The 110,006-nt window shown below is 66.9% G+C and carries 115 protein-coding genes (1 of these 115 running past the window's edge); 39 read left to right on the top strand and 76 right to left on the bottom strand.

Annotated elements, in window-relative coordinates:
• Together GBZ48_RS13990 and GBZ48_RS13985 are read left to right on the top strand one after the other, a co-directional pair.
• On the top strand, window positions 1-515 hold the final stretch of the coding sequence (locus GBZ48_RS13990) for a response regulator (protein ID WP_174471598.1). It extends 2,176 nt beyond the left edge of the window; only the last 515 of its 2,691 coding nucleotides appear in the window; the start codon falls outside the window, past its left edge; its stop codon occupies window positions 513-515.
• Window positions 512-1,930, top strand: coding sequence for a DUF1329 domain-containing protein (locus GBZ48_RS13985; RefSeq protein WP_174471597.1), 1,419 nt, complete (start codon window positions 512-514; stop codon window positions 1,928-1,930). The genes GBZ48_RS13990 and GBZ48_RS13985 overlap by 4 nt, the downstream gene beginning before the upstream one ends.
• Window positions 1,931-1,960: 30 nt before the next feature.
• On the opposite strand, the gene GBZ48_RS13980 is transcribed toward GBZ48_RS13985, so the two are convergent.
• Complete coding sequence (locus GBZ48_RS13980) at window positions 1,961-2,608, bottom strand: hypothetical protein (protein ID WP_174471596.1); 648 nt, start codon at window positions 2,606-2,608, stop codon at window positions 1,961-1,963.
• 96 nt (window positions 2,609-2,704) lie between these two features.
• Window positions 2,705-2,848 carry a hypothetical protein gene (locus GBZ48_RS13975; protein WP_174471595.1) on the bottom strand — a complete coding sequence of 48 codons (144 nt, stop codon included), beginning with the start codon at window positions 2,846-2,848 and terminating at the stop codon, window positions 2,705-2,707.
• 121 nt (window positions 2,849-2,969) lie between these two features.
• Here GBZ48_RS13975 and GBZ48_RS13970 point away from each other — a divergent pair, with 121 nt between their 5' ends.
• The 3 genes from GBZ48_RS13970 (at window position 2,970) to GBZ48_RS13960 (ending at window position 5,629) form a co-directional block, all read left to right on the top strand.
• Window positions 2,970-3,545: an ankyrin repeat domain-containing protein gene (locus GBZ48_RS13970; RefSeq protein WP_174471594.1), complete on the top strand. Its 576-nt coding sequence runs from the start codon at window positions 2,970-2,972 to the stop codon at window positions 3,543-3,545.
• A gap of 34 nt (window positions 3,546-3,579) precedes the next feature.
• Window positions 3,580-4,563, top strand: coding sequence for a cobalamin biosynthesis protein (locus tag GBZ48_RS13965; RefSeq protein WP_174471593.1), 984 nt, complete (start codon window positions 3,580-3,582; stop codon window positions 4,561-4,563).
• 106 nt (window positions 4,564-4,669) lie between these two features.
• Window positions 4,670-5,629 carry a DMT family transporter gene (locus tag GBZ48_RS13960; RefSeq protein ID WP_174471592.1) on the top strand — a complete coding sequence of 320 codons (960 nt, stop codon included), beginning with the start codon at window positions 4,670-4,672 and terminating at the stop codon, window positions 5,627-5,629.
• Window positions 5,630-5,649: 20 nt separating this feature from the next.
• Here GBZ48_RS13960 and GBZ48_RS13955 read toward each other — a convergent pair whose 3' ends face one another.
• The 3 genes from GBZ48_RS13955 to htpX all read right to left on the bottom strand — a co-directional run bounded on the left by GBZ48_RS13955 (window position 5,650) and on the right by htpX (window position 8,436).
• Window positions 5,650-6,369, bottom strand: a complete 720-nt coding sequence (locus GBZ48_RS13955; RefSeq protein ID WP_174471591.1) for a hypothetical protein — start codon at window positions 6,367-6,369, stop codon at window positions 5,650-5,652.
• A 25-nt stretch (window positions 6,370-6,394) separates the two neighbouring features.
• On the bottom strand, window positions 6,395-7,327 hold the full coding sequence (locus GBZ48_RS13950) for a DHH family phosphoesterase (RefSeq protein ID WP_174471590.1): 933 nt from the start codon (window positions 7,325-7,327) through the stop codon (window positions 6,395-6,397).
• 101 nt (window positions 7,328-7,428) lie between these two features.
• Window positions 7,429-8,436: a zinc metalloprotease HtpX gene (htpX, locus tag GBZ48_RS13945; RefSeq protein WP_174471589.1), complete on the bottom strand. Its 1,008-nt coding sequence runs from the start codon at window positions 8,434-8,436 to the stop codon at window positions 7,429-7,431.
• Between the two features lie 116 nt (window positions 8,437-8,552).
• Here htpX and GBZ48_RS13940 point away from each other — a divergent pair, with 116 nt between their 5' ends.
• On the top strand, window positions 8,553-8,741 hold the full coding sequence (locus GBZ48_RS13940; protein ID WP_109051275.1) for a DUF1674 domain-containing protein: 189 nt from the start codon (window positions 8,553-8,555) through the stop codon (window positions 8,739-8,741).
• 21 nt (window positions 8,742-8,762) lie between these two features.
• Here the strand turns inward: GBZ48_RS13940 and GBZ48_RS13935 are convergent, their stop codons facing one another.
• The 5 genes from GBZ48_RS13935 to GBZ48_RS13915 form a co-directional block, all read right to left on the bottom strand.
• Window positions 8,763-9,839 carry a sn-glycerol-3-phosphate import ATP-binding protein UgpC gene (locus GBZ48_RS13935; RefSeq protein WP_174471588.1) on the bottom strand — a complete coding sequence of 359 codons (1,077 nt, stop codon included), beginning with the start codon at window positions 9,837-9,839 and terminating at the stop codon, window positions 8,763-8,765.
• A gap of 25 nt (window positions 9,840-9,864) precedes the next feature.
• Entirely contained in the window at window positions 9,865-10,713 is an 849-nt protein-coding gene (gene ugpE / locus GBZ48_RS13930) for a sn-glycerol-3-phosphate ABC transporter permease UgpE (RefSeq protein ID WP_109051277.1), read from the bottom strand.
• Entirely contained in the window at window positions 10,710-11,594 is an 885-nt protein-coding gene (gene ugpA, locus GBZ48_RS13925) for a sn-glycerol-3-phosphate ABC transporter permease UgpA (protein ID WP_109096928.1), read from the bottom strand. The genes ugpE and ugpA overlap by 4 nt, the downstream gene beginning before the upstream one ends.
• Before the next feature lie 80 nt (window positions 11,595-11,674).
• Window positions 11,675-13,030 (bottom strand): sn-glycerol-3-phosphate ABC transporter substrate-binding protein UgpB, encoded by a 1,356-nt coding sequence (gene ugpB / locus GBZ48_RS13920; RefSeq protein ID WP_174471587.1) that lies wholly within the window; start codon window positions 13,028-13,030, stop codon window positions 11,675-11,677.
• A gap of 308 nt (window positions 13,031-13,338) precedes the next feature.
• Entirely contained in the window at window positions 13,339-14,946 is a 1,608-nt protein-coding gene (locus GBZ48_RS13915; RefSeq protein ID WP_174471586.1) for an ATP-binding protein, read from the bottom strand.
• Between the two features lie 277 nt (window positions 14,947-15,223).
• Here GBZ48_RS13915 and GBZ48_RS13910 point away from each other — a divergent pair, with 277 nt between their 5' ends.
• On the top strand, window positions 15,224-15,982 hold the full coding sequence (locus GBZ48_RS13910; protein WP_174471585.1) for a M48 family metallopeptidase: 759 nt from the start codon (window positions 15,224-15,226) through the stop codon (window positions 15,980-15,982).
• Between the two features lie 47 nt (window positions 15,983-16,029).
• On the opposite strand, the gene GBZ48_RS36735 is transcribed toward GBZ48_RS13910, so the two are convergent.
• Window positions 16,030-19,302, bottom strand: coding sequence for a bifunctional diguanylate cyclase/phosphodiesterase (locus GBZ48_RS36735; protein ID WP_174471584.1), 3,273 nt, complete (start codon window positions 19,300-19,302; stop codon window positions 16,030-16,032).
• A gap of 434 nt (window positions 19,303-19,736) precedes the next feature.
• Between GBZ48_RS36735 and purB the strand changes: the two genes are divergently transcribed.
• The 4 genes from purB (at window position 19,737) to rarD (ending at window position 22,969) form a co-directional block, all read left to right on the top strand.
• Window positions 19,737-21,032, top strand: a complete 1,296-nt coding sequence (purB, locus tag GBZ48_RS13900; protein WP_174471583.1) for an adenylosuccinate lyase — start codon at window positions 19,737-19,739, stop codon at window positions 21,030-21,032.
• Between the two features lie 160 nt (window positions 21,033-21,192).
• Entirely contained in the window at window positions 21,193-21,432 is a 240-nt protein-coding gene (locus tag GBZ48_RS13895; protein WP_012973287.1) for a BolA family protein, read from the top strand.
• A gap of 86 nt (window positions 21,433-21,518) precedes the next feature.
• Window positions 21,519-21,854, top strand: a complete 336-nt coding sequence (gene grxD, locus GBZ48_RS13890) for a Grx4 family monothiol glutaredoxin (RefSeq protein ID WP_085088255.1) — start codon at window positions 21,519-21,521, stop codon at window positions 21,852-21,854.
• Window positions 21,855-22,045: 191 nt separating this feature from the next.
• Window positions 22,046-22,969, top strand: coding sequence for an EamA family transporter RarD (gene rarD, locus GBZ48_RS13885; RefSeq protein WP_174471582.1), 924 nt, complete (start codon window positions 22,046-22,048; stop codon window positions 22,967-22,969).
• Between the two features lie 20 nt (window positions 22,970-22,989).
• On the opposite strand, the gene GBZ48_RS13880 is transcribed toward rarD, so the two are convergent.
• Window positions 22,990-23,652 carry a TetR/AcrR family transcriptional regulator gene (locus GBZ48_RS13880; protein WP_174471581.1) on the bottom strand — a complete coding sequence of 221 codons (663 nt, stop codon included), beginning with the start codon at window positions 23,650-23,652 and terminating at the stop codon, window positions 22,990-22,992.
• Between the two features lie 165 nt (window positions 23,653-23,817).
• On the opposite strand from GBZ48_RS13880, the gene GBZ48_RS13875 reads away from it, so the two are divergent.
• The gene (locus tag GBZ48_RS13875) at window positions 23,818-24,948 is read left to right on the top strand and encodes an alkene reductase (protein WP_174471580.1); all 1,131 of its coding nucleotides are present in this window, start codon (window positions 23,818-23,820) and stop codon (window positions 24,946-24,948) included.
• A gap of 176 nt (window positions 24,949-25,124) precedes the next feature.
• Here the strand turns inward: GBZ48_RS13875 and GBZ48_RS13870 are convergent, their stop codons facing one another.
• Window positions 25,125-25,637: a hypothetical protein gene (locus GBZ48_RS13870; protein ID WP_174471579.1), complete on the bottom strand. Its 513-nt coding sequence runs from the start codon at window positions 25,635-25,637 to the stop codon at window positions 25,125-25,127.
• 312 nt (window positions 25,638-25,949) lie between these two features.
• Between GBZ48_RS13870 and GBZ48_RS13865 the strand changes: the two genes are divergently transcribed.
• The 6 genes from GBZ48_RS13865 (at window position 25,950) to nifW (ending at window position 31,068) form a co-directional block, all read left to right on the top strand.
• On the top strand, window positions 25,950-26,345 hold the full coding sequence (locus tag GBZ48_RS13865) for a HesB/IscA family protein (protein ID WP_174471578.1): 396 nt from the start codon (window positions 25,950-25,952) through the stop codon (window positions 26,343-26,345).
• Window positions 26,346-26,402: 57 nt separating this feature from the next.
• Window positions 26,403-27,326, top strand: a complete 924-nt coding sequence (nifU, locus tag GBZ48_RS13860) for a Fe-S cluster assembly protein NifU (protein WP_174471577.1) — start codon at window positions 26,403-26,405, stop codon at window positions 27,324-27,326.
• Window positions 27,327-27,341: 15 nt separating this feature from the next.
• Window positions 27,342-28,571: a cysteine desulfurase NifS gene (nifS, locus tag GBZ48_RS13855; protein WP_174471576.1), complete on the top strand. Its 1,230-nt coding sequence runs from the start codon at window positions 27,342-27,344 to the stop codon at window positions 28,569-28,571.
• A gap of 148 nt (window positions 28,572-28,719) precedes the next feature.
• Window positions 28,720-29,841 carry a homocitrate synthase gene (gene nifV / locus GBZ48_RS13850; RefSeq protein WP_174471575.1) on the top strand — a complete coding sequence of 374 codons (1,122 nt, stop codon included), beginning with the start codon at window positions 28,720-28,722 and terminating at the stop codon, window positions 29,839-29,841.
• Window positions 29,838-30,719, top strand: coding sequence for a serine O-acetyltransferase (cysE, locus tag GBZ48_RS13845; protein ID WP_174471574.1), 882 nt, complete (start codon window positions 29,838-29,840; stop codon window positions 30,717-30,719). The genes nifV and cysE overlap by 4 nt, the downstream gene beginning before the upstream one ends.
• Before the next feature lie 13 nt (window positions 30,720-30,732).
• Window positions 30,733-31,068 (top strand): nitrogenase-stabilizing/protective protein NifW, encoded by a 336-nt coding sequence (gene nifW, locus GBZ48_RS13840; RefSeq protein ID WP_174471573.1) that lies wholly within the window; start codon window positions 30,733-30,735, stop codon window positions 31,066-31,068.
• Between the two features lie 56 nt (window positions 31,069-31,124).
• Here nifW and GBZ48_RS13835 read toward each other — a convergent pair whose 3' ends face one another.
• Window positions 31,125-31,427: a hypothetical protein gene (locus GBZ48_RS13835; protein WP_174471572.1), complete on the bottom strand. Its 303-nt coding sequence runs from the start codon at window positions 31,425-31,427 to the stop codon at window positions 31,125-31,127.
• A 288-nt stretch (window positions 31,428-31,715) separates the two neighbouring features.
• Here GBZ48_RS13835 and GBZ48_RS13830 point away from each other — a divergent pair, with 288 nt between their 5' ends.
• The gene (locus tag GBZ48_RS13830; RefSeq protein ID WP_174471571.1) at window positions 31,716-32,123 is read left to right on the top strand and encodes a response regulator; all 408 of its coding nucleotides are present in this window, start codon (window positions 31,716-31,718) and stop codon (window positions 32,121-32,123) included.
• Between the two features lie 100 nt (window positions 32,124-32,223).
• Here GBZ48_RS13830 and GBZ48_RS13825 read toward each other — a convergent pair whose 3' ends face one another.
• From GBZ48_RS13825 to GBZ48_RS13805, 5 genes are all read right to left on the bottom strand, one after another.
• On the bottom strand, window positions 32,224-32,517 hold the full coding sequence (locus tag GBZ48_RS13825; RefSeq protein ID WP_109452087.1) for a ferredoxin family protein: 294 nt from the start codon (window positions 32,515-32,517) through the stop codon (window positions 32,224-32,226).
• Complete coding sequence (locus GBZ48_RS13820; RefSeq protein WP_174471570.1) at window positions 32,514-33,815, bottom strand: FAD-dependent monooxygenase; 1,302 nt, start codon at window positions 33,813-33,815, stop codon at window positions 32,514-32,516. Before GBZ48_RS13820 ends, GBZ48_RS13825 begins: the two co-directional genes overlap by 4 nt.
• Before the next feature lie 28 nt (window positions 33,816-33,843).
• Window positions 33,844-34,923 (bottom strand): electron transfer flavoprotein subunit alpha/FixB family protein, encoded by a 1,080-nt coding sequence (locus tag GBZ48_RS13815; RefSeq protein ID WP_174471569.1) that lies wholly within the window; start codon window positions 34,921-34,923, stop codon window positions 33,844-33,846.
• A gap of 25 nt (window positions 34,924-34,948) precedes the next feature.
• Complete coding sequence (locus GBZ48_RS13810; protein WP_174471568.1) at window positions 34,949-35,800, bottom strand: electron transfer flavoprotein subunit beta/FixA family protein; 852 nt, start codon at window positions 35,798-35,800, stop codon at window positions 34,949-34,951.
• A gap of 226 nt (window positions 35,801-36,026) precedes the next feature.
• Window positions 36,027-39,113: a hybrid sensor histidine kinase/response regulator gene (locus tag GBZ48_RS13805; protein ID WP_174471567.1), complete on the bottom strand. Its 3,087-nt coding sequence runs from the start codon at window positions 39,111-39,113 to the stop codon at window positions 36,027-36,029.
• A 188-nt stretch (window positions 39,114-39,301) separates the two neighbouring features.
• On the opposite strand from GBZ48_RS13805, the gene GBZ48_RS13800 reads away from it, so the two are divergent.
• Window positions 39,302-40,147, top strand: a complete 846-nt coding sequence (locus GBZ48_RS13800; RefSeq protein ID WP_174471566.1) for a BglII/BstYI family type II restriction endonuclease — start codon at window positions 39,302-39,304, stop codon at window positions 40,145-40,147.
• Window positions 40,148-40,187: 40 nt separating this feature from the next.
• Here GBZ48_RS13800 and GBZ48_RS13795 read toward each other — a convergent pair whose 3' ends face one another.
• The 7 genes from GBZ48_RS13795 to GBZ48_RS13765 form a co-directional block, all read right to left on the bottom strand.
• On the bottom strand, window positions 40,188-40,850 hold the full coding sequence (locus GBZ48_RS13795) for a LysE family translocator (RefSeq protein WP_174471565.1): 663 nt from the start codon (window positions 40,848-40,850) through the stop codon (window positions 40,188-40,190).
• Between the two features lie 54 nt (window positions 40,851-40,904).
• Window positions 40,905-41,801 carry an LpxL/LpxP family acyltransferase gene (locus GBZ48_RS13790; RefSeq protein ID WP_174471564.1) on the bottom strand — a complete coding sequence of 299 codons (897 nt, stop codon included), beginning with the start codon at window positions 41,799-41,801 and terminating at the stop codon, window positions 40,905-40,907.
• Window positions 41,785-42,783: a tetraacyldisaccharide 4'-kinase gene (lpxK, locus tag GBZ48_RS13785; RefSeq protein WP_174471563.1), complete on the bottom strand. Its 999-nt coding sequence runs from the start codon at window positions 42,781-42,783 to the stop codon at window positions 41,785-41,787. The genes GBZ48_RS13790 and lpxK overlap by 17 nt, the downstream gene beginning before the upstream one ends.
• A 14-nt stretch (window positions 42,784-42,797) precedes the next feature.
• Window positions 42,798-44,084: a 3-deoxy-D-manno-octulosonic acid transferase gene (locus GBZ48_RS13780; protein ID WP_174471562.1), complete on the bottom strand. Its 1,287-nt coding sequence runs from the start codon at window positions 44,082-44,084 to the stop codon at window positions 42,798-42,800.
• A 135-nt stretch (window positions 44,085-44,219) separates the two neighbouring features.
• Window positions 44,220-44,831, bottom strand: coding sequence for a LysE family translocator (locus tag GBZ48_RS13775; RefSeq protein ID WP_174471561.1), 612 nt, complete (start codon window positions 44,829-44,831; stop codon window positions 44,220-44,222).
• 96 nt (window positions 44,832-44,927) lie between these two features.
• The gene (locus tag GBZ48_RS13770; protein WP_174471560.1) at window positions 44,928-45,926 is read right to left on the bottom strand and encodes a glycosyltransferase; all 999 of its coding nucleotides are present in this window, start codon (window positions 45,924-45,926) and stop codon (window positions 44,928-44,930) included.
• Entirely contained in the window at window positions 45,923-46,771 is an 849-nt protein-coding gene (locus tag GBZ48_RS13765) for a UDP-2,3-diacylglucosamine diphosphatase (protein ID WP_174471559.1), read from the bottom strand. The genes GBZ48_RS13770 and GBZ48_RS13765 overlap by 4 nt, the downstream gene beginning before the upstream one ends.
• Window positions 46,772-46,991: 220 nt before the next feature.
• Here GBZ48_RS13765 and GBZ48_RS13760 point away from each other — a divergent pair, with 220 nt between their 5' ends.
• On the top strand, window positions 46,992-47,963 hold the full coding sequence (locus tag GBZ48_RS13760) for a YegS/Rv2252/BmrU family lipid kinase (RefSeq protein WP_174471558.1): 972 nt from the start codon (window positions 46,992-46,994) through the stop codon (window positions 47,961-47,963).
• Window positions 47,964-47,973: 10 nt separating this feature from the next.
• Here the strand turns inward: GBZ48_RS13760 and GBZ48_RS13755 are convergent, their stop codons facing one another.
• From GBZ48_RS13755 to GBZ48_RS13740, 4 genes are all read right to left on the bottom strand, one after another.
• Entirely contained in the window at window positions 47,974-48,606 is a 633-nt protein-coding gene (locus tag GBZ48_RS13755) for a DNA-3-methyladenine glycosylase family protein (protein WP_174471557.1), read from the bottom strand.
• A 48-nt stretch (window positions 48,607-48,654) separates the two neighbouring features.
• Window positions 48,655-48,897, bottom strand: a complete 243-nt coding sequence (gene purS, locus GBZ48_RS13750) for a phosphoribosylformylglycinamidine synthase subunit PurS (protein WP_014246942.1) — start codon at window positions 48,895-48,897, stop codon at window positions 48,655-48,657.
• Between the two features lie 53 nt (window positions 48,898-48,950).
• Complete coding sequence (purC, locus tag GBZ48_RS13745; RefSeq protein WP_042697247.1) at window positions 48,951-49,715, bottom strand: phosphoribosylaminoimidazolesuccinocarboxamide synthase; 765 nt, start codon at window positions 49,713-49,715, stop codon at window positions 48,951-48,953.
• A 133-nt stretch (window positions 49,716-49,848) separates the two neighbouring features.
• The gene (locus GBZ48_RS13740; RefSeq protein WP_174471556.1) at window positions 49,849-50,622 is read right to left on the bottom strand and encodes an NRDE family protein; all 774 of its coding nucleotides are present in this window, start codon (window positions 50,620-50,622) and stop codon (window positions 49,849-49,851) included.
• Between the two features lie 236 nt (window positions 50,623-50,858).
• On the opposite strand from GBZ48_RS13740, the gene GBZ48_RS13735 reads away from it, so the two are divergent.
• Complete coding sequence (locus GBZ48_RS13735; protein WP_174471555.1) at window positions 50,859-51,179, top strand: DUF1476 domain-containing protein; 321 nt, start codon at window positions 50,859-50,861, stop codon at window positions 51,177-51,179.
• 67 nt (window positions 51,180-51,246) lie between these two features.
• Here the strand turns inward: GBZ48_RS13735 and GBZ48_RS13730 are convergent, their stop codons facing one another.
• Window positions 51,247-52,113, bottom strand: coding sequence for an N-formylglutamate amidohydrolase (locus GBZ48_RS13730; RefSeq protein ID WP_174471554.1), 867 nt, complete (start codon window positions 52,111-52,113; stop codon window positions 51,247-51,249).
• Between the two features lie 298 nt (window positions 52,114-52,411).
• Between GBZ48_RS13730 and GBZ48_RS13725 the strand changes: the two genes are divergently transcribed.
• The gene (locus tag GBZ48_RS13725; protein ID WP_174471553.1) at window positions 52,412-53,365 is read left to right on the top strand and encodes a M14 family metallopeptidase; all 954 of its coding nucleotides are present in this window, start codon (window positions 52,412-52,414) and stop codon (window positions 53,363-53,365) included.
• A gap of 27 nt (window positions 53,366-53,392) precedes the next feature.
• On the opposite strand, the gene GBZ48_RS13720 is transcribed toward GBZ48_RS13725, so the two are convergent.
• A complete protein-coding gene (locus GBZ48_RS13720) occupies window positions 53,393-53,920 on the bottom strand; it encodes a CreA family protein (RefSeq protein ID WP_109051312.1) in 528 nt (175 codons plus the stop codon).
• Between the two features lie 125 nt (window positions 53,921-54,045).
• Here GBZ48_RS13720 and GBZ48_RS13715 point away from each other — a divergent pair, with 125 nt between their 5' ends.
• A complete protein-coding gene (locus GBZ48_RS13715; RefSeq protein WP_174471552.1) occupies window positions 54,046-55,206 on the top strand; it encodes an AI-2E family transporter in 1,161 nt (386 codons plus the stop codon).
• Between the two features lie 27 nt (window positions 55,207-55,233).
• On the opposite strand, the gene GBZ48_RS13710 is transcribed toward GBZ48_RS13715, so the two are convergent.
• A complete protein-coding gene (locus GBZ48_RS13710; RefSeq protein WP_174471551.1) occupies window positions 55,234-56,247 on the bottom strand; it encodes a DUF6352 family protein in 1,014 nt (337 codons plus the stop codon).
• A 30-nt stretch (window positions 56,248-56,277) separates the two neighbouring features.
• On the bottom strand, window positions 56,278-57,327 hold the full coding sequence (locus GBZ48_RS13705) for an alpha/beta hydrolase (RefSeq protein ID WP_174471550.1): 1,050 nt from the start codon (window positions 57,325-57,327) through the stop codon (window positions 56,278-56,280).
• A gap of 168 nt (window positions 57,328-57,495) precedes the next feature.
• Between GBZ48_RS13705 and GBZ48_RS36730 the strand changes: the two genes are divergently transcribed.
• From GBZ48_RS36730 to GBZ48_RS13680, 5 genes are all read left to right on the top strand, one after another.
• On the top strand, window positions 57,496-58,074 hold the full coding sequence (locus GBZ48_RS36730; protein ID WP_174471549.1) for a septal ring lytic transglycosylase RlpA family protein: 579 nt from the start codon (window positions 57,496-57,498) through the stop codon (window positions 58,072-58,074).
• Between the two features lie 465 nt (window positions 58,075-58,539).
• On the top strand, window positions 58,540-58,989 hold the full coding sequence (locus tag GBZ48_RS13695) for a MaoC family dehydratase (RefSeq protein WP_012973248.1): 450 nt from the start codon (window positions 58,540-58,542) through the stop codon (window positions 58,987-58,989).
• Window positions 58,990-59,131: 142 nt separating this feature from the next.
• Window positions 59,132-60,076 (top strand): bifunctional riboflavin kinase/FAD synthetase, encoded by a 945-nt coding sequence (locus GBZ48_RS13690; RefSeq protein ID WP_174471548.1) that lies wholly within the window; start codon window positions 59,132-59,134, stop codon window positions 60,074-60,076.
• A gap of 16 nt (window positions 60,077-60,092) precedes the next feature.
• Window positions 60,093-60,281, top strand: a complete 189-nt coding sequence (locus GBZ48_RS13685; protein WP_174471523.1) for a hypothetical protein — start codon at window positions 60,093-60,095, stop codon at window positions 60,279-60,281.
• 133 nt (window positions 60,282-60,414) lie between these two features.
• Window positions 60,415-61,617, top strand: a complete 1,203-nt coding sequence (locus GBZ48_RS13680; RefSeq protein ID WP_174471547.1) for a multidrug effflux MFS transporter — start codon at window positions 60,415-60,417, stop codon at window positions 61,615-61,617.
• Here GBZ48_RS13680 and GBZ48_RS13675 read toward each other — a convergent pair.
• Window positions 61,583-62,161: an MgtC/SapB family protein gene (locus GBZ48_RS13675; protein ID WP_174471546.1), complete on the bottom strand. Its 579-nt coding sequence runs from the start codon at window positions 62,159-62,161 to the stop codon at window positions 61,583-61,585. The genes GBZ48_RS13680 and GBZ48_RS13675 overlap by 35 nt on opposite strands.
• A gap of 439 nt (window positions 62,162-62,600) precedes the next feature.
• Between GBZ48_RS13675 and GBZ48_RS13670 the strand changes: the two genes are divergently transcribed.
• The gene (locus GBZ48_RS13670) at window positions 62,601-63,737 is read left to right on the top strand and encodes a type III PLP-dependent enzyme (RefSeq protein WP_174471545.1); all 1,137 of its coding nucleotides are present in this window, start codon (window positions 62,601-62,603) and stop codon (window positions 63,735-63,737) included.
• A 216-nt stretch (window positions 63,738-63,953) separates the two neighbouring features.
• Here GBZ48_RS13670 and GBZ48_RS13665 read toward each other — a convergent pair whose 3' ends face one another.
• Window positions 63,954-64,166: a DUF1127 domain-containing protein gene (locus tag GBZ48_RS13665; RefSeq protein ID WP_098740467.1), complete on the bottom strand. Its 213-nt coding sequence runs from the start codon at window positions 64,164-64,166 to the stop codon at window positions 63,954-63,956.
• 313 nt (window positions 64,167-64,479) lie between these two features.
• Here GBZ48_RS13665 and GBZ48_RS13660 point away from each other — a divergent pair, with 313 nt between their 5' ends.
• A complete protein-coding gene (locus tag GBZ48_RS13660; RefSeq protein ID WP_174471544.1) occupies window positions 64,480-65,205 on the top strand; it encodes an HAD family hydrolase in 726 nt (241 codons plus the stop codon).
• 12 nt (window positions 65,206-65,217) lie between these two features.
• On the top strand, window positions 65,218-65,580 hold the full coding sequence (locus tag GBZ48_RS13655; RefSeq protein ID WP_174471543.1) for a cupin domain-containing protein: 363 nt from the start codon (window positions 65,218-65,220) through the stop codon (window positions 65,578-65,580).
• A gap of 111 nt (window positions 65,581-65,691) precedes the next feature.
• On the opposite strand, the gene GBZ48_RS13650 is transcribed toward GBZ48_RS13655, so the two are convergent.
• The 3 genes from GBZ48_RS13650 to GBZ48_RS13640 form a co-directional block, all read right to left on the bottom strand.
• The gene (locus tag GBZ48_RS13650) at window positions 65,692-65,925 is read right to left on the bottom strand and encodes a hypothetical protein (protein WP_174471542.1); all 234 of its coding nucleotides are present in this window, start codon (window positions 65,923-65,925) and stop codon (window positions 65,692-65,694) included.
• Window positions 65,926-66,043: 118 nt separating this feature from the next.
• Complete coding sequence (locus tag GBZ48_RS13645; protein WP_209798358.1) at window positions 66,044-67,546, bottom strand: tripartite tricarboxylate transporter permease; 1,503 nt, start codon at window positions 67,544-67,546, stop codon at window positions 66,044-66,046.
• Entirely contained in the window at window positions 67,543-68,019 is a 477-nt protein-coding gene (locus GBZ48_RS13640) for a tripartite tricarboxylate transporter TctB family protein (RefSeq protein ID WP_174471541.1), read from the bottom strand. The genes GBZ48_RS13645 and GBZ48_RS13640 overlap by 4 nt, the downstream gene beginning before the upstream one ends.
• Window positions 68,020-68,425: 406 nt before the next feature.
• Between GBZ48_RS13640 and GBZ48_RS13635 the strand changes: the two genes are divergently transcribed.
• On the top strand, window positions 68,426-69,430 hold the full coding sequence (locus GBZ48_RS13635; protein WP_174471540.1) for a tripartite tricarboxylate transporter substrate binding protein: 1,005 nt from the start codon (window positions 68,426-68,428) through the stop codon (window positions 69,428-69,430).
• 41 nt (window positions 69,431-69,471) lie between these two features.
• Here GBZ48_RS13635 and queC read toward each other — a convergent pair whose 3' ends face one another.
• From queC to GBZ48_RS13615, 4 genes are all read right to left on the bottom strand, one after another.
• A complete protein-coding gene (queC, locus tag GBZ48_RS13630) occupies window positions 69,472-70,200 on the bottom strand; it encodes a 7-cyano-7-deazaguanine synthase QueC (RefSeq protein WP_174471539.1) in 729 nt (242 codons plus the stop codon).
• 85 nt (window positions 70,201-70,285) lie between these two features.
• Window positions 70,286-72,202 (bottom strand): PAS domain S-box protein, encoded by a 1,917-nt coding sequence (locus GBZ48_RS13625; RefSeq protein ID WP_246307181.1) that lies wholly within the window; start codon window positions 72,200-72,202, stop codon window positions 70,286-70,288.
• 132 nt (window positions 72,203-72,334) lie between these two features.
• Window positions 72,335-73,150 carry an alpha/beta fold hydrolase gene (locus GBZ48_RS13620; RefSeq protein WP_174471538.1) on the bottom strand — a complete coding sequence of 272 codons (816 nt, stop codon included), beginning with the start codon at window positions 73,148-73,150 and terminating at the stop codon, window positions 72,335-72,337.
• 10 nt (window positions 73,151-73,160) lie between these two features.
• Window positions 73,161-74,486 carry an O-acetylhomoserine aminocarboxypropyltransferase gene (locus GBZ48_RS13615; RefSeq protein WP_174471537.1) on the bottom strand — a complete coding sequence of 442 codons (1,326 nt, stop codon included), beginning with the start codon at window positions 74,484-74,486 and terminating at the stop codon, window positions 73,161-73,163.
• Between the two features lie 300 nt (window positions 74,487-74,786).
• Here GBZ48_RS13615 and GBZ48_RS13610 point away from each other — a divergent pair, with 300 nt between their 5' ends.
• The 3 genes from GBZ48_RS13610 to GBZ48_RS13600 all read left to right on the top strand — a co-directional run bounded on the left by GBZ48_RS13610 (window position 74,787) and on the right by GBZ48_RS13600 (window position 78,618).
• Window positions 74,787-75,830 carry an iron ABC transporter substrate-binding protein gene (locus GBZ48_RS13610; RefSeq protein ID WP_174471536.1) on the top strand — a complete coding sequence of 348 codons (1,044 nt, stop codon included), beginning with the start codon at window positions 74,787-74,789 and terminating at the stop codon, window positions 75,828-75,830.
• 248 nt (window positions 75,831-76,078) lie between these two features.
• A complete protein-coding gene (locus GBZ48_RS13605; RefSeq protein ID WP_174471535.1) occupies window positions 76,079-77,539 on the top strand; it encodes an ABC transporter permease in 1,461 nt (486 codons plus the stop codon).
• The gene (locus tag GBZ48_RS13600) at window positions 77,536-78,618 is read left to right on the top strand and encodes an ABC transporter ATP-binding protein (protein WP_174471534.1); all 1,083 of its coding nucleotides are present in this window, start codon (window positions 77,536-77,538) and stop codon (window positions 78,616-78,618) included. Before GBZ48_RS13605 ends, GBZ48_RS13600 begins: the two co-directional genes overlap by 4 nt.
• A 12-nt stretch (window positions 78,619-78,630) precedes the next feature.
• Here the strand turns inward: GBZ48_RS13600 and GBZ48_RS13595 are convergent, their stop codons facing one another.
• Together GBZ48_RS13595 and GBZ48_RS13590 are read right to left on the bottom strand one after the other, a co-directional pair.
• Entirely contained in the window at window positions 78,631-79,794 is a 1,164-nt protein-coding gene (locus GBZ48_RS13595; protein ID WP_174471533.1) for a carboxylate-amine ligase, read from the bottom strand.
• 18 nt (window positions 79,795-79,812) lie between these two features.
• Entirely contained in the window at window positions 79,813-80,670 is an 858-nt protein-coding gene (locus GBZ48_RS13590) for an N-formylglutamate amidohydrolase (protein ID WP_174471532.1), read from the bottom strand.
• 119 nt (window positions 80,671-80,789) lie between these two features.
• Here GBZ48_RS13590 and GBZ48_RS13585 point away from each other — a divergent pair, with 119 nt between their 5' ends.
• The 3 genes from GBZ48_RS13585 (at window position 80,790) to GBZ48_RS13575 (ending at window position 83,461) form a co-directional block, all read left to right on the top strand.
• The gene (locus tag GBZ48_RS13585; protein ID WP_174471531.1) at window positions 80,790-81,494 is read left to right on the top strand and encodes an MBT domain-containing protein; all 705 of its coding nucleotides are present in this window, start codon (window positions 80,790-80,792) and stop codon (window positions 81,492-81,494) included.
• A 112-nt stretch (window positions 81,495-81,606) separates the two neighbouring features.
• Window positions 81,607-82,524 (top strand): DMT family transporter, encoded by a 918-nt coding sequence (locus tag GBZ48_RS13580; RefSeq protein WP_174471530.1) that lies wholly within the window; start codon window positions 81,607-81,609, stop codon window positions 82,522-82,524.
• Between the two features lie 163 nt (window positions 82,525-82,687).
• Window positions 82,688-83,461, top strand: coding sequence for an FCD domain-containing protein (locus GBZ48_RS13575; protein WP_174471529.1), 774 nt, complete (start codon window positions 82,688-82,690; stop codon window positions 83,459-83,461).
• Between the two features lie 90 nt (window positions 83,462-83,551).
• Here GBZ48_RS13575 and GBZ48_RS13570 read toward each other — a convergent pair whose 3' ends face one another.
• From GBZ48_RS13570 to rplJ, 31 genes are all read right to left on the bottom strand, one after another.
• Window positions 83,552-84,199, bottom strand: a complete 648-nt coding sequence (locus tag GBZ48_RS13570) for an adenylate kinase (protein WP_174471528.1) — start codon at window positions 84,197-84,199, stop codon at window positions 83,552-83,554.
• Window positions 84,199-85,539 (bottom strand): preprotein translocase subunit SecY, encoded by a 1,341-nt coding sequence (gene secY, locus GBZ48_RS13565; protein ID WP_098740484.1) that lies wholly within the window; start codon window positions 85,537-85,539, stop codon window positions 84,199-84,201. Before secY ends, GBZ48_RS13570 begins: the two co-directional genes overlap by 1 nt.
• Before the next feature lie 123 nt (window positions 85,540-85,662).
• Window positions 85,663-86,148: a 50S ribosomal protein L15 gene (gene rplO, locus GBZ48_RS13560; RefSeq protein ID WP_109051337.1), complete on the bottom strand. Its 486-nt coding sequence runs from the start codon at window positions 86,146-86,148 to the stop codon at window positions 85,663-85,665.
• 4 nt (window positions 86,149-86,152) lie between these two features.
• Window positions 86,153-86,344: a 50S ribosomal protein L30 gene (rpmD, locus tag GBZ48_RS13555; protein WP_014246903.1), complete on the bottom strand. Its 192-nt coding sequence runs from the start codon at window positions 86,342-86,344 to the stop codon at window positions 86,153-86,155.
• Between the two features lie 2 nt (window positions 86,345-86,346).
• On the bottom strand, window positions 86,347-86,916 hold the full coding sequence (gene rpsE, locus GBZ48_RS13550) for a 30S ribosomal protein S5 (RefSeq protein WP_014246902.1): 570 nt from the start codon (window positions 86,914-86,916) through the stop codon (window positions 86,347-86,349).
• A 12-nt stretch (window positions 86,917-86,928) separates the two neighbouring features.
• Window positions 86,929-87,291: a 50S ribosomal protein L18 gene (gene rplR, locus GBZ48_RS13545; protein ID WP_098740487.1), complete on the bottom strand. Its 363-nt coding sequence runs from the start codon at window positions 87,289-87,291 to the stop codon at window positions 86,929-86,931.
• 5 nt (window positions 87,292-87,296) lie between these two features.
• Complete coding sequence (rplF, locus tag GBZ48_RS13540; RefSeq protein ID WP_174471527.1) at window positions 87,297-87,830, bottom strand: 50S ribosomal protein L6; 534 nt, start codon at window positions 87,828-87,830, stop codon at window positions 87,297-87,299.
• Window positions 87,831-87,843: 13 nt separating this feature from the next.
• A complete protein-coding gene (gene rpsH / locus GBZ48_RS13535) occupies window positions 87,844-88,242 on the bottom strand; it encodes a 30S ribosomal protein S8 (RefSeq protein ID WP_085088120.1) in 399 nt (132 codons plus the stop codon).
• Between the two features lie 13 nt (window positions 88,243-88,255).
• On the bottom strand, window positions 88,256-88,561 hold the full coding sequence (rpsN, locus tag GBZ48_RS13530) for a 30S ribosomal protein S14 (protein ID WP_098740488.1): 306 nt from the start codon (window positions 88,559-88,561) through the stop codon (window positions 88,256-88,258).
• 15 nt (window positions 88,562-88,576) lie between these two features.
• Entirely contained in the window at window positions 88,577-89,119 is a 543-nt protein-coding gene (rplE, locus tag GBZ48_RS13525) for a 50S ribosomal protein L5 (protein ID WP_012973217.1), read from the bottom strand.
• Between the two features lie 10 nt (window positions 89,120-89,129).
• Window positions 89,130-89,447 carry a 50S ribosomal protein L24 gene (gene rplX / locus GBZ48_RS13520; RefSeq protein ID WP_014246896.1) on the bottom strand — a complete coding sequence of 106 codons (318 nt, stop codon included), beginning with the start codon at window positions 89,445-89,447 and terminating at the stop codon, window positions 89,130-89,132.
• Window positions 89,447-89,815 carry a 50S ribosomal protein L14 gene (gene rplN, locus GBZ48_RS13515; protein ID WP_012973215.1) on the bottom strand — a complete coding sequence of 123 codons (369 nt, stop codon included), beginning with the start codon at window positions 89,813-89,815 and terminating at the stop codon, window positions 89,447-89,449. Before rplN ends, rplX begins: the two co-directional genes overlap by 1 nt.
• 19 nt (window positions 89,816-89,834) lie before the next feature.
• Window positions 89,835-90,089: a 30S ribosomal protein S17 gene (rpsQ, locus tag GBZ48_RS13510; protein ID WP_042694099.1), complete on the bottom strand. Its 255-nt coding sequence runs from the start codon at window positions 90,087-90,089 to the stop codon at window positions 89,835-89,837.
• 12 nt (window positions 90,090-90,101) lie between these two features.
• Window positions 90,102-90,308, bottom strand: coding sequence for a 50S ribosomal protein L29 (gene rpmC / locus GBZ48_RS13505; protein WP_042694100.1), 207 nt, complete (start codon window positions 90,306-90,308; stop codon window positions 90,102-90,104).
• The gene (rplP, locus tag GBZ48_RS13500; RefSeq protein WP_014246894.1) at window positions 90,305-90,736 is read right to left on the bottom strand and encodes a 50S ribosomal protein L16; all 432 of its coding nucleotides are present in this window, start codon (window positions 90,734-90,736) and stop codon (window positions 90,305-90,307) included. Before rplP ends, rpmC begins: the two co-directional genes overlap by 4 nt.
• A 12-nt stretch (window positions 90,737-90,748) precedes the next feature.
• Window positions 90,749-91,498 carry a 30S ribosomal protein S3 gene (gene rpsC, locus GBZ48_RS13495; protein ID WP_012973211.1) on the bottom strand — a complete coding sequence of 250 codons (750 nt, stop codon included), beginning with the start codon at window positions 91,496-91,498 and terminating at the stop codon, window positions 90,749-90,751.
• Complete coding sequence (gene rplV, locus GBZ48_RS13490) at window positions 91,498-91,893, bottom strand: 50S ribosomal protein L22 (RefSeq protein WP_012973210.1); 396 nt, start codon at window positions 91,891-91,893, stop codon at window positions 91,498-91,500. Before rplV ends, rpsC begins: the two co-directional genes overlap by 1 nt.
• Window positions 91,894-91,896: 3 nt before the next feature.
• Window positions 91,897-92,175, bottom strand: coding sequence for a 30S ribosomal protein S19 (gene rpsS, locus GBZ48_RS13485; RefSeq protein ID WP_012973209.1), 279 nt, complete (start codon window positions 92,173-92,175; stop codon window positions 91,897-91,899).
• 12 nt (window positions 92,176-92,187) lie between these two features.
• Complete coding sequence (gene rplB / locus GBZ48_RS13480) at window positions 92,188-93,015, bottom strand: 50S ribosomal protein L2 (protein ID WP_098740492.1); 828 nt, start codon at window positions 93,013-93,015, stop codon at window positions 92,188-92,190.
• Between the two features lie 16 nt (window positions 93,016-93,031).
• Window positions 93,032-93,349 carry a 50S ribosomal protein L23 gene (locus GBZ48_RS13475; RefSeq protein ID WP_012973207.1) on the bottom strand — a complete coding sequence of 106 codons (318 nt, stop codon included), beginning with the start codon at window positions 93,347-93,349 and terminating at the stop codon, window positions 93,032-93,034.
• A complete protein-coding gene (gene rplD / locus GBZ48_RS13470; protein ID WP_109051340.1) occupies window positions 93,346-93,966 on the bottom strand; it encodes a 50S ribosomal protein L4 in 621 nt (206 codons plus the stop codon). The genes GBZ48_RS13475 and rplD overlap by 4 nt, the downstream gene beginning before the upstream one ends.
• 5 nt (window positions 93,967-93,971) lie before the next feature.
• Window positions 93,972-94,682, bottom strand: a complete 711-nt coding sequence (rplC, locus tag GBZ48_RS13465) for a 50S ribosomal protein L3 (protein ID WP_109452172.1) — start codon at window positions 94,680-94,682, stop codon at window positions 93,972-93,974.
• Between the two features lie 60 nt (window positions 94,683-94,742).
• Window positions 94,743-95,051 carry a 30S ribosomal protein S10 gene (rpsJ, locus tag GBZ48_RS13460; protein WP_012973204.1) on the bottom strand — a complete coding sequence of 103 codons (309 nt, stop codon included), beginning with the start codon at window positions 95,049-95,051 and terminating at the stop codon, window positions 94,743-94,745.
• A 542-nt stretch (window positions 95,052-95,593) separates the two neighbouring features.
• Window positions 95,594-96,784: an elongation factor Tu gene (gene tuf, locus GBZ48_RS13455; RefSeq protein WP_014246875.1), complete on the bottom strand. Its 1,191-nt coding sequence runs from the start codon at window positions 96,782-96,784 to the stop codon at window positions 95,594-95,596.
• Between the two features lie 38 nt (window positions 96,785-96,822).
• On the bottom strand, window positions 96,823-98,895 hold the full coding sequence (gene fusA, locus GBZ48_RS13450; protein WP_174471526.1) for an elongation factor G: 2,073 nt from the start codon (window positions 98,893-98,895) through the stop codon (window positions 96,823-96,825).
• A gap of 27 nt (window positions 98,896-98,922) precedes the next feature.
• The gene (gene rpsG / locus GBZ48_RS13445; RefSeq protein ID WP_012973202.1) at window positions 98,923-99,393 is read right to left on the bottom strand and encodes a 30S ribosomal protein S7; all 471 of its coding nucleotides are present in this window, start codon (window positions 99,391-99,393) and stop codon (window positions 98,923-98,925) included.
• Window positions 99,394-99,405: 12 nt separating this feature from the next.
• Entirely contained in the window at window positions 99,406-99,777 is a 372-nt protein-coding gene (gene rpsL, locus GBZ48_RS13440) for a 30S ribosomal protein S12 (RefSeq protein ID WP_012973201.1), read from the bottom strand.
• Window positions 99,778-100,100: 323 nt separating this feature from the next.
• Complete coding sequence (gene rpoC / locus GBZ48_RS13435) at window positions 100,101-104,273, bottom strand: DNA-directed RNA polymerase subunit beta' (RefSeq protein ID WP_174471525.1); 4,173 nt, start codon at window positions 104,271-104,273, stop codon at window positions 100,101-100,103.
• A gap of 102 nt (window positions 104,274-104,375) precedes the next feature.
• Complete coding sequence (gene rpoB / locus GBZ48_RS13430; protein ID WP_174471524.1) at window positions 104,376-108,569, bottom strand: DNA-directed RNA polymerase subunit beta; 4,194 nt, start codon at window positions 108,567-108,569, stop codon at window positions 104,376-104,378.
• Window positions 108,570-108,816: 247 nt separating this feature from the next.
• On the bottom strand, window positions 108,817-109,194 hold the full coding sequence (gene rplL, locus GBZ48_RS13425) for a 50S ribosomal protein L7/L12 (RefSeq protein WP_014246882.1): 378 nt from the start codon (window positions 109,192-109,194) through the stop codon (window positions 108,817-108,819).
• Window positions 109,195-109,253: 59 nt separating this feature from the next.
• A complete protein-coding gene (rplJ, locus tag GBZ48_RS13420) occupies window positions 109,254-109,778 on the bottom strand; it encodes a 50S ribosomal protein L10 (RefSeq protein WP_014246881.1) in 525 nt (174 codons plus the stop codon).
• Window positions 109,779-110,006 lie beyond the last annotated feature (228 nt).

Raw genomic sequence — 110,006 nt, 5'->3', positions numbered from 1 at the left:
CCGGCATGGACGATGTGCTGAGCAAGCCGCTGGAGCTGTCGCAGTTGGGGGCGACGCTCGCACGCTGGATGCCGCCGGTCCCCGCCGAGCCAGCCGAGGTTCCGGCATGGGCTTTGCCGGAACCGGTGCCTGAGACACTGCCCGAACCATTGCCCGAACCATTAATTGAACTCGCCGGCCTGCGCGCGCTGTGCGGCGGCGATGCGGAGATGCTGGCGGAACTGCTGGGTGATTTCATCGCCATCGGCCACGGGGTGATTGCCGATCTGGACAAGGCCCTCGACATGGGCGACCGCGACCGGATGCGGGCTTGCGCCCACAATCTGAAAGGCTCCTCCCGCAATGCCGGCGCCAGGCCGCTGGCCGAAGCCGCCCGCCTGCTGGAGCAGTCAGCCACCGAAGGCGCACCGCTCCCACGGCTCAGGGAGGAGGCCGGCCGGCTGCGCGACAGCTTCGCCGCGACCTGCACCGCCATCGCACGGGAACTGGCCCTCGTGGAGCGGTCAACGGCATGAGCGACCCGACGGATTTCCACCCCGACCGGCGGCAAACCCTCGGCCTGCTGCTGGGGACCGCCGCCTCTGTCGCCGCCACTACCCGCGGTGCGCTTGCCCAAAGCGCCCCGGCCCCAAGCGCTCCAGCCCCAAGCGCCCCGTCCGACGTCGGTGTGCCGCGGCTGGGCGAAGAGCTGACGCCCTTCGGAGCGGTGCGCGCCGGCAACCGCACGCGGGCGATCCCGCCCTGGACCGGCGGGCTGACCGAGGCGCCGCGCGGCTATGTGCCGAACCGCCCCTCGCCCGATCCCTATATCGAGGACGTGCGCTGGTTCACCGTCGGCGCCGCCGATGTCGAGCGCTACAAGGTCCGGCTGACCGCCGGGCAGCAGGCCCTGCTGGAGAAGTTTCCGGACAGCTTCGAACTGGCGCTGTTTCCCAGCCGCCGCAGCGCCGCGGCACCGCAGCGCATCTACGACGCCTCGCTCGCCAACGCCGACCGCGCCAGGCTGGGCGAGAACGGGCTGGCCTTGCGCGATGCGGCCGTGGGCGTGCCCTTCCCGATTCCGGCGAACGGCGTGCAGGCGATGTGGAACCACAAGCTGCGCTGGCGTGGCGGCAATCTGTCGCGCACCAGCCTGACGGTGGTGCAGTCCGGCGACGGAACCCGGTCGCTGACCCGGCTGCGCGAGGATTTCGCCTCGCCCTATGCCGCCGGGGATGCCGCCGCCCCGCCCCTGCTCTACCGCCGCACCATCCTGGATCCCAAGGAACAGGCGGGCAGCAGCCTGATCGTCCAGGGAACGCTCGACCCCATCGCCGCCCGCACCCGTGCCTGGGTTCGGGAGGGGGAGCGCGGGCGCGTGGTTGCGGCGCCCGACTTCGCCTATGACACGCCCGACCCGGTGACAGGCGGAATCTGTACCGCCGACATGCTGGACATGTTCAGCGGCGCGCTCGACCGCTTCGACTACACGCTGGTGACGCGACGCGAGATGTACATGCCGTACAACGCCCACCGGCTGACCAACCCCAGCCTGACGATGCGGGACATCCTGTGGCCGCACCACCCCAACCCACAGTTCCTGCGCTATGAGATGCACCGGGTCTGGGTGGTCGACGCCCGTTTGAAGCCGAACTTCAAGCATTCGCTGCCCGACCGCACCTTTTACCTGGATGAGGACAGCTGGCAGATCCTGGCGTCGGAGCATTACAACGGCAAGGGGGAGCTTCTGCGCTACGCCGAAGCGCATCCGCTGCCGGACTGGCAGGTGCCGGCGCTGGTCCCGACGATGGAGTTCGCCTTCGACCTGACGGCCGACCGCTACGCCGCCCGCGGCGTGGAAAACGGCCTGCCCCCGCCGCGCTACGACGCCCCGCTGAAACCGGAGGACTTCACCCCCGATGCGCTGGTCCGCCGGGGACGTCGCGGATAGCCGGGGCGGGGGTGAAGCGGCGGCGGGTCGTCACATCGATCCGGTCTGCCGCACGTCGTGAACCTCGGCCGGCCGGATGGCATGACGGTTCAGGATCTCCAGCGCGATGCGTTCGCGCGCGGCGTCGCCGACATTGACCCACAGCAGGATGCCGCCCTTGTCGAGGTGTTGCAGCATCGGCTCGTTGCGCTTGTCGGTGATCCATTGCGACAGGAAGGAGCCCGCAGCCCCGCTGCCGACACCCGCCGCGGCGGCAGCGGCGGCGGCGGCCAGGGCGGTGCCGCCGGTGGCGAGCACGGCACCGGTGGCGATGATGGCGCCGACATAGGCGGGGAAGCCGACCGCGGCACCCTGGCCGCTGCCGATATCCTCCGGCGAGATGTAGGCCTGCCGCGGCGCGTCGGGGTCGTGGGCGAGGCTGCCGACGTCGCGCGGCACATCGCCCAGCCGCTCGCGGATCGTCTCGTCATTGGCCAGGAGGCTCAGCTCATGGCGCTGGAAGCCGGCCAGCGTCAGGTCGTCGATGGCGTTTTGCAGGGCATCGCGGCTGTCGAAGACCGCCACGGCCTCGCGCACCGTCGCATTGGTGCTGCCGGCATCGGTGCCGGTGGTTCCGCTGTCTCCCGTCCAGGCACTGGAATCGATCGTGGTCGGGTTCTGGTCGCGGCTCTCGATCATGCCTCCACCCCTTCGCTTGACAGGAAGTCCGAACAATCCGAATCCAACCGGAAAGCGGGGGCAAGGTTCCGCTCGAGGGCGCGAGGCGGATTTCGATCACGGCCGCGATGCGGCTGGCGGAGTCACCGCGCCACGCGGCTCCGGCATCGTTCCCAGGAACCACCACAGGCCCAGCCCGATCAGCACGGCCTTCACCAGCAGGAAAAGCGCGATGTGGCGGGCGAGCGGGTTGCGGAGCATGGGTTCAACCTGTCGATGCGGACCGGCAGGCCCACGGTCTGGCGATGAAGGCCGATCTGGCAAAAGCACCGGTGTTCTGGCTAGTATCCGGCACCCATGCTGTCAAGGAAGGATACCCGCCATGAAGCGGCTCCTGCTCGCCACCCTGTTCGCCCCCCTGCTTGCGGCCGGCCTGTCCGCCGGCTCGGCCGCCCCGGCCCTCGCCCAGATCAGCCTGTTCCAGGACACCGGTCTGATGCAGGCGGTCAATGACGGCGACGTCACCAAGACGAAGGGCGCCCTGTTGCGGGGCGAGAACCCCAACCAGGCGGACATCCATGGCAAGACCGCCCTGCTGGCTGCCGTCGACCGCTCCAGCCCGGCCATCGCCGCCCTGCTGCTGGACAGCGGTGCCAACGTGAACCGCGCCGACAAGGCCGGCATCACCCCGCTGCTGGCCGCTGCGGAGAACGGCAATCCGGAACTGATCGATCTGCTGCTGAAGAAGGGCGCCAAGGTCGACATGGAAAACCGCGAAGGCATGACCCCGCTGATGGTCGCCGCCCGCAGCGGCCGGGCCGACGTGGTGGACCGCCTGCTGAAGGCCGGGGCCAAGGTCGACCGCTCCGACTTCACCGGCCGGACCGCGCTGAACTGGGCGCAGGAAAGCCGCAACTCCCGCGTAGGTACGTTGCTGCGCCAGGCCGGCGCCCGCTGACCCTCCTCCGCTGATTCCCTGCCCCGGAGACTCCATGTTCGGTTCGGCCTTCGGCGGTCCCGGTCCGCTGCTGCTCCTGCTGCTGGCGCTGGGGATCGACGCGCTGTTCGGCGACTGGCTGGACCGCATCCTGCCCGACCCGGCAGGTCTGGCGCGGCGCTTCTGCAACGCCGCCGATGTCCGGCTGAACCGGGCGGAGCGGGGCAGGTCGGCGCAGGTGTTCCGCGGAGCGCTGGTGGTGCTGGCGCTGGTGCTCATCGCCGCCGCTGCCGGATTGCTGGTGGAGTGGATCGGCTCCATCGGCCGCGGCTGGATGGTGGAGTTGCTGGCCCTGCTCTGCGGCCTGCGCGGCCGGGCGGCCTGGACCCGCATTCGGGCGGTGCGCCGGGCGCTGGAAAGCGGCGGAGTCGTCGCCGGGCAGGAGGCGATCCAATCGCTGACCCGCCGCCATGTCTATGGGCTGGACGAACATGGCATCGCCCGTGCGGCGGTGGAGGCCGCCGCCCGCGCCTTCGACCGCAAGCTGGTGGCGCCGGTCTTCGGCTATGCCCTGCTCGGCGTACCGGGCCTGTTCGTCTGGACGGCGATGGACGGCGCCGACGCCGCGCTGGGCAGCCCCGGCGTCCGCCATGGCCGCTTCGGATCGACCGCTGCGACGCTGGACGATGCGCTGAACGCCCTGCCCGCCCGTCTGGCCGGTCTGCTGCTGGCGCTGGCCGCCCCCTTCATCGGCACCGCCAAGGCCGGCAGCGCTCTGCGCTCTCTCGGCCGCGATGCGCGCAAGCACCCGTCGCTGAACATGGGCTGGCCCATCGCCGCGATGGCCGGCGCGCTGGGGCTGGCGCTGGGCGGCCCGCACCGCGACGGCGGCGTGGTCATCACCGAGAACTGGATCGGCGACGGCCGCGCCCGCGTCACCCCTGCCGACATCGGGCGAGCGCTCGCTCTGTCCGCCGTCGCCTCCCTTCTGCTGGTCGGGCTGGTGGCGCTGCTGCTGTGGGGCGTGGCCGGGATCTGAGGTGCCACAGCCCTGCGCCCCGGACACGGCAATGTCCCGTCCTTGTCAGGCCACCGCCCGCGTCCCGTCCATATACTAGTATGGTGAGGCAGGGAAAGCGGGGGCGATGAGTACGGGAGAGAGTGCGCCGGCTGCGGCCAAGGCTGCGCCGGCGGAAGCGACATTGGCGGAAAATATTTTGGCGGAGCGGGCCCTGGCGGAACGGCGGTCGGGCCGGGCCGGCATTTTCTGGATGATGCTGACGACGCTGCTGTTCGTCACCCAGGACGCCACCATCCGGGTCCTGACCAAAAGCTATCCGGTGGTGGAGGTCGCCTGGGCGCGCTTCGCCGTGCACATGTTGCTGGTGGGTACGGTCGTCGCGTGGCGCAGCCCGCATCTGATGGTGTCGCACCGGCTGCCGCTGCAACTCGTCCGCTCCTGCCTGCTGCTGGCGACCACGCTGTTCGCCGTTCTGGCCCTGCGCAGCATCCCCTTCGCCGAAGTGCAGGCGATTGCCGCCGCCGTACCGGTCCTGATCACGGCGCTGTCGGTGCCCTTGCTGGGCGAGAAGGTCGGCTGGCGGCGCTGGGTCGGCGTGCTGGTCGGGATGGCCGGCGCGCTGATCATCGTCGGGCCGGTGGGCGGCACCTTCCAATGGGCGCTGGCCCTGCCGCTGGCCGCGGCCTTCAGCAACGCCCTGTACCAGATCGCCACGCGCAAGCTGCGGGGCGCGGATTCGCCGACGACCACCATCTTCTACACCGGCATGGCCGGGACGGTCGCCTGCACGCTGGCCCTGCCCTTCAACTGGGTGACGCCCGACCTGACGGGTGCGGCGCTGATGATCCTGCTGGGGACGCTGGGCGGCATCAGCCATTTCTGCCTGATCCGTGCCTACAGCGCCGCCCCGGCCGCCACCGTGGCTCCCTTCGGCTACACCACGCTGGTGTGGGCGGCGGTCTATTCGCTGATGCTGTTCGGCGAGGAGTTGCGCCTGTCGACGATCCTCGGCACCGCCGTCATCGTCGGCAGCGGCGTCTACATCTTCTATCGCGAACAGATGCGGTCGCGGCAGTCCTCGTAAACCGTCGGGCCGGCAGCCATTCAGGCGGCCTGCGGCCCGACATCCTCCACCATGTAGAAGGGCCCGCGCCGGTCGCGCTCGACCCGCAGGATGAAGCGGCTGATCCCGCCGGCCTTGATGGTCCAGAGATCGCCAGCCCCATCCAGCGGGCGAAGCTCCAGCTCGTCCGGCACCGGCGCCTCGCCCAGCCGCTTCAGGATGCGGTCGGCGCGGGTGCGGTCGATACCGGGAAGGCTTTCGGCAGCGCGGGCGTCGAAGCGGTCGCTCTTCACATAGCGGGTGCCGGCACCCTGGATCGGGCTGGACGGCCGGCCGGGCTGCATCCGCGCCCGCGCCGCCATCAGCTGCCAGCGCGCAGTGCCGCAGGCCTGGATCGCGGCGGCATGGACGGCAGCCACCCGCTCAATCAGCTCGGGGAACAGCGGCATCAGCTCGCGGCGCTTGTAGGCCACCCGGCTCATCAACTCATGAATCGAGCGCTCGCTCACCGCGGCGGCGTCCGGCAACTCCACCGTCTCCGCCGCCAGCAGGGCCGGGATGGCGTCGAGCGCCGCCCTCGCCACCAGCGCCTCGATGCTGGCCAGCGCCGCCGCCCCCGCCGCAGCGGTGCGGGCGATGGCATCGGCGACCACCGGCCGGGCACGGTCGAGCGCCTCCGTCCTCGGCACCTCGTCGGACAGGGCGGACAGCCAGCCGGCGTCGAACAGGGTGTTATCGGAGAAAGGAGGAAAGGCGCTCAATCGCTAGAAACCCGGTCGGTGAAGTTCAGCCGTCCGCGCGCATGCGGGCGACGACTTCCTCCAGTACCTCTTCGGCCCGGTCGTTGTCGACCTGGCAGGTACCGGCCGCCTGATGGCCGCCGCCGCCATACTGAAGCATCAGCGGGCCGATGTCCGTCTTCGAACTGCGGTCCAGGATCGACTTGCCGCAGGCCAGCACGGTGTTCTGCTGCTTCAGGCCCCACAGGACGTGGATCGACACGTTGGTGTCAGGGAACAGCGCGTAGATCATGAAGCGGTTGCCGGCATAGATCGTCTCCTCCTTGCGGAGGTCGAGCACGACGACGTTGCCGCGCACGGTGGCGCAGCGCTTCAGCTGGTCGACGAACAGCTCGGCATGCTGTGTATAGAGCTCCACCCGCTCCTTCACGTCGGGCAGCTCCAGGATCTGCTCGATGGTATGGCTGCGGCAGTAGTCGATCAGATCCATCATCAGCTGGTAGTTCGACACCCGGAACTCGCGGAAGCGGCCCAGGCCGGTACGCGCGTCCATGATGAAGTTCAACAGGGTCCAGCCGGTGGGGTTCAGGATGTCCTCGCGCTGGTACTGCGCCGAGTCGGCCTGATCGACCGCCGCCATCATTTCATCGGAGATGGTGGGAAAACGCTCCTTCCCGCCATAGTAATCATAGACGACGCGGGCGGCCGACGGCGCCTTGGGGTCGATGATGTGGTTGGGCTTCTCGCCGACCCGCATGGTTTCCGACAGGTGATGGTCGAACACCAGATGGGCGCCGTCGACGTAAGGCAGGTTGGTGGTGATGTCGCGGTCGGTGATCTCGATCTTGCCGTCCTGCATGTCCTTGGGATGGACGAACTTGATCTCGTCGAGGATGCCCAGCTCCTTCAACAGAACGGCGCAGACGAGCCCATCGAAATCGGAGCGGGTGACAAGGCGGTACTTCGCGGCGTCGGACATGCAAGAAATCCCCTGGCGACCGTCATGATTGAGCGCGTGCCGGAAGGGTAGTCGCCTACCCCTTCGGCACGCAATCCTTTACCAGAGGCTTGCCGGAGAGATCAGCCACAGGGGCCGCGGCGGTTTTGCGGCATGAAGCCGCCTTGGCCGCCTTGCGGCGGCGCCCCCCAGGGCGAGCGGCCGTCGCGCGGCGGGGTCTGGCCGCCCCCAAAGCCACCACCGCCGAACCCGCCGCTGAAGCTGCCGGTCTGGGCAGCCATGTTGCGGAGCCGCGCCACCCGCTCGCCCATGTCGGGGTGGGTGGAGAACAGGCTGGCCATGCTGGCGCCGCTGAGCGGATTGGCGATGAACAGGTGGGCGGTCGCCGGGTGCGCCTCAGCCTGGTAATTGGGGATGTGGTTGGCGCTGTTGTGGATGTTGGTCAGCGCGTCGGCCAGCCAAGCGGGACGGCCGCAGATCTCCGCACCGATGCGGTCGGCCTCGAACTCGCGGGTGCGGCTGATCGCCATCTGCACCAGTGTCGCGGCGATGGGGGCGAGGATGGCGGCCAGGATCGCCCCGACCATGCCCAGCGGGTTGCCACCGCGCTCGTCGTTGCTGGAGCCGCCGAAGAACAGGCCGAAATTGCCAAGCATCGACACCGCGCCGGCGATGGTCGCGGTGATCGTCATGATCAGGGTGTCGCGGTTCTTCACATGGGCCAGCTCATGCGCCATCACGCCGGCGATCTCCTCCGGCGTCAGCCGCTGCAACAGGCCGGTGGTGGCGGCGACCGCCGCATGGTCCGGGTCGCGGCCGGTGGCGAAGGCGTTGGGCTGGTCGTTCTGGATGATGTAGACGCGCGGCATCGGCAAGCCGGCGCGCTCCGCCAGCCGGGCAACGATGCCGTGGAACTCGGGGGCGGAATAGGCGTCGACCTCGCGGGCGCCGTACATCGACAGCACCATGTCGCCCGAATTCCAGTAGCTGAACAGGTTCATGCCCAGCGCCATGACGAAGGCGATGATCAGGCCGGTCTTGCCGCCCAGCAGGAAGCCGACCGCCATGAAGATCGCCGTCAGGCCGGCAAGGAGAATGGTGGTCTTCAGATAGCTGGTCATGATCGCCATATCGGTTCAGGATGGGCCGAAGCGGGGTAACCCGCTCCGATCCCGGACATGATCCAGATATGGGTCCGGGGCGCGCCCGCGTTCAAGATGCCTGCCAGGATGCCCACAGTTTCGCGATGGACATGATGACCGAACCGACCAAGCCGCAACAGGATGCCGCCGAGGCGGTGACTGCCGGAACCGCCACCGATGGAACGGAAGCCAAAGGTCCGGAACAGAAGCCGGGCGAGATCGGCGGCCCGAAGGGGCCGGAGCCGACCCGCTACGGCGACTGGGAGTTCAAGGGACGCTGTTCGGACTTCTGATCGGAGAGTGACCGGGCACGGTCACTCCATCCGCCGGCCGGTCACCGCGTCGAACAGGTGCAGGGCGCCGTCCTGCGGTGCGACCGTCAGCCGGTCGCGCTCGCGCACGGTGGGGATTCCGGCCATGCGGACCAGCAGGCTCTCGCCGTCCGGCAGACGGCCATAGACCACGGTATCGGCGCCAAGCGCCTCGACCAGTTCGACCTCGATGGAAAAGCCACCGGAGAAATCCTGTGCGGCGACGGCCATATGCTCCGGCCGGATGCCGAGCTTCACCGGACGGCCGGCGTCGGTCGGACGCGCCTGCGGCAAGGCCAGGCGCTGGCCGCCGGGCAGCAGCACCGCCTCGCCGCGGTCGTCGATGCGGCCGTCCAGCACATTCATCGGCGGCGAGCCGATGAAGCCGGCGACGAACAGGCTGGCCGGGCGCTGGTAGACCTCCAGCGGCGTGCCGATCTGTTCGGCCACGCCATGGTTCATCACCAGGATGCGGTCGGCCAGCGTCATCGCCTCGACCTGATCGTGGGTGACGTAGAGGCTGGTGATGCCGAGCCGGTCCTGCAGCCGCTTGATCTCCACCCGCATCTGGGTGCGCAGCTTGGCGTCCAGGTTCGACAGCGGCTCATCGAACAGGAAGGCGGCCGGTTCGCGCACGATGGCGCGCCCCATGGCGACGCGCTGGCGCTGGCCGCCCGACAGCTGGCTCGGCCGGCGGTCGAGGAAGCGGCCGAGTTCGAGGATGTTCGCCGCCTTGTCGACGCGCGCCCGGATTTCCGCCTTCGGAATGCCGCGGATCTTCAGGCCGTAGGCCATGTTGTCGAAGACCGTCATGTGCGGATAGAGCGCGTAGTTCTGGAACACCATCGCGATGTCGCGATCCTTGGGGTCCAGATGGTTGACCACGCGCCCGCCGATGGCGATCTCGCCGCCGGTGATGCCCTCCAGCCCGGCGACCATGCGCAGCAGGGTGGACTTGCCGCAGCCGGACGGGCCGAGCAGGACCAGGAATTCCCCGTCCTGGATCGCGATGTCGATGCCCTTGATCGCTTCGACCGGGCCGTAGGACTTGCGGACGTTGCGGATTTCAACGGTTGCCATTGTTCTTCTTTCCCTTCGCCCGCGCTTACTTTTCGCTGTCCACAAGACCTTTGACGAACCAGCGCTGCATGAACACCACCACCGCCACCGGCGGCAGCATCGCCAGCACCGTGGTCGCCATGATGATGTGCCAGTCGTTGGCCGATTCGCCGGTGCCGATCATTTTGGTGATGCCGGTCACGATGGTTTCCATGTCGCCGCTGCTGGTGACCAGAAGCGGCCAGAGATACTGGTTCCAGCCATAGATGAAGAGGATGACGAACAGTGCTGCGATGTTGGTGCGTGACAGCGGCAGCACCACGTCGATGAAGAAGCGCACCGGTCCGGCGCCGTCGATCTTCGCCGCCTCCAGCAGTTCGTCCGGAATGGTCAGGAAGAACTGGCGGAACAGCAGGGTCGCGGTGGCCGACGCGATCAGCGGGATGGCCAGCCCGGCATAGGTGTTGATCAGGCCCAGGTCGGCGACGACCTTGTAGGTCGGGATGATCCGCACCTCCACCGGCAGCATCAGCGTGATGAAGATCAGCCAGAAGAAGGCCATGCGCAGCGGAAAGCGGAAGAAGGCCACCGCATAGGCCGACAGGATGGAGATGGCGATCTTGCCGACCGCGATGGACAGCGCCATCACCAGGCTGTTCAGCATCATGGTGCGGACGGGCGTGTACATGGCGCGGTCGCCGGCCTCGCCCACCCAGGCCTGGGCATAGTTGGTCGCCCCCTGCCCGCCCGGCCACAGCGGCAGGCCGCCGCGGCCGATGGTGCCGGAATCCCAGGTGGAGCCGATCAGCGTCACATAGATCGGATAGGCGAAGATCAGGACGCCGACGATCAGGACGATGTGCGGCAGCAGATCGATGAAACGGGTCGGCTTCATGAGTAGTGGACCTTGCGCTCAACGAAGCGGAACTGCACCGCGGTCAGCGCGATGACGATCACCATCAGGATCACCGACTGCGCCGACGACCCGCCGAGATCGTTGTTGACGACGCCGTCCTGATAGACGCGGAAGATCAGCGTCTCCGTCGCCTTGCCCGGCCCGCCCTGGGTCAGGGCATGGATGGTGCCGAAGGTTTCGAAGAAGGCGTAGACCATGTCGACCACCAGCAGGAAGAAGGTGGTCGGCGACAGCAGCGGGAAGGTGATGGTCCAGAACCGCCGCACCGGACCGGCGCCGTCGATGCTGGCCGCCTCCATCACCGAGCGCGGGATCGCCTGCAATCCGGCCAGGAAGAAGATGAAGTTGTAGGACACCTGCTTCCAGCTGGCGGCCATGATCACCATCGTCAGCGCCTGCCCGCCGTTCAGCCGGTAATCCCAATCATAGCCCAGCGCCCGCAGCGCCCGGCCGAAGGACCCGATGTCGGGGTTGAAGATGAACATCCACAGCACCGCCGCGACGGCCGGGGCCAGCGCATAGGGCCAGATCAGCAGCGTCTTGTAGGCGCGGGCCCCCTTGATCTTCGAATCGGCCAGCACCGCCAGCAGCAGCGCCAGCCCCATCGCCAGCACGGTCACCGCCAGGCTGAAGACGACCGTGACCTTCAGCGTGTCGAGATAATTCGGGTCACCCAGCACATTGGTGAAGTTCTCGAACCAGACGAACTCGCTGCGGATGCCGAAGGCGTCCTGCAGATGCACCGACTGCCAGATCGCATTGGCGGCCGGCCAGATGAAGAACACCAGCGTCACGGCCACCTGCGGCGCCAGCAGCAGGTAGGGCAACAGCCGGTTGTCGAAGGTGACGCGACGCTGCAAAGGATGGTCTTTCGTCAATGGTAGACGGCGCAATCCCTCCCCCGCCACCGGGCGGGAGAGGGATGGTGTCGCAGGCGATCTCAGCCCTTGTTGGCGCGCTCGAAGTTGCGCAGCACGGTGTTGCCGCGCTTGATCGAGGCGTCGAGCGCCTGCTTGGCGTCCTGCTGGCCCTGGAAGGCCTTCTCAAGCTCTTCCTGGATGATGTTGCGGATTTCCGGCAGGTTGCCCAGGCGCAGACCCATGCTGTTCTCGGTGGTCGGCGTCCGGGTCAGCTGGGCGGCCGGCACGTCGGCGCCGGGGTTCTTCTCGTAATAGCCCTGCGCCTTGGCGAGTTCGAAGCCCTTCATCGTCACCGGGACATAGCCGGTGTCCATGTGCCACTTGGCATCGACCTCGGGCCGGGCGAGGTAGGTGAAGAACTGGGACACCGCCTTGTATTCGGCCGGCGTGCGCTTGGGCGAGGTCATCACCCAGAAGGCGGCGCCGCCGATGATGCTGTTCTTCGGGCCGTCCTTGGCGAATTCCGGCCAGTAGGGCAGCGGAGCGGCACCCCAGGCGAAGGTCGCCTCTTTCAGGATGCGGCTGCGCAGGCCCGACGAGGCGTGGATCATCGCGCATTCGCCCGACGGGAACAGGGCGTCGGGCTTGTTGTCGCGGCCGCCATACTTGAACAGGCCGTCCTTCTGCATGTCGATCAGCGTCTGGACATGCTTGACGTAGAGCGGGGCGTCGATCTTCAGCTCGGCGTTCAGGCCGCCGAAGCCGTTGGCCTGGCTGGCGAAGGGCGTGTTGTGGATGGCGCCCAGCTGTTCGAACTGCGCCCACACCGGCCAGGCGGTGGTCAGCGGGCAGGTGGAGCCCGACGCCTTCAGCTTCTTCGTCGCCTCGATCATCTCCGGCCAGGTCGCCGGCGGCTTGTTGGGATCGAGGCCGGCCTTCTGGAAGGCGTCCTTGTTATAGAACATGATGGTGCTGGAGCTGTTGAACGGCAGCGCCATCATCTTCCCGTCCTTGGACGAGTAGTACCCCTTCACCGCAGGGATGTAGGCGTCGGCGTCGAAGGACGCCCCCGTCTCCTGCATCAGCTGGTAGACCGGCTTCACCGCCGGACCGGCGGCCATCATGGTGGCGGTCCCGACCTCGAACATCTGCACGATGTGCGGCGCGTTGCCGGCGCGGAAGGCGGCGATGGCCGCCTGCATCGTCTCCGGATAGCTGCCCTTGTAGGAGGCGTTGACCTGGACCGCCTGCTGGCTGTCGTTGAAGTCCTTGGCGATCTGCTCCAGCTGGCCGCCCAGCGGCTGCGGCAGGCCGTGCCAGAAATCGATCACGGTCTTCTGCTGCGCGAGTGCCGGGCCCGGCAGCGCCGCGGCGAACAGCAGGGCGGAGGTGGCGGCGGCGCCCGTCAGGAGGGCAAGCTTGCGGCGGGTCAACATGCGGTGGGTCTCCCTATCCCGGTATGGTTCGCGGTTGTCATGAGGGCAACGGGTTGCCGTCCCGCGACGCTTTCGTGAAGTTTTGGTGGCAATCGCAGACGCTGCTGCACACGCCAATGTGCGCGACGTTGTGTGCGATTGCGAAAAAGACCGGCAGCGCGATGATCGTTTTCGAAACTGTTTGGTTGCTCTAACCGTCACACTGCGCACGCATACGCGGGTCTGTCAAGACGCCGCATTACAGTTTTATGACGTGAAAATCGTAGCGATGGAATGTTGCAGAGCGAAAACGCGCAAGTGCGGAACGGCTAACGCTGACAGGCGGCATCCGGCCGGCGGACGGACGGCAGGGAACCCGCCCGTCCGGCCATCAGGCTGCGGCTCAGCAAGCGGCGCAGGGCGGTCGGATCGCAGGGTTTGTGGACCAGGGGAAAGCCGCTGCGGTCGACGCTACGCAGCCGGTCGGGATCGGTGTCGCCGGTGACGATGACGCCCGGCACCCGACGGCCGCAGCGGGCACGGACCGCCTGGATGGCGTCGATGCCGGTCTCCGGCCCCGACAGGCGCAGGTCGGACAGAACGAGGTCGGGCGCCGCCGCCCCGCCCTCCAGCCCGGCGCAGGCTTCGTCGATGCCACGGGCGGGGATGACCGCATAGCCCCAGCCGCGCAGCAGCAATCCAATCCCCTCAAGCTGCACCGCGTCGTCCTCGATCACCAGAACCGTGCCGGTTTCCTTGGGTGTGGCAGCGGCGAAGGGCGATTGGCCGGCGGCCGGCTCCGGCTCGCTGTCGCCGGAGTCGTCGCCCGAGCGGTCGCCGTCGTTGCCGGCCAGCGGCACCTCCACCGCGAAGACAGAGCCTTTGCCGAGCCTGGAGCGCACCGTCACCGGATGCCCCAGCACTTGCCCCAGCCGCCGCACGATGGCGAGCCCCAGCCCCAGCCCCTGCTTGCGGTCGCGCCCCGGATTGCCGAGCTGGTGGAAATCCTCGAAGATCGCGGCATGGTTGGACGGGTCGATGCCGACACCGGTATCCCACACCTCGATGCGCAGGAACTCGCCGCGCCGCCGCGCCGCCAGCAGGACGCCGCCCTTCAGCGTGTAGCGCAGAGCGTTGGCCATGATCGGCCGCAGCAGCCGCTCCATCAGCGCCGGGTCGCTGGTGACGTGGGCGTCGAACGGGTGGACGTTGAGGCGCAGCCCCTTCGCCTCCGCCTCCGGGCCGAACTCCTCCAGCATCTTGGCGAGCAGTTCGTCGACCGGGAAGGTCTGCGGCTTGGCGATGACCAGCCCGGCCTCCAGCGCCGAGACCTCCAGCAGGGCGCGCAGCAGTGCCTCGCCACCGAGGATCGCCTGCTCCAGCTTGTTCGCCAGCTCGATGGAAGCCGGATCGGTCAGCCGGCCGCTCAGCAGATGGTGGAACAGGTGCATCGCCTGGAAAGGCTGGCGCAGATCGTGGCTGGCCGCCGACAGGAACTTGCCCTTGGCGGTGCGGGCGCGCTCGGCATCGGCGCGGGCCTGTGCCGCCTCCGCCCTGGCTTCCGCCAAGGCGGAGGCCCCGGCATCGGCAAGGAGAGCCACGGCGCCGGTGCGGCCTTCGGCGTCCATGACGGGCGTCAGCGTCAGCATGCAGGGAAAGCCGGGGAGCGGTCCGGTGGTGGACGCAGGCGTGCCGGTCGCCATCACCCGCCGCCGCAACCCATCAATCCCTTCGGCCGTTTCGGCCGGCAGCCCGGCCTCCGCCAGCGTCAGCCCTTCCACCCTGCCCGGCGCATGGCCGATCAGGGTGGCGAAGGCCGGATTCGCCACCAGCACGCGCCCGTCCTCGCCAAGCAGGGCCTGGGGAGAACCGTTGGCCGACAGCAGGGCGTCCAGCCAATCCTCACGTGTCGGAGTTTTTCCAGGGATGAGGGGCATGGCATGTACTCGGCAAGGCTAAGGGGCAAGGCTAAGGGGACGACCATACGCAAACGAACATCTGAACTGGCGGCAAATGGAAGGTCTACAGACCACCGCGTTACCTCTGCTTTATCTTGTGCCCCGATCGATCGTGTCAAATGTGACCTCAGTCGATCCCATAGGCCGGGATCGTTCGAAAGCCCTAATGCTTTAAGCCGAAACTGGACCGCGGCACCATTCCGACAAAGGGCGGAGGATGCTTCCGCAGCCGGCGCCGGCCGCGCTATAAGACGGCATGGTGCAACGCCTCCCCGCCCTTTTGCGTCGCCGCAAGCGATCCGCCGCCCGGCCGCCCCAGCCGCCCCGCGCGCTGGAGATATCCGGCCTGCCGATTCCGCTGGAGCTGCGGGAAAGCGCGCGTGCGACCCGCATGACCCTGCGGGTCGATGCCGGGCGCGGGCTGGTCCAGGTGGTGGTACCGGTCGGCGTGTCGGAAACCGATGCCCGCCAGTTCGTCGGCCGGCATGACGGCTGGCTGCGGGCGCGGCTGGCGGCAATGCCGCCGTCCCTGCCCTTCGCCGACGGTGCCAGCGTGCCCTATCTCGGCATCGAGCATGTCATCCGCCACGACCCTGCCATGCGCGGCCCGACGAGGATCGAGGACGGCGCCCTGCTGGTCGGCGGGCAGCCGGAACACGTCTCCCGCCGCATCCGCGATTTCCTGACCGCAGAGGCCAAGCGCGAGCTGGCGACCCGTGCCCGGCTGAAGGCCGCGACCATTGGCGCCCGCGTGGCGGCGGTCACGATCCGCGACACCAAAAGCCGCTGGGGCAGCTGTTCGTCCACCGGCCGGCTGTCCTTCTCCTGGCGGCTGATCCTGACGCCGGAGCCGGTGCTGGATTATGTGGTCGGGCACGAGGTGGCCCATCTGCGTGAGATGAACCACTCGCCGCGCTTCTGGGCGCTGTGCGCCAGCCTGACGGACGGCAGCGGCGTGGACTGGCCGCGGGCTTGGCTGAAGGCGAACGGCACGCGGCTGCTGCGGTACGGGTGACGCCCGCCACCCGATCCAACGCCTAGCCCAACGCCTGGGCCCAGCGCCTAACCCACCGGTTCGGCCACCCGCGGCTCGGCTGCGGCGGCGTCGCGCCGGACGAACTCCAGGAAATCCTCGTAGGGCATCGGACGGCCCAGCAGATAACCCTGGCACTGGTCGCAGCCCATCTCGGCGAGGCAGCCATACTGCTCCTCCGTCTCCACCCCTTCGGCCAGCGTCTGCATGCGCAAGCTGCGCGCCATGCCGATGATCGCCTCTGCGATGGCGCCGCTGTCCGGGTTGCCGGCGCGCAGGCCGCTGACGAAGCTGCGGTCGATCTTCAGCTTGTCGACGCGGAAGCGCTTCAGATAGGCCAGCGAGGAATAGCCGGTGCCGAAATCGTCGATGGCGACCGGCACGCCCAACTCGCGCAGCCGGGAGAAGGTTTCCGACACCACGTCGGACTCGTCCATCAGGACGCTTTCCGTCACCTCCAGCTCCAGGGCCGAGGCCGGGATGCCGTAGGCCGACAGCCAGCCGGCCACCCGCTCCGCCAGTCCCGGACGGCGCACCTGCACCGCCGAAAGGTTGACGGCGATCAGCAGATCGTGGTGGCGCAGCAGTTCGGCCGCGCGGCGGCAGGCCTCGCCCAGCACCCAATCGCCCAGCGGCAGGATCAGGCCGGTATCCTCGGCCACCGGAATGAACTGGCCGGGCATGATCAGCGTGCCGTCGGGCTGGCGCCAGCGCACCAGTGCCTCCGCCCCGATCAGCCGGCGGCCCTCCATGGAGAACTGCGGCTGGAAATGCAGCTCCAGCTCGTTGTTGGCGAGCGCCCGGCGCAGGTTGCTTTCGGTCCACATCCGGTCGGAGGCACGGCGGTTCAGCTCCGGCGTGAAGAACTGGTAGGTGGCACGCCCGGCCTCCTTCGCGGCATACATCGCCATGTCGGCGCTTTTCAGCAGCCCGTCGATGCCGGTGCCGTCGTCGGGGTAGATGGCGATGCCGATGGAAGGCGTGACCTGCAACTCGTGCCCATCGATCAGATAGGGTTCCGACAAAGCGTGCAGAACCTTGCGCGCGACGATGCCGGCGGCGTCGGAGCTGTCCATGTCGCTGATCAGGATGACGAACTCGTCGCCGCCCTGGCGGCTGACGGTGTCGCTCGCCCGCACGGTCGCGGTCAGCCGCCCGGCCACCTCGCGCAGCAGATCGTCGCCGACCTGATGGCCCAGGCTGTCGTTGATCGTCTTGAAGCGGTCGAGATCGACGAACAGCAGCCCGACCCTGGTGCCGTGGCGCCCGGCGGCCAGCATGGCGCGCTCCAGCCGGTCGCGCAGCAGGAAGCGGTTGGGCAGGTCGGTCAGGAAATCGAACTGCGCCAGATGGCGGATACGCTCCTCCTGCGCGCGGGTCGCGGTGATGTCGCTGAAGGCGGCGATGTAGTTGGCGATGGCGCCATCCTCGTTGCGGACCAGCTTGACGCTCAGCCACTCCGGAAACACCTCGCCGTTCTTGCGGGTGCTCCAGATCTCGCCGGCCCAATGGCCGCTCTCGCGCAGCTGCACCCACAGATCCTCGTAGAAGCCCGGCGGGTTGCGGTCCGAGCGCAGGAAGTCGGGGCTGCGGCCCAGCACCTCGTCCCGATCATAGCCGGTGATGCGGGAGAAGGCGTCGTTGGCGGCGACGATCCGCCGGTCTTCGTTGGCGACGAACATTCCCTCCGCCGCGTTGTCGAACACCTTGGCCGACAGGCGCAGCTGCCATTCCGCCCGCTTGCGCTCGCTGATGTCGCGGGCGATGGCCGAGTAATAGACGTCGCCCTCGTAGGTGATGCGGCTGGCGGTGACCTCGAGCTCCAGCGTGCGTCCGTCGGCGGTGCGGTAGGCTGTCTCGTAATGGCTGGCCGCGTCCTCGCCCTCGGCGGCGAAGCGCTTCAGCAGGTCGGCCTGCCCCATCACGAGGTCTTCCAGCGTCCCGCCCAGGGCCTGGCAGCCGAAGGGATTGATGTAGGCGATGCGCAGGCCGGCGTCGGCCAGCACGACGATCTCCGACACATGGTCGATGAAGAAGTTGGCGAGATACAGCTGACGCGCCCGTTCGCGCAGCATGCTGTCGCTGTGCCTGACCCGCAGCTGATAGCTGCCGACGATGCGCCGGATCCAGCCGGTGACCAGCCATGACACGCCGACCGACGCGGCCAGCGCCACGGCCAGCACCGCCACCGTGGTCCAGACCCGCTGGTTGACGCCGCGGCTGATCTCCGCCCGGCGGGCCTCCATCTCCTTGCCAACATCGTCGATGTAGAAGCCGGCGACCAGGATCCAGCCCCAGACGCTGGGGGCCGAGACATAGGCCATCTTCGGCGTCGGCCGCGCGGTGACCGGGTGGATCCAGTCGTAGCGCAGCTCGCCGCCGCCCTGGCGTCCGAGCTCCAGCAGCCGGGTTACGAGGTCGCGCTCGGTCTTCCACGGCAGGTCGCGGGCGTTCATCCCCTCCGACGCCGGGGCGGTGGGCGACAGCAGCACCTGCCCGTCCTGGCGCAGCACGCCGACATAGCCGGTTTCCCCGAAGCGGAAGGCGCGCAGACGCTCCAGCGATTCGTGCTGCAACCGCGCCTCCACCGCCCCCAGTGCATCACTGGCGCCGATCACCCAGTCATAGGGTTCGAAACGGCGGACGAAGGCCAGCTTGTCCACCGCCGATCTGTCGCCGGCCTGGACCGGATCGTCCGGCATGCGCCAGCGATAGCGGGCGAAGCCGCGCAAGCTGGGATCCTGAACGGCCCGCATGAGCTCGCGCATCACCGCGGCCCCCTGCGGATCGGGGGCGGAGAAGGGAGAGGTCCCCTCCCGCGACGGGTCGACCGGCATCAGCACCGATTCGCCGTTCAGGTCGTTGATGAAGTAGTAGCCGCGCCCGCCGGAGAAGCGCAGCGGCCGCAGTGTCTGCTTGATCGATTCCTTTACCGACGCTTCTGGCAGGATGTCCTTTTCCCGGTCGTGGACGCTGCGGGCGATGGAATAGGCCTCGTCCACCTGGGCGCGCAGCTGCTCCTTCAGAAGCGGTTCGACGCGCGAGCGCATGTAGGCGAGGTAAGACTGCGCGTTCTCCACCTCCTGCACCAGGGCCTGATGCTGCTCCTCGACATAGCGCGCCTCGCTCTGCTGGAGGTCGTGCTCCAGGTCGGCCCAATGCTGCCAGACGAAATAGAAGCCGAGCCCAAGGACGAGCGCCGACACCAGCGCCATCGACGCCAGGAATTGCAGGCGGTAGAGCCGGGCCTCGTCTGACGAGCGCGACGGCGCACGGACCAGCTCGGCAACGGGGTCGGGCAAGAAGGGCTCCCTTCGGATGGCCTGTTCGGTGGAACTCGCGGAAACCGGCTGGGGCCGGCCCCGATGCGCTGTGCAAGTGTTGCTTAATGCTCGCGCGGATTCAACTGCAAGCAAAGCAAATCCACCTCGGCGCGACTCTTTGACTGTTTTCCTCGCGTCAGAATGGACGACGGCGCGCTTATCCGCATATTGGCAGGGAATTGACGGAAAGTCCGCCCGCGCAACATTAGGCGCGGATTCCCTTAGGCTGGCAAAGATTCGCCCATGAAGATTAATGCCGCCAACAGCGGAGCGGGCAGACAAGCCGGTCGGTCGGACGGTTCGGGCCATCGCGAGGCTTTAAAACGCCTCCCGGCACCGCTATGGTCGCGCGCGCGTGCCATCAGACCCGCAGCCGCTCCTTTTCCAGCGCCAGCATCCTTCGGAGAGTGCCGATGATCCCCCGCTATACCCGCCACGAAATGGCCCGCATCTGGGAGCCGGAAAACCGCTTCCGAATCTGGTTCGAGATCGAGGCGCACGCCTGCGACGCGCAGGCCGAGCTGGGCGTGATCCCGAAGGAGGCCGCCAAGGCGGTGTGGGAGCGCGGCAAGTGGGAGATCGACCGCATCGACGAGATCGAGCGCGAGACCCGGCACGACGTCATCGCCTTCCTGACCAACCTCGCCGAGTATGTCGGTCCGGAAGCCCGCTTCGTCCACCAGGGCATGACCTCGTCGGACGTGCTGGACACCTGCCTCGCCGTCCAGCTGACCCAGGCCGCCGACCTGCTGCTGGCCGACATGGACGCCCTGCTGGCCGCGCTGAAGCGCCGGGCGTACGAGCACAAGAACACCGTCACCATCGGCCGCAGCCACGGCATCCATGCCGAGCCGACGACCTTCGGGCTGAAACTGGCCGGCCACTACGCCGCCTTCGCCCGCGGGCGCGAGCGTCTGGTCCAGGCGCGCCAGGACATCGCCACCTGCGCCATCTCCGGCGCCGTCGGCACCTTCGCCAACATCGACCCGCGTGTGGAAGAGCATGTCGCCGCCAAGCTCGGCCTGTCGGTCGAGCCGGTGTCGACCCAGGTCATCCCGCGCGACCGCCACGCCTTCTTCTTCTCCGTGCTGGGTGTGATCGCGTCGAGCGTCGAGAATCTGGCCACGGAAATCCGCCACCTCCAGCGCACCGAAGTGCGCGAGGCAGAGGAGTATTTCCACCCCGGCCAGAAGGGCTCTTCGGCGATGCCGCACAAGCGCAACCCGGTCCTGTCGGAGAACCTGACCGGCCTGGCCCGCATCGTGCGCTCCGCCGTCGTCCCGGCGCTGGAAAACGTGACACTGTGGCACGAGCGCGACATCTCCCACAGCTCGGTCGAGCGGATGATCGGTCCCGACGCCACCGTCACGCTGGACTTCGCCCTGGTGCGCCTGACCGGCATGATGGAAAAGCTGGTGGTCTATCCGGAGCGCATGCAGAAGAACCTCGACGACCTGGGCGGGCTGGTCTTCTCGCAGCGCGTCCTGCTGGCCCTGACACAGGCCGGCATGAGCCGCGAGGACAGCTACAAGGCGGTGCAGCGCAACGCCATGCAGGTGTGGGAGAAGGGCGGCAACTATCTGGAGCTGCTGTCGAACGACGCCGACATCGCCAAGCACATCGGCCGCGACAAGCTGGAGCCGATGTTCGACATGACCTACCACACCAAGCATGTCGACACGGTGTTCAAGCGCGTGTTCGGCGAATAACAGGCGTCTCCTGTTGAATGGGGCATCCGGGCCGTTACGGCGTCTTCCGCAGGGCGGCAAAGACTTGCCGGTGGATGACAAACGGCCCGGCCGCACCTACTCTATTCCGATAAGCGTGTGCCCGGGCGGGGCAATCCTGAACAGAGCGAGGACCAGACCCATGGCGATGGAAGCCGCCACGATCGAAAAGCTCATCAAGGAGGGCATCCCGGACGCGGTCGTCGAGATCGCGGACCTGCGTGGCGACGGCGATCACTATGCCGCGCTCGTCACCTCCGCCGCCTTCAAGGGCAAGAGCCGGGTGCAGCAGCACCAGATGGTCTACGCATCCCTCCAGGGAAAGATGGGCGGCGAACTGCACGCCCTGGCGCTGACCACCGCGGTGCCGGAAGGCGCCTGACGCAAGGTGCCTGAGGGCGCCTGATCAAAGTTGCAACGGACAAGGCCCCGGCGCCGCCGGGCCTTAATCGGAAGGGTTATCAGGTCATGGTCGATCAGAATGTCGTCGAGCGCATCGAGCAGGACATCAAGAACAACGATGTCGTGCTCTACATGAAGGGGACCCCGGTGTTCCCGCAGTGCGGCTTCTCCGCCGCCGTCGTCCAGGTGCTGAGCCACACCGGCGTCAAGTTCAAGGGCGTCAACATCCTGGAGGATCCGGGCCTGCGCCAGGGCCTGAAGGAATACTCGAACTGGCCGACCTTCCCGCAGCTCTACGTCAAGGGCGAGCTGGTCGGCGGCTGCGACATCGTCCGCGAGATGTACGAGTCGGGCGAGTTGCAGACCCTGATGGCTGACAAGGGCGTCGCCACCGCCGCCTGACCGCATCGCCGGTCCGGTGAAGAACGGAAAAGCCCCGCTCCGGCGGGGCTTTTTCATGCCCGGCGCCTTTTTCATACTGGGCACCTTCGATGTCCGACGCCAGGATGACGGGCAGCGATGCCAGCCGCGCAGCCCGGCCATGCCCGGTGGCCCGCTGCCGGATTGCCCAAACAATGTGCTAAACGGACGGTATGGCTCAGACACCGCCGCCCGCCAAGGCCCCGACCTCCACAACCGCCGCGTTCGTCGCGGCGCTTGCCTCCTACCTGATCTGGGGGCTGGTCAACCCCGTCTTCTTCAAATCCCTGGGCGATGTCGGCGCGGTGGAGATCGTCGCCCACCGCGTGGTGTGGACCGTGGTGCTGGTCGGCATCGGCGTGCTGGCAACCCGTGGGCCGGCGGCCGTCGTCGCCGCGGTCGGCAACTGGCGCCGGCTGGGCATTCTGGTGGTCACCACCCTGCTGGTCACCGTCAATTGGACCGTTTTCATCTGGGCAGTGGTGAACAGCCGGCTGGTCGAGGCCAGCCTGGGATACTTCATCAACCCGCTGGTCAATGTGCTGCTGGGCGTGCTGTTCCTGAACGAACGGCTCAGCCGCGGCCGGATGCTGGCGGTCGCCATCGCCGCGGCCGGCGTCGGCAGCCTCGTCGTCAGCTATGGCGCCGTGCCCTGGGTCGCGCTGTCGCTGGCGCTGTCCTTCGGCTTCTACGCCCTGGTGCGCAAGAAGGCGGCGATCGATCCGGTGATCGGTCTGCTGGTGGAAACCGCCCTGCTGCTGCCGGCGGCGCTGGGTTATCTGCTGTGGCTGGGCAGCGACGGCGCCTTCGGCCACGGCTGGGGGGAGAGCACCCTGCTGGTGCTGGCCGGACCGATGACGGCGGTTCCACTGGTGCTGTTCATGATCGGCGCGAGCCGGCTGACCATGACCACCCTGGGTCTGCTGCAATATGTCGGGCCGACCGGGCAGCTTCTGCTGGGCGTGCTGGTCTATGGCGAGGCCTTCACCCACAGCCACGCCATCACCTTCGCCTGCATCTGGGTGGCGCTGGCCGTCTTCACCGCCGACGCGGTGCACAGCCACCGCGCCACCACCCGCACCGCGGCAGCAGAGTGACCATCGGCGCGGAGTAGGCGTCAGCGCGGCGTCAGGCCATGGGCGATGGTGTGGGCCAGCGTGCCGACCATCGCGCAGATGCCGGCATCGTCACGGCCGAACACCACCTGATCGAGGAAGCCCAGCCCGAAGCTGAGCGTCGCGATTCCGGCCGCCACATTGGCGAGGTCGGCGTCGGCGGCGATGGCGCCGCGGTCGCGATAGCCCTCCAGCCGTTTCAGCAGGCAGGGGATGCGGCTTTCCGACAGGGTGCGCGCCATCTCGTCCGCCACCGCCTGATCGACCAGGGCGCGGGCCAGCACGACGCGGGTGAAGTCGCGGCATTTCCAGCTGTGCTTCAACTGCGCGTGCAGGAAGCGGCCAAGGTCGGTTTCCAGATCATCGTCCGGCGGCGGCAGGTCGCAGCCGCCCGCCTCCTCGCGCCAATAGCGCTCGACCACCGCCAGCAGCAGCCCGCTCTTTCCTGAGAAATAGCGCTGGATCAGCTGTTCGTTGACTCCGGCCCGCCCGGCGATCTCCCGGGTCGTCGCCGCGTCGAAGCCACGCTCGGCGAACACCACCTTGGCGGCGTCGAGCAGCGCGCTTTCCGTCGCGGCACGGTCGCGCTTGCGCGCCCCGCCCTCGCAGGCGCCCTCGGTGCCGTTTCCGGGGCAACAGCCGTCGGCGTCATTGCTTGCGTCCAAGACCCGTCCCTCTCCAGTCCGCCCCATCAGTTTCACGATGGGCGGCTTCATAATAAGTATGCAGATACATACTTGACAAGCGGCGGCCGTCGGTTCAAGTATGTACTCACATACATACAAGACCTCACCCCAAAAGCCTATTGCCCAACAGGGGGTATTCCCGCCATGCCGCACAGCAACGACACGCACAGCACCGCCACTCCGGATCTGTTCACCCCGCTGCGTCTCGGCGCAATCGAACTGCCGAACCGCGTCGTCATGGCGCCGATGACCCGCAGCCGCGCCGGCGACGGCAACTGCCCGACCGCGCTCACCGCCGAATATTATGCGCAGCGCGCGTCCGCTGGCCTGATCATCACCGAGGCGACGCAGGTCTGCGACACCGCCCAGGGCTATCCCAACACGCCGGGCATCCACACCGACGCCCAGACCCTGGCATGGCGCGCAGTCGCCGACGCGGTGCATACGGCCGGCGGGCGGATCGTCACCCAGCTCTGGCATGTCGGCCGCATTTCCCACCCGCGCTTCCAGCCGAACGGCGCCGCCCCGGTCGCTCCGTCGGCCATCGCGGCGAAGGGCCAGCTCTACACGGGCGCCGGCATGGAGCCCTTCCCGGTTCCGCGCGCCCTTGAAACCGCCGAAATCCCTGCCTTGGTCCGTCATTTCGCCGATGCCGCCAAGCGCGCCGTCTTCGATGCCGGCCTGGACGGCGTCGAGATCCACGCGGCCAACGGCTATCTGATCGACCAGTTCCTGCGCGACGGCACCAACACCCGCACCGACCAGTATGGTGGAACGGTGGAGAACCGCTGCCGCTTCCTGCTGGAGATCCTGGAGGCGACGGCCCATGCCGTCGGCGCCGACCGCATCGGCGTCCGCCTGTCGCCCACCGGCATGTTCAACGACATGAAGGACAGCGACCCGCTGCCGCACTTCCTGGCGATCACCAAGGCGCTGAACCCCTTCAACCTCGCCTATCTGCATGTGATCGAGGGCAAGCCCGGCCACCACATGGCCCCGCCGGAGGGCGCGCCGCACGTGGCGTCCACCCTGCGCGCCGCCTACAAGGGTCCGTTCATCCTGAATGGCGGCTACAGCCGTGGTGATGCCGTCGCGGCGCTCGCCAACGGCGAGGCCGATGCGGTCAGCTTCGGCGAAGCCTTCATCTCCAACCCGGACCTGCCCGTGCGCTTCCGTGCCGGCGCCTCGCTGGCCGAACCGGACCGCACCACCTATTACGGCGGCGATGCCAAGGGTTACACCGATTACCCGGCGCTGGAATCCATCGCCGCCTGACAGGTTTGCGGCCCCGAATTCCGCCCCCCGGAATCCCCAATCGGGCATCCCCAATCGGGGCCGCAATTCCTCTCGACGTGAGAGAGCGCGTCGTGAGTGCGTCGTGAGACGCAAATCCCCGCTGCCCCCGGCCCGGTTCCCCCCTGGGCCGGGGGGCTTTTTTTGTGGGGCTCCCGTTACCCCGCCCCGCCGTCTTCACCCAATCCGCGGGCCAAGGCGGCGATGGTGCCGTAGCCGACCTGATCGGCCGGGTCGATCTCCGCCATCTTGGCGAGGATCGCCAGCGCCTTGTCACGGTTGTGGCGGCGCAGTTCGATGAAGGCCAGCGCCTTCATGGTGAACAGGAAGAAGCGCGCCGGTCCGGCCGCCGTCCAGTCGGTGGAGTCGGCGGTCAGTTGCGACCAGTCGGCTGGAAATCCGCCCTGAAGAGCCGCGGCATCCAGCCCGATGCGGGCCACCCGCTCCGCCTCCCCCAGCTTCTTGCGGTTGAAGTAGAATTTGTAGAGCGCGTAGAAGACCGGCAGCACCCGCGGTCCCTTGCGGTGGGCCTCCCACAGCAACGCCTCGCAGGCGTCGGGCACGTCGCGGGCCTTCACCGCTTCCTGCAAAAGCTCGTCGATCTGTTCGGGCACGTCGCCGAAGGCCATGCGGCCGTTCGACATCCGGAGTTCGATCGGTTCGTCGCTCATCGCTTCCCTCGCCTGTATTTTCCGCTGCTGCAATCAACCATCCGACGCACCGACGACGCTCCCATGGTACGCGCGGACGCGCCGGGAAAGACCACATTATTTTTGTGCGGCGAAGTGTCGCGGCTGTCGCGAATCCGACACGCGCCAAACCCGACAAAACCGTTGGCAGGCGAAACATTGTCGGACTTTCGCCACGCCTGTCTGACCTGACAATCCTTCTATTTCAATGACTTGATGGATTGGCACACCGCTTGCTTTTAACCTCGTCAGATTGGCCGGCACCCCCGGCAACGCGGCTTGAGGAGGCGGGACATGGTGACTCTGACGGATGCGGCGGTCTCCACCCTGGAACGGGTCCTGGCGAAGTCCGGCGGTGCAGCCGCCGGCTTGCGGATCGCGGTGACCGACGGCGGCTGCGCCGGCCTGAAATACCAGATGGGGCTGGAAGCGGCGGCCGGCGACGACGACACGGTGCTCAGCTTCGGCCCCGTCACCATCTTCGTCGACGCCAACAGCCAGCCCTTCCTCAGCGGCGTGGTGGTCGATTTCGTCGAGGGCATCGAAGGCTCGGGCTTCAAGTTCGACAACCCGAACGCGACGAGCAGCTGCGGCTGCGGCAAGTCCTTCTCGGCTGGCGACGGCGGCGGGGGCTCCTGCTCGACGTCGTCTTCGAGCTGCGGATCGTCAGCCCCCTACTCGACCCACTGATTCCGCTTTCAGACAGCTCTTCCCCTAGGCGCGCCCCCACGGAAAGGCAGCAGCGACATGTGGAACTACACCGACAAGGTCAAGGAACACTTCTTCAACCCGAAGAATTCCGGTGTCCTGGAAACCGCCAACGCGGTGGGCGAGGTCGGCTCCATCACCTGCGGCGACGCGCTGCGTCTGATGCTGAAGGTCGATCCCGACACCCAGATCATCAAGGACGCCAAGTTCCAGACCTTCGGCTGCGGCTCGGCCATTGCCTCCTCCTCGGCGCTGACCGAGATGATCATCGGCAAGACGGTGGACGAGGCACTGGTCCTGACCAACCGCGACATCGCCGAATATCTCGGCGGCCTGCCGCCGGAGAAGATGCACTGCTCGGTCATGGGTGCGGAGGCCCTGCGTGCCGCCATCGCCAACTACAAGGGCGAGGAGTGGGTCGACGACCACGAGGAAGGCGAGCTGATCTGCAAGTGCTTCGGGGTCGACGCCGCGATGATCGAGCGCGCGGTGACCGTCAACGGCCTGACCTCGCTGGAGGAGGTCACCCACTACACCAAGGCCGGCGGCTCCTGCCAGACCTGCCACGAGAAGATCGAAGAGGTGCTGGAAGCGGTGATGGCCAAGACCGGCGCGCTGAAACCCGCCGCGAAGCACACCCCCGGCACCGTCGGCCTCGACGCCATCAAGCCGCTGCCGGCCAAGCCGGAACCGGCCGCCGCACCCAAGCTGACCAACGTGCAGCGGATGCAGGCGATCATGGGCGCGATCGAGGAGATGCGCCCGCAAATCCAGCGCGACGGCGGCGACGTGGAACTGGTCGACATCGACGGCAAGGACATCTACGTCCGGCTGACCGGCGCCTGCTCCGGCTGTTCGCAGTCGGCCGGCACCATGATGGGCGTGCAGATGAAGCTGGTCGAGGCGCTCGGCGAGTTCGTCCGCGTCAAGCCGGCGTCCCTCATGCCGGCCCATGCGGGCTAAGGGGAGGAACCGGCGATGACGATCCCGAACACGACCATTCCGAACCAGGGCGTCTATCTCGACAACAACGCCACCACCCGCGTCGACCCCGACGTGCTGGCGGAAATGCTGCCGCTCTTCACCGAGCATTTCGGCAACCCGTCTTCGATGCACGCCTTCGGCGCCGCGGTCGGCGGCAAGATCGAGTGGGCGCGCAAGCAGGTCCAGGCCCTGCTGGGTGCTGCGCATGACAGCGAGATCATCTTCACCTCGGGCGGCACGGAAAGCGACAACACCGCGATCCTGTCGATCATCGAGGCCTATCCGAAGAAGCGCGAGATCGTCACCAGCGTGGTCGAGCACCCCGCCGTGCTGGCGCTCTGCGACTATCTGGAGAAGAAGCGCGACTATAAGATCCACCGCATCCCGGTGGACAACAAGGGCAACCTCGACATCGACGCCTACCGGGCGGCGCTGTCGGATCAGGTCGCCATCGTGTCGATCATGTGGGCCAACAACGAGACCGGGACGATCTTCCCGATCGAGGAGCTGGCGCAAATGGCCAAGGCGGTCGGCGCCGTCTTCCACACCGACGCCGTCCAGGCGGTCGGCAAGATCCCGATGAAGCTCGCCGACAGCGCTGTCGACATGCTGTCGCTGTCCGGCCACAAGCTGCACGCCCCCAAGGGCATCGGCGCGCTGTACGTCAAGCGCGGCCTGCGCTTCCGTCCGATGCTGCGCGGCGGCCACCAGGAACGCTCGCGCCGCGCCGGCACCGAGAACGCGCCGGCCATCGTCGGCCTGGGCGCCGCCGCCCACCTCGCCCTCACCCACATGGGCGAGGAGAACACGCGGGTGAAGGCGCAGCGCGACCGGCTGGAACAGGCGATCCTGGCCGCCGTGCCGGCCTGCTTCGTCACCGGCAACCCGGACCACCGGCTGCCCAACACCTGCAACATCGCCTTCGAGTTCATCGAGGGCGAGGCCATCCTGCTGCTGCTGAACGAGCAGGGCATCGCTGCATCCTCCGGATCGGCCTGCACCTCCGGGTCACTGGAGCCGAGCCACGTGATGCGTGCCATGGGCGTGCCCTACACGGCGGCGCACGGCGCCACCCGCTTCTCGCTGTCACGCGACACCACCGACGCCGAGATCGACCACGTCATCGCCGTGGTGCCGGGCATCATCGCCAAGCTGCGCAGCCTGTCGCCCTATTGGGAGCAGGGGGCGGCCAAGCCCAAGGAATTCGCGCCCGTCTATTCGTGACAGTTCTATTCGAAACACCGGAATCGCAGGCCGGGTCGGGGGTCCGTCCCGGCACCCCGCCCGACGACACCCCGTCGGGGCGGGTCCCCGGCCCGGTCTGCGACATTTTTCAAAGGGGACAGGTCTTCCCCGCGCGCGAGGTGCCCCCATGCCCACCACCTTCGCCACAATCAACGACACCACGCTGCGCGACGGCGAGCAGACCGCCGGCGTCGCCTTCACGCTCGACGAGAAGATCGCCATCGCCAAGGCGCTCGACGCCGCCGGCGTGCCGGAGCAGGAAATCGGCATCCCCGCCATGGGCGAGGAGGAGCGCGAGGGCATCCGCGCCGTGGCGTCGCTGGGGCTGAAGGGTCGGCTGATGGTGTGGTGCCGGATGCACGACGCCGACCTCAAGGCGGCGCTGTCCTGCAATGTCGGCTTCGTCAACCTGTCGATGCCGGTGTCGGACATCCACATCACCAGGAAGCTGAAACGCAGCCGTAGCTGGGCACTGGCCGAAATCGAGCGCCAGGTTCGCCAAGCGCGCGACCATGGGCTGGAGGTCAGCGTCGGCGGCGAGGATTCGTCGCGCGCCGACATGGATTTCCTGATTGCCGCCGCCACGGTGGCGCAGGAAGCCGGAGCCCGCCGCTTCCGGTTCGCCGACACGCTGGGCGTGCTCGACCCCTTCCAGACGCGCGCCTGCATCGAGCGGCTGCGCCGGGCCACCGATCTCGAGATCGAGATCCATGCCCATGACGATCTGGGCCTCGCCAACGCCAACTCGCTGGCCGCGGTGCTGGGCGGCGCCACCCATGTCAACACCACGGTGAACGGCCTGGGCGAGCGCGCCGGCAACGCCCCGCTGGAAGAGGTGGTGGTGTCGCTGAAGCACCTCTACCACATCGACACCGGCGTCGAGACGCGGTCGCTCGGCACCATCAGCGATCTGGTGGAACGGGCCTCCAACCGGCCGGTGGCGGTCAACAAGTCGATCGTCGGCGCCGCCGTCTTCACCCACGAGGCCGGCATCCATGTCGACGGGCTGCTGCGCGACCGCACCACCTACCAGAATTTCGACCCGGCCGAGGTCGGGCGCGAACACCGCATCGTGCTGGGCAAGCATTCCGGCACCGCGGCGGTGAAGCTGGCCTATGAGCGGCTCGGCATCGCCTGCGACGACGCCACCGCGCAGGCGGTGCTGCCGCGCGTCCGCGCGCTGGCCTCCCGCGCCAAGCGGCCGCCGACGGCCGAGGAACTGCACGCCTTTCTGGAGGCGGCGACATGAACAAATCCGAGTCCGGGATATCCGAATCCAGGCAATCCGAGTCCGGGGCCGGCATCGTCGCCCTGCTGCGCGAGGACGTCGCCTGCGTGTTCGACCGCGATCCGGCGGCGCGCAACGTCCTCGACGTGCTGACCTGCTATCCCGGCATCCATGCGCTGGTGATCCACCGCTTCGCCAACGCGGCATGGCGGCGGGGGCTGCGCTGGCCGGCGCGTTTCCTGTCCTATGTCGCCCGCGCGGTGACCAACATCGACATCCATCCCGGCGCCCGCATCGGCCGGCGCTTCTTCATCGACCATGGCGCCGGCGTGGTGATCGGCGAGACGGCGGAGATCGGCGACGACGTGACGCTCTATCACGGCGTGACGCTGGGCGGCACGTCCTGGACCAAGGGCAAGCGGCACCCGACGCTGATGGACGGCGTGCTGGTCGGCGCCGGCGCCAAGATCCTGGGACCGATCACCGTCGGCACCGGCGCGCGGGTCGGCGCCAATTCGGTGGTGACCAAGCCGGTGCCGCCGGGCATGACCGTGGTCGGCATCCCCGGCCGGGTGGTGCGGCCGGAAGCGTATAGCAAGCTGTCCGATCCCCATCTTTCCAATCACGGCATCGATCTGGAACATCACCTGATGCCCGATCCGGTCGGCAAGGCCATTGCCTGCCTGATCGACCACATAAACCGCATCGAAGCCCGGCTCGAGGCCCACACCGCAGCGGAAACGTCACAGTTTCCTGCTAAAAGCATCCGCCTGCCGGAATTTCGCCTGAACGACATACACAGCGATATACGTTTGGACGGTGTGGCCTGCAGCTCCTGCGGCAACATTTGCGACCAGGAGGGGTGCACCCCCTCGCCTTCCACCCAGCAGCACGCGTGAGGAGCCTTCGACGATGAGCGATTTCACCGACGACCTCGACGATCTGGAAACCGCGGAAGACTTCCTGCGCTTCTTCCACGTCACCTACGACCAGCGTGTTGTGAACGTGAACCGCCTGCACATCCTGCAGCGCTTCCACGATTACCTGTCCGACGACATCGGCATGGAAGGTCTGGACGACGAAGGCACGGCGGCGCGCTACCGTTTCCATCTGGAACGCGCGTACCAGGACTTCGTCGTCTCCAACGCCATCGCGGAGAAGACCTTCAAGGTCCACAAGGAGGAAGCGCGCAAGATGGCCGACCGCTTCGTCCCGCTGGACAGCCTGCTGGGCTCGCCGGTCGGCTGACAGCCGGCGCCATCTGAGCGAACGAGTGGGGCGCGCCTGGCGCGCCCCCTTTGTTGTCAGTGGATTTTGCTCTCGTTCGGGCTGCCGTCTCGCCGGTAGACATGGACGTGGTAGGCCGCCATCGGATTTTCGTCGAGATAGCGGAGCAGTTCCTGCTCCGTCCGCGGCGTGGCGTCGCGGATCAGCACCTGCCAGGCGGGCTCCATCGTCGCGCGCATAGTCTCGCTGTGCGGCAGCATGATGAAACCGGCCCATTCCGGGTCGAAATCGGCCAGATAGCTCTTGGTGTAGTGCTTCATCATCGCCGCGTCGTTGACGTTGACGCTTTCCATGTTCTCGAAACAGACACGCAGATCCATCGCCGGTCTCCTCATGCAAAAAGGCCGCAAACCCGCCGATAGCCCCCGCCCACAGCCTGCAAGTGACGGGTGCAGGTCCGCGATGCTCGCTCGTGAAAACAGCCGTAACAGTGAGATGGTACGCCGCAGGTGTGAAAAACAAGGGTTCGCCGACAGCCCAGGCGACGCTTTTCCACCGTCACCCATGCAAGGGACGCAGGCTGCACCATTGGTCATAATCCCGCGTTTTCAGGTTCGCCGATTGCACGACTCCTGTAAAATCGCTGTGACACTCCTCGCACGATCAAGATGACCGACCCTTCGCCTGCCCCCGACACTCCCATCCGCATCCTTATCGTCGAAGACGAGAGCCTCGCCGCCATGGCTTTGGAGGAGGTTCTGGGCATGCTCGGATTCGCCGTCGTCGGGATCGAGGACAATGCGGACGATGCGGTCGCGGCGGCGGAGCGGCTGCGTCCGGACATCGTGATGATGGACATCCGCCTGCTGGGGCCGCGCGACGGGATCGAGGCCGCGGTGGCGATCCGCAAGCGGACCGGCATCCGCTGTATCTTCACCTCCGCCTTCGGCGATCCCGAAACCCGCCACCGCGCCGCCGAATGCGATCCCTTCGGCTTCGTCCGCAAACCCTACTTCCCGGCTGAACTGCAACGGGCGCTGAGTCAGGCGACGGAGACGTTGCGGGGACGGGTTTAGAAAAGCGTTGTCGTAAGCCTTCTTCCCAAACACAAATCGGCCCCCGCGCGTCGCCGCGCGGAGGCCGACCGGTTCCGGGGAAAGACAACGAAAGACCGGATCAGCCGAACTTGTAGCTGATGCCGTAGCCGCCACGCGGATAATCCCAGGCGATGTTGCCCTTGTCCTGGCAGACGACGCGGCAGGTGCCGCATTCCAGGCAGCCGTCAGTCACCAGCGTCACGCCGCCGGTCTCGTTCTTGCTGTAGCAGGCGGCCGGGCAGCAGAAGGTGCAAGCCTGCTTCTCGCAGGTCTGGCAGGCCTCCACGCTCTTGATCTGGATGTGCGGCCGACTTTCATCGACGATGTAGCGGTTCTGATAGAGCTTCTCTTCGACCTTCACCATCATGGTCATCGCACGGCCCTCACCAGCTTGATTGCATCACCGACAAGTCCCATCACCGAGCGACGCTTGATGAAGGACTTCATGATCTGCTTTTCCTTCGTCTTCTTATCGATGCTGTCCACAGTGAACCAGTTGTGGGCAGCAGCGGTGATTTCGTCGGGATAAGCGCCGAAGAACTGCTTATTGCCATGCATGATGCCGGGCAGCTCGCGGTACTTCTTCAGATCCTTCATGATGAAGCTGTCATCCAGCTTCTTCTTGTAGGCCGCCAGGTTCGACGCGGTGAAGCCCTTGCCGGCGGCCTTCAGTTCGATCACCGTCTCCGCCGCCATGCGGCCCGACGCCATGGCGAGGTTGGAGCCCTCGCGGTGGGCGGCGTTGTTGAAGTGGGCGGCGTCGCCGACCACCATCCAGCCGTCGCCATAGAGCTGCGGAACCGCCTTGTAGCCGCCTTCCGGGATCATATGGGCGGCGTATTCCTTCATCTCCGCCCCTTCGATCAGCGGCTTGATGACGGGGTGGTTCTTCAGATCCTCCAGCATCCGGTAGGGCGGGCAGTCGCCGTTCTTGAAGTCGGAAATCAGGCAGCCAATGCCGATCGTCAGCGATTCCTTGTTGGTGTAGAGGAAGGCGGTGCCGACCATCCCCTTGGTCACCTTGCCCATGATCTCGATGACGACGCCTTCGTCCTCCTTGATGCCGAAGCGCTGCTGGATCAGTTCCGGATCGATGAAGAGGATTTCCTTGACCGCCAGCGCCACATTCTCCGGCGCGGCCTCGTCCTGCAACCCGGCGCGCTTGGCGAGCAGGGCGTTGACGCCGTCGGCCATGATGACGACATCCGCCAGGATCTCGCCGCCCTCGCGGTCGGTGCGCACGCCGATGACCTTGCCCGACGCATCGCGGATCAGCTCGGTCACCGTCGTCTCGCAGATCTGGAGACCGCCGACCTTGCGGATCTGCTCGCCCCACCATTTGTCGATGTTGGCGCGGATGATGGTGTAGCGGTTCGGCTTGTCGCTGTTGAAGGCTTCCGAGCGGTAGTTGGTGCCGACGTAATTGTCGTCGCCCAACAGCCAGACGCGCTGTTCGATGATGTGGCGCTCGGTCGGGCAATCGTCCCGGAAGTCCGGGATGATCTTCTCCAACTCATGGGCGTACATGATGCCGCCCTGGACGTTCTTGGCGCCGGGATATTCGCCGCGCTCGAGCTGGAGCACCTTCAGCCCCTGCTTGGCCAGCGTGTAGGTCGCGGCGTTGCCGGACGGGCCGGCACCGATGACGATGGCGTCGAACTTTTCGACCATGTCGACAGGCTCCTTTCTCGTCCGGCGGTCAGCCGGCCATGCGGTTGACGGAGAGGCGGCGGCCGAAGGCGTCGGTCAGCGCCGGCAGGATCTTCAGCGCATCGCCGACCAGACCCAGATGGGCGAAGTCGAAGATCGTCGCGTTCGGATCGGTGTTGATCGCCAGGATCAGGTCCGATTTCTCCATGCCGACCCGATGCTGGATGGCGCCGGAGATGCCTGCGGCGATGTATAGCTTCGGACGCACCGTCTTGCCGGTCTGCCCGACCTGACGGTCGTTGGTTGCCCAACCGGCCTGGACCAGCGGGCGGGTCACCCCGACCTCGGCGCCCAGCACCTTGGCGAGGTCGAAGACCAGCTTCATGTTCTCGACCTTGCCCAGCCCCTTGCCGGCCGACACGATGATGTCGGCGAAGGCCAGCTGCGCCTCGTTCTGCTCGCGGTCGGCGATGAAGTTCAGAACCTTGGTGACGATGTCCTCTTCGCGGAGATCTGGTTGGATCTCGATGACGCGGCCGGTGCGGGCGTCGTCGCGCTCCGGCATCGCCATCACGCGCGGGCGCACCGTCGCCATCTGCGGCCGGTAGGCCAGCGTCTGGATGGTGCAGAGCAGCGTGCCGCCGAAGGTCGGCCGGGTGGCGGCCAGCGAACGGTTGTCGGCGTAGATGTCCAGCTCGGTGCAGTCGGCGGTCAGTCCCGTCGCCAGCGTGGTGGCGATGGCGCCGGCCAGATCGCGGCCCAGCGTGGTGGCGCCCAGCAGCACGATCTCCGGCTTGTGGGTGTTCACCACGTCGGTCATGACGCGGCAATAGGGGTCGGTGCGGTAGTCGGCCAGCGCCGGATCGGTAACCTTGTAGACGATGTCGGCGCCATAGCCGATGGCGTCGCCGCAGATGCGGTTCAGGTCGGGGCTTTCGGCACCCAGGACCACGGCACCGACCTCCACCCCCAGCTTGTCGGCCAGCTTGCGGGCTTCGCCCAGCAGCTCCAGCGACACGGAGTGGACGATGCCGCGTTCCTGCTCCACGATCACCCAGACGTTCTTGTAAATTTTCAGGTGTTCGGGAAGCTGGAACTTGCGGCCCTGGGGCTTGCTCGGTTCGCTCATCGTCGGGTCTCCCGCGGATTGATCGTCAGAGCCCGGCCGCGGCGCGGGCGAGCAGGTCGCCGGCCAGCTTGGGCTGGGCGGCGAAGATGGCGTCGATGGCGGCGGCGGCCATCGCTTCGGAGGTGTCGGCATCGGCGACGATCATCTTCGCCTTTTCCGCCCGCGGCTTCGGCACGAACACCTTCGACACCACGGTCGGCGAACCCTTCAGGCCGACGCGGCCCTCCTCGGCGCCGGTGAAGTCGCGGCTCCAAGTCTTCAGCTCGTAGCGGGCGGCGCGGAACAGATCGTCCATCTTGCCGAAGCGGATGGTGTTGGTGCCTTCCAGCATGGTGATCATGCAGGGAAGCTTCGTCTTCAGCACCTGCACGCCGCCTTCGGACCGGCGCTGCACCACGATCTCCTTTGAGGCGGTGTTGAGATCCTCGATCTTGGTGATGTAGGTCAGCTGCTCGAAGCCAAGGCGGGTGGCGATGCCGGGGCCGACCTGCGCGGTGTCGCCGTCTACCGTCTGCTTGCCGCAGAAGACGATGTCGACCGGATCCTCCTCCGCCAGCTTCTGGATGGCGGAGGTCAGGGCGTAGGAGGTCGCCAGCGTGTCGGAACCGGCGAACTTGCGGTCGGTCAGCAGCACCGCATCGTCGGCTCCCAGCGAGAGCGCCTTGCGCAGCGAAGTCTCCGCCATCGGCGGCCCCATGGTCAGCACGGTGACGCGGGCGCCCACCTTGTCCTTCAGCCGCAGCGCCTCCTCCAGCGAGAACAGGTCGAAAGGGTTGATGATGGCGGGCACGCCCTGCCGCATGATGGTGTTGGTGACGGGATGGATGCGGATCTGGGCGCTGTCGGGCACCTGTTTGATACAGACGACGATGTGCATCCCGTTCTCCTTGGCTTCCGCTCTCGCTGTGACGCGCATGTGGGTTTGGGGCCGGCACCGGGCCGGGATACCCCCCAGACAGCAAGCAGCGTGCCAGCCGGCGGAGACCGGCCAAGTCACGAAAAACACTGAAGATTTTCAAAAGTCGGAAAGCGCCCTCCCCGTGTCGCAAAGGCGACAAGGGGACGCTCATGTCGGTTTCGCTACAGCCTCGGCAGGTGCGAAATCAGACCGTCTCGATATGGGCGACGACCCGGTCCAGTTCCACGCCAACGCGGGCGACCATATCGGCGATGCCCTCCAGCCGGTGGTCGATCACCGCCAGTTCCACCGCATCGGCGGCGGCGGCGAGGTCGCGGGCGCCGACAGTGCGCGAGGAACCCGCCAGCTTGTGGGCGGCCTGCCGCACCTCGTCCCAGATCTCGCCGGCCAGCGCGTCGACCAGCCAATGGTGCGATGCGCTGTTGGAGGTCACGAACTCGCCAAGCAGATGCCGGACGAACTCGCTGTCGCCGTCGAACAGCGCTGTCAGCGCCTCGAGGTCGAGCGGCGGCAGGTCGGCGGGGGCGGGGGCGGCCCGGGGTGACAGCTCAGGTGTTGGTTGCTGCAACCCAGCGGTCACCGATTCAGTATTTTGAGACCGATCGTCCAATTCCTCTCCCTCCCCGCTTTCACCGTCCGGCGGGGGCAGGAAACGGTCCACCACCCGACGCAGGTCGGCAAGGCTGACCGGCTTCGCCAGCGTGTCGTCCATGCCCGCGAGAAGGCAAAGCTGGGCCTCGTTCTCCGTCGCGTTGGCGGTGATGGCGACGATGGGCAGGCGAGCGCCGCTTTCCCCCTCTGCGGCGCGGATGCTGCGGGCCAGTTCCATGCCGTCCATCTCCGGCATCTGGCAGTCGGTCAGCAGCAGGCCATGGCCGCCGGCCCGCCACAGGGCCAGTGCCTGGGCTCCGTCCTCCGCCGTCTCCATCACATGGCCGAGCAGGGTCAGCTGGCGCTGGATGACCTGACGATTGGTCGGATGGTCTTCCGCCACCAGGATCAGCCGGTCCCGTGCCCGCGCCTCCTCCACCGTGGGCAGGCGGCGGTGGCCGGCGGCCGGAGCGGCAGGCTCCGGGGCGGGTTGCCGGTCGGCGCGCCCGCCCTCCCCCGCCGCCATCCGGCCGGCGGCAGCCAGGACGGCGCGGACCAGCCCGACCCGCCGCACCGGCCGGCCGAGCACCACGGTGCCGGCACCGGAGGTACCCAGCTCCGCCGCATCGCCGGAACTCAGCGCGTCGCCGCCGATCACCACGCGCCCGCGCACCCGGCCGCGCGGGTCGCGGTCCAGCGCTGCGGTGTCGCTGCCGAGCGTCGAGACCAGCACATCGCAGGCGGCGGTCGGCAGCAGGGTGCGCAAGGCGGCGCCGGCATCGGCCGCCTCCACCACCTGCGCGCCGTCGGCATTCAGGTAGCGGGCGAGAAAGCCGCGCTCCTGCGCATCCGCCGCCAGGAGCAGGACGGTCACCCCCTGAAGCGGCGCCCGCTGCACCATGGCCTGCTCGTCCATCGCAACCAGATCGGCGGCGAAGGTGAACCAGAAGGTGGAACCGACATTGACCTCGCTGTTGACGCCGATGTCGCCACCCATCAGCTCGGCCAGACGCCGGCAGATCGACAACCCCAGCCCGGTGCCACCGAAGCGGCGGGTGGTCGATGCCTCCGCCTGGGTGAAGGGGCGGAACAGGCGGGTCTGGTTCTCCCTGGAGATGCCGATGCCGGTGTCGGTCACCGCGACGCGGATGATGACGCGGTCGCCATCGAAATGCGCCAGTTCCACCCGCACGGTGACCGAGCCGGACTGGGTGAACTTCACCGCATTGCCGGCGATGTTGAACAGCACCTGCCGGATGCGGACCGGATCGCCGACGACCTCCGCCGGCAGGTCGGGGTCGATGTAGGTGACCAGCGACAGCCCCTTGGCCCTGGCACCCGGCGCCAGCGTGTCGGCCACCCCCTCCACTACATTGGCGAGCGCCACCGGCACCCGCTCCAGGTCGAGCCGGCCGGCCTCGATCTTGGAGAAGTCGAGGATGTCGTTGATGATGGTCAGCAGGGCGCCGGCCGATTCCCGCACCACGCTGACCAGTTCGCGCTGGTCGCCGGTCAGGCTGGTGTGCTCCAGCAGTTCCAGCATGCCCTGGATGCCGTTCATCGGCGTGCGGATCTCGTGACTCATGGTCGCCAGGAACAGCGACTTTGCCTGATTGGCCGCCTCCGACCGCGCCGCCTCGGCCGCCACGCGCGCCGCCACCAGATCCTGAGTGCGCTCCGCCACCTGCCGTTCCAGGCTGCGGTTCAGCTCAGTCAGTTCCTCGTACAGGTGGACATTGTCGAAACCGATGGCGACCTTGGCGCAGAACACCTCCAGCAGCCGCCGTTCGTCGGCCGTCAGGGCGCGGCCATGCCCGAGATAGACCACGGTGTCGTGCCGGCGGGTGGCGGAGCGGAAGACCAGAACGCTGTGCCCGCGCTCATAGCGGTTGCGGCCATCGGCCAGTGCCGCGGTGACCGCCTGCGCCGCGTCGGGCGGCAGCGCCAGGAACAGCGGGATGCCTTCCATCCCGACATGGCAGCCGGCACCGCCCAGCACCAGCGGCTCCGCCGGGCGCGGCCCGTCGCACAGGCGGCTGACCAGCGCCACCCCGCCCGACGTCGGTCCATTGGCGGGCGGACAGACACCGACGATCTGCGCCACGGCATGGCGGACGAACTCTGCCATCGTCCGCTTGCCCAGGAGGGTGGAGGAAGAGTCCAGGATGCGCTCCAGCCCCTCCCGGTGATCCTCGATGGCGGTGATGTCCTGATAGCCGCGCAGCGCGGCGACGACGGAGGTGAACAGCTTCTGCGCCGTCAGCTCGGTCTTCGATTTGTAGTCGTTGATGTCGTAGCTGAGGATGACGTCGCGTTCCGGCGCCTGCCCCGGCTGGCCGGTGCGCAGGATGATGCGCACACGGCGGTTGCTCAGCTCGCTGCGGATGTAGCGGACCAGCCGCAGGCCGGCATCGTCGGATTCCATCACGACGTCCAGCAGGATCACCGCGATGGCCGGGTTGTCGCGCAGAACCCCGCGCGCCTCCGCCGCGGTGGCGGCCGACAGGAACTGCGCCGGGCGTCCTTCGAAGGTGAAGCCGCGCAACACCATCTTGGTGGTGGCATGGATGGCCGGGTCATCGTCGACGATCAGGATCAGCCAGGGTTCGACCGGCTCCGCAGCCTCGGCAACCGCCTCGACGGCGGGCTCCTCCTCCGCGAACAGGAATTCGTCGCTCATCACGGTCTCCCGGCGAACTTGCCGCGCTTTTTCCACCCAGACGCGCGGCCCAAAGCGCGGGCGACCTTAGCATATGTCGGGGAATGACCGCCAGTCGGCCCCCTTCCGGCGGTCATCGGACCGAAAGGGTGGATTTGCCCCGCGGCAGCCGCCATGGTGGCGCCGTTTTCCATCGCGCATGTGCCGTCATGAACCTGCTTGCCTGCATCCACGACAAGGCCCCGCTGATCGAGGCGCGGGATCCCGATCTGGGCGACCTGTTCCCGCCCGGCTTCCTCGAGCTGTACGAGGTGCACAGCTACCGCAACGCCGCGCGCATCCTGGCCCATGCCTGCACGGCCGAGTTCCGCGAGATCACAGAACGGCTGATGGAGTTCCGCATCCGCACCGAGGACATCGTGGCATCCGGCGGCAACAAATCGCAGATCGCCAAGACGATGGAGCGGATGCTGAACCCGCTGGGCTGGAACGAGACGCGCATCCGCGGCGACCTGTTCATTACCAAGATGATCGTGACGCACGAGGAGAAGCGCCGCGTCGCCGGCAAGAACCGCGGCCAGACCGTCACCGAGCAGCGCCAGCGCGAGGAGCTGTACAAGGTCAACGGCTTCATCGACGGGCACAAGATCGACTTCGTGAAGGGGCGGGTGTCCTTCGACCTGGAATGGAACAGCAAGGACCAGACCTTTGACCGCGACCTCTACGCCGCCCGCACCTTCTACGAATGCGGCATCATCAATGCCGGCGTCCTGCTGACCCGCAGCGCCGAACTGATCCCGCTGTTCACCGAGGTGGCGCGGCGGGTCGAGATGAAGAACTTCCAGAACAAGTACGGTGCCAGCACCACCTGGATGAAGAAGCTGCTCTACCGGCTGGATGCCGGCCGCGGCGGCGGCTGCCCGGTGCTGGCGCTCGGCATCCGTCCGGCGCTGGTGTCGGATTTCGACGAATGGAAGGACAGCCATCCGGTGGTGCGGCAGGCGGCGACATTCGACGTCGACGCCGGGGCGGAGGACGAGGACGATCCGTGGTGAGGACGCAAGGGAGCCATGACAAGGGCCTTCACCGGCCTTCTCACGCGAACTTGCGGTCGGTCAGCAGCAGCCGCACCGCGAACCCCAGGAACAGCACGCCGGCGATGCCGTCCAGCGCCGTGCGGACCCGCGGGCTGGACAGGACGCGCCGCGCGGCACCGGCGCTGAGCGCGGCGATGCCGACCAGATAGAGGCCGCCCAGCACCGAGATGATGTTGCCGAGGATGAAGGTCTGCAACGCCACATGGCCCAGCTCGGGAGCGATGAACTGGGGCACGAAGGCCAGCTGGAACAGGATGATCTTCGGGTTCAGCAGATTGGTCAGCAGCGCCTGGACGAAGACGCGGCCCGTACCCGCCGGGGCCGGGGCCTCGATGGACGGAGCGGGTTCGGCACCGCGGCTGGCCCAGACGCTCCACAGCGACCGGAAGCCGATCCAGGCGAGATAGGCGCCGCCGGCATAGCGCAGCAGGTCGAACAGCGACGCCGACGCCGCGATCAGGGCGGAGATGCCGGCGGCGGCCAGCAGCGAATGGACGGTGTTGCCGACGCAGATCCCGATGGTGGCCACCACGCCCGCCTGCCGGCCATCGGCGATGCTGCGGGTCAGCACCAGAAGCGAATCCGGTCCCGGTGCCAGGACCAGCACACAGACGGCGACCATATAGAGTTGCAGCAGATGGAGGTCGAGCGGCAGGGTCATCGCGGGACGGCCTTCAAACTAGGGGCAGCGGGCTCAGGCAAGAGGCTTGGGCGCTCAGTCGGGCCAGCGGCGGTGGATCCACAGCCATTGTTCCGGCTTGTCGCGGATCCAATCCTCCAACAGGCGGTTCAGCCTTTCCATAAGAATTCGCGCATCCGCATTGCGGTCGCCGCTGGTCGGGTATTCCTCCGGCGGCAGGACGGTGACGCGGAAATTGGCGCCCTCCAGCCGCTCGGTCCGTGCCGGACACAGCGGAAGTTTCATCTTCATGCCGAGAACGGCCGCCGCCGGTGCGGTCATGGCGTCGCGGCCGAAGAAGGGCACGGGGATGCCGTCATTCATCTTCTGATCAATCAGCATGCCGACATGGCCGCCCCTGGTCAGGTGGCGCAACAGGATCTTGGCACCGTCCGGCCCCTTGGGAATCTGGGTGCCGGTCGCCGCCCCGCGCAGCTTCACCAGCAGCTCGCCGACCATCGGGTTGTTGGGCGCGCGGTAGACCAGCCCCAGTTCCAGCCCCAGCATGCGGGAGGCGACCGACTGGACCTCCCAGTTCGCCAGATGGCCGGAGACCAGGATACCGGCCTTGCCGTCCTCGCGCAGCGCATCGACATGCTCGATGCCGATCACTTCGATCCGCTCGCGGCCGATCTGCTCCAGATGCGGGTATTCGGCGATGGTGCGGCCGAGATTGTCCCACATGCCGCGCAGGATTGCCTCGATCTCCGCCCCGCCCTTCTCGGGGAAGGCACGGGTCAGGTTGCGCCGGGCACGGGCGCTGTTGGGAAGCCACGGCCCCACCGTCCGGCCGATCCAGCCGCCGAGCGCCGAAGCGCGGTCGAGCGGCAGCGCCCGGAACAGGCCGCAGACGCCATGGACCAGCAGCGCCTCCACCGGATAGCCAATGCGACGCGTCAGCCATTTCTGAAACGGGCTACGCGGCTTGGCCATCGGGGCTTCCTTTCAGCGAAACATGCGTCAGCAACGCGGCGAGCGCGCTCTCATCGGCCCAGCGCACCGACACCGGCAGGACGGCGATTTTCGCCCGCAGCTCCGGCGGCAGGCGGACGGCGTCCTTGGCGGTAGTGACGGGCAAGGCGCCCAGCGTCGCGGCGCGGTCGATCAGCGCCACCACTTCGGCCGGGCGGTAGGGATGGTGGTCGGCGAAGGGCACACGCTCCGCGATGCGGGCGCCGAGCGCCTCCAGCGTCGCGAAGAACTTCTCCGGCCGGCCGATGCCGGCGAAGGCCAGCACATCGCGGCCGGCGAGCCGGGCGGCGGCCTCCGGATCGGGTTCCAGCCGGGCCGCCAGCACCGGGCGCCCGCCGGCCAGCACGGCCAGACCGTGGCGGTCCTCGCCCAGGATCACCAGCGCATCGGCGCGGGCGAGGCCTTCGGCCACCCGTTCCCGCAGCGGCCCTGCCGGCACCAGCCGGCCGTTGCCGAAACCGACCGCGCCGTCGGCGACGATCAGCGACAGATCCTTGTGCAGCGCCGGGTTCTGGAACCCATCGTCCATGACGATTGCCTCGGCCCCGGCGGCAACCGCGCGCTCCGCCCCTGCCAGCCGGTCGCGCGCCACCCAACAGGGTGTCGCCCCGGCCAGCAGCAGCGCCTCGTCACCGACATCGGCGGCGGTATGGCAACCGGGATCGACCGCCAGCGGACCGGCCTCCCGCCCGCCATGGCCGCGGGTCAGCGCATGGACGGCGACGCCGCGGACCTGCAAGGCCGCGATCAGGGCCAACCCGACCGGCGTCTTGCCGGCGCCGCCCGCCACCAGATTGCCGACGCAGACCACCGGAACGCCGACCTTGCGCGGAACGGTCCCGGCGATGCGCCGCCGCCCGGCCAGCCCATAGAGCGCCCCCAGCGGCGCCAGCAGGGTGGAGGCGAGACCGGGCGGCCGGTACCAGAAGGCGGGGGTCTTCACGGCGGCGCGTCCCCTCAGGCAGCGGTCCGGATGCCGGCGGCGCCCAGCACCGGGGCCAGCGCCGCCAGCGCCCGGTCGATGATCCGCCGGTTGTCCGCGGTCACCCGCGCCGCCCCTGCGACGATGCGTTCGCGCGCCCGGTCATCGGTCAGCAGCCGGCGCGCCTCGCGGGTCAGCGCCTCGCCGTCGGCCACCGGCAGGGCGCCGCCGGCAGCCTCCAGCATGTGGGTGATCTCGCCGAAATTGAACATGTGCGGACCATAGAGCACGGCACAGCCCAGCTGCGCCGGCTCCACCGGGTTCTGTCCGCCATGGGGGATGAAAGAGCCGCCCATGCACACCACCGGCGCCGCACGGTAAAACAGCCCAAGCTCGCCCATGGTGTCGGCGACATAGACGGCATGCTCAGGCCCCGGCAGGCGATGCCCGGCGGTCCGCTGAAGAACCGACAGGCCGCGGGCGCGCATCAGCTCCGCGATGGCATCGCCGCGATGGGCATGGCGTGGGGCGACGACCGTCAGCAGGCCGGGCAGCACCGGGGCCAGCGCAGCATGGACCGCCGCGGCGATCTCGTCCTCTCCCGGATGGGAACTGGCGAGCAGCCAGACCGGCCGGCCGGCCAGGGATGCCCGCAGCGGCTCCATCGCATCGGCAACAGCGGGGGGAGGCTCTGCGGAGAATTTCAGGTTGCCGACGCTGGCGACGCCGGAAGCGCCGAGCCGGCGCAGTCGCTCCGCATCGCCCTCGGTCTGGGCCAGCGTCACTTGGAAAGTCGACAGCAGGCCGCCGATCAGCCCGGGCACGTTGCGCCAGCGCGAGAAGCTGCGTTCGGACATGCGGGCATTGACCAGCGCGGCCGGGATGGAGCGGGCGCGGATGCCGGCCAGCAGGTTCGGCCAGATCTCCGATTCCGTCCACAGCACCGCATCGGGCCGCCAATGGTCGAGGAAACGGTCGACTGCGCCCGGCAGATCGACCGGCACATACTGGTGGATCGCACGCGCCGGCAGCCGCCGGCCCATCAGCTCGGCCGAGGTGACGGTGCCGGTGGTCATCAGCACGGTCAGGTCAGGCGCGCCGTCCAGCAGCCGGCGGACCAGCACGAGGACCGAATTCGCCTCCCCCACACTGGCCGCGTGGATCCAGACCAGCGGACCGGCCGGCCGGGCTTGCGATGCCATGCCGAACCGCTCCGCCTGGCGCGCGGGGTCTTCCTTGCCGGCGGCACGGCGCCGGTCGAGATAGAGGCGCACCGCCGGCCCGGCAACGGTCGTCAGGCCACGGTAGAGGGAATGCAGCATCAAGGTCCGGAACAGGAGACGTACGACAACGGGCGCGTTGCCGGTGCCCCTGATACGGACCACCGGCGACGCGCCCGGCGGCACCTTAGCACGCGGCAGCGGTTCCGTAACAGAGGCCGGTGCGAGGCAGACCCCTCACCGCTCCGCCAGTGCCAGCTTGACTCCGAGCGCGGCGAAGGCGGCGGCGAAGCTGCGGCGCATCCAGCCCATCACCCGCGGGCGGGAGACCACCTGATCGCGCACCGCGGCGGCGAACAGGCCATAGACAACGAAGACCACGAAGGTCAGCGCCATGAACACGCCGCTGAGTTCCAGCATGCGCGCCAGCGGCTGGGGATCGGACTCGCTGACAAATTGCGGCAGGAAAGCCAGGAAGAAGATCGACAGCTTCGGGTTCAGCACATTGACCAGCACAGCCCGCAGGATCATCCGTCCGGCGGTGCGCTGCGTCCGGTCCGCCTGGACACTGAGCGCCCCCTGCTCCTTCAGCGTCGCCCACGCCATGTAGAGCAGATAGAGCACGCCCAGGATTTTCAGCCCCTGGAACGCCACCGCGCTGGTGTGCAGCAGGGCGGCAAGTCCCAGCACCGCCGCCGCCATGTGCGGCACGATGCCCAGCGTGCAGCCGAACGCCGTCACCGCGCTGGCCCGCGCGCCCTGCGACAGCCCCGCCGCCAGCGTCAGCAGCACCCCGGTGCCGGGCGAGGCAACGACGATCAGGGAGGTGATCAGGAAGTCGGGGGTCATGGCCGGGGACCTCGCGCGGGTTGTGGCTCCGCGAAATGGAACCACGCCGCAGGACCGCCGCCAAGCCGAATGAGAGCGGGACTGTGTCCTCCCCGCTTACGCAAACGGCCGCAGGTTCGACAGGAACTGTTCGGCCGAGCGGCGCCAGGAATAGCCCAGCGCATAGTCGCGGCATGCCTGCGCCGGGATCGCCAGCGCCCCTTCGACCGCGCGCTTCAGATCCTCGTCCAGGCAGCCGGCACCGGAGCCGTCGACCACGTCCAGCGGTCCAGGCACCGGATAGGCCGCCACCGGCACGCCGGATGCCAGCGCCTCCAGCAGAACCAGCCCGAAGGTGTCGGTGCGCGACGGGAAGACGAAGACGTCGGCGGCGGCATAATGCCTCGCCAGTTCCTCGCCATGCTTGGCACCGACCCAATGGACGGCGGGATACCTGCGCTGCAATTCCTCCCGCGCCGGGCCATCGCCGACCACAACCTTGGTGCCGGGCAGGTCGAGGCGCAGGAAATCCTCCAAGTTCTTCTCCACCGCCACACGCCCGACATACATCGACACCGGGCGCGGCAGATCGAGGAAGTCCTTGTCGCGGGGCCGGAACAGCTCGGTGTCGACTCCGCGGGTCCAGCGGCGGATGTTGGCGAAGCCGCGGGTCGTCAGCGCGTCCTCGATGGTCTGGGTCGCCACCATCACCGCCGAGGACGGCTTGTGGAAGCGGCGCACCACCGCATAGGACAGCGCCAGCGGGATCGGCGCGCGGTCGCGCACATATTCGGGAAAGCGGGTGTGGTAGGCGGTGGTGAAGGGTTTGCCGTGCTTCAGGCAATAGGACCGGGCGGCAAAGCCCAGCGGCCCTTCGGTGGCGATGTGGATGCAGTCGGGCCGCAGGCCGTCGATCATCGCCCACAACCGCCGCTTCGCCCCCAGCGCCAGCCGGATTTCCGGATATGTCGGCATCGGCAGGGTGCGGAAGCGATCGGGGCCGATCACCTCGACGTTGTGGCCCATCGCCTCCAACTCTCCGCGCACGGTGCCGATTGTGCGCACGACGCCGTTCACCTGCGGGTGCCAGGCGTCGCTGACGATCAGGATGTTCACGCCGCTTCCCGTTCCTTCGCCGTGAGTTCCTTCGCCTTGATCTTGCCGCCGGTGGGGCTGCTGCTGGGACCGGTGGTGGCAAGCCGCTGCGCCATGACCTCCGTCCAGTGGATGATTTCCAGCGCGCCACTGTCGTGCTCGACCAAGGCGGTGCAGGACTCGACCCAATCGCCGTCGTTGCAATAGAGGATTCCTTCGATGTCGCGCATCTCGGCGGTGTGGATGTGGCCGCAGACGACACCGTCGACCTTGCGGCGGCGGGCTTCGTCGCCCAAAGCTTCTTCGTATTTGCCGATGAATTCGACCGCGGTCTTCGCCTTGTGCTTCAGATAGGCCGACAGCGACCAGTAATTGAAGCCGAGCTTGCGGCGCACCCAGTTGAACAGGGTGTTGACGTGCAGCAGCGTGACGTAGGCATGGTCGCCGAGCAGGGCCAGCCACTTGGCGTAACGCACCACCGCGTCGAACTTGTCGCCGTGGGTGATCAGCAGGCGGCGGCCGTCGGCGGTGGTGTGGACCCATTCGTCCACCACATGCACGCCGCCGAATTGAAGCCCGACGTAATCGCGCGCCGCCTCGTCATGGTTGCCGGGGATGTAATAGACCTCCACCCCCTTGCGGGCGCGGCGCATGATCTTCTGCACCACGTCATTGTGGGCCTGCGGCCAGTACCAGCTTTTCTTCAGCCGCCAGCCGTCGACGATGTCGCCGACCAGGAACAGGTGATCCGATTCGGTGTGCTTCAGGAAATCGAGAAGCAATTCCGCCTGACAGCCGCGCGTTCCAAGATGAACGTCGGATATCCAAATGCTGCGGTAACGCTTGACCGCTGGGACGGCGTCCATCTTCCGCTCCGTCGTCGCCCTGGCCGATGGCCATCAAGACAACTTCCGTATAAAGGAAAGAAGCATGCCTTGACAATGATTTGAAACAGCCGCACCTATTCGTCACAACAATTTGGGCTATCGTCACACCGTCGCAGTTTTACTGTAACGGAACCGCCGCAGGACCTTCACTGTTCTGCAACAGAAGGCGCCCCTGGCGCCGGTCAGGGAGAGCGAATCGGTGCGCGACACGGTTCTGGTGGGCGAAAACCCGGCGGTTGGCACGGGCAGCGGCGAGGATGCGGCCATCGACGTGCGGCGGCTGCTGGTGATCCACAACCCGACCGCCGGCGGGCGGCGGGCACGGCGGCTCCGCGCGGTGGTCGCCCGGCTGGAGGCACGCGGCATCGGCGTGACAGTCAGGCCGACCGGCAGGCGCGGCGATGCGGAGGCGTTCGCCCGCGCAGCCGATCCCGCCGAAGTGGATGCGGTGGTGGCGGCCGGCGGCGACGGCACCATCAACGAGGTCATCAACGGGCTGGCCACCCATGCCGAGGCGGGCAAGCCTCTGCCGCTCGGCATCGTGCCGATGGGCACCGCCAATGTGCTGGCGGCCGAACTTGGCCTGACGATGGATGCGGATCGCATCGCGGCGGCAATTGCCGGCGGAAAGCGGACGATGATCTGGCCGGCGCAGGCGAACGGGCGGGTGTTCTCGCTGATGGCCGGGGTCGGGCTGGACGCGCGGGTGGTGGAGCGGGTCGATCCCAGGGTGAAGCGGCTGATCGGCAAGGGCGCCTATGTTGCGGAGACGCTGGTGCAGCTGGCGACGCGGCCGGACCACCGCTATCGGGTCATCTTGGACGACGGGGAGGCACAGGAACTGGCGTCGGTCATCGTCGCCAAGGGGCATTTCTACGGCGGCCGCTTCATCTGCGCGCCCGATGCGCGGCTGACGGAGCCGGAGCTGCATGTCTGCCTGTTCCCGCGCGGTGGGCGGCTGAATGCGTTGCGCTATGTCTGGGGTGTCACCGCCGGGCGGCTGGCGCGCTTTCCGGACTATCGGGTGGTGACGGTCAGGCGCGTGCGGATCGAGGGACCGGCCGGAGACGGGCTGTTCGCCGACGCGGTGCAGGGCGACGGCGACGTGCTGGCGCGGCTGCCGGTGGAGATCACGCTGGCGGGGTGGCGGCTGCCGGTGCTGGCGGGATGAGGCTTTCCGATCACCGCGACGGCGGCAAACCTCGCGCCGCCCTCGCCTGCTCCTGCAACGCCACGTAATGGTGCCAGACCAGCCGAGCCGCCAGCGAGCGATGGGGTCGCCAGGGCTCAGCCACCTCGATCAGTTGCTTCGCCGTCGGCTTGTCCGCCCAGCCCTTCAGCCGCTGGACGCCCAGCTGGATCGCCAGATCGCCGATGGGCCAGATGTCGGGCCGGTCGAGCGTGGTCATCAGATAGACCTCCGCACTCCAGCGGCCGATGCCCTTCAGCGCGACGAGCCGGGCAATCGCCTCCTCGTCGGGCAGGTCATGGATGATGTCGAAATCGAGCCGCCCGCTCGCCACCGCCTCGGCGAGGCCGCGGGCATAACCGATCTTCTGGCGGGAGAAACCGCAGGCGCGCAAGCTGTCGTCGTCCAGCGCCAGGATGGCGTCGGGGGTGACGGTGCCGCCCAGCCGGTCCTGCAGCTTGGCCCAGAGCGCCAGCGCCACCTTGGTGGAGAGCTGCTGCTCCATCACCATACGCAGCAGGCCGACGAAACCGGTCGGCCGGGTGAAGTCACGGATCACCGGGCCGCCGACGCGCAGGCATTCGGCGAAAATAGGGTCGAGCGCGGCCAGATGTTCAACGCTCATCTGCCGCGCTCCACTCCGGAAAACCGCTGAATCAAGGCTGGCGGCGGATCAGGCCACCAGCTCGATGGCGTAGTCCTCAATCACGGTGTTGGCGAGAAGCTTGCTGCACATCGCCTCGACCTCTTTGCGGGCAGTCGCCTCGTCGGTGCTCTTGAGCTGCAGCTCGATCACCTTGCCGGCGCGGACGTCCTCGACGCCGTCGAAGCCCAGCGTGTGCAGCGCGTGCGCAATGGCCTTGCCCTGGGGGTCGAGAACGCCGCGCTTGAGGGTGACGTGAACCTTGGCCTTCATCGGATGTCCGCTCGCTTTACGGTGTTGGTGGAGGGGTGGTTGCTGGATGGCGGTCACTGGATCGTCTTGGGACCCTTGACGTCGCTCGGCCCGCCTTCCGGCAGGATGCCGAGGCGCCGCGCGACCTCCTGATAGGCTTCCTCGACGCGGCCCAGATCCTGGCGGAACCGGTCCTTGTCCAGCTTCTCGTTGGTCTTGACGTCCCACAGGCGGCAGTTGTCGGGGCTGATCTCGTCCGCCAGGACGATCCGCATCTCCTCGTTCTCCCACAGCCGGCCGAACTCCAGCTTGAAGTCCACCAGCTTGAGGCCGATGCCGAGGAAGAGGCCGGACAGATAGTCGTTCACGCGCAAGCTGAGCGCGACCATGTCATCGAGATCCTGGGGAGCCGCCCAACCGAAGGCGGTGATGTGCTCCTCCGAGACCATCGGGTCGTTCAGCTCGTCAGACTTGTAGTAATATTCGATGATCGACCGCGGCAGCGGCGTGCCTTCGGGAATGCCGAAGCGGCGCGACAGGCTGCCAGCGGCGACGTTGCGGACGACGACCTCGATCGGGATGATCTCCACCTCGCGCACCAGCTGCTCGCGCATGTTCAGGCGGCGCATGAAGTGCGTGGGCACGCCGATCTCGGACAGACGGCTCATCAGATATTCGGAGATGCGGTTGTTCAGCACCCCCTTGCCGGTGATGACGCCCTTCTTCTGGTTGTTGAAGGCGGTGGCATCGTCCTTGAAGTACTGCACCAGGGTGCCCGGCTCCGGCCCTTCGAAGAGTACCTTGGCCTTGCCTTCGTAGATGCGCCGGCGTCGTGTCATCGCGTCTTCGTCCAAATACGTAAGGACCGGTCAAGCGAGCTTGCCGGCCCAGGAATGTGCCTGAGTGATATAGCAAGCCGGGTGCGCGAACACAACGACGGGGGCTGGAGGGCAGGATTGTGCGGTTGCCGCGTCACAGTTCCACCGGCACGTAGTCCACCGCGTGCGGACGGCCGGGGGCGAAGTGCCAGATCGGGTTCAGGTCGGGACGCTCCACCCGCGGCACCGCGAGAAGCGAGCTGGACGAGGTTCCGAAGCCGCTGGGCAGCAGGAAATCCATGGCGCCGCGCTCGTCCGGCGTGCCCTCCCAGATGCGGCTTGCCATCAGCTCCGGCCAGCCGCCCCAGGCGAAGGTCTCCGCGTCGAGCGCGTCGAGGGTCGGCGGAATGGCATGCTCGAACAGCGGGCGGTAGAAGGCGGTGCGCGGGTCCTGCGGGTCGTCCAGCTCGAAGGCGGTCAGCATGTGGACGCCGGCGGGGATCGACGACACCTCCGGCCGGTGGCGCGGGTTGGCGCCGCGGTGGACGACCAGGAAAGCGTCGCGGTTGTCGGCGATCACCAGATTGAACGGGCGATAGGCGCGGATGTCGAGGTCGGCGAAGCTGCGCGCCGCATCGGCGGCGTCGGCATGGTCGAGCGCATCCAGCACCAGTTCGCCGCGCGACCGCTTGCCGGCCTCCGGCCCCAGAGTGCCGAAGCGGTTGAGGATGACCGCCACCACCCCCTCGTCGTTCAGCCCCATCCAGGAGCCGCCCGCCAGCTCGTCGAGCCCGGCGACCACGTTGGGGCGGTCGGGCCAGTGGCGGGCCGGCGGGAGCCAGGGGCGCCCCACCATCTCGTCACGGTTCCCGGCGACGACCAGCGGCCAGGTTGCATCGGGTCGCCGCAGGAGAATCACACTGCACATGCCTTGCCCTGTCTTCGGTTGCGTCTCTGGGGGTTGCGTCTCTGGGGATGCCGGTCTTCGGCGTCGTCGGTATTCGGTCGTGACAGCCTTTGATGTCGCTTGGGGGTATCCCGCCACCTGGGGAGGCCCTGCAGAATATCCGCGGGTGCGACGCGGCGGGACAGTGACGACAGCCGCCTTCGGGCTATATTATCCTTATATCCGGGAGTGAAACCAATAAAGGAGCGCGGGTCACCATGACGACCTTCGACGACCGCGAAAAGGCCTTCGAGAACAAGTTCCAGCACGACGAGGACCTGCTCTTCCGCATCCGCGCCCGGCGCGACCGGCTGGCCGGCGAATGGGCTGCCGACCTGATGGGGCTGTCCGGGGCGGAGGCCGAGGCCTATGCCCGCCAGATCGTGGATACCGACATCGCCACCCCCGGCCCGCATGACATTCGGGACAGGCTGTGCACCGACCTGCACGCCCGCGGCGTCGACATCTCCGACCACCGGGTGGAAAAGCAGATGGCGCATTTCCTGGATATCGCGCGACGGCACATCACCCAGATGTGACAAGTGGCCTGAGCGGACCCGCCACAACAACCTGCCGCCGCTGTTGCGGCGGGTTGTGGCGGGGCGCCTACTCCGCTGCGCGGTGCAGGACGCGCTGGCCGGCATAGTCGGCGATGCGGCGGATCAGCGTGTCGATATCGCCCTTCAGCCGGGCGAAACCGTCGTGGCGCTCCAGAGTCTCCTCATTCATGTAGAGGCGCCGGTTGATCTCCAGCTGGATCGAATGGCGGCCGCGCGCCGGCTCGCCATAGCGCGCCAGCAGTTCCACACCCTTGTAAGGATCGTTGATCGCCACCCGATGGCCGAGGCCGCGTAGGGTGTCCGCCACCAGCCGGACGAAACCCGGCTCGCTGGTGGTGCCGTCGCGGTCGCCGATGACGAAATCCACCGCCAGCGGATCGCGCCCGTCCGGCCGCAGCGATGACGGCATGGAATGGCAGTTGACGTGCCACGCTGCCCCGAACCGCTCCGCCAGACCATCCAGCGCCATCCGCATCTGGGCGTGGTAGGGGCGGTAATAACGGTCGATGCGGTCGGCAACCACCGACGCCGGCAGCTTCCCGTCATAGAGCGGAACACCCGGCCGCAGCATGGCCCGGATCAGCCCCATGCCCAGCGTGCTGCGCGGTGTCGGACGCAGCCGTAGCGGCAGGTCGCCGTCGATCATCGACGGGTCGATGTCGTCGACGGCCCGGTTCACGTCGATGCAGGTCCGCGGGAACAGCGCGCACAGCAGAGTGGCGCCATGGTCGGGTGCCGTGGCGAACAGCTCCTCGACATGGGTGTCCTCGGCCTGACGCAGCAGCGGATGCGGGCAGATCACCCGGAAATCGTCGGGATAGACGCTGCCACTGTGCGGCGAATCGAACAGCACCGGAAGGCGCCGGCCGACCGGGTCGTTGCGGACCAGAACGTCATCGATCACGAAGCTCATCGACCGGCTCCGACCAGACAACCCCCAACCAGATCGCCCTCAACCAGATCGCCCGAGTGGAACAACCGCCAGTTCAAGTGCCGCAACGTCCACCGCCGCCCTTATCGATCCGGCGGATCCTATAACCCATGCGTCAACTCGCAGTCGACGGCAATTCGTCATGATGCTGCCATGCCGCCGCAACATTGCGCCAGACGCATCAGCCAAAAAAACCGCGGCGGCGCACCGGCCCGCACTGGCGTGGAGTCGCTTGGTTCGCCATACTGTTCGGAGCGCCCACCGCTGGTGAGCTTGCCGCTTGACCGACCCGCTCTTCGCCCCCGTAGAACTCACGCCGCCGGACATCGCGCCCTACCGGCGCGGCAACACCGGCATCGACCACGTCACCAGCCTGTCGGCGGCAGAGCCCGGGCCGCATGTGGTGCTGAACGCGCTCGTCCACGGCAACGAACTGTGCGGCGCCATAGCGCTGGACGCCCTGCTGCGCATGGGACTGCGGCCGACACGCGGACGGCTGACCTTCGTCTTCGCCAACACCGCGGCCTACGCCACCTTCGACCGCCAGAACCCTTACGCGTCGCGCTATCTGGACGAGGATTTCAACCGGCTGTGGTCGCCGGAGCATCTCGACGGCCGGCGCGACAGCATCGAGCTTCGGCGCGCCCGCGCCCTGCGGCCGGTCTATGAATCGGCGGATTTGCTGCTCGATCTCCATTCGATGACGGCGGACACCGCACCGCTGACCTTGTGCGGACGGACCACACGCGGGCGCGATCTGGCGCTCGGCCTCGGCTATCCGGCCTGGGTGGTGGCGGACGGCGGTCATGCCGGGGGCAAGAGGCTGATCGATTACGGCAACTTCGCCAGGCCCGAGGGGTCGCACACCGCCATCCTGGTCGAGTGCGGCCAGCATTGGCGGACGGAGACTGCGACGGTGGCGCTGGAAAGCTGCCTGCGCCTGCTTCTCGGGCTGGAGATGGTGGACCAGCCGGCGAACGGTCCGCGCATGCGCCCGCGAACCGATCCGCAGCGGGTGGTCGAGGTCACCGAGGCCATCACCGCCGCCAGTGAGCGTTTCCGCTTCACCGCCCCCTTCGTCGGCATGGAAGTGATCGGCCGCGCCGGCACCGTCATCGGCTGGGACGACGCCCGCGCGATCCAGACCCCTTACAACGACTGCGTTCTCATCATGCCCGCCCGCCGCGTGAAATCCGGCCAGACGGCGGTGCGGCTGGGGCGGATCGTCGGCTGACGATGGAGGCCGGGGCGGACCGGCCGCTCACTTCACGGCCGGCTTGCCCTTCGTCCAGGTCGCGTTCGCGCTGAACAGCGGCACGGTGGAGATCGAGGTCTTCGCCGAGGCGTCCTTCACCTGTCGGCTGTACACCACATAAACCAGCGTGTCGTTCGGCCGGTCATAGATGCGGCGGATGGCGATCGACTTGAAGATCAGGCTTTTCCGTTCGGAGAAGACCTCCTCCCCCTTCTGCGACAGGTCGATGTCGCCGACGGTGACCGCCCCGGTCTGGCGGCAGGCAATGGAGGCGTTGGACGGATCCTCGAACCAGTTGCCCTTGCTCAGCCGGTCGATCAGGCTGCGGTCGAAATCGACCAGATGGCAGGTGATCCCCTTCACCTTGGGGTCCTCGATGGCCTGGACCTGCAGGCCGTTGCCGGTCCAGTCGTTGGAGAAGCGGCCGATCACGTCGTCCGCCAGCGCCGCCGAGGGCAGTGCCAGCCCGGCGGTCAGCAGGCCCAGAACCAAAAGGCCGGCGGAAACGTTCATCAGGGGAAACGGGCTGCGCATCGCGACTGGGTCTCCGGCAAGGACGGGCGGGGACCGCGGGCCGCGCGGTCCGGCAAAACACTCCCCTAGATCGGAGGATCGGGCGCCACCGTCAAGCGCCCACCTTCGGAGGTCCGGCCACCGCGATGACAGACCGCAGCCAGTTCGCCTCGATTCCCCCCGCGCACCCCACAGCACCGGAGGCTCCGCTCGCCGGAACGCCGGAACCGGCGACCGAGCCCCTGCCCCCGCCCGGTCATCGCCGCAATGCGCAAACCATCGCCACCGTCGGCCTGTTCGTCATCGCCGTGCTGTTCGCGCTGTATTTCGGGCGCGACGTGCTGCTGCCGATCATGCTGGCGCTGATCCTCAGCTTCCTGCTTCGGCCGCTGGTCCGCGCCCTCTACCGCGTCCGCGTGCCGGAGGGCATCGGCGCCGCCATCATGGTGGTATCGCTGTTCGGCGGCGTGCTGCTGGCGGTCTACACCCTGTCGGGCCCGGCGGCGGAGTGGGTCAACCGCATGCCGCGGGTCATGCACGAGCTGGAGTTCAAGCTGGGCGACATCCGTGCCGGCATCGACCGCGCCCGCGAAGCGTCGCGCCAGATCGAGCAGATCACCAAGGAGACTGGCAACGAGGCTGGACCGGTGCGCGAGGTGGTGGTGCGCGGTCCGACGCTGATGGAGCAGGCGGTCAGCCAGGTCGAAACGGTGCTGGCCAATGTCGTGATCCTGCTGGTGCTGCTCTATTTCTTCCTCGCCCGCGGCCGGCATTCGCTGGAAGCGCTGATCGGCACCATGCGCAACGTCGACGACCGCGTGCATTACGCGATGGTCGCGGCGACGCTGCAGCAGAACATCGCCGCCTATCTCCTGACCATCACCGTCATCAACGCGATCCTGGGTCTGGCGACCGGGCTGGTGATGTGGCTGTGGGGACTGCCCAACCCGGCATTGTGGGGGGTGATGGTGGCGCTGGCCAACTACATCCCATTCATCGGCCCGGCGGTGATGACCGGTGTGTTCTTCCTGGTGTCGGTCCTGACCTTCGACGGCCTGGGCACCATCATCCTGCCGCCGCTGTCCTTCGTGGCGCTGACGACGATCGAGGGCAATTTCCTCACCCCGATGATCGTCGGCCGCCGGCTGTCGCTGAACCCCATCGCGGTGTTCGTGTCGATCCTGTTCTGGGGCTGGCTGTGGGGCATCCCCGGCGCGCTGCTGGCCGTGCCGATCCTGGCAATCCTGAAGATCCTGTTCGACGCGCACGAACCGCTGAAGCCGGTCGGGGCCCTGCTGGGGGACTGAGAAGGCCGATACCCTCTAACCCCACTCTCACGCAACCGAGGCCAGCGGCAGGTTCACCAGCAGGTTCTGCGGCTTGAGCTTCAGCCGCCGCCCCTCCGTCATCGCCAGCCCCAGATAGACTGGCCGGCCGGCGAGGTCGGGGCGCATGGCGGCGGGATCGGCGAAGTCCAGGCGGAACAAAGCGAGGATGCGGGCCAGCCGCTCCTCCCCAACCTCGACCCCGTTGTACAGGTCGTTGAGGATCGCGGTGGCGGCGCTGTCCAGCCCGACATGCCAGACCCAACGGTCGTCGCGGATGTTCTGCACCGGCTGGATGCTGACGGTCACGCCGAGGAAATGCCCGACCCAGGCCTCCAGCACGCGGGCCAGCGCATCCAGCCCGGCGGCGGCGAAGGTGATGTCCAGAACCGTGTCGTGCCGGGCGTCGCGGCCCCAGTAGAGCGGGTGGTTGGTCTCGTCCAGGATGTCCAGCTCGACGCTGCGCGGGGCGGTGCCGGCTTCCACGACGAGACGGCCGAGCGAGCCGAAGCCGCCGGAGGCCGCCATCGTCTCCACAGTCTCGGCATCGGCGACGCGGACGCGGCCGTCCTCCACCGACACCGTCTGCTCACGAAAGAACAGCTCCCCCGCCCGCGCCCGCAGGCCGGACGGCGTTTCGTCGAGGATGCCGCGCAGGATGGCGTGGACCAGCTGGTCGATGAACAGGCCGGGCACGCCGCGGGCGCCCTCGCGGAACAGGCGGATGTAGCAGCCCTCCAGCGTCCCGGCGGCGAGCAACCGGTCGCGGAAGGCCAGCCAGACCTGGAAATTCTCCCGTGCGTCCGCATCGGCGATGGCGTCGATCAGCGGAGCCGGCACAACCCGCGCCGGGTCGTCCAGCAAGGCGGCGTGCAGCGTGCGCTCGGCGTCGCAGGCCTCCTCCGGCGGACGCATCTCGGGCCGGAGCAGGTAGGCGCGCAGGAAATCGGGCGTCACCGCCAGATGGTTGTCGGCATCGCGGGTCAACAGGTGGAAACCGGACGCCGTCCAGAAATCGGTCATGCTGCTGGGCACCTTTGGTCCTGAAGGCACCTATCCGACGACAGAGCCGCCGGCCGGCGCAAGTGTCTTGTGCTCGGCCCCCTTGCCGAGCGTCTTGTCGAGAAAGGCGTCGATATCCGCCCATACCCGGTCGCGGATGGCGTCGCCTTCCATCAGCAGCTCGTGCCGGGCACCGGGATAGCCGACGACATGGGCATTGCCGAGCCGGGCGGCCACCGCGCGGTGGGCCTCCGCCCGCACCACCCGGTCCTCCGGCGCGCTCAGCAGCAGCACCGGCGTGCGCACCCGTTCCAGCGGCAGGACGTGGCGCAGCGCATCCTCCGCATCCAGGGCGGCGGCGACCCAGGCGAAGCTGACCCCGCCGACGCGCAGTTCCGGCCGCTCGGCATAGGGGGTGTGGAAGGCGGCGTAGCGCCGCGGGTCGGTCGTGATCTTGTTGTCCGGACCGAAGCTCCCCTCCGCCGGGTCGTAATCGCCCTGCCCCAGCGCATAGCGCGCGCCCCAGCCGCAGGCGAGCCCGAGGCTGGCCAGCACCCGCACCAGCCAGCGCGGCAGCGGCCCGCTGTGGATGGCGTACATCGGCGCCGCCAGCAGAACGGCAGCGTAGCGGTCCGGATCGTCATCGGCATGGCGGACGAGCGCCAATGTCGCCACCAGCCCGCCCATCGAGTGGGCCAGCACGATCACCGGACCGCCCGTCTCCACCGCGACCGGCGCCACCACCTGCCGATGTATTTCGTCGAGATCGTCCACCAGCGTCGCGAAGTCGGTCAGGTGATGGACCTGCCGGTTCGGCAGAGGCCGGTCGGACAGGCCCTGGTTGCGCCAGTCGACCGCCACGACGCGGAAGCCGCGGGCGGTCAGGGCCTCGGCGGTTTCGGCATATTTCTCGATGAACTCCGCCCGGCCGGTCAGCACCAGCGCCGTGCCGCGGGCCTGCACCGGCACCGGCCAGACGGCGACGCGCAGCCGAACCCCGTCGGGCATCGCCACGTGACGCATCTCAGCCGGGGCGGAGCCACCATTGGCGAGGCGATCCGCCGCAAATTCGGATGCAGTCCAGGCGGCGTCATCGGCCATGCTTTCTCCCCTGACCGTTGTGTTGCGGACCGGAAAGGCACCCCAAGGGCAACCCACTCCGAATTCGTCAAGATATTAGAAACCAGAAATAGTGTCGATGTCTTGTCTCGATCCTGCGAGGGAACTCTTTTCCTTGAATGGCGTTGGTCCGCCGTTGGAGGTGTACCGATGAAGACAACACGCATTATCGTCCTGGCGTTGACCGCCGCGACCCTGTGCGGGACTGCCGTCCCGGTGCTGGCGAACGAGAAGGCCAAGGTTCCGCCCGTGCATGTAGAGCATGAGGATGGCGAGGAGATCCTCGTCCACAAGGGGGAAGCATCGTTCTACAGCCAGAAGTTCCACGGCCGCACCACGGCGAACGGCGAAACGATGAACCAGAACAAGGCGACCGCCGCCTCACGCACCCTGCCGTTGGGTTCCAAGGCCACAGTCACCAATCAGGAAAACGGCAAAAGCGTCGACGTCATCGTCAACGACCGCGGTCCCTATGTCGACGGCCGTGTGATCGACCTGTCGCGCTCCGCCGCCAAAAAGCTGGACATGATCGAAGACGGCACCGCCCCGGTGAAGGTCGAGGTCAAGCCGTCGGAACAGCCGACCGACACCGCCCGCGAAAAGGTGGAGGAGAAGGTCGACCAGCTTACCCCCGGCAACCAGGTCGCCCAGGGCGACGGCAACCGGAACAGCGGAAACTCCGGCGGCAGCAGAAGCGACACAGTGTCGCACTCCGGCTCCGGCAAGTAATGCTGCGGCGCGGCGAAAAGGCTTTCCGATTCGCCGCGCCAACCACTCAATTTTTATTGCATCGCCGTACCAACAGTCACCATACGGTCAAACCGTTGAAAAGAACGGGACTTCACTACCGGCACCCCAGCCGCTGGCTAAACAGTCGCACCCATGGCGGCACACCGGTCGGAATGGCTGGATCTTTTGCGATAAGCCTATGGTCCGCCGCATTTTCTCTTGAAATACCTCGTTCCATAAGTAATCCCTTGCTGCCATGCCGGCTTCCATTGCGGCGAAGCCTGCCGGACGGCGCGGCAGGCTTCCTCGCGGACTTGTGCGGAACGTTAGAGATTTTTTTGCATTTTTGGAGGAGACGTGGTGCCATTCCTATCGCTGCAGCGCACACGACGCATTGCAGCGAACGGCACGGCGCCCGGGCGTCAGATGCCGGAACTGGCACCGAGAGAAAGAGGAATTGCTGCGATGGACGACGTGCGTCAGGTCCGCAAGGATACCGAAGGCTACTGCATCGAAGACCTGTCCGTCGGCATGACGGCCAGCTTCGCCAAGACGGTGACGGAAGCCGATATCGTCCTGTTCGCGGGCATTTCCGGCGACACCAACCCGGTCCACATCAACCAGGAATATGCCGCCACCACCATGTTCCAGGGCCGCATCGCCCACGGCATGCTGACGGTCGGCTTCATCTCGGCCGTTCTGGGCACCAAGCTGCCGGGGCCTGGCTGCATCTACATGAGCCAGACGCTGAAGTTCAAGGCGCCGGTCCGCGCCGGCGACACCGTCACCGCCCGCGCCACCATCACCGAACTGATTCCGGAAAAGCGCCGCTGCGTCATCAAGACCGTCTGCACCGTCGGCGAGACCGTGGTGGTCGAAGGTGAGGCGCTGCTGATGGTTCCGTCCCGCGGCTGATCGCATACGGCCAACACCCAGGCCAATCGGCCTGCCTGCGAGCGTAAAACACGCCGGCGCGTTTACCCCGCGCCGGCGTCGGTCTATATAGACGCCCGAGCAAGCGGACCCGCCGGGGTCCGCCCACAGCACCGGGGCGCGCATGCGACTGTACAGACACACCGCCGACCTGCCGGCCGAAGAGCGGGGCGCCGTCGTGGCGCTCGGCAATTTCGACGGCGTCCATTGCGGGCATCAGACGGTCATCGGCACCGCCCAGCGCCTTGCCGCGGAACTGGGGTCGCCGTCCGCCGTCGTCACCTTCGAACCGCACCCGCGCAGCGTCTTCCGTCCCGACGACCCGCCCTTTCGCCTGACGCCCTTCCGCGTCAAGACCCGCCACATCGAGGCGCTGGGCGTCGACCAACTGATCGTCTGCCATTTCGACGATGGTTTCCGCCACAAGACCGCGCAGGCCTTCGTCGACGAAATCCTGGTCGGCGGGCTGGGCGTGCGGCATGTCGTCTGCGGCTATGACTTCCTGTTCGGGCACAAGCGGTCGGGCGATCCCGCCTTCCTGCTGCAGGCCGGGCGCGCCCAGGGCTTCGGCGTGACCGAGGTCGGGCCGGTATCCGACGAGCAGGGCGGCGTCTATTCCTCCACCCGCGTGCGGGACGCGCTGACCGCCGGCCGCCCGCGCGAGGCCGCCCATGTGCTGGGCCATCCGTGGGAGATCGAGGGACGCGTCGTCCATGGCGACCAGCGCGGCCGCACCATCGGCTTCCCCACCGCCAACATCGAGCTGGGCGAGTATCTGCGCCCGGCCTTCGGCGTCTATGCGGTGCGCGCCGGCATCGACCGCGCCGGCGAGACGGTCTGGCTGCCGGGCGTCGCCAATCTCGGCGCCCGTCCCACGGTGGACGGCACGGTGGCACGGCTGGAAGCCCACCTGTTCGATGTCGACCTCGACCTGTACGATTTGCATCTGCGCGTCCAGATGATCGATTTCCTGCGGCCGGAGATGAAGTTCCCCAGCTTCGATGCGCTGAAGGACCAGATCGTGCAGGATGCCGCCGCCGCCCGCGCCGTGCTGGCGGCCGCCGGCTGACAGGAGGGGAATCGGAATGGGCCAGGGGGTGGAACGCGTCCTGATGCTGCTGTTCATGCTGAATCAGGGCGGCCCGACCACGCTGGAGTTCGCCAGCATGGAGCAGTGCAAGGCGGCCGAGCCGATCATCATCCAGAATTACCGCGAGATGACCGGCAACACCGTGCTGTCGCGCTGCATCCGCATGACGCTGCCGGCCAAGTGATCGGGTTGGACGCACAACAGACTTGGCAATGGCATTGAACAGGCGGCCGGCGATCTGCGCTGGCGGCGGTGGTTTCATCTGATACAGTGCCGCCCCGTCCCCGCTTCCCGTCGCAAGCCGCCCCGAATCCCGCATGCCCCGTCCAGATTCCCTGACCATCCGCATCCTGCTGACGGCGCTCGTCGCCTTCGGCCCGCTGTCCACCGACCTGTATCTGCCGTCGCTGCCGACGCTGGTGCGGGTGTTCGGCACCGACGTCGCCACGGTGCAGCTCACCCTGTCGATCTTCCTGGTCGGCTTCGCGGTGTCGCAGCTGGTCTATGGCCCGATGTCGGACCGGTTCGGCCGGCGCCCGACCCTGCTGGTGGGGGTGACGATCTATCTGGCGGCCAGCGCCGTCTGCGCCATGACCAGCAGCATCGATGCGCTCATCGCCGCCCGCTTCTTCCAGGCGCTGGGCGCCTGCTGCGGCCCGGTGGTGGCCCGCGCGGTGGTGCGCGACGTGTTCGGGCGCGACCGCGCGGCGACTGTGCTGGCCTATATGTCGATGGCGATGGCGCTCGCCCCGGCGGTGGGGCCGATGCTGGGCGGCGTGCTGACGGAATGGTTCGGCTGGCGCGCCAACTTCGTGCTGCTGACCGTTTTCGCCTGCGGCATCCTGGCCGCCGTGTGGTCGATGCTGGGCGAGACCAACGCGCATCGCGACGAGGAGGCCCTTCGGCCCGGCCGGCTGGCGGCCAACTACCTGCTTTTGCTGCGCAACCGCGGCTTCCTCGGCTATGTGCTGGTGGTCGCCTTCTCGTACAGCGGCATCTTCTCCTTCATCTCCGGCTCCTCCTTCGTGCTGATCGAGCAGATGCACCTGACCCCGGCCCAGTATGGCGCCAGCTTCGGCGCGGTGGTGCTGGGTTACATGCTCGGCACCTTCCTGGCCGGACGGCTGACGCCACGGCTGGGCGGGGCGCGGATGATCCGGATCGGCACACTGCTGTCGATGGGCGGCGGGCTGGTCGGCGGGGCGCTGGCGCTGGCCGGGGTGCTGCACCTGCTGGCCATCGTGGTGCCGGTCTTCCTGTTCATCCTGGGCACCGGCCTGACCCTGCCGAACGCCAGCGCCAACGCCGTCGGCCCCTACCCCACCATGGCCGGGCTGGCCTCCTCGCTGCTGGGCTTCGCGCAGATGGCCATCGCCGCGGTCATCGGCATTGTCGTCGGCCACATGAACGACGGCACCGCCCTGCCGATGATGGGGGCCATCGGGCTGGTCGCCCTGGGTGCACTGCTGGCGCACCGGCTGCTGGTCATCCCCGCGGCGACGAGCGGGCGATCCGCCTGATCCGGCCCTGTTGGGAGGCGTGACGGGAGGAATGGCGGGAAGTGCCGCGGCGCTTCCGAGCCTTCCCATCGTCGTCACCGTCCTCTTTGCCCAACTGCGGGAAACGATCCAGCAGGATGGTGAACAGGATCGTCACGACCAGGCACAAGCCCAGCGTCATGCCCGCCAGCATGTAGTATCCGGCGCCGCAGGCGATCCCCAGCGCGCCGGCCACCCAGATCACCGCCGCGGTGGTCGCCCCGCGCACGGTATCGCCCGAGCGGAACATCACGCCGGCGCTGATGAAGCCGACCGCCTGGGCGACGCCCTGGATGACGCGGACGGGATCGCTCGGCCGCTCGTTCCCCGTCGCCTGCAGCCCGGCGTAAAGCTCCAATGCAACCAACGTGGTCAGCGCACAGCTGATGGATATCAGCGTATGCGTGCGCAAGCCCGCCGCTTTGCCCCGCATCTCGCGGTCGAGTCCAAGCAAAGCGCCGCACAGGGCCGCCGCCAGCAGCCGCAGCCCGATTTCCCCGGCAGTCAGAACACTGGTCAAGTCCATGAAATCGCTCCGGTTTTTCCGCCCTCCAAACGGTCTGCCACTTTTTTGGGGCAGATGGCATTTTTCACTTTGCAATCGTTCGCGTTGGATCTATGTAACGCGAACTCGCAAGCGCACGTGCCGCTGGCCCGCCCCTCGGCGTCTCCGAGATGTGGTTATGCAACGACGTAACGCGTGATCCCCGACCGTCCCTTAAACAAGGCGGCGACTTGGAGGTTACGATGGTTGATGTTGTTGTGGGTGGGCGCGTGCTCACCCGTCTCCGAAATTTGCCGCTCCTGGACCATACGGACAGAACAGGGTTCTGTACGGGGAAATCCAGTATTGGCGGCTTGAGCGCCTGATCAGCTTTTTCAGTTGCTGATCGGCCCGCTCGGCCGCTCCGTTCCCCCCGACTTCGCCCTTTCCGTTCCATCATCTTGCGTCCCAGGAGACTGAGATGACCCAGAAGATTGCGCGCTTTTTCGAAGAGCAGCGCCCGCAGACCCCTTGCCTCGTCATCGACCTGGATGTCGTCGAGCAGAACTACAACGATCTGCACGACGCCCTGCCCGACGCCCGCATCTTCTATGCGGTGAAGGCGAACCCGGCCGCGGAAATCCTCAGTCTGCTGGCCCGTCTCGGCTCGGCCTTCGACTGCGCCTCGGTCCCGGAAATCCAGATGGCTCTGGCTGCCGGCGCCACCCCGGACCGCATCTCCTTCGGCAACACCATCAAGAAGGAAAGCGACGTCCGCCGCGCCTTCGAGCTGGGCGTGCGCCTGTTCGCCTTCGACAGCGAGCCGGAACTGGAGAAGATCGAGCGCGCCGCCCCCGGCGCCCGCGTGTTCTGCCGCATCCTGACCTCGGGCGAGGGTGCCGAATGGCCGCTGTCGCGCAAGTTCGGCTGCGACCTGAAGATGGCGCGCGAGCTGCTGCTGAAGGCCCGCGACATGAACGTGCAGCCCTATGGCGTGTCGTTCCATGTCGGCTCGCAGCAGAAGGACCTGATGCAGTGGGACCACGCCATCTTCCAGGTGGCTCAGCTGTTCCGCGAGCTTGAGGTGCTGGGTGTCGATCTGGGCATGATCAACCTGGGCGGCGGCTTCCCCACCCGCTACCGCACCGATGTGCCGGAATGCACCGCCTACGGCCAGGCGATCTTCGACTCGCTGCGCACCCACTTCGGCAACCACCTGCCGGAGACCATCGTGGAGCCGGGTCGCGGCATGGTCGGCAGCGCCGGCATCATCGAAAGCGAAGTGGTCCTGGTGTCGCGCAAGTCGGCCGAGGATACCAAGCGCTGGGTCTATCTCGACATCGGCAAGTTCGGCGGTCTGGCCGAGACGATGGATGAGGCGATCCAGTATCCGATCGAGGTGCTGGGCGATGAGCAGGATGAGGACCGCGAGGCGGTGATCCTGGCCGGCCCGACCTGCGACAGCGCCGACGTGCTGTACGAGCGCGCCGACTACAAGATGCCGATGGGTCTGAAGGCCGGCGACCGCGTGCGCATCCACGCCACCGGTGCCTACACCACGACCTACTCGGCGGTCTGCTTCAACGGCTTCGAGCCGCTCAAGCACTACTGCATCTGAGGACTCGGGGTGGGGAGCTGCCCTGCCCGTCTTCACTCCGCCAAAAGAAAGCCCGCCTGCCGGTTCACCCGGCGGCGGGCTTTGTCTTTTCCGGCCGGCTGTTTTTTTGTGCAGCCTGTTTTTTGAGCAGCCTCAAGTATCGGACAAAGAAAAAGGCCGCCTCCGATCAACGGAAGCGGCCTTTTCCAGTGCGTTCGCCGGCCGGCGTACAGGCGCTCATTCGCGCCAGAACGGCTTCGACATCTCGCGCTCGGCATCCAGGCGGCTGAAGCCGATGTCCTGGAGCATACGGTCGTCCAGATAGCCCAGCTCGCGGCGGGTGACGACGCGCTGGCGCCACAGGCCCAGCAGGTTCGAAGCGATTTCGACGACATGGCCGAAGGTGGTGTTGGCGTGGCCGGTCTCGGCGGAGTGAAGAAGGGTTGCCATGATGGAGATTCCTGAGATGTCTTGTTTTGGAGGGTCCGCCGGTCGGCGATCACGTCCTCCTTGTGTGGAAATATAATTATGCTTCTTTGGGCCATGTTGCCACCCCCGACGGCAACATGCCCGCTTTGCAGGCAGCGAAGAACTCGCCATGGAATGTCACCGATCTGTGGCAAATTCGTCATTGCGGATACTTACCGTTCGCCAGACTGACAATAAAGGACCCCCACACCGGCACCCCCTGGACAAGGCAGACCGACTTGGGCCATGTATTGTTTTACTTACGGATCAATCGAGCAGACCAGTGGACAGGCTCATGAGCAGCATCCCCAGCCCCGCCGGCTCCCCCGCCGGCCAGCAGTTCGAGACCATCGGCTTCGATGGCGACGACACGCTCTGGCATAATGAATCGCTGTTTTCGATGACGCAGGACCGCTTCCGCGCCCTGCTGGCCCACGCCGCCGACCCAACCGACCTGGACCGCCGCCTGCTGGAGGCGGAACGGGCGAACCTCAGCGTCTATGGCTACGGCATCAAGGGCTTCGTGCTGTCGATGATCGAGACGGCGATCGCCGTCACCGACGGCCATGTCCCCGCCCGCGACCTGCAAAGCCTGATCGACTTCGGCAAGGCGATGCTGGAGCATCCGGTGGAGTTGCTGCCCGGCGTGAAGGAGGTGGTGGAGACGTTGGCAGGCCGTCACCGGCTGGTGCTGATCACCAAGGGCGACCTGTTCGACCAGGAAAGCAAGATCGCGCGCTCCGGCCTGTCGGACCTCTTCCACGCGGTGGAGATCGTCAGCGAAAAGGACCCGGCCACCTACCGCCGGGTGATGGACCGCCACGGCATCGACCCGGCTCGCTTCCTGATGGTCGGCAACTCGGTGCGTTCCGACATCCTGCCGGTGCTGGCGACCGGCGCCCATGCCGTCCATATCCCCTATGCCATTACCTGGGCGCATGAAGAGGCCGAGGTGCCCGATGAGCATTACCGCCGGCTGGAGTCGGTCCGCGACTTGCCGGCATTGCTGGCCGACTGGTGAGGAGCCCTGACGATGACCCTGTCCACTCCCCTGTCGCTCTTGGCCGACCTCGACGGCATCACGCCCGAAACCGGCGCACCGGCGGCCGAGCGCCTCCTGTCGGGTGCGCCGGTCTTCACCAGCTGGAACGGCTACGAGTCGCCCGACGGCAAGCGGTTCGCCGGCACATGGCATTCGACGCCCGGTTCCTGGCGCATCGTCTATGACGAGTGGGAGTATTGCGAGATTCTGGAGGGCGAGAGCATCGTCGCCCATGACGATGGCCGGTCGTGGACCTTGAAGACCGGGGACCGTTTCGTCATCGAACCGGGATTCCAGGGGAGCTGGACGGTGGTCGCGGCCACCACCAAGCGCTATGTGGTGATCCTGCCCTGATCCGCCCGCCTGGAGTCTGTCCGGTGCTTATTGAAGCACCGGACAGACTCCAAGCTTTTGGTCTCCCGTGTGATTCACGCTTCAAGCGATTCCGCTTGAACCGATCACACTCTAACCGGTGATCTCGACGGACTGCTGGGCGGTGTTGTGGCTGAGGATGGTGACGGCCTTGCGCCCGATCTCCACCGCCAGCATGCCCAGGACGAGGACGGAGGCGACCAGCATCAGGCGGGCGATGTCGCGGGACCAGACGCGCTTGCGGGCATTGGCACGACGATGTGCGCGCTCTATGGCCCGCGCGGCGCGGCCGGGCAGACGCTGTCCCATCCAGGCGGTGGCAGCCATGATGCGCTCCCTCACCATTTCCAACAATCGATATGCTTTTATATAAAATTTTATCTTGTTTGGCAAGGAGCGAGTCCCGTAGCGGATTGCCGCAGGACGCGCTCAGCAGAGGCGACGCTTACTCCTTGAACGCCACCTCGCGCTGGCGGCGGAAGGCCGGCAGCAGGATCAGAGCCAGCAGGCCGGCGGCCACCGCCATCAGGCCGGCGCTGATCGGCCGGGAGATGAAGATGCCGAGGTCGCCATGCGACAGCAGCATCGCCCGGCTCAGATTCTCCTCCAGCAGCGGGCCGAGGACGAAGCCGAGCAGCAGCGGCGCCGGCTCGCAGTCCAGCTTTTTCAGCACATAGCCGAACAAACCGAAGCCGGCCATCATCACCACGTCGAAGACGTCGTTCCGCAGGCTGTAGGTGCCGATGCAGCAGAAGACCAGGATGGCCGGGAACAGGTAGGCGTAGGGAACCCGCAGCAACCGCACCCAGATGCCGATCAGCGGCAGGTTCAGCACCACCAGCATGATGTTGCCGACCAGCATGCTGGCGATCATGCCCCAGAACAGGTCGGGCTGCTTGGTCATGATCTGCGGCCCCGGCGTGATGCCGTGGATCATCATCGCGCCGATCATCAGCGCCATCACCGCGTTGGACGGAATGCCGAGGCTGAGCATCGGGATGAAGCTGGCCTGGGCGCCGGCGTTGTTGGCGGCCTCCGGTCCGGCGACGCCCTGGATGGCGCCCTTGCCGAAGGCGCCCGGATCGCGCGCCACCTTCTTTTCCAGCGCGTAGGAGGAAAAGGCGCTCAGCGTCGCCCCGCCGCCCGGCAGGATGCCGAGGAAGGCGCCGAGAGCCGTGCCGCGCACGGCAGCCGGCCAGGCGTCCTTGAAGTCCTGCCAGCTCGGCCACAGCCGGTGGATCGGCGACGGTTCGATCCCGCGCCCCTCCGTCTCCTCCAGATTGATGATGATGTCGGCCAGCCCGAACAGCCCCATGGCGAGCGGCACGAAGTCCAGCCCGTCATAAAGCTGCGGGATGTCGAAGGTGAAGCGCATCTGGCCGGAATTGACGTCGGTGCCGACCATGGAGAGCAGCAGCCCGATCAGGATCATCGCCACCGCCTTGACGACGGATCCGTGGGCGAGGATCACCGCGCCGATCAGGCCGACCAGCATCAGCGCCACATATTCCGACGGACCGAAGGCCAGCGCCACCCCGGCCAGCGGCGGCCCGGCGACGGCGATGACCAGCGTTGTCGCGATACCGGCGAACAGCGAGGCCAGCGCCGCGGTCGCCAGCGCCACGCCGCCGCGGCCCTGCCGCGCCATGGCGTTGCCGTCCAGACAGGTCATGACGGACGAGGATTCGCCCGGCAGCTTCACCAGGATGGCGGTGGTCGAGCCGCCATATTGGGCACCGTAGAAGATGCCGGCCAGCATGATCAGCGCGCCGACCGGCGGCAGGTAGAAGGTGATCGGCAGCAGCAGCGCCACCGTCGCCGTCGGCCCCAGCCCCGGCAGAACGCCGATCAGCGTGCCGATCAGCGCGCCGAGGAAGCAATAGAGCAGGTTCATCGGCTCGACCGACACGCCCAGCCCGAGCCAAAGATTGGCGAAGACGTCCATCATGGCCAGATCTGGAGCGGCAGGCCCAGTCCCCAGGAGAAGATGGCAACGCAAGCAGTGGCCAGCGTGGCCCACAGCGCGGTGAAGGGCCCCGGGCGGAGCGGTCGGCCGGCCAGTCCGCCGATGCCGATCAGCGCCAGGATGGCGAGCACCAGCCCCAGCTTGTCGAGCAGGGCGGCGAAGGCCACCACCGCGACGGTGATGGCAACCGATGGCCGCCATGCCCAGGCCAGCGCCGCCGGCGCATCGGCGGTCAGGGCGCGAAACATCGTCGCGAGCCCGGATGCCAGCAGAAAATAGCAGACGAGCCGTGGGAAGAAGCCGGCCTGCATCATGGCCAGCGACCCGGCTTCCCAATTGCGCGCCAGCCACAGCCCGCCGAGTGCGATGGCGGCGAGCAGCAGCCCGGCCGCAAGGTCCTGGGGCGATCTCAGCCGGAAGGCAGCCGGCCGTGGCGATCTCAGGGTATGTGTCATTGGATGGATGTCCGCTCTCTCAGGCACGCGATGGCGAGTAGGCCGGATGCAGCGCTCTCGCTTCGTGGAACGAGTTCATCGGACGAGGGGCATGGGAGGGAGCGGGTCCGCCCCCAACCGGGCGCAATCCACACTGGCCGTTCCGAACCCTCGGCACCCGAATCCGCGGGTTGCATTATCGTCGCGTACGGCATCTCCGTCGAGTGTCATATGCATGCCGATACGCGCATTAATTTGCGGCGTAAGGGAATTTTCAAACTCCACCCGCGGCATTTTGCGCCGGGACACCCTTTTCTATATCGATAAATTTAGTCAATACACGCATAAGCGAGGACGTGTGGATTCGGGTGCCGGGGCGAGCGGGGCCGGCGCCGGACGCATCGGCACGAAAGTAAGGGATGGAACGATGACAGCAGCGACCCGATTTCTGCGCTTGGCCGGTGGCCGTGCCGCATCCCTTCTCGGCACGGCACTGGCGGCGCTGGTTCTGTGCGCCGCGGCCGGCCCGATGGCGCAGGCCGCCTATCCGGAGAAGCCGATCACCATGATCGTGGCCTATGGAGCCGGCGGATCAACCGACGTGACGGCCCGCATGCTGGTGCCCTACATCGAGCGGTATCTGGGAGGCGCCCGGATCGTTATCCTGAACCGTCCCGGCGCCGGCGGGGAAATCGGCTTCGCCGCCATCGCCGACGCCGTGCCCGACGGCTACACCATCGGCTTCATCAACACGCCGAACCTCATCACCATCCCGATCGAACGGCAGGCGCGCTATGGCCTCGACCGGCTGGATCCGCTGGTGAACATCGTCGACGATCCCGGCGTGATGACCGTCCGCGCCGACAGCCCCTTCCGCTCGGTCGCGGACGTCGTCGCCAATGCCAAGGCCAATCCGCGCGTTCTCACCGTCGGTTCGACCGGCATCGGCTCCGACGACCATCTCGCCATGCTTCTGCTGGAACGGCAGGCCGGGGTTCACCTCACCCATGTGCCTTTTCCCGGCAGCGCCGAGAATTACCGAGCGATGCTGGGGCAGCACATCCAGATCTGCGACCAGAATCTGGGCGAGGGGCTGCGCGGAATGGCCGGTGGCGACCCGGTGCGGATGCTGGGCGTGATGAGCCGCTCGCGCTGGGACATGGCGCCCGACCTGCCGACCTTCCGCGAGCAGGGCTATGCCATCGACATGGTGTCGATGCGCGGCATCGGTGCTCCGAAAGGCCTGCCGCCGGAGATCCGCCGCACCCTGATCGAGGCGGTCACAAAGGCCGCCATGGATCCGGAATTCCAGGCCAAGGCGCGCGAGACCTTCCAGCCGCTGCGCATCGTCGGCCCCGACGCCTTCGCCGCCGAGCTGAAGCAGTTGGACGGCGAGTTCCGCAGCCTGTGGACCGAGATGCCCTGGAAGTAACGGCCTGGATATAACAACCAATTGCGAAACGATCCGGTCCGCTACGACTTCATTCCGATATCGTAACGGATCGGGTCGGTCATTCCGGCCTCGGAAAAGCCCTTGAGACGCAGCAGGCAGCTGTCACAGGCGCCGCAGGACAGACCCTCCGGCGTCGGGTCGTAGCAGGAGTGGGTGAGGCTGTAGTCCACCCCCAGCTCCAGCCCGCGGCGGACGATTGCGGCCTTGTCCAGTGTCATCAGCGGCGCATGGATCTTGAAGCGGCTGGTGCCTTCGACCCCGGCCTTGGTGGCGAGGTTGGCGAGTGTTTCGAAGGCCGCGATGTATTCGGGCCGGCAATCGGGATAGCCGGAGTAATCCAGCGCATTGACGCCGATGAACAGGTCGGATGACCCCAACGTTTCCGCCCAGGCCAGCGCGAAGGACAGGAAGACGGTGTTGCGCGCCGGGACATAGGTGACGGGGATGCCCTCGCCCAGCCCGGCCTGCAGGTCGGCAGCGCTGTCGTGCTTCGGAACGGCGATGGAGTCGGTCAGAGCCGAGCCGCCGAAGGCGCGCAGGTCGATATCGGCAATCACATGCCGCTCCACCCCCATCGCCGCGACCACCCGCCGCGCCGCTTCCAGTTCCACCGAATGGCGCTGGCCGTAGCGGAAGCTGAGCGCATTGACCCGATAGCCCTCGGCCTTGGCGATGGCAAGCACCGTCGTCGAGTCGAGCCCGCCGCTGACCAGCACCACCGCGTCCCTGACACCGTTCCGATCCGCCATCGCACACCTGCCTTTCCGAAACCGTCCACCGACAAGGCGGACATCCCGCGACAGCTTCTGGCACATCCGGGCGGCATAGGCCAGATCAGGACATCGACGCCAGCAACTCCGCGATGGTCATGATGCGCAAGGGCGGCAGCCGGATGGTGGCGGTGCAACCCTGCTCCGGCGCACTGTCCAACGTCAGCGTGCCGCCATGCGCCTCAACCAGACGCAGCGCCAGCGGCAGGCCGAGACCGATGCCTTCGTGACGGCGGGTGACGGTCTGGTCGATCTGGCCGAAGGGGGTGAGCGCCTTTTCGACGTCCTCCTGCCGCATGCCGACGCCGCGGTCGCGCACCGACAGTTCCACCCAGCCATCGACGGCGAGGCCGGCGGTCAGGCTGACCGGGCCACCCGGATGGCTGAACTTGATGGCGTTCGACAGCAGTTTCCCCAAAGCCTGCCCAAGGCGGCGTTCGTCGCCGCGGATCGGCGGCAGGTCGCCGTCGGCCATCACCTCGACCGTCACGCCCTGACGGGTCGCATGGAAGCGCAGATCCGCCACCACGCGCTCGATCAACGCCGACAGGTTCACCGATCCTTCGACCAGCGAGAACCCGCCGGCATCGACGCGCGCCATGTCGAGGATGTCGTCGATGATCGCAAGAAGCTGTTCGCCGGCCTGCCGGATCGCCCCGACGCAGTCAGCCACCAAGTCATTTTGCCGCCCACCCGCCGCGGCAGTCCCGGCTTGCGTCTCCAGCAGTTGGGAGAAGCCGATCACCGCGTTCAGCGGGGTCCGCAACTCGTGGCTCATCGTCGCGATGAAGGTCGATTTCGCCTGGTTGCCGGCCTCCGCCGCCTCTTTGGCGGCCAGAAGCTCGGCCTCGGCACGTCGGCGCTCGGTCACGTCGCGAAGAATGGCGGTATAGACCCGCCGCCCCTCCACCTCGCTGGCGCTGACCGACAGCTCGACCGGGAAGCGGGTGCCGTCGGCACGCTCCGCCTCCGCGGCACGGTCGCGGGCGACCAGGGCGGTGGTCTGGCCGGGCGCGAATTCCAGCCGGATGCCGCCCTCCTCCCGCAAATCGGCCAGCGGGATCAGGCGGTCGAGCGGACGCCACAGCAGGTCGCCCGCCGCAACGCCGAACATAGCCTCCGCCGCACGGTTGAAGCTGAGCAGCACGCCCGCCTCGTCGACGGTCAGGATCGCGTCGGCGGCGGTGTCGAGAATCGCCTCGTTGCGCGCCTCCGACAGGCGGAGCGCATTGGCGGTGAGCACATATTCGCTGACGTCGGTGATGGTGGCTATGGTGCCGCCATCCTCCAGGCGGATGCGCTGGCACAGCACCCGGCGGTCGGCGCCCGTGCCGTCGGGATCGTGGAAGCGGAAATCGGTCGCCGCAGCATCGCAGCCCGAGTCCAGCCGCCAGTCCGCCGCCACCCGCTCCCGGTCCTCCGGATGCACGGCATCGAGCCAGCCCTTGCCGAGCAGCCGGTCGGACTCCAGCCCGGTGATCCCGGCCAGACGGGCGTTGGCGAACTGCACCTGCCCGGCGGAATCGGCCTGCAAAATGCCGACCGGCACCGCCTCCGCCAGGGTGCGATAGCGCGCCTCGCTGGCGCGCAGCCGTTCCGACAGGGCGATGTGGTCGCTGATGTCGCGAATGTTCAGCACCAGCCCGCCGATGGCCGGATCGGCCAGCTCGTTGCGGGTGGTGACCTCCAGCCAGCGCCAGCCGCCATCGGCATGGCGGAAACGGAAAACGGCGCGGCCGCTGCTGCCCGCGGGAGCGTTCACGCGAAGTTGCAGCCGGCGCTGCGCCTCCTCCACATCGTCGGGATGGATATGCTCGCCCAGCGACGCGCCGGTCAGGGCCTCCGGCGCATAGCCAAGCAGATCGCCCGCAGAGCCGTTGATGTGGCGCACGCGCCCGTCCGGCGACAGCAGCGCGACAAGCTCGCGGCGATCCTGGAACAGGCCGCCGATCCTGAGTTCCCTGGACAGGCCATCCTGCAAGACGACACTCCCGACCCTGATGCGGACAGCGGGATTGCGCTCGATCCCGCCGTCCGCAGGGTAATCAGAGGGCGTTAATGGTTCATGTCAGGATTAACCCGACTCCGGGTGCATGATTTCCGCGTTGAAACCCTACCCGCGACGCAGGGACAGGAAGGACGTCAAGGCTTCCAGTACCGCATCGGGAGACTCGGTCATCACCATGTGCCCGGTCTGCGGCAGGACGACGACCTGCGATGTCTTGACGCGGGCGGCCAGCGCCCGTCCGGCCTTCGCCGGGGTCATCTTGTCGAGCGCGCCCAGCAGGAACAGCGCCGGACAGGCGACCATCGCAGCGGCATCGGCCCCCTGCACATAGTCGTTGCAGGCGGCAAGATCGACGCCCAGCACGCCCGGACGCACCGAAGCCATCAGCCGGCGCCCGCCGGGGACCAGCGCCAGCCCCGGCGTCGGACAGCCGCCGCCCTGGGCACCGCCATGGCCGCGCGGGCCGGAGCCCCAGCCGATCACCATCTCGATGGCCGACTGTTCGCCGGCATGGGCGGCCGCCAGCAGGTCCGGATGGACCGGCATCCGCTCCGCCACGCCCAACAGCGCGACCGCCTCCACCCGCCCGCCCTGGCGGGCGGCGGCGTCCAGCGCCACAAGCGCGCCCATGGAATGGCCGACCAGCGCCGCCCGCTCCAGCCCGGCGGCGTCCAGCAGGGCGACCACCCAGTCGGCGATGGCGGCGATGCTGTCCAGCGGCTCGCCGCCGGAGCGGCCATGGCCGGGCAGATCGACCGCCAGGACCGAACGGCCATGGTGGGCGAGATAGCGGCTTTGCAGGCTCCACACACTGTGGTCCATGCCGGCGCCGTGGATCAGCACGACAGCCGGACGGGCGGGGTCGATGTCCCGGCCGCCGGTGTGGACGAAGACAGGGTTTCCATTGACGGTCAGCTGCATGGCGCGGCCCTCAGCCCTTGGTGGCGGCGCGCAGCGCCTGCTTCAGATCGTCGATCAGGTCTTCGCAATCCTCCAGCCCGATGGACAGGCGGATCATGTCCTCTCCCACCCCGGACGCCGCGAGCGCTTCGGCATCGAGCTGGGCGTGGGTGGTGCTGGCCGGATGGATCACCAGCGACTTGGCATCGCCGACATTGGCGAGGTGCGAGAACAGCGTCAGCGACTCGATGAAGCGCCGTCCGGCCTCGCGGCCGCCGCCCTGCGCACCGGCCCGGATGCCGAAGGAGATGATCGAACCGGCGCCATGCGGCAGCAGCCGGGCGGCCAGCGCATGATCGGGATGGTCGACAAGCTCCGGATAGGAGACCCAGGCGACCGCACCCTTCTCCGAATTCAGCTCCCCTTCCAGGAAGCAGACGATCTTGCGGGCGTTGTGGATGTGGCACTTCATGCGCAGCGGCAGCGTTTCCACGCCCTGCAGGATCTGGAAGGCGTTCATCGGGCTCATGCAGGCGCCGAAGTCGCGCAGCCCCTCGGCACGGGCGCGGGCGATGAAGGCGGCCGGGCCGTATTCCTCGGCGAAATCGATGCCGTGATAGCCGGCATAGGGCTCGGTCAGGGTCGGGAACTTGCCCGATGCTTCCCAGTCGAAGCGGCCGCCGTCGATCACCACGCCGCCGATGGCGGTGCCATGCCCACTCAGCCACTTGGTGCAGGAATGCATGACCAGATCGGCGCCATGCTCGAACGGCCGGCAGAGATAGGGGGTGGTGAAGGTCGAGTCGATCAGCAGCGGAATACCGGCCTCATGGGCGATGGCCGCCACCTTCGCCACGTCCAGCACCTCCAGCCCGGGATTGCCCAGCACCTCGCCGAAGACCAGCCGGGTTTCCGGACGGATCGCGGCGCGGATGCCGTCGAAGTCGCGCGGATGGACGAAGGTCGTGGTGATGCCGAAGCGCGGCAGCGTATAGGCCAGCAGGTTGCGGCTGCCGCCGTAGATGGAGGATGAGGCGACGATGTGCCCGCCCGCCCCCATCAGCGTCATGATGGCGAGCGTCAGCGCCGCCTGTCCGCTGGCGGTGCAGACCGCGCCCACCCCGCCTTCCAGCGTCGCCAGCCGTTCCTCCAGCACCGCGACGGTGGGGTTGGAGATGCGCGAATAGATGTGGCCGGGCCGCTCCAGGTTGAACAGCGCCGCCGCCTGATCGACGTCGCTGAAGACGTAGGAGGAGGTCAGATGGATCGGAACCGCCCGTGCCCCGGTGGCCGGGTCGGGCTTCTGCCCCGCATGCAGGCTCTGCGTGTCGAACTTCAGGAACTTGGCGCCCGCCATGCTCCTCCCTCCCCTCGAAGTTGGCGCCGAAAATTAAAAGAGGGCCGCCTGACATCGAGCGGCCCCCTTTGCTTTTCAGCGTCTTATTTGCCAGCCCTGTTCAACCCGCATTCCTGCGGCATCGACGGTGCGGAAGCGTATGGAGACGTGACGCGCGCGTCAAGGTGGTTGGATGGAAGAAAAAGCCAGCCGATGGACAAGTTTACGCGAATGAGAACAAGTTGCAACAAGTGCCGGGAGGGACTAAAAGGCGGCGATGGCTTGGCCCCCACGCCTGGCCTGTCCGAAGAAGAGGTTGGAATGAAGATCTCCCGCTCCCGGTTCGTCCGGTCGCTCGCCCTCGCCTCCGCTCTCGCCGCCCTGCCGGTCGTGGCCCTTCCCGGGTTTGCCTCGGCCCAGACGGCGCCGAGCGCTGATGGCATCACGGTCTACAACGCCCAGCACGCCAGCCTGACCAAGGAGTGGGTGGAGCGCTTTACCCGCGAAACCGGCATCAAGGTGACCGTGCGCAACGGCAGCGACATGGAGCTGGGGAACCAGATCGTGCAGGAGGGCGCCGCCTCCCCCGCCGACGTGTTCCTGACGGAGAATTCCCCGGCGATGGCCTTGGTCGACAATGCCGGGCTGTTCGCACCGCTCGGCGCCGAAACGCTGGCCCCGGTACCCGACAGCTTCCGCCCGGCCAACGGCCATTGGGTTGGCATCGCCGCCCGCTCCACCGTCTTCGCCTACAACACCGGCAAGCTGACGCAGGACAAGCTGCCGAAGTCGCTGCTCGACCTCGCCAATCCGGAGTGGAAGGGCCGCTGGGCAGCCTCGCCCGCCGGGGCCGACTTCCAGGCCATCGTCGGCGCGCTCCTCCAGCTGAAGGGCGAGGCGGCCACCGCCTCCTGGCTGAAGGCGATGAAGGAGAACGCCAAGCCCTACCGCGGCAACAGCGTCGCCATGAAGGCGGTGAATGCCGGCGAGGTCGAGGGCGCGGTAATCTACCATTATTATTACATCGGCGATCAGGCCCGCACCGGCGGCGAGAACAGCAAGAACGTCGCCCTGCACTATTTCCGCAACGGCGATCCCGGCGCGTTCGTCAGCATCTCCGGCGCCGGCATGCTGGCATCCAGCAAGAACAAGCGCGAGGCCGAGGCCTTCGTGAAGTTCCTGACCGGCAAGGGCGGGCAGGAAGTGCTGCGCGACGGCGACTCGTATGAATACGCCGTTGCCGGCGGTATCGCTTCCAATGCCAAGCTGGAGCCGCTCGACAAGCTGCAGGCACCGAAGGTCAAGCCGGAGGCGCTCAACAATAAGGCCGTCACCGACTTGATGACCGCGGCCGGCCTGCTGTAATCCAATCTGCCGTCGCCTACGCCATCGAAACCGCGGGCGGCGGCAGTTCAGGCCCGTCCATCCGGACGGACCCGGAGCCGGTTCCGGAGTTCACCGTCATCGCTCTTCACCCGCACTCTTCCCAGCCGCAGGCGGACCGCGACCGCCCCACGCTCCACGCAGCAGCCTCCCTCGTCACTGCACGCCGCCCAAAGCGGGCGGCACTGCCTGTCCTGGCCGTCACCTCGGTGGTCGCGGCGCTAGCGCTGATGCCACTCGCCTTCGTCGTCTGGATCACCATCCAGACCGGATGGGACACGGTGGTCGAACTGGTGTTCCGCCGCCGGGTCGGCGAACTGCTGGTGAACACGCTGCTGCTGGTCCTGCTGACCCTGCCGCTTTCCATTCTGGTGGCGGTCACGCTGGCCTGGCTGACCGAGCGGTCCGACCTGCCGGGACGGCGGTTCTGGGCCTGGCTGGCGGTGGCGCCGCTGGCGGTCCCTGCCTTCGTCCACAGCTATGCCTGGGTCACCGTCGCGCCCGGCCTGCATGGGCTGGCGGCGGCGGTGCTGGTCTCGGTGCTCGCCTATTCCCCGTTCCTCTATTTGCCGGTGGCCGCCCAGCTGCGCCGGCTCGATCCGACGATGGAGGATGTCGCCGCCTCGCTCGGCCACGGACCGTGGCGGGTTTTCCTGACGGTGGTTCTGCCCCAGCTGCGGCTGGCCGTCTGCGGCGGTTCGCTGCTGATCGGCCTGCATCTGCTGGCCGAATACGGCCTCTACGTCATGATCCAGTTCGACACCTTCACCACCGCCATCGTCGACCAGTTCCAGTCGGCCTACAACGGCCCGGCGGCGAACATGCTGGCCGGCGTGCTGGTCCTGCTCTGCATGGGGCTGATGGGCGGCGAGGTGCTGCTACGCGGTCAGGAACGCTACGCCCGTGTCGGCAGCGGCGCCGCAAGACGGGCGGCACCGGCCGAACTCGGCCGCGCGACCCTGCTTTGCCTGCTGATCCCGCTGCTGTTCGCTGCACTCTCGCTCGGCGTCCCGCTGCTGACGCTCGGCCGCTGGCTGGCCATCGGCGGTTCCCGCATCTGGCAGGGCGCCGACATCGGCGGTGCGATTATCCAGACCGTCGCCCTGGCGCTGGCCGGCGCGCTGCTGACCACGCTCGCCGCCGCACCGATGGCCTGGCTGTCGGTGCGTGCCCCCGGCCGGCTCCAGCGGGTTCTCGAAGCCTGCCATTACTATGTCGGCTCGCTGCCGGGCGTGGTCGTCGCGCTGTCGCTGGTGACGATCACCGTGCGGGTCGCGCTGCCGCTCTACCAGACCGTCGGCACGGTGCTGCTGGCCTACATGCTGCTGTTCCTGCCGCGGGCCCTGGTCGGACTGCGGGCCAGCCTCGCCCAGGCGCCGGTCGAACTGGAGCGGGCGGCCATGGCGCTGGGCCGGACGCCGTTGCAGGCGGTGCGCCAGATCACCTTCCGGCTCGCCGCGCCCGGTGCGGCGGCCAGCATGGCGATGGTGGCGCTCGGCATCACCAACGAGCTGACGGCGACCCTGATGCTCGCCCCCAGCGGGACGCGCACGCTGGCCACCGAATTCTGGTCGCTGACCAGCGAGATCGACTATGCGGGGGCCGCCCCCTATGCGGTGATGATGGTCGCCGCATCGCTGCCGATGACGATCCTTCTCCACATCCAATCGAAACGGGCCGCCGGACGATGAGCTTCCTTCAGGTTCAGGGACTGGGAAAACGGTATGGCGACGCGGTGGCGCTGGAGGATGTCGACCTCTCGGTGCATGCCGGCAGCCGCACCGCCATCGTCGGACGCTCCGGGTCGGGGAAGACCACGCTCCTGCGCATCGTCGCCGGCTTCGAATCCGCCGACAGCGGGCGCATCCTGCTCGACGGGCACCCGCTGGTGGATGGCGCCGGTGTCGTGCCGGCCCACCGCCGCGGCATCGGCTATGTGCCGCAGGACGGCGCGCTGTTCCCGCACCTCAGCATCGCCGACAACATCGGTTTCGGGCTGGAGCGCGGCGATGCCGGCCGGCGGAGCCGCATCCTGGAATTGCTGGATGCGGTGGAACTCGATCCGCAGATGCTGGAGCGGCGGCCGCACGAGCTGTCCGGCGGCCAGCAGCAGCGTGTGGCGCTCGCCCGCGCGCTCGCCCGCAAACCGGCCCTGATGCTGCTGGACGAGCCCTTCTCGGCGCTCGACACTGGCTTGCGCGACTCTCTGCGCCGCACCGTCGCCCGCGTGCTCTGCGAAGCCGGGATCGCAACGATCCTCGTCACCCACGACCAGGCCGAAGCGCTGTCCTTCGCCGATCAGGTGGCGGTGATGCGCGAAGGCCGCCTGACGCAGGTCGGCTCACCCCAGGAGCTGTATCGACGGCCGCGCGATCGCGAGACGGCGGCATTCCTGGGCGATGCGATCATCCTGCCGGCGGATGTCGAAAACGGCTGGGCGAGCTGCAGTCTCGGCCGGCTACCGGTGACCGCCGGTCCCCGGCGCGGCGCGGCCGAGATCATGTTGCGCCCCGAGCAGCTCCGGCTGGTGGTCGATGACCGCGACGCCCCGCCGAACCCCGCGGAGAACGGTGCTGAAGGTTGGGGCCGGGTCATCGACGTCGAGTTCGGCGGCTCCGTCTGCAAGGTCGCGGTGGCACTCGGCAATGTGCCGGGTCAGCGCAACCCGCTGCTCCTGCGCCATTCCAGCCTGGACCTGCCGAGGATCGGCAGCCGCGTCCGCATCCATGTCGAGGGCGAGGCGCATCTCTTCGACACGCCCCTGCGCTGATGGGCGGGCGGATCAGGTGGTGACGCCCGTCGGTGACGGCTCGTCCCGCACCCCCACCATCGTCTCCTCCGCCAGCCAGTCCACCACCCGGCGCAGCGCCTCGTCCTCGCTGGCGCCGTCGGCGAGCGCCGCCTGGAAGATCTCGATCTGCCGGTGCGCGCTGGTGCCGCGCCTGAGGATGTCGCGCGCCCGCCCGACCTCGGCGGTGCAGCCGAAATGCTCGGCATCCTCGCGGGTCAGGTCGATGATCTCGTCCAGCAGGTCGGCATAGGGCACGATGCGGCCCTGCCCGAAATCGACCAGCCCGCTGTCCAGGCCATAGCGCTGGGCACGCCAGCGGTTTTCCTCGATCAGCAGGTTCTTGTAGGGCCTCCAGGTGACGTTGCGCAGCTTCAGCCGCCACAGCATGCGCAGCAGGCAGCGATACAGCGCCGCCACCGTCACCGCATCGTCCAGCCGGGTGCAGATGTCGGTGATGCGCATCTCCAGCGTCGGGAAGCGCGAGGATGGACGGATGTCCCACCACAGCTTGCTGGCATCCTCGATCACCCCGGCATTCACCAGCACCGCGACATGGCTCTGATACTCGCCATAGCTCTGGAATCCCGCGGGCATGCCGGTGCGCGGCAACTCGTGCCAGACGCTCAGCCGGTAGGAGCGACGCTCCATGTCGCGCCCGCGCCAGAAGGGCGAGGAGGTCGACAGCGCCAGCAGATGCGGCAGGAAATAGCGGACCTGGTTCATCAGGTCGATGCGCAGGTCGTCATCCTCGATCCCGACATGGACATGCATGCCGCAGATCATCAGCCGGCGGGCCGGCGCACCGAGGTCGCGGGCCAGCATGTTGTAGCGGTCGCGGTTGGTGTGCTTCTGCGGCTCCCATGCGGCGAAGGGATGGGTCGAGGCGGCGATCGGCGCCAGCCCGTAGCGGTCGGCCACCCCGGCCACCGTGCCGCGCAGCGCCGCCAGTTCGGCCCGCGCCTCGTCCAGCGTCTGGCAGACCGGTGTTCCCACCTCGATCTGGCAGCGCAGGAATTCCGGATGGATGCGGCCGGGCGCCTGTTCCTGACAGGCTTCCAGCATCTCGTCCGGCGGGCTGGTCACGATGTCGCGCGTGCCGCGGTCGACCAGCAGGTATTCCTCTTCCAGGCCGAGGGTGAAGGAGGGTTCGGTCACGGTGCTTTCCATGCGGTGTCAGGCCCGGGGATAATGGTGGATCACCGTCAGCGACGGCAGGGAGAGCAGAGGTTCCAGCGCATCGCCGATCACCTGTGCCCAGAGATCGGCGCCCTCGGGCGTGGCGATCAGGTCCTGCCGCACCTCCAGCAGGACATTGGGGTAGCCGGCGGGGGTCGCATGGGTTTCCACCGTTCCGCCCAGCGTGCCGCGGCCGGAATAGGGCTGGTTATCGCCGACGCACCAACGGCCGTCGGCCTTCAGCGCGTCGATCAGCGGCACCGGCAGGCGCGGATCGTTGTCCCACAGCACGCCGATGTGCCAGGGCCGCGCCACCCCGCGCATCGCCGGCGTGAAGCTGTGCACCGAAACCAGCACCGGCACCTGCGCGCGGACTCGGATCGAGGCCACTGCAGCCGCGACTGCGGCGTGGTAGGGCTTGAACAGCGCCTCCACCCGCTGCGCCTGGGCCTCGGCATCGAGCGCACGGTTGCCGGGAATCACCACATCGTCGCTGACCACCGGGATGGCGGTCGGGTCATCCAGAGCCCGGTTCGGATCGATCACCAGCCGGGAGAATCCGGAAAGCACCGCGGTGGCGCCGAACCGCTCCGCCAGCCGCCGCGTCACCTCGGCAGCGCCGATGTCGTAGGCGATGTGGCGGCAGAGTTGCTCCTCCGGCAAACCGAGGTCGCCCAGTGACTGCGGAACTGCGCGGGAGGCGTGGTCGCACAGCAGCAGCAGCGGTCCATCGGCCTCCGGATTCAGCGTGGTCGCCGGCGGCGGATCGCCGGGTCCCAGCAGCGGAGCGGTGCCACGCGGCGCCGGTGCGGGCGCGGTGACGGGTTGGCGATGTTCGGAGGGTGATGTGGCCATATGCCACACTACCGCAACCGCCACGCCGGGCGGAAGCGCGGCCGATGGTGGTAGCCCGAACGGCAAGCTGCTAGGCTGTCCTTTCCTTTCCGCGCGAACCCACCCGGAAGACGACCCGCATGCTTCGCCTGCTTTCCCTCTGCCTTGCCGTGATGGCGCTGCTCAGCGCTTGCGGACCCGTTTACGAGACGCAGTACAGCCTCGTCCCGCCAAGCTCGGCCGAAGGCCGGCTCTGCGTCAATCAATGCCAGCAGAACCGCAACTATTGCCGCCAGAATTGCGGCATGTCGCAGCAGGCCTGCGTGAACGAGGCGCGGTCGCGCGCCCTCTACGACTATCAGGCCTACGTAAACCGCCAGCAGGCGGAAAAGAAGCCGATCAAGAAGTCGGTCGGCGATTTCGACCGCTCCTACTCCTGCGGCAACAGCAGCTGCGAAGCGCGTTGCGAGTCCGACTATCGCGACTGTTTCGGCGGAAGCTGCGGCGGGCAGGTGGTCGCCAAGCGCGTCTGCACCGCCTTCTGCGACCAGGAAAAGCCGGCGCCCGCCGCACCCATGCTGAGCCCAATGCCGCCGGGCGGCGTTCAGGCGCCGATGATGCAGGCGCCGACGGGAGCTGCTCCGATGTCCAACAACGGTGGCTACGCCGCCGGTTCGTCGCTGTGCCAGCCCGGCATGCGGGTGTCGGTGGAATGGAAGGGCGACTGGTATCCGGCCACCGTCAAGGACCATCCGCGCAAGGATGGCCGCTGCCCGGTCCACTATGACGATTTCGGCTCGGAAGACGACGAGTCGGTCGCGCTGCGCCGCATCCGTCCGCGCTGATCCGCCGTTTCCCTATCGCCGCTGGCAGCCTCCGGGAGAGTCCCGGAGGCGCACGGCAGCCATGACTTGCGTCCCGCTGGTCCGGCAACCGGGTGGTCGTTATAAGCGATCCATGCCAGACGCCAGTGCCTTCCCCGTCGACCATGCGTACCGGACCCAGCGCATCGCCCTGATCGCGCTGCTGGTCGGCGCCCTGGGCATCGCCTTTGCCCCCATCTTCGTCCGGCTGTCCGAGGTCGGACCGGTCGCCACCGGCTTCTGGCGGACCGCACTGGCGATGCCGGCACTGGGGTTGTGGATGGCCGCCGAGTCGCGGCAGCGGGGCGGGCGTTCAAGCCGCCGTCCCTCCTCCGTCTCCGACTATGCCCGCCTGTCGCTGGCCGGCCTGTTCTTCGCCGGCGACCTCGCGATCTGGCACACCTCGATTCGCTACACCTCGGTTGCCAACTCCACGCTGCTGGCGAACTTCGCTCCGCTCTACGTGGCGCCGGCCGCGTGGTTCCTGTTCAAGGAGCGGATCACCCGCCGCTTCGTCATGGGCATGCTGCTGGCGTTGGCCGGGGCAATCGTGCTGATGGGCGAGAGCTTCCAACTCGACGCCGACCATCTGTTCGGCGATGGGCTGGCCCTGCTCACCGCCGCCTTCTATGCCGGCTACATCCTGTCGGTCGGGCGGCTGCGCGCGGAATTCTCCACCGCCACCATCATGACCTGGAGCGGCGCGATATCCGCCTTGGTACTGCTGCCGATCGGCCTGTATGACGGCGAGGCGATGCTGCCGGCGAGCGCGTCCGGCTGGGCCGTGCTGGCGGGCCTCGCCTTGTTCAGCCATGCCTGCGGCCAGAGCCTGATCGCCTACGCCCTGGCGCATCTGCCGGCGTCCTTCTCGTCGGTCAGCCTGCTGCTTCAACCGGCGGCGGCGGCCATCCTCGCCTGGATTCTCCTGAGCGAGCCCCTGGGTCCTTTGCAGGCGCTGGGTGCCGCGGTGATCCTGGTGGGCATCCTGCTCGCCCGTCCCGGCGGCCGTTGACGCCCAGGTCCGGGCAGTTGTCCATCGCCATCGCCGCCATAGTTTTCCATCCCGTGGGCAAGGCGCCGCAGCACGGTGGTCGGCCATTGACCGCACCCGTCGGGACCGTTACCGGTATGACCATTCAGCAATGAACCGCCTTCCGACCAAAGGGGAACAACCCGTGCCCGGCACCGACGACAGCGCTCACGTCCCCTCCTCTTCCCAGCGCATTTCGGAATGGGTGGCCCAACAGCTCCTCGACCGCATTGCGCGTGGCGAGCTGGTGCCGGGGGAACGTCTGCCGGGCGAGCGTCAGCTGGCGGAGCAGCTGCATGTCAGCCGGGTCTCCGTCCGCGCTGCGCTGCAGAAGCTGAAGACGCAGGGCTTCCTGACCGCAGTCCAGGGCGGTGGCACCCGTGTCGTGTCATCGGCCGGCATGATGGACGGCGCGCTGACGGCGATGGTGCGGAGCACCCACCAGAACCTGTGCGACCTCGTCGAAATCCGCATGGCGCTGGAGAGCTGGGCAGCCCGCCGTGCCGCGGAACGCGCGACACCGGAGCAGATCGACACCATCGGCCGCATCCTGGCGGCAATGAGCGAGACCAATCGCGACGGCGGACGTGCCGCGGATGACATGGACTTCCATGTCGCGGTCGCCCAGGCATCCGGCAGCCCGGTCTACCTCCATCTGCTGTCGACCATCCGCGACATCCTCGGCAACATGGTCGAGATGAAGCACACCGAGCCCTTCATGGAAAACCATGAGGCGCTGATGATCGAGCATCACCGCGCCATCCATCAGGCCCTCGCCCGCCGTGACCCGGACGGCGCCGCGAGCGCCGTCACCGCCCATCTCGGCTGGATCCTGGCGCGCTACCGCACGATGTCCGACCACTCCACGGGCGGCACCGACAGCGCGACCGACACCCCGCCCTCCCCCAACGCCGGGTAACCCGGCGGGCTTTCAGGAAGCCGCCAAAAAGAAAGGCCGCAGCCTCCGGACGGAGACTGCGGCCTTTTCATATCCGAGCGGTGGCGATCCTCAGCTGGCGAGAATTGTCCCGATCTGTTTGGTAACCTCATCGATGTCGGCCATGCCGTCCACCACCTTCAGCACGCCGCGGCCCTGGTAATAGGGCAGGATCGGCGCGGTCTGCTGGTGGTACTGGCCCAGGCGGGTGGTCACCGTCTCCGCATTGTCGTCGGCGCGCCGCTTGAACTCGGTGCTGCCGCAGACATCGCAGACGCCCTCGACCTTCGGCTTCTCGAAGCTGTCGTGATAGCCCTTGCCGCACTTGGCGCAGGTGTAACGGCCGGTGATGCGCTCCACCAGCACGTCGTCGACAACCCGCATCTCGATCACGTGATCGAGCTTCAGGCCCTTCTCGTCCAGCATCCGATCCAGCGCCTCGGCCTGAGCGACCGTGCGCGGGAACCCGTCGAGGATGAAGCCGTTCTTCACGTCGGGCTTCGAAATGCGTTCGGCGATCATGCTGACCATCAGCTCGTCCGGCATCAGCTTGCCGGCGGCCATGATCTCCTTCGCCTGCTGCCCGAGCGGCCCGCCTTCCGCCACCATGGCGCGGAGCATGTCGCCGGTCGACAACTGCACCAGACCACGAGTGTCTTCCAGTCGGCGCGCCTGGGTCCCCTTCCCGGCGCCCGGCGGACCGAGCAGTATGAGGTTCATTACTTTCTCCCCCGAAGCTTCGATTTCTTGATCAATCCCTCATACTGGTGGGCCAGCAGGTGGGAATGAATCTGCGCAACCGTGTCCATCGTGACGGTGACCACGATCAGCAGGCTGGTGCCGCCAAAATAAAACGGAACCGAGTGCTGGGATATCAGGATTTCGGGGAGGAGACAAACCGCCACAAGGTAGGCGGAGCCGATGACCGTCAGCCGCGTCAGCACATAGTCGATGTGATCGGCGGTGTTCTTGCCCGGACGGATGCCGGGGATGAAGCCGCCGTACTTACGCAGGTTGTCGGCCGTCTCCGTCGGGTTGAAGACGATGGCGGTGTAGAAGAAGCAGAAAAACACGATCAGCGAGGCGTACAGCAGCATATAGAGCGGCGTGCCGTGCGCGACGTAGCGCGACACCGCCTGCAGCCACTCCGGCCCCTCGCCGCCGGCGAAGCCGACCGCGGTCAGCGGCAGCAGCAGCAGCGACGAGGCGAAGATCGGCGGAATGACGCCGGCCGTGTTCATCTTCAGCGGCAGATGCGACGCTTCGCCGCCGAACACCCGGTTGCCGACCTGACGCTTGGGGTACTGCACCAGCAAGCGGCGCTGGGCGCGTTCCATGAAGACGATGAAGAACACGACCCCGACCGCCATCACCAGCATCAGGATGATGAAGACGGTGGACAGCGCGCCCTGGCGGCCGAGTTCCAGCGTGTTGACCAGCGCGCGCGGCAGTTCCGCGACGATGCCGGCGAAGATGATCAGCGACGTGCCGTTGCCGATGCCGCGGGCGGTGATCTGCTCGCCCAGCCACATCAGGAACATGGTGCCGCCGACCAGCGTGATGACCGTGGCGATGCGGAAGAACAGGCCGGGGTCGATGACCGCCGCGCCGGTGGAACCGCGCATCGACTCAAGCCCGACCGCGAGGCCGTAGGCCTGGACGGTGGCGAGAACGACGGTGCCGAATCGGGTGTACTGGTTCAGCTTCTTGCGCCCGGCCTCGCCTTCCTTCTTCATGGCCTCCATCTGCGGCGACACGGCGGTCAGCAACTGCACGATGATGGACGCCGAGATGTACGGCATGATGTTGAGCGCGAAGATGGTCATGCGGTGGAGCGCACCGCCGGCCAGCATGTCGAACATCCCGAGGATGCCGCTGCCCTGCTGCTTGAAAACGTCCTGCAGGATGTGCGGATCGATGCCCGGAATCGGGATGTAGGTGCCCAGCCGATAGACGATCAGGGCCGCCAAGGTGAACCAAATCCGCTTTTTCAGCTCGGTCGCCTTGGAGAAAGCCCCGAAATTGATGTTGGCGGCAAGCTGCTCGGCCGCTGATGCCATGGTCCAATCCCTGTCCCGTAAGCGCGAACGGGGCGGCACTGCATGACGCAGGCCGCCCCTCGCGACTTCGCTTTTTGTAGTGCCCCGAAAGCCCGTGCGCAAGCACGGGCTTGTCGCGGAACTTTACTCGGCGGCTTCGGCGGCGGGAGCGGTCAGCGTGACGCTGCCACCCGCCTTCTCGACGGCTTCGATCGCCGACTTGGACGCGCCGGCGACCGTGAAGGAAACCTTCGCGGTCAGCTCGCCCTTGCCCAGCAGACGGACACCGTCCTTCTTCACCTTGCCGGTGACGCCGGCGGCGTTGAGCGCCGCGGCATCGATGGTCTCGGCGGCGTTCAGCTTGCCCAGGTCGATGGCCTTCTGGACCATGCCCAGGTTAACCACCGAGTATTCCTTGGCGAAGATGTTCCGGAAACCGCGCTTCGGCAGGCGGCGGTGCAGAGGCATCTGCCCGCCTTCGAAGCCGTTGATCGCCACGCCGGTGCGCGAGGTCTGACCCTTCACGCCGCGGCCAGCGGTCTTGCCCTTGCCCGAACCGATACCGCGACCGACGCGCATGCGCGCCTTGCGGGCACCGGCGTTGTCACGCAGGTCATTAAGCTTGGTCATGATCTCAGCCCTCGTTCTCGACGCGGACCAGGTGCGCGACCTTGGCGATCATGCCCCGCACGGCCGGAGTGTCCTCCAGCTCGCGGGTCCGGTGCAGCTTGTTGAGACCCAGACCGACCAGCGTCTCGCGCTGGTCGTGCTTGCGGCCGATCGGGCTGCCGATCTGGGTCACGACGACGGTCTTCTTCTCCGCCATGATCAGGCCTCCTGTCCGGCGCCGGCCTCACGACGGCCGAGGATGTCGCTCACGCGACGACCACGGCGCGCCGCGACGGACCGCGGGCTGGTGACCTGGGTCAGGGCGTCGAAGGTCGCCTTGATCATGTTGTGCGGGTTCGACGTGCCGATCGACTTGGTCACGACGTCAGCGACGCCGAGAGCCTCGAAGATCGCGCGCATCGGACCACCGGCGATGATGCCGGTACCGGCCGGAGCGGCCCGCAGCACGACCTTGCCGGCACCGAAGTGGCCGTTGGTGTCATGATGCAGCGTACGGCCTTCGCGCAGCGGGACGCGGATCATGCCGCGCTTGGCCTGATCGGTCGCCTTGCGAATGGCTTCCGGGACCTCGCGGGCCTTGCCCGAGCCGACGCCGACACGACCCTTGCCATCGCCAACGACGACCAGAGCGGCGAAGCCGAAGCGACGACCACCCTTGACCACCTTGGCAACGCGGTTGATGCCGACGAGCTTTTCGATCAGCTCGCTTTCTTCCCGCTCGCGCGGCTGCCGGTCGCGGTTGTCCCGCTCCCCACGTTCACGTGCCATATCCGGGCCTCCTTAGAACGACAGCCCGCCCTCACGGGCGGCGTCGGCCAGGGCCTTGACCCGGCCATGGTAAATGTAACCACCGCGGTCGAACACGACCTCGGTAATCCCAGCGGCCTTGGCGCGCTCGGCGATCAGCTCGCCAATGCGCTTGGCAGCATCGACGTTGCCGCCGTGCTTGAGCTGCTCGCGCAGCTCCTTCTCGAGCGACGAGGCGGACGCGAGCGTCTGGCCGTTCACGTCGTCGATGATCTGGGCGTAGATGTGCAGATTGGACCGGAAGACCGAGAGGCGAACACGCCCGCCGGCCTTCTTGGCAATCTGCGCGCGCACGCGCTGCTTGCGGCGCTCGTGGAGTTGCTTTGGCTTCAGCATGGCGGTTACTTCTTCTTACCTTCCTTGCGCAGGATGGTTTCGGTCTCGTACTTGATGCCCTTGCCCTTGTAGGGCTCCGGCTTCTTCCAACCGCGGATCTCGGCGGCGACCTGGCCGACCTTGTGCTTGTCATAGCCGCTGACCGAGATGGCCGTCGGCTTGTCGCACTTGATCGTGATGCCTTCCGGAATCGGGTACTTCACGTCGTGCGAGAAGCCGAGCTGGAGAACCAGTTCCTTGCCCTGCACGGCCGCGCGGTAACCGACGCCGTTGATTTCCAGGTTGATCGTGTAGCCCTGGCTGACACCGGTGACCATGTTGTTGATCAGGGTGCGCGAGGTCGCCCACATGACGCGGGCGCGCTTGCTGTCGTTTGCCGGCTTCACCACCACCTTGCCGTCTTCCAGCGAGGCGATGATGTCGTCGATCAGGGTCAGGCTGAGTTGCCCCAGCTTGCCCTTGGCCGTGACCTGCTGACCGTCGACCTTCACGTCGACGCCAGCCGGGACCGGCACGGGATGCTTGCCAATGCGCGACATCTGCCAATCCCCCTTAGAACACGCGGCAGAGGACTTCACCGCCAACGTTGGCGGAGCGGGCCTCATTGTCCGACATCACGCCGCGCGGGGTCGACAGGATCGACAGACCGAGCCCGTTGTAGACACGGGGCAGGTCGGCGATCTTCGAGTAGACGCGACGGCCGGGCTTCGACACACGGGCGATCTGCTTAATGACAGGCTCGCCTTCGTGGTACTTCAGCTCGATCTTCAGGTTCTTGACGCCCGGACGCAGTTCTTCCTCGGACCAGCCGCGGATGAAGCCTTCACGCTTCAGAACTTCCAGGACGTTGACGCGCAGCTTAGACGCCGGGGAAACCACAACGGACATGCGGGCGTGCTGACCGTTGCGGATGCGGGTCAGCATATCGCCGAGCGGATCGCTCAAAGACATTCTCGGACCCTCCTTACCAGCTCGACTTCGTCATGCCCGGAATCTGGCCGGTAGAGGCCAGTTCGCGGAGCGTGACGCGGGACAGCTTGAACTTGCGATAGAACGCGCGCGGACGCCCGGTCATTTCGCAGCGGTTCCGGATGCGCACCTTCGAGGAGTTGCGCGGCAGTTCGGCCAGCTTGAGGCGGGCAGCGAATTGCTCTTCCGGCGGGAGGGCCTTGTCGTTCGCGATTGCCTTCAGGCGCGCACGCTTGTTCGCGTACTGCTTGGCCAGCTTGGCGCGACGCTTGTTCTTTTCGATGGCACTGGTCTTAGCCATGGTCGTGCTCCAGCCTCAGCTCACGAACGGCATGTCGAAGCCCTTCAGGAGAGCCTTGGCTTCCTGATCGGTCTTCGCCGAAGTGACGATGATGATGTCCATGCCGCGGATCTGATCGATCTTGTCGTAATCGATCTCCGGGAAAATGATCTGCTCCTTGACACCCATGGCGTAGTTGCCACGGCCGTCAAAGCTATCACCCGGGATACCGCGGAAGTCACGGACGCGCGGCAACGCAATCGTCACCAGGCGATCCAGGAACTCGTACATGCGGTCGCGACGGAGCGTGACCTTGCAGCCGATCGCCATGCCTTCGCGCAGCTTGAACTGGGCGATCGACTTGCGCGACTTGGTCACCACCGGCTTCTGACCGGTGATGGCGGCCATTTCGGCCACGGCGAGCTGGATCTTCTTGGAGTCGGCGACAGCCTCGCCGACACCCATGTTGACCACGATCTTCTCGATCCGCGGAACTTCCAGGTCGTTCTTGTAGCCGAATTCCGACTTCAGAGCGGCGCGGATCTTGGAATCGTAAACTTCTTTCAAACGTGCGGTCATGCCCGGGTCCTCACAGGTCAATGACTTCGCCGGACCGCTTGGCGACACGCACCTTGCGGCCATCCTCAAGGATCTTGAAACCGACGCGGGTCGGCTTGCCATCCTTGGGATCGACGTGAGCGAGATTGGAGACGTTGATCGGCGCCTCCATCTCGATGATGCCACCCTGCGAGCGGGCGCTGGCACGCTGGTGCTTCTTCACCACGTTCACGCCCTGCACAACGGCACGGTTCTCCTTGGGGAAAACCTTCAACACCTCGCCGGTCTTGCCTTTGTCGCGGCCGGTCAGGACAACGACCTTGTCCTTGGTCTTGATCTTGGCGGCCATTACAGCACCTCCGGCGCCAGCGAGATGATCTTCATGAACTTCTTGCCGCGCAGCTCGCGAGTGACCGGCCCGAAAATACGGGTGCCGATCGGCTCGCCCTGCTTGTTGATCAGCACGGCGGCATTCCGGTCGAAACGGATCGCCGACCCGTCCTCCCGACGCAGTTCCTTCGCGGTGCGGACGATGACGGCGCGATGCACGTCACCCTTCTTGACGCGGCCCTTCGGAATGGCCTCCTTGACCGAGACGACGATGACGTCGCCCACGGTCGCGACCTTCCGCTTGGACCCGCCAAGCACCTTGATGCACTGCACCCGGCGCGCCCCGCTGTTATCGGCGACTTCCAGGTTGGTTTGCATCTGGATCATTGTTTACGACCTTTCGTTATCACGCGGCGCCGCTGTCGGCGGCGGACTCCGTCACGACCGTCCAACGCTTGGACTTCGAGATCGGGCGGCATTCGATGATCGAAACGGTATCGCCGACCTTGAACTGGTTGCCCTCGTCGTGGGCGGCGTACTTCTTCGACTGACGAATGAACTTCTTGTACACGGGGTGCATGACACGGCGCTCGACAAGAACCGTAACGGTCTTGTCGCACTTGTCGCTGACCACCGTGCCCTGCAGAACGCGGCGAGGCATGGATGATCCCCCTTACTTGCCGGCGTCGGCGGAGCGGGCACGCTCGCCGAGGATGGTCTTGATGCGGGCGATGTCGCGGCGCACCGTGTTCACCCGCGCGGTGTTCTCCAGCTGGCCGGAGGCCTTCTGGAAGCGCAGGTTGAACTGCTCCTTCTTGAGCTGGATGAGCTGATCGTTCAGCTCATCCGCGCTCTTCGTACGAATGTCTACGGCCTTCATGCCGCGGTCTCCTCGACACCGCCCAGGCGGGTCACCAGCTTCACCTTGATCGGCAGCTTCGCGGCCGCCAGAGCGAAGGCGGTTTTTGCCACATCTGCCGGCACGCCGTCCAGTTCAAACAGGATGCGACCCGGCTTCACGCGAGCCGCCCAGTACTCCGGCGAACCCTTACCGGAACCCATGCGGACTTCGGCGGGCTTGGTGGAGACGGGGAGGTCCGGGAAAATGCGGATCCAGACGCGGCCCTGACGCTTCATCGCACGGGTGATCGCGCGGCGGGCCGCTTCGATCTGACGGGCGGTGATGCGCTCCGGCTCCAGGGCCTTGAGGCCGAAGGAGCCGAAGTTCAGGGCGGTGCCGCCCTTGGCGTTGCCGTGGATGCGGCCCTTGTGGGCCTTACGGAATTTCGTGCGCTTGGGAGAAAGCATCGCTCGGCCCCTTTACTCGCGTTCGGAGCGCTCGGAGCGCTCGCGACGGTCGCGGCGATCGTGCCGCTCGCGGCGCGGTTCGCCATCGGTCGACACCGGCTCGGAACCCATGCGCTTATCCTGCGCCATCGGGTCGTGAGCCATCACCTCGCCCTTGAACACCCACACCTTGACACCGCAGGTGCCGTAGGTGGTCTTGGCGGTGCCCACACCGTAGTCGATGTCGGCGCGCAGGGTGTGCAGCGGAACGCGGCCTTCGCGGTACCACTCCATGCGGGCGATTTCCGCACCGCCGAGACGGCCCGAGCAGTTGATCCGGATGCCCTGGGCGCCCAGACGCATGGCCGACTGCACGGCGCGCTTCATGGCGCGACGAAATGCCACACGGCGCTCGAGCTGGCTGGCGATGTTCTCGGCGATGAGGCGAGCGTCGATTTCCGGCTTGCGGATCTCGACGATGTTCAGGCTCACCTCGCTGCCGGTCATCTTCGACAGCTCAAGACGCAGCTTCTCGATGTCCGCGCCCTTCTTGCCGATCACCACGCCCGGACGAGCCGAATGAATGGTGATGCGGGCCTTCTTGGCCGGACGTTCGATGACGACGCGCGAGCAACCGGCCTGCTGCAGACGACCCTGCAGATAGCCACGCAGCTTCAGGTCCTGGTGCAGCAGATTGGCGTAGTCGCGCTTGGCGAACCAACGGCTGTCCCAGGTCCGGTTGATGCCGAGGCGCAGCCCGATCGGATTGATTTTCTGACCCATTACTCGGCCCCCTCGGCAACGGCGGCGTCACGCTCGCGGACGATGATCGTCAGGTTGCTGAACAGCTTCTCGACCCGGGCGCCACGACCGCGGGCACGGGCGTGGAAGCGCTTCATCACCAGAGCGCGACCGACCGTCGCCGACGACACGTACAGACGGTCGACGTCGAGCTGGTGGTTGTTCTCGGCGTTCGCGATCGCGGCCTGCAGGACCTTCTTCACTTCGCCGGCGATGCGGCGCTTGGAGAAGGTCAGCTCGGCCACGGCACGGCTGGCATCCATGTTCCGGATGAGCTGGGCGACGAGGTTGAGCTTCCGCGGGCTGGTGCGGATCATCGGATTGCGGGCCAGAGCCTCGTTCTCCGCGACCCGGCTGGGGTTGGCAGACTTGCCCATGGCTTACTTCCTCTTCGCCTTCTTGTCCGCCGCGTGGCCATAGAAGGTCCGCGTCGGAGCGAACTCGCCGAACTTGTGACCGATCATGTGCTCGGTAACCAGAACCGGCAGGAACTTGTGGCCGTTGTAGACGCCGAACGTCAGACCGACGAACTGCGGCAGGATGGTCGAACGACGCGACCAGATCTTGATGATCTCGTTGCGGCCCGAAGCCCGGCTCTTGTCCGCCTTCTTCAGCAGATAGCCGTCGACGAACGGGCCCTTCCAAACGGAGCGTGCCATCGTTCGACCTCCTTACTTCGAATGACGGCGGCGCAGGATCAGGCCATCCGTCTTCTTGTTGTGACGAGTCTTCTTGCCCTTGGTCGGCTTGCCCCACGGCGTGACCGGATGACGGCCGCCCGAGGTGCGACCCTCACCACCACCGTGCGGGTGGTCGATCGGGTTCATGGCGACGCCACGGACCGAAGGACGCTTGCCCAGCCAGCGGTTGCGACCGGCCTTGCCAAGGTTGGTGTTCATCTGGTCCGGGTTGGACACGGCACCCAGGGTGGCCATGCACTCGCCACGAACCATGCGCAGCTCGCCGGACGGCAGCTTCAGCTGGGCGTAGCCGCCGTCGCGGCCGACCAGCTGCAGGTAGGTACCGGCGGAACGAGCCACCTGACCACCCTTGCCGGCCTTCAGCTCGACGTTGTGCACGATCGAACCGACCGGGATGTTCTTCAGCGGCATCGCGTTGCCGGGCTTCACGTCGGTGCGCTCGCCGGAGATCACGGTGTCGCCGACCTTCAGGCGCTGCGGCGCCAGGATGTAGGACAGGGTCCCATCCTGGTACTTGATCAGCGCAATGAAGGCCGTGCGGTTCGGATCGTATTCCAGCCGCTCGACGGTGGCCGGAACGTCGAACTTGCGACGCTTGAAGTCCACCAGACGGTAGGTACGCTTGTGCCCGCCACCCATGCGGCGCGCAGTGATGCGGCCGGTGTTGTTGCGGCCACCAGACTTGGTCAAGCCCTCGGTGAGGGTCTTGACCGGCTTGCCCTTCCACAGCTCCGAGCGGTCAACAATGACCAGCTGGCGGAGCGACGGCGTAATCGGGCGGTATTGCTTCAGAGCCATCGGATCACACTCCCGCTCAGATGCCCGTGGTCACGTCGATCTTGTTACCCTCGGCGAGGGTGACGACGGCCTTCTTGAAGTCCGAGCGACGGCCGATGGTGCCGCGGAACCGCTTGGTCTTGCCCTTGGAAACCAGGGTGTTGACCGCGGTCACCTTGACGTTGAAGAGACCTTCAACGGCGGCCTTGATCTCCGGCTTGGAGGCCGTGAGCGGCACGCGGAACGTGACCTGGTTATGCTCCGACACCAACGTCGACTTCTCGGTGATGACGGGAGCGAGGATCAGGTCGTACATCCGCTCCTGGCTCACCGCAGGTTTCGACTGCTTGCTCATTTCAGGCGAGCCTCCAGTTGCTCGACCGCGTTGCGGGTCAGGACCAGCGTGTCGCGGCGGAGAATGTCGTAGACGTTCGCACCCTGCTCCGGCAGCACGTCGATCAGCGGGATGTTGCGCGAAGCCTTGGCGAAGTTATCGTCCAGGTTCGAGCCATCGATGATCAGCGCCGAAGTCAGGCCGAGGGTGGCGAGACGGGCCGCCAGTTCCTTGGTCTTGTGCGTCTCGGCGGCCGCGGCCTCCAGGACGATCAGCTTGCCCTCGGCGGCCTTGGCCGACAGGGCGGTCTTGAGCGCCAGCTTGCGGACCTTCTTGGTCAGGTCGTGGGCATGCGAACGCACCACCGGCCCGAAGATGGTCGCACCGCCGCGGAACTGCGGCGAACGGATGGAGCCCTGACGAGCGCGGCCGGTGCCCTTCTGCCCATAGGGCTTCTTGGTCGTGCCGCTGATCTCGCTGATGCCCTTGGTCTTGTGGTTGCCGGAGCGGCGCTTGGCCAGCTGCCAGTTCACCATGCGGGCCAGCAGGTCGGTGCGGGCCGGCAGACCGAACACGGCGTCCGACAGCTCGATCTCGCCGACGGCTTCGTTGTTCAGATTCTTGATCGTGGCCTTCATGGCGCTCACTCCTGCGTCTCGGCCGGGGCTTCCGCCGCCGGAGCAGACTTGATGCCGGCCGGGAAGGGCAGGCCTTCCGGAGCCTTCTTCTTGACGGCGTCACGGATGCGCAGCCAACCGCCCTCGGCGCCGGGGACGGCACCCTTGAGCAGGATCAGACCACGGGCTTCGTCGACGGACACGACCTGAAGGTTCAGGACCGTGACCCGCTCGTCGCCGAGATGGCCGGCCATCTTCTTGTTCTTGAAGACCTTGCCGGGATCCTGGCGGTTACCCGTCGAACCGTGCGAGCGGTGCGACACCGACACGCCGTGCGTGGCGCGCAGACCACCGAAGTTCCAGCGTTTCATCGCACCGGCAAAGCCCTTGCCGATGGAGGTGCCGGTGACGTCGACGAACTGGCCGGCGACGAAGTGCGACACCGACAGTTCGGCACCGACCTCGATCAGGGCATCGGCATCGACGCGGAACTCGACAAGCTTGCGCTTGGGCTCCACACGCGCCTTGGCGAAATGCCCGCGCTCAGGCTTGTTGACGTTCTTGACCTTGATGGCGCCCGCGCCGAGCTGGACGGCGGTGTAGCCATCCTTTTCCTCGGTGCGAACGGCGACGACCTGGCAGCTGTCGACTTTCAGCACAGTGACCGGAACATGCTGGCCGTCGTCCGTGAAGACGCGGGTCATGCCGACCTTCTGCGCGATCAAACCGGATCGCATTGTTCTTTATCTCCTGACCAGGGACATCCGATTACCGGAGAGGTCCCTTACCAACCAAAATCAGAGCTTGATCTCGACGTCGACGCCGGCGGCGAGGTCGAGCTTCATGAGCGCATCCACGGTCTGCGGCGTCGGATCGACGATGTCGAGCAGGCGCTTGTGGGTGCGGATCTCGAACTGCTCGCGCGACTTCTTGTCGATGTGCGGCGAACGGTTCACGGTGAACTTTTCGATGTGCGTCGGCAGGGGGATCGGGCCCCGCACGCGCGCGCCGGTCCGCTTGGCGGTGTTGACGATCTCGCTGGTCGACTGGTCGAGCACGCGATGATCGAACGCCTTCAGACGGATGCGGATGTTCTGGCTGTCCATGTCCAAACGTCCCTTGCACCTTCTAGCGATGACGCGGACGCGTCACCGGAACTCCACGAGCTTGCTTCGGGGCATCGCCGACAGCGCAAGGCCGCGCGCCGAACCACCGAAACGGGGGCCGACGGGCGACGCTGTGACCGATGCGACGGGCCGATACGAAAAAGAACATCCCCTGCGCGGGAAGCGCGGAGGGGATGTTCCGATCAGCAGACGGCGCGCCTCCCGTGGAGGCGCGCCGTGCCGTTCGTCTCGGGCTGCGTCTAGGCCGAAGCTGCCTACCACCAACCCAAAATCCAGAGGGCGTAATCTCTAGGCGTTCAGCGCCCGCGTGTCAATCCTGAATCTCCCCCCGGATCGGAGGAAGCTGGGTTGACAGGCGGACGGCTCCGAACACCGACGCCCGATGGCTAGAACCGGGCGGGCCGCCCTTCCTGCTCGCGCGGGGAAGACGGCCCGTCTCTTACATCCGACGGCGGGATCGCTCCCGCCGCCCTACCCGTCTCCCTCCGGCGGCCGCCTCACGGCGGCTGCCGGATGGGTCATCACTCGACGATCTTGGCAACGACGCCGGCGCCGACGGTACGGCCGCCCTCACGGATGGCGAAGCGCAGGCCTTCATCCATGGCGATCGGGGCGATCAGCGCCACTTCCATGGCGACGTTGTCGCCCGGCATCACCATCTCGACGCCTTCCGGCAGCGAGACCATGCCCGTCACGTCCGTCGTGCGGAAGTAGAACTGCGGACGGTAGTTGGTGAAGAACGGCGTGTGACGGCCACCCTCTTCCTTCGTCAGGATGTAGGCTTCGGCCTTGAACTTGGTGTGCGGGGTGATCGAACCCGGCTTGGCCAGAACCTGGCCGCGCTCGACGTCCTCACGCTTCGTGCCGCGCAGCAGCGCGCCGATGTTGTCGCCGGCCTCACCCGAATCGAGCAGCTTGCGGAACATCTCGACGCCGGTCACCGTCGTCTTCACCGTCGCCTTCAGGCCGACGATCTCGACTTCGTCACCAACCTTCACGATGCCGCGCTCGACACGGCCGGTCACAACGGTGCCACGGCCCGAGATCGAGAACACGTCTTCGATCGGCATCAGGAACGGACGGTCCTTCGGACGCTCCGGCTGCGGGATGTACTCGTCCACCGTCTTCATCAGCGCCAGGACGGCGTCACGGCCGATCTCCGGCTGACGGTCTTCCAGGGCGCACAGCGCCGAACCCTTGGTGATCGGAATGTCGTCGCCCGGGAACTGGTAGGACGACAGAAGCTCGCGCACTTCCAGCTCGACCAGTTCCAGCAGTTCCGGATCGTCGACCATGTCGACCTTGTTCATGAACACAACCAGCGCCGGAACGCCGACCTGGCGCGCCAGCAGGATGTGCTCGCGGGTCTGCGGCATCGGGCCGTCGGCGGCGGACACGACCAGGATCGCGCCGTCCATCTGGGCGGCGCCCGTGATCATGTTCTTCACGTAGTCGGCGTGGCCCGGGCAGTCGACGTGCGCGTAGTGGCGGTTGGTCGTCTCGTACTCGACGTGCGCCGTCGAGATCGTGATGCCGCGCGCCTTCTCTTCCGGCGCCTTGTCGATCTGGTCGTAAGCGGTGAAGGTGGCGCCGCCGGACTCCGCCAGCACCTTCGTGATCGCCGCCGTCAGCGACGTCTTGCCGTGGTCGACGTGGCCGATCGTGCCAACGTTGCAGTGCGGCTTGTTCCGCTCGAACTTTGCCTTCGCCATGGGGTGGTCTCTCCGTTTCTCAATCGTTCCAGCGGTCTTCAGGCCACCTTGGCGCGGACGCCGTCCGCGATGGCCTGTGGCACCGGCTCATAATGGTCGAACTGCATGCTGTACTGCGCGCGGCCCTGACTCATGGAGCGCAGGGAGTTCACATAGCCGAACATGGCCGCCAAGGGAACCAGTCCCGTGACGATTCGCGCGTTGCCGCGCTGGTCCATGCCGGTGATCTGTCCCCGGCGACCGTTCAGGTCGCCGATGACGTCGCCCATATAGTCGTCCGGCGTGATGATTTCGACCCGCATCAGCGGTTCCAACAGCGCCGGAGCGGCTTTTGTCATAGCCTCGCGGAAGGCGGTCCGTGCCGCGAGTTCGAAGGCGAGCGGCGAGGAGTCGACGTCGTGCGCCTCGCCGGCGGTCAGGGTCACCTTGACGTCGACAACCGGATAGCCGGCAACGACACCGCTGTCCTTCGCGGCCTCCAGCCCCTTCTGCACACCGGCGACGAACTCGCGCGGCAGGCCAGCCGCCCGGTTCTCGAAGACGAAGCCGGCACTGCGGTCCAGCGCCTCCAGCTTCAGCGTCACGCGCGCGAACTGGGCGCGGTCGCCGGCCTGGCGGGCATGGACATGATCGACCTCGGCAGAGCGCAGCACGGTCTCCCGATAGGCAACCTTCGGCACACCAACAGCCGCGTCGACGCGAAACTCGCGCCTCATGCGGTCGACGATGATGTCGAGATGCAGCTCGCCCATGCCGCGGATCACGGTCTGGCCGCTTTCGCGGTCCACCGTAACCTGCAAAGAGGGATCCTCATGGCCGAGGCGATTCAACGCCGCCGCCATCTTGTCATGGTCCGCGTCGGTCCGCGGCTCGACCACGATCTCGATTACGGGCTCGGGAACGTCCAGACGCTCCAGCACGATCGGTTTGGCAGGATCGCACAACGTATCGCCGGTCGCCGTATGCTCCAGACCCGCGAAGGCCACGATGTCGCCGGTATGGGCGCGCTCGATGTCTTCACGGCTGTTGGCGTGCATCAGCAGCATGCGGCCGATCTTCTCGCGCTCACCCTTGACCGGGTTCAGCAGCGAATCGCCGACGCTGACGGTGCCGGAATAGATACGGCAGAAGGTGAGCGTCCCGACATAGGGGTCGTTCATCACCTTGAAGGCGAGGCCCGAGAAAGGCGCGCTGTCGTTGGCGGCCCGTTCCTCGGCCCGGTCGCCACCAACCGCGTGGCCCGTCACCGAACCGATATCGTTCGGGGCGGGCAAATAATCGACCACGGCGTCCAGCATTGGCTGGATGCCCTTATTGCGGAAAGCCGACCCGCACAGCACCGGAACCATGGCGCCGGCAATCGTGCCTTTGCGAATCAACGCGCGCAGCACATCGGGCGTCGGCTCCTCGCCGCGCTCGAGATAGGCGGCCATCGCAGCCTCATCGAGGTCGAGCACGGCATCCAGCAGCGCCTGCCGGGCGCTTGCCGCCGGTCCGGCCAGATCCTCGGGAATGTCAGTGTGCTGGAATTCGGCGCCGAGCGTTTCGGCCTTCCAGATCGTGGCGCGCATCGCAACCAGATCGACGACACCGGAGAAGCCGGCCTCGCTGCCGATGGGGAGTTCAACGACCAGCGGCTTGACGCCAAGGCGGTCGGCCATCATGGCGACACAGCTGTCGAAGTCCGCGCCAACGCGGTCCATCTTGTTGACGAAGGCCATGCGCGGCACGCCGTACTTGTCGGCCTGCCGCCACACGGTCTCGGTCTGGGGCTCGACCCCCGCAACCGCGTCGAAGATGGCAACGGCGCCATCCAGAACGCGCAGCGACCGCTCGACCTCAATGGTGAAATCCACGTGGCCGGGCGTATCGATGATGTTGATGCGGTGGTCGCGCCAGAAACAGGTCGTTGCCGCCGACGTGATGGTGATGCCCCGCTCCTGCTCCTGCTCCATCCAGTCCATGACGGCGGTGCCGTCATTGACCTCGCCCATGCGATAGGACTTGCCGGTATAGAACAGGATGCGCTCGGTCGTCGTCGTCTTGCCGGCATCGATGTGAGCCATGATGCCGATGTTGCGGTAACGGTCGAGGGCGTGCGAGCGGGGCATGCAAAATCACCAGGACAGGCGTTAACCTTACCAGCGGTAGTGCGAGAACGCCTTGTTGGCTTCCGCCATACGGTGCGTGTCTTCGCGCTTCTTCACGGCAGTGCCGCGCTGGCTGGCGGCATCGAGCAGCTCACCCGACAGACGCTCGGTCATCGTGTTTTCCGAGCGGGCGCGGGCGGCGCTGATCAGCCAACGGATGGCCAGGGCCTGTGCGCGGTCCGAACGGACCTCGACCGGAACCTGATAGGTCGCACCGCCGACGCGACGCGAACGCACTTCGAGGTGCGGCTTCACGTTGGCCAGGGCATCGTGGAAGACCTGAACGGGGTCGTTCTTGGTCTTGACCTCGATACGGCCCAGAGCACCGTAGACGATGCCTTCGGCTGCCGACTTCTTGCCGTCCAGCATCAGGCAGTTCATGAACTTCGTCAGGACGCGGTCGCCATACTTGGCGTCCGGCAGGACTTCACGCTTCTCGGCGCGATGACGACGGGACATCGTGAGTTCTCCTTACTTCGGACGCTTCGCGCCGTACTTCGAACGACGCTGCTTACGATCCTTGACGCCCTGGGTATCCAGCGTGCCGCGAATGATGTGATAGCGAACGCCGGGAAGATCCTTCACACGACCGCCGCGGATCATGACCACCGAGTGTTCCTGGAGGTTGTGGCCCTCACCAGGGATGTAGCTCGTCACCTCGAAGCCGTTCGTCAGACGAACGCGGGCGACCTTACGGAGCGCCGAGTTCGGCTTCTTCGGGGTGGTGGTGTAAACGCGAGTGCAGACGCCACGCTTCTGCGGGCAGGCCTCCATCGCGGGAACCTTGTTGCGCGCGGCCAACGGCTCGCGCGGCTTACGGATCAACTGGTTGATCGTCGGCATATCTGCCCTTCATCCCTTCAAGATCACTCGGCCGGACGAGCCGGACGAAGCAAAAGCCCGCCTGCGAAACGTTGCCGTTCCGAGCGGGCTGAATGAGCGAAAGCCGACCGGAGGACTCCGATCGGCGGGATCGGTGGATTCAAGCGGACGCACGGAGAGCCCGGGCGGCCTTTGAAGTTCGCGGACTTTAAGGAAAGGCCGAGAGAGAGTCAAGGACGGTATTATAGCTTGCAGGCTCCCCGACTCTCAATCAGCAAAGCCCAAAGAAAAGGGCGCGTCCGTCACGGAACGCGCCCCCTCCCCTACTCAATAAGCCAGACCGATCAGGCCGCGGAGCTTTCCTCGCCCGGGGTCGGCAGGGCCGGAGTTTCCTCCGGAGCGCCGGCCTCCAGGGCCGCTTCGCGGTCACGCTCGGCGGCGATCAGCTTCAGACGGTTCACCACGGAGCCCGTGCCGGCGGGGATCAGACGGCCGACGATGACGTTCTCCTTCAGACCTTCCAGGTTGTCGACCTTGCCGCCGACGGCCGCTTCCGTGAGGACGCGGGTGGTTTCCTGGAACGACGCGGCCGAGATGAAGGACCGCGTCTGCAGGCTGGCCTTGGTGATGCCCTGGAGAACGGGGTGGCCGTGCGCCGGCTGCAAGCCTTCCGCAACGGTCTTCTCGTTCTCCTCGTCGAACTCCTGGCGGTCGACCTGCTCGCCCACCAGGAAGGTGGTCTCGCCGGCGTCGGTGATCTCGACCTTCTGCAGCATCTGGCGAACGATCACCTCGATGTGCTTGTCGTTGATCTTCACGCCCTGCAGTCGATAGACGTCCTGGATTTCGTTGATCAGGTAGTCGGCCAAGGCCTCCACACCCATCACCGCCAGGATGTCGTGCGGAACCGGGTTGCCGTCCATCAGCAGATCGCCGCGTTCGACATAGTCACCCTCCTGCACGGAGATGTGCTTGCCCTTCGGGATCAGATACTCCTTCTCGTCGCCGCTCTCGTCGTTGCGGACGACGATGCGGCGCTTGGTCTTGTAGTCCTTACCGAATTCGACGCGGCCGCTCATCTCCGAGATGATGGCGAAGTCCTTCGGACGACGCGCCTCGAACAGCTCGGCCACACGCGGCAGACCGCCGGTGATATCGCGGGTCTTGGACGACTCGCGCGGGATACGCGCCAGCACGTCGCCGGCCTTCACCTCCGCACCGTTCTCCACCGACAGGATGGCGTCCACCGACATGAAGTAGCGGGCTTCCAGGCCGTTCGGCAGAGTGATCAGTTCACCCCGGTCGTCCACCAGCGCGATGCGCGGCTTCAGATCGGCGCCACGCGGCTGCTGCCGCCAGTCGACGACCACCTTGGAGCTGATGCCCGTCGCCTCGTCCATCACCTCGCGCATGGAGATACCCTCCACGAGGTCGATGTAACGGGCGGTACCGGCACGCTCGGTGATGATCGGCAGGGTGTAAGGATCCCACTCGGCCAGCTTGGCGCCGCGCTCGACCTTCACGCCCTCGTCGGCCAGCAGCTTGGCACCATACGGCACGCGGTGACGCGCCCGCTCGCGGCCCTGCTCGTCGAGCAGGATCACTTCGGTGCTGCGGCCCATGACGACCGGGATGCCCGACGAGTTCATAACGACGTTGCGGTTGTTGATCCGCACCGTCGCGTCGAACGCCGCCTCGATCTGGCTCTGCTCCGCACCGCGCTGCGCCGCACCGCCGATGTGGAAGGTGCGCATCGTCAGCTGGGTGCCCGGCTCGCCGATCGACTGCGCCGCGATGACGCCGACCGCCTCGCCGGTATTGACCAGCGTGCCGCGGGCGAGATCTCGGCCGTAGCACTTGGCGCAGACGCCGTCGCGGGTCTCGCAGGTCAGAACCGAGCGGATCTTGACCGAATCGATGCCCGACCGCTCGATGCGGTCGACCGTCGGCTCGTCGATCAGGCCGCCGTCCTCGACGATCAGTTCGCCGTTCAGCGGGTCGATCACCGCCCCGACCACGGTGCGGCCGAGGATGCGGTCGCCCAGCGGGCTGATGACCTCGCCGCCGTCGATCACCGCCTTGACGGTGATGCCGCGCTCGGTGCCGCAATCATGCTCGACGATGATGGCGTCCTGCGCGACGTCGACCAGACGGCGGGTGAGGTAACCGGAATTCGCCGTCTTCAAGGCGGTGTCGGCCAGACCCTTGCGGGCGCCGTGGGTGGAGTTGAAGTACTCCAGCACGGTCAGGCCTTCCTTGAAGTTCGAGATGATCGGCGTCTCGATGATCTCGCCCGACGGCTTGGCCATCAGGCCGCGCATGCCGGCCAGCTGACGGATCTGCGCGGCGGAACCACGCGCACCGGAGTGGGCCATCATGTACACCGAGTTGACCGGCTTGCCGGCTTCGGTGGTCGAGATCGCCTTCATCATCTCGGAGGCGACCTTTTCGGTGCATTCCGACCAGACGTCGACGACCTTGTTGTACTTCTCGCCCTGGGTGATCAGGCCGTCGAGATACTGCTGCTCGAACTCCTTCACCCGCTCCTTCGACTCGTTGACCAGCTTCTCCTTGGCGGCGGGGATGACCATGTCGTCCTTACCGAAGGAGATGCCGGCGCGGCAGGCGTGACCGAAGCCGAGCTTCATCAGGCGGTCGGCGAAGATCACCGTCTCCTTCTGACCGCAATGGCGGTAGACGGCGTCGATGACGTTGCCGACGTCCTTCTTGGTCAGGACGCGGTTGATCAGCGAGAAGGGCACCTTCGGGTGACGCGGCAGCAACTCCGACAGGAGCATGCGGCCCGGCGTCGTCTCGACGATGCTGATCTTCTCGTTGCCCTCGTCATCCACGCCGACGTAGCGGGCCTTGATCTTCGCATGGATAGACAGGACCTTGGCGTTCAGCGCCTGCTCGATTTCCGAGACGTTGGCGAACACCATGCCCTCGCCCTTCTCGCTCGGGCGGTCCATGGAGATGTAGTAGATGCCGAGCACGATGTCCTGCGACGGCACGATGATCGGCTTGCCGTTGGCGGGCGACAGGATGTTGTTGGTCGACATCATCAGGACGCGGGCTTCCAGCTGGGCCTCAAGGCTCAGCGGAACGTGCACGGCCATCTGGTCGCCGTCGAAGTCGGCGTTGAAGGCGGTGCAGACCAGCGGGTGCAGCTGGATCGCCTTGCCTTCGATCAGCGTCGGCTCGAACGCCTGGATGCCGAGACGGTGCAGCGTCGGCGCGCGGTTCAGCATCACCGGATGCTCGCGGATGACCTCTTCCAGGATGTCCCACACCTCGGGACGCTCCTTTTCCACCATCCGCTTGGCGGCCTTGATGGTGGAGGCGAGGCCGTACAGCTCCAGCTTGGCGTAGATGAAGGGCTTGAACAGCTCCAGCGCCATCTTCTTCGGCAGGCCGCACTGGTGCAGCTTCAGCTCCGGACCGACGACGATGACCGAACGGCCGGAATAGTCGACGCGCTTGCCGAGCAGGTTCTGACGGAAGCGGCCCTGCTTGCCCTTCAGCATGTCCGACAGCGACTTCAGCGGACGCTTGTTGGCGCCGGTGATGACACGGCCGCGGCGGCCGTTGTCGAACAGAGCGTCGACGGCCTCCTGCAGCATGCGCTTCTCGTTGCGGACGATGATGTCCGGCGCCTTCAGCTCGATCAGCCGCTTCAGACGGTTGTTGCGGTTGATGACGCGGCGGTACAGGTCGTTCAGGTCGGACGTGGCGAAACGGCCGCCGTCGAGCGGCACCAGCGGACGCAGCTCGGGCGGGATCACCGGAATGACTTCCAGGATCATCCACTCGGGGCGCGACTGCGAGGCCAGGAAGGCGTCGATCAGCTTCAGGCGCTTGACCAGCTTCTTGCGCTTGGCTTCGGAGTTGGTGTCGCGCAGGTCCTCACGGCAGCGCTTCTTCTCCTCGTCGAGGTCGAGCGCGGACAGCATGATGCGCAGCGCTTCGGCACCGATCGAGGCGGTGAAAGCGTCCTCGCCGTACTCGTCCTGAGCGTTCATGTACTCTTCCTCGCTCAGCAGCGAATGCAGCTTGAGCGGGGTGAGGCCGGGCTCGATGACGACGTAGTTTTCGAAATAGAGGATGCGCTCCAGATCCTTGAGCGTCATGTCGAGCAGCAGGCCGATGCGGCTTGGCAGCGACTTCAGGAACCAGATGTGCGCGACCGGGGACGCCAGTTCGATGTGGCCCATGCGCTCGCGCCGGACCTTCGACAGGGTGACCTCGACGCCGCACTTCTCGCAGATGATGCCGCGATACTTCATGCGCTTGTACTTGCCGCACAAGCACTCGTAGTCCTTGATCGGGCCGAAGATGCGGGCGCAGAACAGGCCGTCGCGCTCCGGCTTGAAGGTGCGGTAGTTGATGGTTTCCGGCTTCTTGATCTCGCCGTAGGACCAGGACCGGATCCGCTCGGGGCTCGCGATCTGGATGCGGATCTGATCGAAGCTCTGCGGCCCCTGGACCTGGCCGAAAATGTTCATCAACTCATTCATGACCGTCTCCCGCTGGCATCGCCGCGTTGTCGGTTAAGGGCAGTGCATGACCCCGGACCGGCGCGAATGCGCCGCTCCGGGGTTTGGTCACGTCAAATCGGCTCAGTAGGACCGCTGGTTCAGTTCGACGTTCAGGCCGAGCGAGCGCAGCTCCTTGACCAGCACGTTGAACGACTCCGGAATGCCGGCCTCGAAGTTGTCGTCGCCGCGGACGATGGCCTCGTAGACCTTGGTGCGGCCGGACACATCGTCCGACTTCACCGTCAGCATCTCCTGCAGCGTGTAGGCGGCGCCGTAGGCTTCGAGCGCCCAGACCTCCATCTCACCGAAGCGCTGACCGCCGAACTGGGCCTTGCCGCCCAGCGGCTGCTGCGTGACCAGCGAGTAGGGACCGATCGACCTGGCGTGGATCTTGTCGTCCACGAGGTGGTGCAGCTTCAGCATGTAGATGTAGCCGACAGTGACCTTGCGATCGAAGGTCTCGCCAGTGCGGCCGTCCACCAGCGTCGACTGGCCCGACCGGTCGAAGCCGGCGCGTTCCAGATGGACGCAGATGTCCTCCTCGCGGGCGCCGTCGAAGACCGGCGTCGCGAAGGGCACGCCCTTGCGCAGGTTGCCGCCGAGCTCCAGCAGCTCGCCGTCGGTCATGTCGGCGATGTCCTCGTTGTAGGTCACCTCGCCGTACGCCGACTTCAGCGTGCCGCGCAGGGCCTCCAGCTGGGGAGCGCCTTCGGCCTTCTGGCGGATCGCCAGACGGTACTGATCGACCGCACGGCCGATCTGCTTGCCGAGACCCGAAGCCGCCCAACCGAGGTGGGTTTCCAGGATCTGACCGACGTTCATGCGCGACGGCACGCCCAGCGGGTTCAGCACCAGATCGACGGGGGTGCCGTCCTCCAGGTAGGGCATGTCCTCCTGCGGGATGATGCGCGAGACGACACCCTTGTTGCCGTGGCGGCCGGCCATCTTGTCGCCCGGCTGCAGCTTGCGCTTCACCGCGACGAAGACCTTGACCATCTTCATGACGCCCGGCGGCAGCTCGTCACCGCGCTGCAGCTTGTCGACCTTGTTCTCGAAGCGGTCCTGCAGGGCCTTGATCGAGTCGTCGAACACCTTCGCCAGGTTCTCGACGGTCTCCATCACCTGCTCGTCGGCGATGGCGATCTGGCGCCACAGGCCCTTCGACAGGCCGGCCAGCACCTCGTCGGTCAGCACCGTGCCGCCCTTCATGCCCTTCGGGCCGGACTGCGCGGTCTGGCCGATCAGCACTTCCTTCAGGCGGGTGTAGAAGCTGCGCTCCAGGATGCCGCGCTCGTCGTCGCGGTCCTTGGCCAGCTTCTCGATCTCGGCGCGTTCGATGGCGAGCGCGCGCTCGTCCTTGTCGACGCCGCGGCGGCTGAACACGCGGACCTCGACGATGGTCCCGACCACACCCGGCGGCAGGCGCAGCGAGGTGTCGCGGACGTCGGAAGCCTTCTCGCCGAAGATGGCGCGCAGCAGCTTCTCTTCCGGCGTCATCGGGCTTTCGCCCTTCGGCGTCACCTTGCCGACCAGAATGTCACCCGGACGGACTTCGGCGCCGATATAGACGATGCCCGCCTCGTCGAGGTTCTTCAGAGCTTCCTCACCCACGTTCGGAATGTCGCGGGTGATTTCCTCCTGGCCCAGCTTGGTGTCGCGGGCCATGACCTCGAACTCCTCGATGTGGATCGAGGTGAAGACGTCGTCCTTGACGATGCGCTCATTAATGAGGATCGAGTCCTCGAAGTTGTAGCCGTTCCACGGCATGAACGCGACGAGCACGTTCCGGCCGAGCGCCAGCTCACCCAGATCGGTCGACGGACCGTCGGCCACGATGTCGCCGGCGTTCACCCGGTCACCGACCTTCACCAGCGGACGCTGGGTGATGCAGGTGTTCTGGTTGGAACGCTGGAACTTCAGCAGGTTGTAGATGTCGACACCCGGCGCCGTGCTGTCCGAGCTGTCGGTCGCACGGACGACGATGCGGGTGGCGTCGACCTGGTCGACGATGCCCGAACGCTTGGCGACGATGGTCACGCCGCTGTCGCGGGCGACGGTCGCCTCCATGCCGGTGCCGACCAGCGGGGCGTCGGCCTTGACCAGCGGCACCGCCTGACGCTGCATGTTCGAGCCCATCAGCGCGCGGTTGGCGTCGTCGTTCTCAAGAAACGGGATCAGCGCCGCGGCGACGGACACCAGCTGCTTCGGCGACACGTCGATCAGGTCGATGGCTTCCGGCCGGAACATCAGGTATTCGCCGCCCTGGCGGCAGGACACCAGATCGGCAGCGAAGCTGTTGTCCGCGTTCAATTCGGCGTTCGCCTGGGCGACGACGTAGCGGCCCTCCTCCATCGCCGACAGATAGACCACCTCGTTGGTGACCTTGCCGTCAATGACCTTGCGGTAGGGGCTCTCGATGAAACCGTACTGGTTCACGCGGGCATAGGTCGCCAGCGAGTTGATCAGACCGATGTTCGGGCCTTCCGGCGTCTCAATCGGGCAGATGCGGCCATAGTGCGTCGGGTGCACGTCGCGCACCTCGAAGCCGGCGCGCTCGCGGGTCAGACCGCCCGGGCCCAGCGCCGACAGACGACGCTTGTGCGTGATCTCGGACAGCGGGTTGGTCTGGTCCATGAACTGCGACAGCTGCGACGAGCCGAAGAACTCGCGCACGGCGGCAGCGGCCGGCTTGGCGTTGATCAGGTCGTGCGGCATCACCGTGTCGATCTCGACCGAGCTCATGCGCTCGCGGATCGCACGTTCCATGCGCAGCAGGCCGACGCGGTACTGGTTCTCCATCAGCTCGCCGACCGAGCGGACGCGGCGGTTGCCGAGATGGTCGATGTCGTCGATCTCGCCGCGGCCGTCCTTCAGGTTCACCAGAACCTTCAGGATCTCCAGGATGTCCTCCTTGCGGAGCACACGCATCTGGTCGTCGGTCTGGAAGTTCAGACGGGCGTTCATCTTGACGCGGCCGACGGCCGACAGGTCGTAGCGCTCGCTGTCGAAGAACAGACCGGAGAACAAAGCCTCGGCCGATTCCAGGGTCGGCGGCTCGCCCGGACGCATGACGCGGTAGATGTCGATCAGCGCGTCTTCGCGGCTGGCGTTGCGGTCCGCGTTCATCGTGTTACGGATGTAGGCGCCGACGTTCAGATGGTCGATCGCCAGCACCGGCAACTCGTCGACGCCGGTCTTCTCCAGCTTGTCGAGGTCGCTCGCCGACAGCTCGTCACCGGCTTCGAACAGGACTTCGCCCGTGCGCTCGTTGATGATGTCGACGGCGAGGTAGCGGCCGGTCAGCTCCTCGGTGGAGACCTGCTGCTCGGTCAGGCCGGCCTCGACCAGCTTCTTGATGACGCGCGGCGTCATCTTGGTGCCGGCCTCGGCAACGATGGCGCCGGTGGCGGCATCCACGAGGTCGGAGATCAGCTTGACGCCCTTCATCCGCTCGGCGCTGAACGGGGTCTTCCAACCGCCGGCCGACCGGGTGTAGGTGATCGTGTCGTAGAAGTAGTTGAGGATCTCTTCCTTGGCCATGCCCTGCGCCTCGTAGGGCAGCAGGTCCTTGCGGTTGGCCTTGCGCTCGGCGCGCAGCGCCTCGGTCTCCGCGCCGTCCAGGGCGAACAGCAGCGTGGTGGCCGGCAGCTTGCGGCGGCGGTCGATGCGGACGTAGACGAGATCCTTGGCGTCGAACTCGAAGTCGAGCCAGGAACCGCGGTAGGGGATGACGCGGGCGGCGAACAGATACTTGCCCGACGCGTGGGTCTTGCCCTTGTCATGGTCGAAGAAGACGCCCGGGCTGCGGTGCATCTGCGAGACGATGACGCGCTCGGTGCCGTTGATGACGAAGGTGCCGTTGGCCGTCATCAGGGGCATGTCGCCCATGTAGACGTCCTGCTCCTTGATGTCGCGGATCGAACGGAGGCCGGTGTCCTCCTCGACGTCGAACACGGACAGGCGCAGGGTCACCTTCAGCGGAGCGGCGAAGGTCATGCCGCGCTGCTGGCATTCCTCGACGTCGTATTTCGGCTGCTCAAGCTCGTACTTGACGAAATCCAGCACCGCGCGGTCGGAGAAGTCCTTGATCGGGAAGACCGACTTGAAGACTTCCTGCAGGCCCAGGTTCGCCCGCTTTTCCGGGGCGACGTCCATTTGCAGGAAGTGATCGTAGGAGCTGCGCTGCACCTCGATGAGGTTGGGCATCTGGGTGACTTCCGGGATGCGCCCGAAGCTCTTCCGAACACGTTTACGACCCGTAAAGGATTTGGCCATGGATGTCCCCAAACGTCTGTACGTGATGCGCGTTATACCGACCGTTCAACCGACCGTAGGATCGAGCCGACTGGTGTCGACCGGTCCCGAGGGCGCCCGCGCGGGCCATCCCCATGATGGGGACGGAAAGAGCCGGGCCGGGCAAGCCCGGTCCGGCGGAAGGCAGAAAATGCCGTGCGGCGGCCGGTCCCCTAGGGAACCGACCGCCGTCCGGCTTGGTACTGTGTGATCCGTACGCAACAAGGTCTTACTTAATATCGACCTTGGCGCCGGCTTCTTCAAGCTGCTTCTTGATCTTGGCGGCCTCGTCCTTCGTGGCGCCTTCCTTGACCGGCTTCGGAGCGCCCTCGACCAGGTCCTTGGCTTCCTTCAGGCCCAGGCCGGTGATCGCACGGACTTCCTTAATCACGTTGATCTTCTTGTCGCCGGCATCGGCGAGGATCACCGTGAACTCGGTCTGCTCTTCGGCCGGAGCGGCAGCGGCAGCGGCCGGGCCGGCGGCGGCAACGGCCACCGGAGCGGCGGCAGAGACGCCCCACTTCTCTTCGAGGAGCTTCGACAGCTCGGCGGCTTCCAGGACGGTCAGGGCCGACAGATCGTCGACGAGCTTCTGCAGATCAGCCATGTTACTACTCCAAACGACTTGAGTTCTGGGGATGTAAAAAAACGAGTGACTAGGCCTGGTTAGGCCGCCGCCTCGTCGTCCTTCTTCGCGTAGGCAGCAAGCACGCGGGCGACCTGGCCGCCCGGAGCCTGGAGGACACCGGCGATACGGGTCGCCGGGGTCTGGATCATGCCCACGAGGCGGCCACGCAGTTCGTCCAGCGACGGGAGCGAGGCGAGGGCCTTGACCCCCTCCGCGTCCAGAATCTGGGTGCCGAGGCTGGCGCCGACGATCTTGAGCTTCTCGTTGGTCTTCGCGTAGTCGGCCACCACCTTGGCAGCCGCAACGGGATCCTTCGAGAAGGCGATCGCCGTCGGTCCCTTGAAGAGACCGTCCAGACCCTCGAACTGCGTCCCCTGAAGGGAACGACGGGCGAGCCGGTTCTTCGTCACTTTGAAGCTGGCGCCAGCAGCCCGAACCTTCGCACGCAGGTCGGTGACTTCCTTCACCGTCAGGCCCAGATGGTGGGTGACCACCACCAGGCCCGTGTCCTGGAGCTTCGATTGCAGAGCCGCGATCGTCGCTTCTTTTTGTGTACGATCCACGGATCGCCTCCTTGCACAGAGGTGTACATGGACCCCCGTCCCCGAAGGGCCGGAGATCCGGCGAACCTGTCCCAGAAGTCAAGCCGTTCCTGAACCGGTTCCCGTCGCACATGGCGGCGGGGCCGGAGGGGTAAACGGGTTCAACTCCTGTCTGCGCGGGTCAATTTTAAGCCCTTCCCTCTCCTTGCGGTCGGGGACGGGCACCAGCGGTCTCGGACAGGGGTGGGC

It is taken from the genome of Azospirillum melinis (assembly GCF_013340935.1).
GTDB lineage: Bacteria > Pseudomonadota > Alphaproteobacteria > Azospirillales > Azospirillaceae > Azospirillum > Azospirillum melinis.
Note: the sequence above shows the minus strand (reverse complement) of the source record. Positions and strands in the feature narration are given on the sequence as shown.

Coding starts and splice junctions, on each gene's coding strand:
- GBZ48_RS13985 (WP_174471597.1), top strand. CDS start 512: ATGAGCGACCCGACGGATTTCCACCCCGACCGGCGGCAAACCCTCGGC.
- GBZ48_RS13980 (WP_174471596.1), bottom strand. CDS start 2,608: ATGATCGAGAGCCGCGACCAGAACCCGACCACGATCGATTCCAGTGCC.
- GBZ48_RS13975 (WP_174471595.1), bottom strand. CDS start 2,848: ATGCTCCGCAACCCGCTCGCCCGCCACATCGCGCTTTTCCTGCTGGTG.
- GBZ48_RS13970 (WP_174471594.1), top strand. CDS start 2,970: ATGAAGCGGCTCCTGCTCGCCACCCTGTTCGCCCCCCTGCTTGCGGCC.
- GBZ48_RS13965 (WP_174471593.1), top strand. CDS start 3,580: ATGTTCGGTTCGGCCTTCGGCGGTCCCGGTCCGCTGCTGCTCCTGCTG.
- GBZ48_RS13960 (WP_174471592.1), top strand. CDS start 4,670: ATGAGTACGGGAGAGAGTGCGCCGGCTGCGGCCAAGGCTGCGCCGGCG.
- GBZ48_RS13950 (WP_174471590.1), bottom strand. CDS start 7,327: ATGTCCGACGCCGCGAAGTACCGCCTTGTCACCCGCTCCGATTTCGAT.
- htpX (WP_174471589.1), bottom strand. CDS start 8,436: ATGGCGATCATGACCAGCTATCTGAAGACCACCATTCTCCTTGCCGGC.
- GBZ48_RS13940 (WP_109051275.1), top strand. CDS start 8,553: ATGGACATGATGACCGAACCGACCAAGCCGCAACAGGATGCCGCCGAG.
- GBZ48_RS13935 (WP_174471588.1), bottom strand. CDS start 9,839: ATGGCAACCGTTGAAATCCGCAACGTCCGCAAGTCCTACGGCCCGGTC.
- ugpE (WP_109051277.1), bottom strand. CDS start 10,713: ATGAAGCCGACCCGTTTCATCGATCTGCTGCCGCACATCGTCCTGATC.
- ugpB (WP_174471587.1), bottom strand. CDS start 13,030: ATGTTGACCCGCCGCAAGCTTGCCCTCCTGACGGGCGCCGCCGCCACC.
- GBZ48_RS13915 (WP_174471586.1), bottom strand. CDS start 14,946: ATGCCCCTCATCCCTGGAAAAACTCCGACACGTGAGGATTGGCTGGAC.
- GBZ48_RS13910 (WP_174471585.1), top strand. CDS start 15,224: ATGGTGCAACGCCTCCCCGCCCTTTTGCGTCGCCGCAAGCGATCCGCC.
- purB (WP_174471583.1), top strand. CDS start 19,737: ATGATCCCCCGCTATACCCGCCACGAAATGGCCCGCATCTGGGAGCCG.
- GBZ48_RS13895 (WP_012973287.1), top strand. CDS start 21,193: ATGGCGATGGAAGCCGCCACGATCGAAAAGCTCATCAAGGAGGGCATC.
- grxD (WP_085088255.1), top strand. CDS start 21,519: ATGGTCGATCAGAATGTCGTCGAGCGCATCGAGCAGGACATCAAGAAC.
- rarD (WP_174471582.1), top strand. CDS start 22,046: ATGGCTCAGACACCGCCGCCCGCCAAGGCCCCGACCTCCACAACCGCC.
- GBZ48_RS13875 (WP_174471580.1), top strand. CDS start 23,818: ATGCCGCACAGCAACGACACGCACAGCACCGCCACTCCGGATCTGTTC.
- GBZ48_RS13870 (WP_174471579.1), bottom strand. CDS start 25,637: ATGAGCGACGAACCGATCGAACTCCGGATGTCGAACGGCCGCATGGCC.
- GBZ48_RS13865 (WP_174471578.1), top strand. CDS start 25,950: ATGGTGACTCTGACGGATGCGGCGGTCTCCACCCTGGAACGGGTCCTG.
- nifU (WP_174471577.1), top strand. CDS start 26,403: ATGTGGAACTACACCGACAAGGTCAAGGAACACTTCTTCAACCCGAAG.
- nifS (WP_174471576.1), top strand. CDS start 27,342: ATGACGATCCCGAACACGACCATTCCGAACCAGGGCGTCTATCTCGAC.
- nifV (WP_174471575.1), top strand. CDS start 28,720: ATGCCCACCACCTTCGCCACAATCAACGACACCACGCTGCGCGACGGC.
- cysE (WP_174471574.1), top strand. CDS start 29,838: ATGAACAAATCCGAGTCCGGGATATCCGAATCCAGGCAATCCGAGTCC.
- nifW (WP_174471573.1), top strand. CDS start 30,733: ATGAGCGATTTCACCGACGACCTCGACGATCTGGAAACCGCGGAAGAC.
- GBZ48_RS13835 (WP_174471572.1), bottom strand. CDS start 31,427: ATGGATCTGCGTGTCTGTTTCGAGAACATGGAAAGCGTCAACGTCAAC.
- GBZ48_RS13830 (WP_174471571.1), top strand. CDS start 31,716: ATGACCGACCCTTCGCCTGCCCCCGACACTCCCATCCGCATCCTTATC.
- GBZ48_RS13825 (WP_109452087.1), bottom strand. CDS start 32,517: ATGACCATGATGGTGAAGGTCGAAGAGAAGCTCTATCAGAACCGCTAC.
- GBZ48_RS13820 (WP_174471570.1), bottom strand. CDS start 33,815: ATGGTCGAAAAGTTCGACGCCATCGTCATCGGTGCCGGCCCGTCCGGC.
- GBZ48_RS13815 (WP_174471569.1), bottom strand. CDS start 34,923: ATGAGCGAACCGAGCAAGCCCCAGGGCCGCAAGTTCCAGCTTCCCGAA.
- GBZ48_RS13810 (WP_174471568.1), bottom strand. CDS start 35,800: ATGCACATCGTCGTCTGTATCAAACAGGTGCCCGACAGCGCCCAGATC.
- GBZ48_RS13805 (WP_174471567.1), bottom strand. CDS start 39,113: ATGAGCGACGAATTCCTGTTCGCGGAGGAGGAGCCCGCCGTCGAGGCG.
- GBZ48_RS13800 (WP_174471566.1), top strand. CDS start 39,302: ATGAACCTGCTTGCCTGCATCCACGACAAGGCCCCGCTGATCGAGGCG.
- GBZ48_RS13795 (WP_174471565.1), bottom strand. CDS start 40,850: ATGACCCTGCCGCTCGACCTCCATCTGCTGCAACTCTATATGGTCGCC.
- GBZ48_RS13790 (WP_174471564.1), bottom strand. CDS start 41,801: ATGGCCAAGCCGCGTAGCCCGTTTCAGAAATGGCTGACGCGTCGCATT.
- GBZ48_RS13780 (WP_174471562.1), bottom strand. CDS start 44,084: ATGCTGCATTCCCTCTACCGTGGCCTGACGACCGTTGCCGGGCCGGCG.
- GBZ48_RS13775 (WP_174471561.1), bottom strand. CDS start 44,831: ATGACCCCCGACTTCCTGATCACCTCCCTGATCGTCGTTGCCTCGCCC.
- GBZ48_RS13765 (WP_174471559.1), bottom strand. CDS start 46,771: ATGGACGCCGTCCCAGCGGTCAAGCGTTACCGCAGCATTTGGATATCC.
- GBZ48_RS13755 (WP_174471557.1), bottom strand. CDS start 48,606: ATGAGCGTTGAACATCTGGCCGCGCTCGACCCTATTTTCGCCGAATGC.
- purS (WP_014246942.1), bottom strand. CDS start 48,897: ATGAAGGCCAAGGTTCACGTCACCCTCAAGCGCGGCGTTCTCGACCCC.
- purC (WP_042697247.1), bottom strand. CDS start 49,715: ATGACACGACGCCGGCGCATCTACGAAGGCAAGGCCAAGGTACTCTTC.
- GBZ48_RS13740 (WP_174471556.1), bottom strand. CDS start 50,622: ATGTGCAGTGTGATTCTCCTGCGGCGACCCGATGCAACCTGGCCGCTG.
- GBZ48_RS13735 (WP_174471555.1), top strand. CDS start 50,859: ATGACGACCTTCGACGACCGCGAAAAGGCCTTCGAGAACAAGTTCCAG.
- GBZ48_RS13730 (WP_174471554.1), bottom strand. CDS start 52,113: ATGAGCTTCGTGATCGATGACGTTCTGGTCCGCAACGACCCGGTCGGC.
- GBZ48_RS13720 (WP_109051312.1), bottom strand. CDS start 53,920: ATGCGCAGCCCGTTTCCCCTGATGAACGTTTCCGCCGGCCTTTTGGTT.
- GBZ48_RS13715 (WP_174471552.1), top strand. CDS start 54,046: ATGACAGACCGCAGCCAGTTCGCCTCGATTCCCCCCGCGCACCCCACA.
- GBZ48_RS13710 (WP_174471551.1), bottom strand. CDS start 56,247: ATGACCGATTTCTGGACGGCGTCCGGTTTCCACCTGTTGACCCGCGAT.
- GBZ48_RS13705 (WP_174471550.1), bottom strand. CDS start 57,327: ATGGCCGATGACGCCGCCTGGACTGCATCCGAATTTGCGGCGGATCGC.
- GBZ48_RS36730 (WP_174471549.1), top strand. CDS start 57,496: ATGAAGACAACACGCATTATCGTCCTGGCGTTGACCGCCGCGACCCTG.
- GBZ48_RS13695 (WP_012973248.1), top strand. CDS start 58,540: ATGGACGACGTGCGTCAGGTCCGCAAGGATACCGAAGGCTACTGCATC.
- GBZ48_RS13690 (WP_174471548.1), top strand. CDS start 59,132: ATGCGACTGTACAGACACACCGCCGACCTGCCGGCCGAAGAGCGGGGC.
- GBZ48_RS13685 (WP_174471523.1), top strand. CDS start 60,093: ATGGGCCAGGGGGTGGAACGCGTCCTGATGCTGCTGTTCATGCTGAAT.
- GBZ48_RS13680 (WP_174471547.1), top strand. CDS start 60,415: ATGCCCCGTCCAGATTCCCTGACCATCCGCATCCTGCTGACGGCGCTC.
- GBZ48_RS13675 (WP_174471546.1), bottom strand. CDS start 62,161: ATGGACTTGACCAGTGTTCTGACTGCCGGGGAAATCGGGCTGCGGCTG.
- GBZ48_RS13670 (WP_174471545.1), top strand. CDS start 62,601: ATGACCCAGAAGATTGCGCGCTTTTTCGAAGAGCAGCGCCCGCAGACC.
- GBZ48_RS13665 (WP_098740467.1), bottom strand. CDS start 64,166: ATGGCAACCCTTCTTCACTCCGCCGAGACCGGCCACGCCAACACCACC.
- GBZ48_RS13660 (WP_174471544.1), top strand. CDS start 64,480: ATGAGCAGCATCCCCAGCCCCGCCGGCTCCCCCGCCGGCCAGCAGTTC.
- GBZ48_RS13655 (WP_174471543.1), top strand. CDS start 65,218: ATGACCCTGTCCACTCCCCTGTCGCTCTTGGCCGACCTCGACGGCATC.
- GBZ48_RS13650 (WP_174471542.1), bottom strand. CDS start 65,925: ATGGCTGCCACCGCCTGGATGGGACAGCGTCTGCCCGGCCGCGCCGCG.
- GBZ48_RS13645 (WP_209798358.1), bottom strand. CDS start 67,546: ATGATGGACGTCTTCGCCAATCTTTGGCTCGGGCTGGGCGTGTCGGTC.
- GBZ48_RS13640 (WP_174471541.1), bottom strand. CDS start 68,019: ATGACACATACCCTGAGATCGCCACGGCCGGCTGCCTTCCGGCTGAGA.
- GBZ48_RS13635 (WP_174471540.1), top strand. CDS start 68,426: ATGACAGCAGCGACCCGATTTCTGCGCTTGGCCGGTGGCCGTGCCGCA.
- queC (WP_174471539.1), bottom strand. CDS start 70,200: ATGGCGGATCGGAACGGTGTCAGGGACGCGGTGGTGCTGGTCAGCGGC.
- GBZ48_RS13620 (WP_174471538.1), bottom strand. CDS start 73,150: ATGCAGCTGACCGTCAATGGAAACCCTGTCTTCGTCCACACCGGCGGC.
- GBZ48_RS13615 (WP_174471537.1), bottom strand. CDS start 74,486: ATGGCGGGCGCCAAGTTCCTGAAGTTCGACACGCAGAGCCTGCATGCG.
- GBZ48_RS13610 (WP_174471536.1), top strand. CDS start 74,787: ATGAAGATCTCCCGCTCCCGGTTCGTCCGGTCGCTCGCCCTCGCCTCC.
- GBZ48_RS13605 (WP_174471535.1), top strand. CDS start 76,079: ATGCCACTCGCCTTCGTCGTCTGGATCACCATCCAGACCGGATGGGAC.
- GBZ48_RS13600 (WP_174471534.1), top strand. CDS start 77,536: ATGAGCTTCCTTCAGGTTCAGGGACTGGGAAAACGGTATGGCGACGCG.
- GBZ48_RS13590 (WP_174471532.1), bottom strand. CDS start 80,670: ATGGCCACATCACCCTCCGAACATCGCCAACCCGTCACCGCGCCCGCA.
- GBZ48_RS13585 (WP_174471531.1), top strand. CDS start 80,790: ATGCTTCGCCTGCTTTCCCTCTGCCTTGCCGTGATGGCGCTGCTCAGC.
- GBZ48_RS13580 (WP_174471530.1), top strand. CDS start 81,607: ATGCCAGACGCCAGTGCCTTCCCCGTCGACCATGCGTACCGGACCCAG.
- GBZ48_RS13570 (WP_174471528.1), bottom strand. CDS start 84,199: ATGAACCTCATACTGCTCGGTCCGCCGGGCGCCGGGAAGGGGACCCAG.
- secY (WP_098740484.1), bottom strand. CDS start 85,539: ATGGCATCAGCGGCCGAGCAGCTTGCCGCCAACATCAATTTCGGGGCT.
- rplO (WP_109051337.1), bottom strand. CDS start 86,148: ATGACCAAGCTTAATGACCTGCGTGACAACGCCGGTGCCCGCAAGGCG.
- rpmD (WP_014246903.1), bottom strand. CDS start 86,344: ATGGCGGAGAAGAAGACCGTCGTCGTGACCCAGATCGGCAGCCCGATC.
- rpsE (WP_014246902.1), bottom strand. CDS start 86,916: ATGGCACGTGAACGTGGGGAGCGGGACAACCGCGACCGGCAGCCGCGC.
- rplR (WP_098740487.1), bottom strand. CDS start 87,291: ATGCTGAAGCCAAAGCAACTCCACGAGCGCCGCAAGCAGCGCGTGCGC.
- rplF (WP_174471527.1), bottom strand. CDS start 87,830: ATGTCGCGCATTGGCAAGCATCCCGTGCCGGTCCCGGCTGGCGTCGAC.
- rpsH (WP_085088120.1), bottom strand. CDS start 88,242: ATGTCTTTGAGCGATCCGCTCGGCGATATGCTGACCCGCATCCGCAAC.
- rpsN (WP_098740488.1), bottom strand. CDS start 88,561: ATGGCTAAGACCAGTGCCATCGAAAAGAACAAGCGTCGCGCCAAGCTG.
- rplE (WP_012973217.1), bottom strand. CDS start 89,119: ATGACCGCACGTTTGAAAGAAGTTTACGATTCCAAGATCCGCGCCGCT.
- rplX (WP_014246896.1), bottom strand. CDS start 89,447: ATGGCCGCCAAGATCAAGACCAAGGACAAGGTCGTTGTCCTGACCGGC.
- rplN (WP_012973215.1), bottom strand. CDS start 89,815: ATGATCCAGATGCAAACCAACCTGGAAGTCGCCGATAACAGCGGGGCG.
- rpsQ (WP_042694099.1), bottom strand. CDS start 90,089: ATGCCTCGCCGCGTTCTGCAGGGCACGGTGGTCAGCGACAAGTGCGAC.
- rpmC (WP_042694100.1), bottom strand. CDS start 90,308: ATGAAGGCCGTAGACATTCGTACGAAGAGCGCGGATGAGCTGAACGAT.
- rplP (WP_014246894.1), bottom strand. CDS start 90,736: ATGCTTTCTCCCAAGCGCACGAAATTCCGTAAGGCCCACAAGGGCCGC.
- rpsC (WP_012973211.1), bottom strand. CDS start 91,498: ATGGGTCAGAAAATCAATCCGATCGGGCTGCGCCTCGGCATCAACCGG.
- rplV (WP_012973210.1), bottom strand. CDS start 91,893: ATGGGCAAGTCTGCCAACCCCAGCCGGGTCGCGGAGAACGAGGCTCTG.
- rpsS (WP_012973209.1), bottom strand. CDS start 92,175: ATGGCACGCTCCGTTTGGAAGGGCCCGTTCGTCGACGGCTATCTGCTG.
- rplB (WP_098740492.1), bottom strand. CDS start 93,015: ATGGCTCTGAAGCAATACCGCCCGATTACGCCGTCGCTCCGCCAGCTG.
- GBZ48_RS13475 (WP_012973207.1), bottom strand. CDS start 93,349: ATGAGCAAGCAGTCGAAACCTGCGGTGAGCCAGGAGCGGATGTACGAC.
- rplD (WP_109051340.1), bottom strand. CDS start 93,966: ATGAAGGCCACGATCAAGAATCTGAACAACGAAGCCGTCGGCGAGATC.
- rplC (WP_109452172.1), bottom strand. CDS start 94,682: ATGCGATCCGGTTTGATCGCGCAGAAGGTCGGCATGACCCGCGTCTTC.
- rpsJ (WP_012973204.1), bottom strand. CDS start 95,051: ATGGACAGCCAGAACATCCGCATCCGTCTGAAGGCGTTCGATCATCGC.
- tuf (WP_014246875.1), bottom strand. CDS start 96,784: ATGGCGAAGGCAAAGTTCGAGCGGAACAAGCCGCACTGCAACGTTGGC.
- fusA (WP_174471526.1), bottom strand. CDS start 98,895: ATGCCCCGCTCGCACGCCCTCGACCGTTACCGCAACATCGGCATCATG.
- rpsG (WP_012973202.1), bottom strand. CDS start 99,393: ATGTCCCGTCGTCATCGCGCCGAGAAGCGTGAAGTCCTGCCGGACGCC.
- rpsL (WP_012973201.1), bottom strand. CDS start 99,777: ATGCCGACGATCAACCAGTTGATCCGTAAGCCGCGCGAGCCGTTGGCC.
- rpoC (WP_174471525.1), bottom strand. CDS start 104,273: ATGAATGAGTTGATGAACATTTTCGGCCAGGTCCAGGGGCCGCAGAGC.
- rpoB (WP_174471524.1), bottom strand. CDS start 108,569: ATGGCCAAATCCTTTACGGGTCGTAAACGTGTTCGGAAGAGCTTCGGG.
- rplL (WP_014246882.1), bottom strand. CDS start 109,194: ATGGCTGATCTGCAGAAGCTCGTCGACGATCTGTCGGCCCTGACCGTC.